The 115,343-nt window shown below is 45.0% G+C and carries 98 protein-coding genes, 6 tRNA genes, 3 rRNA genes, 1 other RNA gene and 10 pseudogenes (1 of these 118 running past the window's edge); 84 read left to right on the top strand and 34 right to left on the bottom strand.

Translation table 11 applies throughout. The annotated features are described in order from the left end of the window. The 4 genes from CCS41_RS01685 to CCS41_RS01670 all read left to right on the top strand — a co-directional run. On the top strand, window positions 1-3,302 hold the 3' portion of the coding sequence (locus CCS41_RS01685; protein ID WP_162859945.1) for a hypothetical protein. Its footprint begins 1,948 nt before the window's first position; the window shows 3,302 of its 5,250 coding nt (coding positions 1,949-5,250); the start codon falls outside the window, past its left edge; its stop codon occupies window positions 3,300-3,302. A gap of 97 nt (window positions 3,303-3,399) precedes the next feature. Continuing rightward, entirely contained in the window at window positions 3,400-8,070 is a 4,671-nt protein-coding gene (locus CCS41_RS01680) for a TcdA/TcdB catalytic glycosyltransferase domain-containing protein (RefSeq protein ID WP_119797064.1), read from the top strand. Window positions 8,071-8,132: 62 nt separating this feature from the next. Further along, window positions 8,133-9,416 carry a hypothetical protein gene (locus CCS41_RS01675; protein WP_205411447.1) on the top strand — a complete coding sequence of 428 codons (1,284 nt, stop codon included), beginning with the start codon at window positions 8,133-8,135 and terminating at the stop codon, window positions 9,414-9,416. Continuing rightward, entirely contained in the window at window positions 9,362-11,566 is a 2,205-nt protein-coding gene (locus tag CCS41_RS01670) for a hypothetical protein (RefSeq protein WP_119797062.1), read from the top strand. The genes CCS41_RS01675 and CCS41_RS01670 overlap by 55 nt, the downstream gene beginning before the upstream one ends. Before the next feature lie 148 nt (window positions 11,567-11,714). Here the strand turns inward: CCS41_RS01670 and CCS41_RS01665 are convergent, their stop codons facing one another. Together CCS41_RS01665 and CCS41_RS01660 are read right to left on the bottom strand one after the other, a co-directional pair. Beyond that, window positions 11,715-12,005 (bottom strand): RnfH family protein, encoded by a 291-nt coding sequence (locus CCS41_RS01665; protein ID WP_119797061.1) that lies wholly within the window; start codon window positions 12,003-12,005, stop codon window positions 11,715-11,717. Continuing rightward, on the bottom strand, window positions 11,998-12,435 hold the full coding sequence (locus CCS41_RS01660; protein WP_119797060.1) for a type II toxin-antitoxin system RatA family toxin: 438 nt from the start codon (window positions 12,433-12,435) through the stop codon (window positions 11,998-12,000). Before CCS41_RS01660 ends, CCS41_RS01665 begins: the two co-directional genes overlap by 8 nt. A 148-nt stretch (window positions 12,436-12,583) precedes the next feature. On the opposite strand from CCS41_RS01660, the gene smpB reads away from it, so the two are divergent. The 4 genes and pseudogenes from smpB (at window position 12,584) to CCS41_RS17880 (ending at window position 15,437) form a co-directional block, all read left to right on the top strand. Continuing rightward, the gene (gene smpB, locus CCS41_RS01655) at window positions 12,584-13,066 is read left to right on the top strand and encodes an SsrA-binding protein SmpB (protein ID WP_119797698.1); all 483 of its coding nucleotides are present in this window, start codon (window positions 12,584-12,586) and stop codon (window positions 13,064-13,066) included. A gap of 49 nt (window positions 13,067-13,115) precedes the next feature. Further along, window positions 13,116-13,495, top strand: a transfer-messenger RNA (tmRNA) gene (ssrA, locus tag CCS41_RS01650). 195 nt (window positions 13,496-13,690) lie between these two features. Next, window positions 13,691-14,934, top strand: a pseudogene (locus tag CCS41_RS01645) (integrase domain-containing protein). A 242-nt stretch (window positions 14,935-15,176) separates the two neighbouring features. Beyond that, window positions 15,177-15,437, top strand: coding sequence for a derepression protein (locus tag CCS41_RS17880; RefSeq protein WP_476727324.1), 261 nt, complete (start codon window positions 15,177-15,179; stop codon window positions 15,435-15,437). 278 nt (window positions 15,438-15,715) lie between these two features. Here the strand turns inward: CCS41_RS17880 and CCS41_RS01635 are convergent, their stop codons facing one another. Further along, entirely contained in the window at window positions 15,716-15,940 is a 225-nt protein-coding gene (locus CCS41_RS01635; protein ID WP_119797058.1) for a helix-turn-helix domain-containing protein, read from the bottom strand. Window positions 15,941-15,950: 10 nt separating this feature from the next. On the opposite strand from CCS41_RS01635, the gene CCS41_RS01630 reads away from it, so the two are divergent. The 7 genes from CCS41_RS01630 (at window position 15,951) to CCS41_RS01595 (ending at window position 21,213) form a co-directional block, all read left to right on the top strand. Next, window positions 15,951-16,352: a Cox family DNA-binding protein gene (locus tag CCS41_RS01630; RefSeq protein ID WP_240313792.1), complete on the top strand. Its 402-nt coding sequence runs from the start codon at window positions 15,951-15,953 to the stop codon at window positions 16,350-16,352. Beyond that, window positions 16,349-16,705, top strand: coding sequence for a hypothetical protein (locus CCS41_RS01625; protein WP_119797056.1), 357 nt, complete (start codon window positions 16,349-16,351; stop codon window positions 16,703-16,705). The genes CCS41_RS01630 and CCS41_RS01625 overlap by 4 nt, the downstream gene beginning before the upstream one ends. Before the next feature lie 717 nt (window positions 16,706-17,422). Further along, complete coding sequence (locus CCS41_RS01615; protein ID WP_240313878.1) at window positions 17,423-17,626, top strand: phage filamentation protein Fil family protein; 204 nt, start codon at window positions 17,423-17,425, stop codon at window positions 17,624-17,626. Continuing rightward, window positions 17,568-17,915 (top strand): DUF5347 family protein, encoded by a 348-nt coding sequence (locus tag CCS41_RS01610; protein ID WP_119797054.1) that lies wholly within the window; start codon window positions 17,568-17,570, stop codon window positions 17,913-17,915. Before CCS41_RS01615 ends, CCS41_RS01610 begins: the two co-directional genes overlap by 59 nt. Before the next feature lie 481 nt (window positions 17,916-18,396). Then, window positions 18,397-20,484, top strand: a complete 2,088-nt coding sequence (locus tag CCS41_RS01605) for a replication endonuclease (protein ID WP_119797053.1) — start codon at window positions 18,397-18,399, stop codon at window positions 20,482-20,484. Between the two features lie 206 nt (window positions 20,485-20,690). After that, complete coding sequence (locus tag CCS41_RS01600; RefSeq protein ID WP_119797052.1) at window positions 20,691-20,942, top strand: type II toxin-antitoxin system Phd/YefM family antitoxin; 252 nt, start codon at window positions 20,691-20,693, stop codon at window positions 20,940-20,942. Next, complete coding sequence (locus CCS41_RS01595) at window positions 20,932-21,213, top strand: type II toxin-antitoxin system RelE family toxin (protein ID WP_119797051.1); 282 nt, start codon at window positions 20,932-20,934, stop codon at window positions 21,211-21,213. Before CCS41_RS01600 ends, CCS41_RS01595 begins: the two co-directional genes overlap by 11 nt. Before the next feature lie 64 nt (window positions 21,214-21,277). Here CCS41_RS01595 and CCS41_RS17010 read toward each other — a convergent pair whose 3' ends face one another. The 3 genes from CCS41_RS17010 to CCS41_RS01585 all read right to left on the bottom strand — a co-directional run bounded on the left by CCS41_RS17010 (window position 21,278) and on the right by CCS41_RS01585 (window position 24,439). Next, the gene (locus CCS41_RS17010) at window positions 21,278-21,400 is read right to left on the bottom strand and encodes a hypothetical protein (RefSeq protein WP_275887668.1); all 123 of its coding nucleotides are present in this window, start codon (window positions 21,398-21,400) and stop codon (window positions 21,278-21,280) included. 241 nt (window positions 21,401-21,641) lie between these two features. Next, window positions 21,642-22,646 carry a phage portal protein gene (locus CCS41_RS01590; protein WP_119797050.1) on the bottom strand — a complete coding sequence of 335 codons (1,005 nt, stop codon included), beginning with the start codon at window positions 22,644-22,646 and terminating at the stop codon, window positions 21,642-21,644. Further along, the gene (locus tag CCS41_RS01585) at window positions 22,646-24,439 is read right to left on the bottom strand and encodes a terminase large subunit domain-containing protein (protein WP_119797049.1); all 1,794 of its coding nucleotides are present in this window, start codon (window positions 24,437-24,439) and stop codon (window positions 22,646-22,648) included. Before CCS41_RS01585 ends, CCS41_RS01590 begins: the two co-directional genes overlap by 1 nt. A gap of 165 nt (window positions 24,440-24,604) precedes the next feature. On the opposite strand from CCS41_RS01585, the gene CCS41_RS01580 reads away from it, so the two are divergent. The 10 genes from CCS41_RS01580 to CCS41_RS01535 all read left to right on the top strand — a co-directional run bounded on the left by CCS41_RS01580 (window position 24,605) and on the right by CCS41_RS01535 (window position 30,168). Then, complete coding sequence (locus CCS41_RS01580; RefSeq protein WP_119797048.1) at window positions 24,605-25,420, top strand: GPO family capsid scaffolding protein; 816 nt, start codon at window positions 24,605-24,607, stop codon at window positions 25,418-25,420. Window position 25,421: 1 nt separating this feature from the next. After that, on the top strand, window positions 25,422-26,477 hold the full coding sequence (locus CCS41_RS01575) for a phage major capsid protein, P2 family (RefSeq protein WP_119797047.1): 1,056 nt from the start codon (window positions 25,422-25,424) through the stop codon (window positions 26,475-26,477). 6 nt (window positions 26,478-26,483) lie between these two features. Beyond that, complete coding sequence (gene gpM / locus CCS41_RS01570; RefSeq protein WP_119797046.1) at window positions 26,484-27,137, top strand: phage terminase small subunit; 654 nt, start codon at window positions 26,484-26,486, stop codon at window positions 27,135-27,137. Between the two features lie 97 nt (window positions 27,138-27,234). Beyond that, window positions 27,235-27,714, top strand: a complete 480-nt coding sequence (locus CCS41_RS01565) for a head completion/stabilization protein (RefSeq protein WP_119797045.1) — start codon at window positions 27,235-27,237, stop codon at window positions 27,712-27,714. 98 nt (window positions 27,715-27,812) lie between these two features. Continuing rightward, window positions 27,813-28,016: a tail protein X gene (locus CCS41_RS01560; RefSeq protein WP_119797044.1), complete on the top strand. Its 204-nt coding sequence runs from the start codon at window positions 27,813-27,815 to the stop codon at window positions 28,014-28,016. An 18-nt stretch (window positions 28,017-28,034) separates the two neighbouring features. After that, on the top strand, window positions 28,035-28,286 hold the full coding sequence (locus CCS41_RS01555; RefSeq protein ID WP_119797043.1) for an HP1 family phage holin: 252 nt from the start codon (window positions 28,035-28,037) through the stop codon (window positions 28,284-28,286). Beyond that, the gene (locus CCS41_RS01550; protein ID WP_119797042.1) at window positions 28,270-28,788 is read left to right on the top strand and encodes a lysozyme; all 519 of its coding nucleotides are present in this window, start codon (window positions 28,270-28,272) and stop codon (window positions 28,786-28,788) included. The genes CCS41_RS01555 and CCS41_RS01550 overlap by 17 nt, the downstream gene beginning before the upstream one ends. Next, complete coding sequence (locus tag CCS41_RS01545; protein WP_119797041.1) at window positions 28,781-29,251, top strand: lysis protein; 471 nt, start codon at window positions 28,781-28,783, stop codon at window positions 29,249-29,251. Before CCS41_RS01550 ends, CCS41_RS01545 begins: the two co-directional genes overlap by 8 nt. A gap of 6 nt (window positions 29,252-29,257) precedes the next feature. Further along, the gene (locus tag CCS41_RS01540) at window positions 29,258-29,725 is read left to right on the top strand and encodes a phage tail protein (protein ID WP_119797040.1); all 468 of its coding nucleotides are present in this window, start codon (window positions 29,258-29,260) and stop codon (window positions 29,723-29,725) included. Beyond that, on the top strand, window positions 29,713-30,168 hold the full coding sequence (locus tag CCS41_RS01535) for a phage virion morphogenesis protein (RefSeq protein ID WP_420836486.1): 456 nt from the start codon (window positions 29,713-29,715) through the stop codon (window positions 30,166-30,168). Before CCS41_RS01540 ends, CCS41_RS01535 begins: the two co-directional genes overlap by 13 nt. A gap of 27 nt (window positions 30,169-30,195) precedes the next feature. Here CCS41_RS01535 and CCS41_RS16235 read toward each other — a convergent pair whose 3' ends face one another. Genes CCS41_RS16235 through CCS41_RS01525 form a run of 3 tightly spaced genes read right to left on the bottom strand, consistent with a single transcriptional unit; the run spans window position 30,196 to window position 30,856 of the window. Beyond that, window positions 30,196-30,423: a PIN domain-containing protein gene (locus CCS41_RS16235; protein WP_240313791.1), complete on the bottom strand. Its 228-nt coding sequence runs from the start codon at window positions 30,421-30,423 to the stop codon at window positions 30,196-30,198. Continuing rightward, window positions 30,423-30,623, bottom strand: coding sequence for a PIN domain-containing protein (locus CCS41_RS16230; RefSeq protein ID WP_240313790.1), 201 nt, complete (start codon window positions 30,621-30,623; stop codon window positions 30,423-30,425). The genes CCS41_RS16235 and CCS41_RS16230 overlap by 1 nt, the downstream gene beginning before the upstream one ends. After that, entirely contained in the window at window positions 30,623-30,856 is a 234-nt protein-coding gene (locus CCS41_RS01525) for a CopG family transcriptional regulator (RefSeq protein WP_119797039.1), read from the bottom strand. Before CCS41_RS01525 ends, CCS41_RS16230 begins: the two co-directional genes overlap by 1 nt. Before the next feature lie 157 nt (window positions 30,857-31,013). On the opposite strand from CCS41_RS01525, the gene CCS41_RS01520 reads away from it, so the two are divergent. From CCS41_RS01520 to CCS41_RS01470, 12 genes and pseudogenes are all read left to right on the top strand, one after another. Continuing rightward, complete coding sequence (locus tag CCS41_RS01520; protein WP_119797038.1) at window positions 31,014-31,562, top strand: phage baseplate assembly protein V; 549 nt, start codon at window positions 31,014-31,016, stop codon at window positions 31,560-31,562. 33 nt (window positions 31,563-31,595) lie between these two features. Then, window positions 31,596-31,709: a hypothetical protein gene (locus tag CCS41_RS17500; protein WP_353962772.1), complete on the top strand. Its 114-nt coding sequence runs from the start codon at window positions 31,596-31,598 to the stop codon at window positions 31,707-31,709. After that, window positions 31,706-32,053, top strand: coding sequence for a GPW/gp25 family protein (locus CCS41_RS01515; protein WP_119797037.1), 348 nt, complete (start codon window positions 31,706-31,708; stop codon window positions 32,051-32,053). The genes CCS41_RS17500 and CCS41_RS01515 overlap by 4 nt, the downstream gene beginning before the upstream one ends. Then, window positions 32,053-32,959, top strand: a pseudogene (locus tag CCS41_RS01510) (baseplate assembly protein). Before CCS41_RS01515 ends, CCS41_RS01510 begins: the two are co-directional and overlap by 1 nt. 45 nt (window positions 32,960-33,004) lie before the next feature. Then, window positions 33,005-33,613: a phage tail protein I gene (locus CCS41_RS01505; RefSeq protein WP_119797036.1), complete on the top strand. Its 609-nt coding sequence runs from the start codon at window positions 33,005-33,007 to the stop codon at window positions 33,611-33,613. After that, the gene (locus CCS41_RS01500) at window positions 33,610-35,139 is read left to right on the top strand and encodes a phage tail protein (protein ID WP_119797035.1); all 1,530 of its coding nucleotides are present in this window, start codon (window positions 33,610-33,612) and stop codon (window positions 35,137-35,139) included. Before CCS41_RS01505 ends, CCS41_RS01500 begins: the two co-directional genes overlap by 4 nt. Before the next feature lie 3 nt (window positions 35,140-35,142). Further along, window positions 35,143-35,460, top strand: coding sequence for a tail fiber assembly protein (locus CCS41_RS17005; protein ID WP_119797034.1), 318 nt, complete (start codon window positions 35,143-35,145; stop codon window positions 35,458-35,460). A 28-nt stretch (window positions 35,461-35,488) separates the two neighbouring features. Beyond that, on the top strand, window positions 35,489-35,857 hold the full coding sequence (locus CCS41_RS01490) for an IS630 transposase-related protein (protein ID WP_072549715.1): 369 nt from the start codon (window positions 35,489-35,491) through the stop codon (window positions 35,855-35,857). Between the two features lie 265 nt (window positions 35,858-36,122). Next, window positions 36,123-36,314, top strand: coding sequence for a transposase (locus CCS41_RS17495; protein WP_240313877.1), 192 nt, complete (start codon window positions 36,123-36,125; stop codon window positions 36,312-36,314). A gap of 295 nt (window positions 36,315-36,609) precedes the next feature. Then, window positions 36,610-37,632 carry an IS630 family transposase gene (locus tag CCS41_RS01480; RefSeq protein WP_119797033.1) on the top strand — a complete coding sequence of 341 codons (1,023 nt, stop codon included), beginning with the start codon at window positions 36,610-36,612 and terminating at the stop codon, window positions 37,630-37,632. Between the two features lie 36 nt (window positions 37,633-37,668). Next, a complete protein-coding gene (locus CCS41_RS01475) occupies window positions 37,669-37,941 on the top strand; it encodes an IS630 transposase-related protein (RefSeq protein ID WP_240313789.1) in 273 nt (90 codons plus the stop codon). A gap of 91 nt (window positions 37,942-38,032) precedes the next feature. Next, window positions 38,033-38,413 (top strand): transposase, encoded by a 381-nt coding sequence (locus tag CCS41_RS01470; RefSeq protein ID WP_240313788.1) that lies wholly within the window; start codon window positions 38,033-38,035, stop codon window positions 38,411-38,413. 40 nt (window positions 38,414-38,453) lie between these two features. Here the strand turns inward: CCS41_RS01470 and CCS41_RS01465 are convergent, their stop codons facing one another. Together CCS41_RS01465 and orn are read right to left on the bottom strand one after the other, a co-directional pair. Continuing rightward, window positions 38,454-39,476: an IS630 family transposase gene (locus CCS41_RS01465; RefSeq protein WP_119797033.1), complete on the bottom strand. Its 1,023-nt coding sequence runs from the start codon at window positions 39,474-39,476 to the stop codon at window positions 38,454-38,456. A 396-nt stretch (window positions 39,477-39,872) separates the two neighbouring features. Then, window positions 39,873-40,415: an oligoribonuclease gene (gene orn, locus CCS41_RS01460; RefSeq protein WP_072551111.1), complete on the bottom strand. Its 543-nt coding sequence runs from the start codon at window positions 40,413-40,415 to the stop codon at window positions 39,873-39,875. Window positions 40,416-40,582: 167 nt separating this feature from the next. Here orn and rsgA point away from each other — a divergent pair, with 167 nt between their 5' ends. The 3 genes and pseudogenes from rsgA to mscM all read left to right on the top strand — a co-directional run bounded on the left by rsgA (window position 40,583) and on the right by mscM (window position 46,009). After that, window positions 40,583-41,626 carry a small ribosomal subunit biogenesis GTPase RsgA gene (gene rsgA / locus CCS41_RS01455; protein WP_072551108.1) on the top strand — a complete coding sequence of 348 codons (1,044 nt, stop codon included), beginning with the start codon at window positions 40,583-40,585 and terminating at the stop codon, window positions 41,624-41,626. Window positions 41,627-41,746: 120 nt separating this feature from the next. After that, window positions 41,747-42,628 (top strand): archaetidylserine decarboxylase, encoded by an 882-nt coding sequence (asd, locus tag CCS41_RS01450; RefSeq protein WP_072551109.1) that lies wholly within the window; start codon window positions 41,747-41,749, stop codon window positions 42,626-42,628. Between the two features lie 64 nt (window positions 42,629-42,692). Further along, a pseudogene (gene mscM / locus CCS41_RS01445) lies at window positions 42,693-46,009 on the top strand (miniconductance mechanosensitive channel MscM). Window positions 46,010-46,096: 87 nt separating this feature from the next. Here mscM and ybjG read toward each other — a convergent pair. The 7 genes from ybjG to gmhB form a co-directional block, all read right to left on the bottom strand. Further along, window positions 46,097-46,702, bottom strand: coding sequence for an undecaprenyl-diphosphate phosphatase (ybjG, locus tag CCS41_RS01440; protein WP_072551110.1), 606 nt, complete (start codon window positions 46,700-46,702; stop codon window positions 46,097-46,099). A 474-nt stretch (window positions 46,703-47,176) separates the two neighbouring features. Then, window positions 47,177-47,292: ribosomal RNA gene (rrf, locus tag CCS41_RS01435) — 5S ribosomal RNA — on the bottom strand. Between the two features lie 70 nt (window positions 47,293-47,362). Next, window positions 47,363-50,275: ribosomal RNA gene (locus CCS41_RS01430) — 23S ribosomal RNA — on the bottom strand. A gap of 172 nt (window positions 50,276-50,447) precedes the next feature. Continuing rightward, window positions 50,448-50,523 (bottom strand) — tRNA-Ala (locus CCS41_RS01425). Between the two features lie 114 nt (window positions 50,524-50,637). Next, window positions 50,638-50,714: transfer RNA gene (locus CCS41_RS01420), tRNA-Ile, on the bottom strand. Between the two features lie 112 nt (window positions 50,715-50,826). Further along, window positions 50,827-52,372: ribosomal RNA gene (locus CCS41_RS01415) — 16S ribosomal RNA — on the bottom strand. The 16S, 23S and 5S rRNA genes sit together here with 2 tRNA genes alongside, the layout of an rRNA operon. 432 nt (window positions 52,373-52,804) lie before the next feature. After that, window positions 52,805-53,371 carry a D-glycero-beta-D-manno-heptose 1,7-bisphosphate 7-phosphatase gene (gene gmhB / locus CCS41_RS01410; protein WP_072549920.1) on the bottom strand — a complete coding sequence of 189 codons (567 nt, stop codon included), beginning with the start codon at window positions 53,369-53,371 and terminating at the stop codon, window positions 52,805-52,807. A gap of 190 nt (window positions 53,372-53,561) precedes the next feature. On the opposite strand from gmhB, the gene metN reads away from it, so the two are divergent. From metN to CCS41_RS01380, 6 genes are all read left to right on the top strand, one after another. After that, the gene (metN, locus tag CCS41_RS01405; protein WP_072549921.1) at window positions 53,562-54,593 is read left to right on the top strand and encodes a methionine ABC transporter ATP-binding protein MetN; all 1,032 of its coding nucleotides are present in this window, start codon (window positions 53,562-53,564) and stop codon (window positions 54,591-54,593) included. Further along, the gene (locus CCS41_RS01400; RefSeq protein ID WP_072549922.1) at window positions 54,586-55,239 is read left to right on the top strand and encodes a methionine ABC transporter permease MetI; all 654 of its coding nucleotides are present in this window, start codon (window positions 54,586-54,588) and stop codon (window positions 55,237-55,239) included. The genes metN and CCS41_RS01400 overlap by 8 nt, the downstream gene beginning before the upstream one ends. Window positions 55,240-55,462: 223 nt before the next feature. Next, entirely contained in the window at window positions 55,463-56,278 is an 816-nt protein-coding gene (locus CCS41_RS01395) for a MetQ/NlpA family lipoprotein (RefSeq protein ID WP_072549923.1), read from the top strand. Window positions 56,279-56,504: 226 nt separating this feature from the next. Beyond that, complete coding sequence (locus tag CCS41_RS01390) at window positions 56,505-58,244, top strand: proline--tRNA ligase (RefSeq protein WP_072549924.1); 1,740 nt, start codon at window positions 56,505-56,507, stop codon at window positions 58,242-58,244. 95 nt (window positions 58,245-58,339) lie between these two features. After that, a complete protein-coding gene (gene waaA / locus CCS41_RS01385; RefSeq protein ID WP_072549925.1) occupies window positions 58,340-59,617 on the top strand; it encodes a lipid IV(A) 3-deoxy-D-manno-octulosonic acid transferase in 1,278 nt (425 codons plus the stop codon). Window positions 59,618-59,926: 309 nt separating this feature from the next. Further along, the gene (locus tag CCS41_RS01380) at window positions 59,927-62,542 is read left to right on the top strand and encodes an autotransporter outer membrane beta-barrel domain-containing protein (protein WP_205411446.1); all 2,616 of its coding nucleotides are present in this window, start codon (window positions 59,927-59,929) and stop codon (window positions 62,540-62,542) included. Window positions 62,543-62,550: 8 nt separating this feature from the next. On the opposite strand, the pseudogene CCS41_RS01375 reads toward CCS41_RS01380, so the two are convergent. The 6 genes and pseudogenes from CCS41_RS01375 to cyoA form a co-directional block, all read right to left on the bottom strand. Next, window positions 62,551-63,938, bottom strand: a pseudogene (locus tag CCS41_RS01375) (MFS transporter). A 19-nt stretch (window positions 63,939-63,957) separates the two neighbouring features. Beyond that, window positions 63,958-64,845: a heme o synthase gene (gene cyoE / locus CCS41_RS01370; RefSeq protein ID WP_072549927.1), complete on the bottom strand. Its 888-nt coding sequence runs from the start codon at window positions 64,843-64,845 to the stop codon at window positions 63,958-63,960. Between the two features lie 13 nt (window positions 64,846-64,858). Next, window positions 64,859-65,224 (bottom strand): cytochrome o ubiquinol oxidase subunit IV, encoded by a 366-nt coding sequence (locus CCS41_RS01365; RefSeq protein WP_072549928.1) that lies wholly within the window; start codon window positions 65,222-65,224, stop codon window positions 64,859-64,861. After that, window positions 65,225-65,854 carry a cytochrome o ubiquinol oxidase subunit III gene (locus CCS41_RS01360; RefSeq protein WP_072549929.1) on the bottom strand — a complete coding sequence of 210 codons (630 nt, stop codon included), beginning with the start codon at window positions 65,852-65,854 and terminating at the stop codon, window positions 65,225-65,227. Continuing rightward, window positions 65,844-67,834: pseudogene (cyoB, locus tag CCS41_RS01355) on the bottom strand (cytochrome o ubiquinol oxidase subunit I). Before cyoB ends, CCS41_RS01360 begins: the two are co-directional and overlap by 11 nt. 3 nt (window positions 67,835-67,837) lie before the next feature. Next, on the bottom strand, window positions 67,838-68,779 hold the full coding sequence (gene cyoA / locus CCS41_RS01350) for a cytochrome o ubiquinol oxidase subunit II (protein WP_072549931.1): 942 nt from the start codon (window positions 68,777-68,779) through the stop codon (window positions 67,838-67,840). 676 nt (window positions 68,780-69,455) lie between these two features. On the opposite strand from cyoA, the gene cgtA reads away from it, so the two are divergent. After that, on the top strand, window positions 69,456-70,553 hold the full coding sequence (cgtA, locus tag CCS41_RS01345) for an Obg family GTPase CgtA (protein WP_072549932.1): 1,098 nt from the start codon (window positions 69,456-69,458) through the stop codon (window positions 70,551-70,553). Window positions 70,554-70,633: 80 nt separating this feature from the next. Here the strand turns inward: cgtA and degP are convergent, their stop codons facing one another. Beyond that, the gene (gene degP / locus CCS41_RS01340; protein WP_072549933.1) at window positions 70,634-72,076 is read right to left on the bottom strand and encodes a serine endoprotease DegP; all 1,443 of its coding nucleotides are present in this window, start codon (window positions 72,074-72,076) and stop codon (window positions 70,634-70,636) included. 356 nt (window positions 72,077-72,432) lie between these two features. On the opposite strand from degP, the pseudogene mtnN reads away from it, so the two are divergent. The 10 genes and pseudogenes from mtnN to yigL all read left to right on the top strand — a co-directional run bounded on the left by mtnN (window position 72,433) and on the right by yigL (window position 82,769). Beyond that, window positions 72,433-73,145, top strand: a pseudogene (gene mtnN, locus CCS41_RS01335) (5'-methylthioadenosine/S-adenosylhomocysteine nucleosidase). Continuing rightward, the gene (gene btuF, locus CCS41_RS01330) at window positions 73,142-73,978 is read left to right on the top strand and encodes a vitamin B12 ABC transporter substrate-binding protein BtuF (protein ID WP_072549935.1); all 837 of its coding nucleotides are present in this window, start codon (window positions 73,142-73,144) and stop codon (window positions 73,976-73,978) included. The pseudogene mtnN and the gene btuF overlap by 4 nt, the downstream one beginning before the upstream one ends. 229 nt (window positions 73,979-74,207) lie before the next feature. Further along, window positions 74,208-74,366, top strand: a complete 159-nt coding sequence (gene lptM / locus CCS41_RS01325; RefSeq protein WP_072549936.1) for an LPS translocon maturation chaperone LptM — start codon at window positions 74,208-74,210, stop codon at window positions 74,364-74,366. Between the two features lie 15 nt (window positions 74,367-74,381). Next, entirely contained in the window at window positions 74,382-75,206 is an 825-nt protein-coding gene (dapF, locus tag CCS41_RS01320; protein ID WP_072549937.1) for a diaminopimelate epimerase, read from the top strand. A gap of 13 nt (window positions 75,207-75,219) precedes the next feature. After that, on the top strand, window positions 75,220-75,936 hold the full coding sequence (locus tag CCS41_RS01315; RefSeq protein ID WP_072549938.1) for a DUF484 domain-containing protein: 717 nt from the start codon (window positions 75,220-75,222) through the stop codon (window positions 75,934-75,936). Continuing rightward, window positions 75,930-76,832 carry a tyrosine recombinase XerC gene (xerC, locus tag CCS41_RS01310; RefSeq protein WP_072549939.1) on the top strand — a complete coding sequence of 301 codons (903 nt, stop codon included), beginning with the start codon at window positions 75,930-75,932 and terminating at the stop codon, window positions 76,830-76,832. The genes CCS41_RS01315 and xerC overlap by 7 nt, the downstream gene beginning before the upstream one ends. A gap of 9 nt (window positions 76,833-76,841) precedes the next feature. Further along, a complete protein-coding gene (gene uvrD, locus CCS41_RS01305) occupies window positions 76,842-79,004 on the top strand; it encodes a DNA helicase II (RefSeq protein WP_072549940.1) in 2,163 nt (720 codons plus the stop codon). Window positions 79,005-79,033: 29 nt separating this feature from the next. Next, the gene (corA, locus tag CCS41_RS01300; protein ID WP_072549941.1) at window positions 79,034-79,984 is read left to right on the top strand and encodes a magnesium/cobalt transporter CorA; all 951 of its coding nucleotides are present in this window, start codon (window positions 79,034-79,036) and stop codon (window positions 79,982-79,984) included. 54 nt (window positions 79,985-80,038) lie between these two features. Beyond that, window positions 80,039-81,877, top strand: coding sequence for an ATP-dependent DNA helicase RecQ (gene recQ / locus CCS41_RS01295; protein ID WP_072549942.1), 1,839 nt, complete (start codon window positions 80,039-80,041; stop codon window positions 81,875-81,877). A 91-nt stretch (window positions 81,878-81,968) separates the two neighbouring features. After that, a complete protein-coding gene (yigL, locus tag CCS41_RS01290; protein ID WP_072549943.1) occupies window positions 81,969-82,769 on the top strand; it encodes a sugar/pyridoxal phosphate phosphatase YigL in 801 nt (266 codons plus the stop codon). A gap of 5 nt (window positions 82,770-82,774) precedes the next feature. On the opposite strand, the gene glpQ is transcribed toward yigL, so the two are convergent. From glpQ to CCS41_RS01275, 3 genes are all read right to left on the bottom strand, one after another. Continuing rightward, on the bottom strand, window positions 82,775-83,872 hold the full coding sequence (glpQ, locus tag CCS41_RS01285; protein WP_072549944.1) for a glycerophosphodiester phosphodiesterase: 1,098 nt from the start codon (window positions 83,870-83,872) through the stop codon (window positions 82,775-82,777). Between the two features lie 88 nt (window positions 83,873-83,960). Beyond that, window positions 83,961-85,325, bottom strand: coding sequence for a glycerol-3-phosphate transporter (glpT, locus tag CCS41_RS01280; RefSeq protein WP_072549945.1), 1,365 nt, complete (start codon window positions 85,323-85,325; stop codon window positions 83,961-83,963). A 94-nt stretch (window positions 85,326-85,419) separates the two neighbouring features. After that, complete coding sequence (locus CCS41_RS01275; protein ID WP_072549946.1) at window positions 85,420-85,797, bottom strand: hypothetical protein; 378 nt, start codon at window positions 85,795-85,797, stop codon at window positions 85,420-85,422. Window positions 85,798-85,946: 149 nt separating this feature from the next. Here CCS41_RS01275 and CCS41_RS01270 point away from each other — a divergent pair, with 149 nt between their 5' ends. The 11 genes and pseudogenes from CCS41_RS01270 to pckA all read left to right on the top strand — a co-directional run bounded on the left by CCS41_RS01270 (window position 85,947) and on the right by pckA (window position 95,171). Further along, window positions 85,947-86,189, top strand: a complete 243-nt coding sequence (locus CCS41_RS01270) for a YhdT family protein (protein WP_072549947.1) — start codon at window positions 85,947-85,949, stop codon at window positions 86,187-86,189. Next, window positions 86,179-87,632: pseudogene (panF, locus tag CCS41_RS01265) on the top strand (sodium/pantothenate symporter). Before CCS41_RS01270 ends, panF begins: the two are co-directional and overlap by 11 nt. A gap of 61 nt (window positions 87,633-87,693) precedes the next feature. Further along, on the top strand, window positions 87,694-88,617 hold the full coding sequence (prmA, locus tag CCS41_RS01260; RefSeq protein WP_072549949.1) for a 50S ribosomal protein L11 methyltransferase: 924 nt from the start codon (window positions 87,694-87,696) through the stop codon (window positions 88,615-88,617). Window positions 88,618-88,762: 145 nt separating this feature from the next. Next, entirely contained in the window at window positions 88,763-89,155 is a 393-nt protein-coding gene (gene rpsF, locus CCS41_RS01255) for a 30S ribosomal protein S6 (RefSeq protein WP_072549950.1), read from the top strand. 11 nt (window positions 89,156-89,166) lie between these two features. Beyond that, window positions 89,167-89,481, top strand: coding sequence for a primosomal replication protein N (gene priB, locus CCS41_RS01250; protein WP_072549988.1), 315 nt, complete (start codon window positions 89,167-89,169; stop codon window positions 89,479-89,481). 4 nt (window positions 89,482-89,485) lie between these two features. Next, window positions 89,486-89,716: a 30S ribosomal protein S18 gene (rpsR, locus tag CCS41_RS01245; protein WP_072549951.1), complete on the top strand. Its 231-nt coding sequence runs from the start codon at window positions 89,486-89,488 to the stop codon at window positions 89,714-89,716. Between the two features lie 39 nt (window positions 89,717-89,755). Then, a complete protein-coding gene (gene rplI, locus CCS41_RS01240) occupies window positions 89,756-90,226 on the top strand; it encodes a 50S ribosomal protein L9 (RefSeq protein WP_072549952.1) in 471 nt (156 codons plus the stop codon). 210 nt (window positions 90,227-90,436) lie between these two features. Further along, window positions 90,437-91,822 (top strand): cysteine--tRNA ligase, encoded by a 1,386-nt coding sequence (cysS, locus tag CCS41_RS01235; RefSeq protein ID WP_072549953.1) that lies wholly within the window; start codon window positions 90,437-90,439, stop codon window positions 91,820-91,822. Window positions 91,823-91,933: 111 nt separating this feature from the next. Next, window positions 91,934-92,599 (top strand): annotated as a pseudogene (gene rph / locus CCS41_RS01230) (ribonuclease PH); the annotation flags it as partial. A gap of 184 nt (window positions 92,600-92,783) precedes the next feature. Next, complete coding sequence (gene pyrE / locus CCS41_RS01225; RefSeq protein WP_072549954.1) at window positions 92,784-93,431, top strand: orotate phosphoribosyltransferase; 648 nt, start codon at window positions 92,784-92,786, stop codon at window positions 93,429-93,431. Between the two features lie 111 nt (window positions 93,432-93,542). Then, window positions 93,543-95,171: a phosphoenolpyruvate carboxykinase (ATP) gene (pckA, locus tag CCS41_RS01220; RefSeq protein WP_072549955.1), complete on the top strand. Its 1,629-nt coding sequence runs from the start codon at window positions 93,543-93,545 to the stop codon at window positions 95,169-95,171. A gap of 113 nt (window positions 95,172-95,284) precedes the next feature. Here the strand turns inward: pckA and CCS41_RS01215 are convergent, their stop codons facing one another. Next, entirely contained in the window at window positions 95,285-96,091 is an 807-nt protein-coding gene (locus CCS41_RS01215; RefSeq protein WP_072549956.1) for a helix-turn-helix transcriptional regulator, read from the bottom strand. A gap of 869 nt (window positions 96,092-96,960) precedes the next feature. Here CCS41_RS01215 and rdgC point away from each other — a divergent pair. From rdgC to emrD, 3 genes are all read left to right on the top strand, one after another. Continuing rightward, window positions 96,961-97,890, top strand: a complete 930-nt coding sequence (gene rdgC / locus CCS41_RS01210) for a recombination-associated protein RdgC (protein WP_072549957.1) — start codon at window positions 96,961-96,963, stop codon at window positions 97,888-97,890. Window positions 97,891-97,978: 88 nt separating this feature from the next. Continuing rightward, complete coding sequence (gene tusA, locus CCS41_RS01205) at window positions 97,979-98,251, top strand: sulfurtransferase TusA (RefSeq protein WP_072549958.1); 273 nt, start codon at window positions 97,979-97,981, stop codon at window positions 98,249-98,251. A gap of 86 nt (window positions 98,252-98,337) precedes the next feature. After that, window positions 98,338-99,516 carry a multidrug efflux MFS transporter EmrD gene (gene emrD / locus CCS41_RS01200; RefSeq protein WP_072549959.1) on the top strand — a complete coding sequence of 393 codons (1,179 nt, stop codon included), beginning with the start codon at window positions 98,338-98,340 and terminating at the stop codon, window positions 99,514-99,516. Between the two features lie 49 nt (window positions 99,517-99,565). On the opposite strand, the gene glpK is transcribed toward emrD, so the two are convergent. Beyond that, window positions 99,566-101,101: a glycerol kinase GlpK gene (gene glpK, locus CCS41_RS01195; RefSeq protein ID WP_072549960.1), complete on the bottom strand. Its 1,536-nt coding sequence runs from the start codon at window positions 101,099-101,101 to the stop codon at window positions 99,566-99,568. 40 nt (window positions 101,102-101,141) lie between these two features. Beyond that, window positions 101,142-101,969 (bottom strand): MIP/aquaporin family protein, encoded by an 828-nt coding sequence (locus tag CCS41_RS01190; protein WP_072549961.1) that lies wholly within the window; start codon window positions 101,967-101,969, stop codon window positions 101,142-101,144. A 506-nt stretch (window positions 101,970-102,475) separates the two neighbouring features. Between CCS41_RS01190 and CCS41_RS01185 the strand changes: the two genes are divergently transcribed. Next, window positions 102,476-102,682 (top strand): cell division protein ZapB, encoded by a 207-nt coding sequence (locus CCS41_RS01185; protein WP_072549962.1) that lies wholly within the window; start codon window positions 102,476-102,478, stop codon window positions 102,680-102,682. Window positions 102,683-102,939: 257 nt separating this feature from the next. Here CCS41_RS01185 and tcdA read toward each other — a convergent pair whose 3' ends face one another. Together tcdA and mltA are read right to left on the bottom strand one after the other, a co-directional pair. Beyond that, window positions 102,940-103,758 carry a tRNA cyclic N6-threonylcarbamoyladenosine(37) synthase TcdA gene (gene tcdA, locus CCS41_RS01180; protein ID WP_072549963.1) on the bottom strand — a complete coding sequence of 273 codons (819 nt, stop codon included), beginning with the start codon at window positions 103,756-103,758 and terminating at the stop codon, window positions 102,940-102,942. Further along, a pseudogene (mltA, locus tag CCS41_RS01175) lies at window positions 103,758-104,837 on the bottom strand (murein transglycosylase A); the annotation flags it as partial. The pseudogene mltA and the gene tcdA, both read right to left, overlap by 1 nt. A 207-nt stretch (window positions 104,838-105,044) precedes the next feature. Between mltA and CCS41_RS01170 the strand changes: the two are divergent. The 12 genes and pseudogenes from CCS41_RS01170 (at window position 105,045) to truB (ending at window position 115,059) form a co-directional block, all read left to right on the top strand. Continuing rightward, window positions 105,045-105,121 (top strand) — tRNA-Met (locus tag CCS41_RS01170). Window positions 105,122-105,185: 64 nt separating this feature from the next. After that, window positions 105,186-105,262, top strand: a tRNA-Met gene (locus CCS41_RS01165). 419 nt (window positions 105,263-105,681) lie between these two features. Further along, on the top strand, window positions 105,682-106,527 hold the full coding sequence (gene folP / locus CCS41_RS01160; RefSeq protein WP_072549964.1) for a dihydropteroate synthase: 846 nt from the start codon (window positions 105,682-105,684) through the stop codon (window positions 106,525-106,527). A gap of 8 nt (window positions 106,528-106,535) precedes the next feature. Continuing rightward, window positions 106,536-107,879 carry a phosphoglucosamine mutase gene (gene glmM / locus CCS41_RS01155; RefSeq protein WP_072549965.1) on the top strand — a complete coding sequence of 448 codons (1,344 nt, stop codon included), beginning with the start codon at window positions 106,536-106,538 and terminating at the stop codon, window positions 107,877-107,879. A gap of 194 nt (window positions 107,880-108,073) precedes the next feature. Further along, window positions 108,074-108,400 carry a preprotein translocase subunit SecG gene (secG, locus tag CCS41_RS01150; protein ID WP_072549966.1) on the top strand — a complete coding sequence of 109 codons (327 nt, stop codon included), beginning with the start codon at window positions 108,074-108,076 and terminating at the stop codon, window positions 108,398-108,400. Window positions 108,401-108,439: 39 nt separating this feature from the next. Next, window positions 108,440-108,526, top strand: a tRNA-Leu gene (locus CCS41_RS01145). 60 nt (window positions 108,527-108,586) lie between these two features. Next, window positions 108,587-108,663: transfer RNA gene (locus CCS41_RS01140), tRNA-Met, on the top strand. Between the two features lie 260 nt (window positions 108,664-108,923). Next, a complete protein-coding gene (gene rimP / locus CCS41_RS01135; protein ID WP_162859943.1) occupies window positions 108,924-109,379 on the top strand; it encodes a ribosome maturation factor RimP in 456 nt (151 codons plus the stop codon). 21 nt (window positions 109,380-109,400) lie between these two features. Further along, window positions 109,401-110,926, top strand: a pseudogene (gene nusA, locus CCS41_RS01130) (transcription termination factor NusA). A 21-nt stretch (window positions 110,927-110,947) separates the two neighbouring features. Beyond that, the gene (gene infB / locus CCS41_RS01125; protein ID WP_072549969.1) at window positions 110,948-113,548 is read left to right on the top strand and encodes a translation initiation factor IF-2; all 2,601 of its coding nucleotides are present in this window, start codon (window positions 110,948-110,950) and stop codon (window positions 113,546-113,548) included. Window positions 113,549-113,656: 108 nt separating this feature from the next. Then, a complete protein-coding gene (rbfA, locus tag CCS41_RS01120) occupies window positions 113,657-114,091 on the top strand; it encodes a 30S ribosome-binding factor RbfA (protein WP_072549970.1) in 435 nt (144 codons plus the stop codon). Then, window positions 114,091-115,059 (top strand): tRNA pseudouridine(55) synthase TruB, encoded by a 969-nt coding sequence (gene truB, locus CCS41_RS01115; protein WP_072549971.1) that lies wholly within the window; start codon window positions 114,091-114,093, stop codon window positions 115,057-115,059. Before rbfA ends, truB begins: the two co-directional genes overlap by 1 nt. A gap of 92 nt (window positions 115,060-115,151) precedes the next feature. Here truB and yacG read toward each other — a convergent pair whose 3' ends face one another. Continuing rightward, window positions 115,152-115,343: a DNA gyrase inhibitor YacG gene (gene yacG / locus CCS41_RS01110; RefSeq protein ID WP_072549972.1), complete on the bottom strand. Its 192-nt coding sequence runs from the start codon at window positions 115,341-115,343 to the stop codon at window positions 115,152-115,154.

The raw sequence follows: 115,343 nt of genomic DNA, 5'->3' as shown, positions 1-115,343 counted from the left end.
CCGGCCTTGCACAGGTGACCTATCTTCATCGTGAAATAAAAGCGATCACAGCCAGCAGAAGGCCCACCAACATCAGGGTGAGGATTAACCCACTGTTTCAACAGCAATGGGCACTGCATTTCCCCTGGATAGAAAATAAAGAGGACTACAACGAAGAACACGCGATTTTTAAAACAGAAAACCCCGATTGGCAGACAATGGAATATGAAGAGTTCAAGGAAAAAGTCAAAGTACAGGAGCAGCTATTTCGAGAGGAAATTATCAATAATGCCCGTAAGATCACTTACCATATTGACAACGCTGCAAACACTCAACAAATCCTGGTTTTGCCGCCCCCTGACTTTCCGCTAACATTGTGGCTACGAGGAAGTAACTGGTTGATTAGTGCCCTTAACTTGGGAACAATAGCACCACTCAGAAGGGAAAGCGATCAATTACAGATTGGTAGACACAAAATCTACGTAGCGCTTGTCGCCGATCAAAACATTCGGATCCAGTATTTGATCCATCGAAAAGCAACCCTGATCCAGCGTATTACCGTTAGCGAAATGAATATTGTTTCGCTAGTCTTTGATGCCGCCGACTGCCCCGAAAACAGCATAAAAAGAGAGATTGAGCTTTTATATCAGAGTCAAAAAAACGCCTACAACGATTTTTCTGGGCTACAACATCTGTTGATCAAAAATTACCACGAAGGTGATTACCATGGGAATGCGCATTATCTGATTAAAAATAAAAAACTGGTCTTCGCTCCGGTACTGGCTCCCTTTAAATTTGCCACTGAATATGCTCAATTCCTCGTCGAGGAAGCCAATCAGGCTTTTTTCTATGCCAACCTTGATCTACATGCTGAATCTATTGCAATGGCAACTTCAGGCAGGATCAATCATCCTTTTCAGCCAACTTTCTGGATCACACATTGCGGACTGTCTCGATTGGAGTTCATCAATTATTCTTTTCTTCCCTTCTTTTCTTCATCGACAAGGTTACAGATCAAGACAGAGATAGTAGAAGAGCAAGGGCAATTGATGCTGATAGAACGCTACAAAAAAAGCAACTCATCGGTAGAGATACAGTACGCGATTAATATCAATTTTGCTGCCAATCAGCCTTTATTGTTGAGAAAAATCCAGTTTAGCCAAGATATCTTCAGCATTTCCCGTGTCGGTGAATGGTTCTCAGGATCCTCACAGACTACTCTGGAACAACTGCAAGCTCTCCTTTGTACCACACTACTGGGCAACCATACGTCGATATCTGCAGGCAAGATCTATGCTGATGAAATGGTTTATATCACCAACACCGAGAACACAAAAGAGTATTGGTGGAGCCGATCATGCGGGATACTCACCTCGATCACTCTGCCGACAGGGAAACAGGAAAAGATCAAACCAATATGGAGCGGAAGAACCGATTATCAACGGGCCAGCTTTTGGACGCCCGTGGGCGATGAAAATGCACAGGGGCTGAAAAAACTTTATGTAAAACGTAACACTGAACCTCATATCGATTATACCATCGATTATACCAAACTGGGTCTCCTTAAACACAGCGGACACACGCTGGAACGGCTCTATGTTGAAGATGCGCAAGGGAATACTTACGCTCTCGATGTTTCTGGGCGAGCATATTTATCACGTATAGGCAGCGCCTGGTTGAACACGCATAGAAACGATCTCCCTGCCGCTTTTGAGGCGTTATTTGCCAGCAACAGTGATGAAGTAGAAGAACGTTTTCATCTTCCCGTGCTCAGCGTAGAAGGATTTCTATGTACCGAAAGAGGGGACGCTGCTGCATACGATACGCATCCATTAAAAACCTGGTATGACAAGCGCTTAAAAAGATTTTATTTCTACCAACCGGTTGATGGACAAAAGCCGGATTACCTCAGTGACGATGCTCAGCGTAAAGCTGCACTGTGGGATACACGTGACAAAGCTCTGCTTCAGGTAGGCAGTATGAGCATTGGTAGGGCACAAACCTTCAACCTCGTGATCCCGATAAACAGGCTGCCACCTGCAAAACGGATGATGAGTCATGTACAGAAAGCCTGGAAAAATGAAGGGTTACTCTATCTGCAAAACGGCAAGTTGCTCTTTACTTCTGATTTTACACAATCTCCCCATGATTTTTCTTTGCACGGTATTACCGAAGAATACCTTGCGCCCTATTTACTGTCTTACCAATTAACACAGGCCTTAAAAGAAGAATTTTTCACCCTTTTCAATAGTCGCACCTACAGCTACCATCACTACAGCAGTTGGCAAACCCGCCTTGCCGATACGTCTTCTGGTGTGCCAGACCTGTCTGCGATTAATTTCGCCAAACGAAAAGCACAACTACGGAAAATTTTGATAGATAAAATAGTCACAAAAACACCTCAAGAGGAATCTATTGCGCCTAGACATATGTGGGCTTTTTTAGCGGCATATCTTGTCAATTTCCTGCCACAAGAACAGCTCCGTACTCGCGACTTGCAAAAAATGATTGGAGAAGCCTTCACGACCATTCAAAGTCGTGTTGTACGTATTTCACTGCATCAAAAAAAATGCCTACAATTTGGACAATATGGATGGTATGACAGCCAGGCGGCGGTGTTATTTATCATGCCGAGAGAAAAAAACGAGCGGGTCAACTGTCAATATTTGTCGATGAGCCGAGATGGAAACAGCCTCTATGTCAGTGCCGAAGAACAAAAGGTGTATAAACTGGCAGCATTACAAGAGTGGACCACAACGCACGATTGGCCTGCCGCATCGCAACCCGTGGTCACACCTCTGTTTATCAAACGTCTCGGCGATGAGCTGATCTTTATTGAAAAAGTTTCCCCTTCATCTGAACGCCAGGAAATAATACCTTTTTCTGCTGATTTTCTCTCAGACATGCCGGAGATAAAAACCCTGTATCCGGGGCGAAAATCTGCAACCCTGCCTATCAAGATGCAGGATTGGTCAGAGATCCATGTTGTCATTCGGGCTAAGGGCAGAGGGCGGGGAGAAAGTGTGAATTTGCTTATCAACAAAAATCAATTAGCTGAATACAAGGTGCAACGAGAGGGGAGCGATCTATGGATTTTTCGCGGTAGAAGAAAATTCGCACTCTGTGTTACTGACGTATTGGATTCAGATCCTATGCCTGAAGATATCACTCTGAAGGTAGCCACAAAGGTGAGCGAAGTGACAGTGACACTGGGTCAACTGGTCGAAAAATACAACAATAAACCCAATCAGCTGGAGACATTTTATGATGAAGTCATTCATCCCACCTATCTCCTGGATGATCTCTTAACTGATTTTATCTAGGTATCCTAAAAACCTAAAAAATAGCTTGTCAATAAAAGAATTAACCGGCAAATTGGACGGAATGAATGGATACTCAATTAAAGGGATTAATTGAATCATGGACAAAGAAACATTAATACGTGAAATACAGGATGTACTCGGTATTGACGCTCCTATTTTTTACAAAATCAAGCTATTACTTAATGAATACCAAAGGCTAAGCATTACCGGCGATGTCCAAGAACTCTGCCTGTTGGCACGTATACAAACCGAGCTGGAATTACTTTTAATCGGTGGGAACAAATTCGCTGACCCGCCTTCGAGGCCAAAGATTCAAACCGCTTTAAACCACGTGTTACAAAAAAAACAGCACCTATTAACGCCGGTAGAGAAAAAAATCCATTTCGTTTGGATTGGCACGCTCGGTTCTTTTCAGATCGCTTACATGAAAACCTGGGCTTATTACAACCCTGATTACGAAATCCAGCTATGGCACGATCCTCACGCCTTACTCTCCGGCATCCTGCGCCAAAAAATTAAGCTCTACGCGGGGACACTACAGGGGATCGGTAATGACATCGACATTGAAAGCACGGCCTCGATCCATGTTAGAGCCATTATCGATTTACAAAACGAATTTTATAAAGATTATTTCCTCCCCGGAATGCGTCAACAGCAAACTTTTGATGACTGCGCTACGCAATTTTTGTTGGCTAAAGGATGGAGTACGACCGATCAACTAGACGAAATAAAGTCGACACATGCGTACTCTTTCGATCAGGCCATCAATGCGCTCAACGTCGCCCGAAGCCGTGCAACTCAAGCTCAGCCAAAAATGCCGATTCGTTTGGTCGAGATCAATGCTACCCTGTTTCAGAACACGGCCAAAAAAGATTATTACAAATATTACCTCAAAGAACTTGGCTTACGCCAAAACTCGGCTTCTGCTTCTGACAAAGTCCGTTACATGATCCTTTACAAAGAAGGCGGCATTTATCTTGATGTTGACCTTTTACCGCATCCAGATAACAGGCTCTGGCAAAAGATAAAAACAGATTTATTTGACAACATCAGCAAAAGAAAAATTATCAATGATCATTATCCACAGAATGAGTTCTCTTACATGAGAGGCGTATTCTGGTTCTATTTAGCCGATGTGCTGGAATCGATCTTCACGGGTAAAGCGCTCGCTCTTGAAGAAAACACCTATCACCGACAGGCTTATGTGGAAATGATGTTGATGAACAGCCTGCTACGTGCCTGTAATGATGACAGTCTGTTACCTCTGCCAAGTTATCAGCAACTTGCCCTGGACATTAATCAGGGCAATCAGGATCCCTTTTTTAAAACCGTCCAGCTCCTATCACCAGAGATTAATCACATTGTCGAGTCCCTGTCAAAAGACAGCTTGATGATCCCTCTGGGTGAGTTACACGTGTTGCCCGATGGAATAGGCTATATAAAGCATCCTTATGTAGAAGGTGAGATAACCAACTCCTGTCTATTTGCATCGAAAGATAGCCTCGCGATGTTGGAGATACTTAATATCGTTTTGCAAAGGGATATAAAAATAGAACTACACCAGATAGATCGGCTCGATGTTTCCCGTCCACCTGGCCCATCATCCGACAAATATTCCACGTTAGATATCAATTTAATGATGTACCGCTATGATGGCTGGATAGAGGGTGCAGTCGCGACCGTCTATAGTTCGGGGCCCAAAATTATCGTCGCCTGGTTAGCTGAGTATGAAAAGAAGTTTAGTGCCAGTCATCCCGAGTTAACAGCCTATTTTGAGGTGTTTAAGCAACAGTTTTTTGTTTTTACACACATCAGTTACAACACCGAAGAAAATTTGCAATCGACCTGGATCGGATCGGCGATGATGAGTCGAGATCACTATTACGAAAAACCTTCCCGCTATCAAAGTCAGCTCATTATACAATTTGATAATCAGCCATCCACGGAAGCAGCGGCACATTGGCTGTATAACAAACGTAAAGAGATCAGCATTTGGGTAAAAATAGTACAGTCAGGTCGTCAAGAACGCATCATGATCAATGGCACCATTCCACAAGGTTTTCAGTTTTATGATAATCAGGCGGATAAAAAAGCCCGTATTTTGCTGATTGGGCAGGGTTATAACAAGCAATTAAGCGGCCTTAGCGGCGAAGATGTCGCTCAAAAAATAATCAATGTATTGGCAAGTCAGGTGCTAAAAAATTGTATCGATCGGAATCTGGTACCGGGTGATCAAACCCCAGATGTTATCTCACGCATCCACGTGGTAGCCAGTGATATCGAACCCGTTAAAAGCCATAGTCCAAGCTCAAGTAACGGCTGGAACTCTTCACTCAGTCGTGGATTTACTTATCAACTGCTGGCACATCTGCGTAAATCACGCATTGAAATCTATGAAGGCGTGGCTGTGTGTGATGCCATCATCGGTGTCGATGTTGTTGGACGTAAATGGGTAGGAAGTTGGGACGTGCTGAGCGAAAAAATTCTCTGGCGCTCCTCTCAAGAGGCTTATAAGTGGGTTGGTGTTTTGACCCCCTCAGGCAATGCAGTAAAATTTGGAAAAACCCTGTTGGAAAAAGATATCTTGACCCAGATACGCCCTTGGATCGACATCAATAAGCACGGCAGATTTGGTCTTTTCAGTGTATATGCCTTCAGTGATGGGTTACTTCCGGCCAAAATGAGTGATCTTTTTTGTGAACCGGATTTTATCCACCTTACCGATCAATTCGGTAACATTGCTGGGCACCGTATTCTTATGGCAGATGTGTCTGCACTGTTTTCTGGCATGAAAAGAGGGGAGCTTTCTGGCGGGATAAAAATCCGGACTGCTATTGTCGACGATCGCGCTGATCAGCTGCGCATACTAAGAGATATTCTTCGACAAGTGATTTTCAACGAAAAACCAGAGCAATGGCTTGCATGGTTGGCGTCTTCCAATCTGGTTCTGGATAAAACGCAACAACGGCTGCAAACACTGTTAATAAGCCACCCAGAGTACTATGCCTCTCTTAAAACATCAGTAGATGAAGATCTGTTTGATTTTTACTATATGGATTTAGCACAAAAAAACGCCTATTACCCCATCATCAATTACCTGGGTTCTGAGGCTAAAAATATTAAAGTGATTTATTTGGGGTATATGGAGAGACGTCTCTCTATCCTGTTCAAAAAGAAAGTATTCGACACCCCCATCCCAGATTCATCATTAGAATATTTTGAAGAGAATGTGTTAAAACTGAGTGGTGATCACACCTTCTTTATCTATTACACCGCACAGAATACAAATAAAAAATCGACAGGCATCGAAGTCTTTCAATCAGATTTACGTAATATAGCTTCAGAGTTAACACCCGTTACCGGCCGAAAAAAAACAATCCCCTTGGCGGAATCTTATCTCAACAGTGCTCTGATCTTTGAAAATTTGACTAAAGAAATCGCCCTCCTGGGTCGTGCTGTTCCCGAAGGTTCTCTGGTTCTCTTACAAAAAGTCACGCCGGTTAGCGGTCGGAACACATTTAGAGTACCTTTCTTGAACCCCAAAACAGGTGTGCTGATAGAGATTGAGACCGAGCAAACGATTTTTAAACAGGTCCGCGATTCTTTGGAAAAAAGTTACCGCATACCCCTCTCCAATGAAGACAATCTGGCACTGGCAGTGAATCACTATCACAGTAGGGTGGCACTGGATCTCTCGAGCTGGCTTTTCAATAAAATTTTCGTAGCCCGCTTTCTCATTGAGCAGATAAAATCCGGCAAAGGCCTGTTTGCTATGCCTGACACGCGTGGGCTGCCTAATAAATTCGGGCAATCTCTCGCATTACAGCATTATGTCGGTGTCGTCGGAATGGCGAGTGATCTACTCGATGATGCTGCCAGACTGTCTTACTTTACATTGAGCAGGGTAGTGAGTGTACAGGCAGTAGAATTTTCTTTACACAGGATAGCCTATTTTTCTGCAGAGCTGCTCTCGGGCACGACAGAAACCAGCCGGTATGCGTTTCTGATTAAAGGTATTTTGCAGAAAGACCATATCCAGCATGTGGTGAAAAAACTGGTGAACGGTATCAGCAAAACCTTTATGGGGTTGGGGCTTATCCTCAGTGCCACAGATATCGTATTGACGACCAGCGCGTTGTTAAATGCGCCTAATAGCGATGCACAAATGATCCTCGGCATACAACTGGGTTTCAGTGTGCTGGGTTTTGGCTTGCAGTTATTCGCGATAGGTGCGGCATTACTCGGTGCCACCAGCTTGGCGCTGGCGCTAGGTACCGCTGTTTTGGTGGTGGCGATAATCGGTGTAGTGATTATTTTTCTGCTGGAGCATTTCCAACAGAAAATCAATACGATTAAAGCCAGCGCGCAATTTTTCAAAAACCTTAAGAAGAGCTGGAAGCAGGGCTATGTATTGAAACAGGGCTGCTTCATCCATGAGGGACCTGCCAGTATTACCTTGCTCGAGTTAGGAGTATTGGGGAGGGCTTTCCGCATCGCATTCGGAACACAAAGATACCAAGCATATGGCAGTACCTTCATCGGTGGTATACAAAGTGAACTCAGAAAATTAAACGTATTAAAGCCTTTTCATCGTGCTGATGTCTCTGTCACCGAGCTACCACCCAATAACGAGCAAGATGATATCTTGACACATAACCTGGTTTTGCCTTGTGTGGCGCAGACCGATTATGATTTTTCTTATGATCGTGGTGTGGCTAAAATAGAGGAGTATGGATCCAGTGAAGCCTTTGCCCCCTTAGAGAACTAGAGAAAGAGAATAAAGATTTTGTTTTTTTTCATAAACGGCATATCAACGATGTACCACGAGGGATGGCGCGATCGATCTATTATGAGATGCAAGAAATTATACCTACGAAAAAATTGACCAACATCTGGGTGACGATTTCTGAAAATCAATTTGTACAAAATCAATGGGCATTGCATTTTCCTTGGGCAAAAACCAAGGAAGATTACAGCCAGGAATACACCGTTTTTAAAAAAGAAAATCCGGATTGGGAAAAATTTGGATCGGGATATGAACAATTTAAAGAAAAAATAACAGCAACAGAGCAAGCTTTTCGGCAAGACATCATCGATAACGCCAGTGAAATTACCTACCACATGGATAACACTTCAAATTTGTGCCAAATCTTGGTACTGCCACCTGTTGCCTTTCCATTAAAATTGCACTTACAAGGAGGAAACTGGCTTATTAGCGCCCTTACCCTGGGAGTGATAACGTTACCTAGCAGAAAAAATACTCAACTACAGATCGGCGGACATGAAATCGAGCTTATGCTCACTGCGGACGAAAGCATACAGATTCAATGCCTGATCCATGAAAAAGTGACCCTAATCCAGAATATTACCGCAAGCGAGATGAATATCGCTTCAATCGTTTTCGATGCCAGCGAGTCGCCCGCAAACAGCCTAAAAGCAGAGCTTAATCTTTTATATGAACAGCAGATAAAAACGCTCTCAGACGCTGACAGGTTACCATCCTTATTGATTAAAAATTATCAGGCAGAAACTTACCAGGGGAATGCCCATTATGTGACTAAAAATGGAGCCATACTGTGGGTACCGGCCTTCGCTGCTTTTAAATTCTCTATCGCTTGCGCGCGATTATTAACCATTGAAGCAGAAAAGGTTTTTTTCTATGCCCACATTGATTTGAATACGCAAACAAACGGGAAACTGAAAACCAGAGAGTCCCCTTTTCAGCCTACTTTCTGGATTACACATAGCCGATCTTCTCTATTGGAGTTCGTCAATTATTCTTTTCTTCCTCTCTTTACCTCATCGACCGGATTAAAAATCAGGGTCAAAATTACGCAAGTAGGGGAGCAACTGACACTGATAGAACATTTCAAAAAAGGGGCTTCATCGGTAGCAGTGCATTACGCAATTAATATCACTCCTACCGCCCACAACCCGCTGTTGTTGCGAAAAATTCAATGCAGCAGCGATATTTTCAGTGTTTTAGTACAAAACGAATTATTTTTTGGCGAGCGATCTTCACAAACCCCCTTAAGCAGTTGCGAGGTCTGCTGTGTACCATGTTGCTGGACATTTATTTGCTGGATGATTATCCCGATAACCATAACCCATTGAACAAAAAATCGTCTGGTGGAAAGATCTACGCCGATGAAATTATTCAAATTACTGACAATGAGAATACTGAGGCGTATTGGTGGAGCCGATCATGCGGTATCCTCGCTCCAATAACGCTGCCGACCGGCAAACAGGAAAAAATCAAGCCAATATGGAGCGGCAGAAATGATTATCAAAGGGTTAGCTTTTGGATGTCCACGGGCAATCAGACTCCCGTAGACAACGAAAATGAAGAGGGCAAGCTCTATATAAAACACGACACAGAGCCTTATATCGATTACAGCAAATTGGGTCTACTCAAACATGTCGGACATACGCCTGAACGGCTTTATACTGAAGACACTCAGGGCAATATTTATGCCATCGATGTTTCTGGACGCGCGTATTTATCGACTATAGGTAGCAGATGGCTAACAAATCATCAAGATGATCTCTCAACCGCCTTTACCGCCTTTACCGCCTTACTGGCGCTCAATGATAATGAAGCAGACGAACGTTTTCATCTTCCCGTGCTGGGTATCGAAGGATTTTTATGCGGAGTTTCTACACACAATACGAAGTCCTTACAAACCTGGTATGAGACGCACTTAAAAAGATTTTATTTCTATTACTCATCCCACGGACAGAAATTACACTACCTCACCCATGACACACAGGAAAAAGCCGCATTTTGGGATCCGCATAACAAAAATCTCCTTTATATCAGCAGTATAGCCCTTGATGAAGTACAAACATTCAACCCTGTGATCCCTGAAAACAGACTGCCACCTGTAGAGATTGTCCTGTATGGTGTACAAAAAGCATGGAAAAATGAGGAATTACTTTATCTAGAAAATAATCAACTGATCTTTTTTTCCGATTTTAAACAATCGCCCTATCACTTTTCTCTACAGGGCATCGCTGAGGGATACATCTCACCCTATTTACTGTCTTATCAACTAGCGAGTGCCTTGAAAAAAGAGTTTTACAGGGTCTTCAGTGATGAAAATCGTGCTTATCCCTGTGATCACTACGCGATTTGGCAAACCCATATTCCCAATACACCTCCTGGCGCGCAAGATTTATTCACGATCAATTTTACTGAAAGAAAAACGCAAATATGGAAAATGCTAATAGAAAAAATAGTTAAAAGAACACCAGAATGTCTATCGGTTACGCCAAAAAATATGTGGTCTTTTTTAGCCGCACACCTTGCTCAGCTTCTGCCGAAAGCACGACTCCATGTTGACGACATAAACAACATGATAAGAGAGGCCTTCATTGCGATCCGTAAAAGTGGGGCCTGTAATATTGAATTAAAGCCCAAAAGACTTCTGAGATTTAGCCAATATGGATGGTATAACACACAGTTATCAGCACTTTTCATGATACCAAAAGAGAGAGATAAACACGTTGACTATCAGTATTTGGGGCTGAGCCGAGATGGATACCACAGCTATGTCAGCGCTGAAGAAAAGAGAGTGTATAAAATATCGGGGTTACAAGAGTGGGAAATGGCGGAAGACTGGCCTGCTGGATGGCAAAAAATAGCAGATCTTCTCTGTATTAAACGCTTTGGTGATGAGCTGATTTATATTGAGAAAAAAAGTACGCTATCTGGGCTGCAAAAAAACCTGGCTTTTTCTGCTTATTTTCTTGCCGACATCAAAGAGATAAAAACTCTGTATCCACGGCAAAAATCTGCCACACTCCTCATCCAATTACAGAATTGGTCAGCAATCACTTTCGTCATTCAGGCCCATAATAGGGCATTTGAAGAAGATGTTGAGTTAATTATCGAAAAAGAAGATTTGGGTACTTATAAGGTACAAAGAGAAGAACAAGATCTATGGATTTTCCAAACTCAAAGAAAATTCGCTCTGTGTGTTTCTAACGTATTGAACACAGAGCCTGTGCCTGAAGACATCGATTTGAAGGTAGTCAATGAGAGTATCACGATGACAATTCCTTTGAGTCAACTTATTGAAAAATATAACCATCAAGCTGATCAACCGGAGACATTTTATGATGAAGTAGTTTATCCTATCTATATTTTAAGCGACCTTCTCAACAGCCCCCCTAAAAACCTGTTCGAAATCTCTTGTGCTCGCCGTGTTTTGGTCAAGTCATTCGTCAAAAACGCGCTCAAAATGCTCATTTACTCTATGTAAACTGCGCTTTTTCTCGCGTTTTTTCCTCGTCTGAGCATCGCTCAAGAAGATTTGGAACAGGTTCTAAGGATCCTCAGCGAGGGCGAGCAAAACCCCTCGCTATTAATATACTTTTTAATCAGAAGAGAATTGACTTGTTTAGCACTGATTAGCGGTTCTTTTGTGCTTTATCCGCTCGCTGCCGCCGCCATTCTTTAGGATCCGCGATCAATGGGCGATAAATTTCAACACGGTCGCCATCATTAATGACATCGCCCAGCTTTGCTGGTCGACCATAAAGCCCCACTTTGTTGTGTTCTAAATCAATATCAGAACGCAACTGAAGTAACTTTGAAGCTACGATCGCCTGTAGAACCGTGCTCCCTTGAGCAAGTAGCAACGTACGGATATATTGGCGTTCAGGTAATGCATACACTACCTCAACACGGATTTCAGGCACAGTAAACCTCTTTCGCCCGTTGTGTAAAAGCTTGCACCATATTTCCCGCTAATTCTTTAAAAAAAAAACCGCCAAATGCTAGCTCAATCAAGGCATTAGTGAATTCAAAATCAAGATGAAACTCTACTTTACAGGCCTCGGGGCTTAAAGGTGTAAAATGCCAGCCTCCCAAAAGCTTACGGAAAGGACCATCGACCAATTCCATATTGATACTCTGGTTATCCATAAGTGTATTACGTGTAGTAAACGTTTTGCTTATCCCTGCTTTAGCGACTTCTACGGCAGCTGTCACCTCACGTTCACTGGCACCGATCACACGGCTACTAACGCAACCGGGTAAAAACTCGGGATAAGAGGGCACATCGTTCACTAATTTGTACATTTGTTCTGCACTAAATGGCACTAATTCAGCGCAATTAATTTGTGGCATAACATCTCCGGTAGGATCCAAAACTGCTAAATAATATCATTAATCCGCTAACAGACAAAAAACCGATAGATATCCTGATATAAAATACACCAACATCCAGTGGGAAATCATTTCATTCATCAACACATACAGTATAATGACCAACATTATGATAAAGAAAAAAACATACAAACCCGGTTCTGCAACCATCGCACAAAATCGGCGCGCGCGACATGATTACTTCATTGAAGAAGAATTTGAAGCAGGGCTGTCTCTGCAAGGTTGGGAGGTTAAGTCCTTACGTGCAGGTAAAGCCAATATCAGTGATAGCTACGTGATATTAAAAAACGGTGAAGCTCACCTTTTGGGTGCAACCATTACACCACTGAGTGTTGCTTCCACGCACGTCGTCTGTGATCCAACACGAACCAGGAAACTGCTGCTTAACAAACGCGAACTTGATTCCCTGTTCGGACGCATTAATCGCGAAGGTTATACCGTGGTAGCCCTTTCCATGTATTGGAAAAATGCGTGGAGCAAAATAAAGATTGGTGTTGCCAAAGGTAAAAAAGATCACGATAAACGAGATACGATCAAAGATCGTGAATGGCGTGTAGACAAGGCGCGAATTATGAAAAATGCGAACCGTTAAGTCGCTGGCTTAACAACGTGGAGTTCTGTTATACTTGACTGAGTTCTTTGGGGCTGATTCTGGATTCGACGAGATTAGCGAACCCCAAGGTGCATGCCGAGGCGCGGTGGCCTCGTAAAAAACCGCAAAAAAATAGTTGCAAACGACGCAATACACGAACCTGCTGCTATGGCAGCTTGATCAGCTTAAAAAACTGAAGGTTTCCTCTCTCCCTAGCCTCCGCTCTTAGGACGGGGATCAAGAGAGGTCAAATTTAAAAGAGATCGCGTGGATGCCTTGCTTGGGGTTGAAGCGTTAAACTTAATCAAGCTAGTTTGTTAGTGGCGTGTCCATCCGCAGCTAACCGGTGAATGTAATGACTGGACTAAGCATGTAGTGCCGACGGCGTAGTAATTTCGGACGGGGGTTCAAATCCCCCCAGCTCCACCAAATAAACTATCGGTAGTCACCAGAAAGTACCGGTAAACCAAGAAAAACCCGCACTCTACCTAGGTTTGCGGGTTTTTTATTGCCTGTTGTCTTTCGGTGTGGCATGGTTATACCCTGTTTCTTTAGGACTACATGAGGGACTCTATTCTCTAGTCCTTAAAATAGGTAGTCCCATAGTCCTTAAAGGGTGATGATATGGCACTACAGGCGAAGCCCCTAACGAATACCGAAGTGAAAGCGGCAAGGGCAACCAACAAAGATTTATCTTTACACGATGGTGGTGGATTACTGCTATTTGTTAAAACATCCGGCGTTAAAACATGGCGTTTTCGCTACTATCACCCCGTTAGCAAAAAAAGAACGACGGTCACTTTTGGCAATTATCCCGCACTCTCACTGGCTGAAGCCAGGCAGAAACGAGAGGCAGCAAAAGCACTGTTGGTAAAAAAGATTGATCCACAAGAGTACCAACGAACAGCATTAGCCAGTGAGCAAGAGGCTAGAATTAATACCTTGGAGAAAAGGTTGCGGCTGATTAGTTTAAAATCAAGCAATCCAGTATCACGGAAAACTATGCACGTGACATATGGCGATCACTTGAACGTGATATTTTTCCTGCCATTGGACATATCGGGATACAGGAGATTAAAGCACGCACGCTTATTGCTGCTTTGGAGCCAGTCAAGGCCAAAGGTGTTTTGGAAACCGTAAAAAGATTAACCCAACGGTTAAATGAAATCATGATTTTCGCCGTTAATTGCGGGGTAATTGATGCCAACCCTGCAGGCGGTATCGGTAAAGCCTTTGAAAAACCGAAAAAGAAAAATATGCCCGCATTGACACCAAAGGAATTACCTGAGTTTATGCAAGCACTGTCGGTTGCCAGTATAGAATTACAGACCCGATTACTGATCGAGTGGCAATTGCTGACGGTAACCCGACCGTCCGAAGCTGTGGGTGCCATGTGGTCAGAAATCAATTACGACTTGCAGGAATGGCGGATCCCTGCCGAACGGATGAAAATGAGGCGTGATCATATTATCCACCTGTCATCTCAAGCACTGGCTGTACTCGACGCCATGAAACCGATTAGCGCTCATAGAAACTATTTATTTCCAAGTAGAAAAAATGTACTTCAACCCATGAACAGTCAGACGGCCAACGCCGCCATTAAGCGCATGGGGTACGGCGGGCGATTAGTTGCGCACGGGATGCGATCCATTGCCAGTACCGCATTGAATGAGCAGGAATTTAATCCTGATGTTATCGAGGCAGTGTTGGCACATACCGGTAAGGATTCAGTCCGTAACGCTTATAACCGCAGCACCTATTTGGAACAACGTAGAGTATTGATGGACTGGTGGGGTGAGTTCGTTGAACAAGCTGCAACAGGGAAATTTACTGCCGCCGAAGGAGTGAGAGGATTACGAATTAAATAATAACAAGATGGAATAAGGAAAAATAGTCAAAGCATGATGTTGCCACCAGACGTTTACGTTAATTTCTGTAGACCCCTTCTCTTTCATGCATAAAATACTGGCCTCAAATATTAACTGACACTTTTCGATGTGTGTTTCATATTATTAAATAGACCTCTTCGGAAACTATAGCAGGCGCCGTATCAGTTGATTATGAAAATCAGAAATAACATATTGATATTAATTAATATTTATTAACAAAAGTGATCACGTTACATGGCGCCTGCTATAGTTTCCGAAGAGGTCTAATGAAAAAGGCACAAATGAGTATTGAAAGCTATCACAAATTAAATCGTTCAAGAAGTTTATTAAACTTCCTGCGATTAGACTTAATACATCAAGAAATCAATGGGATATATCAACTTTATCTCCCTCACTTATTTACTTATATCGCAGATGACATTTGTTTTGTACTCAATGAATTACAGAATAACGGTTTCTGTGATGATTGTCTCAAAAAATAATCGAATGGGTTTTTACCTGCTCAGACTGAGCTTAATGGCTACACGTTATTGATACCGTTTTCTATGATAGCTAGTCTGAGTAGGTATAAATTTTTGAAACACAACAATATTATCTTTCTTGTTGAATATCTGCGGGATATACATTCAGCAACTCCATTTGGCCTCATACCTACTTTCTAGCAATTCATTTCTTGACTAATCTCATCGATATATCCAAAACCAGTTGTGCAATATGCACGATAAAACTTCTATCTATTCAATAAAATAAACGCGCAAAATTAATCCATTTTTCTGTCTGGACGGCTAAATTTTTCATCTTCTTGCTTATAGTGTGCGAGAGCGGGTGCTATTTGCCCGAATTCGGGAGCAATTTTCCCAGTCATAAACCACAATGCGTATTTTTCGAACCGTGGATGATTGAGGATTTTTGTTACCACATCAATGTTAGGTGTTGTCTTTCCCGACTCATAACGCCAGAGCGCATCCCGGTTTATGCCAAGCATAAACGTATCTATGAATCATAAGCATCAACTTATACTCCAATATGGCAAACAAGAGGTTAACATGCCAGAACTGCAACTAGAACATCTATTCAAAATCCCAGATGGGATTACTGTATCTGAATTTGCCCGTCGTACTGGAAAAACCGAAACATCAGTACGCCATATGATGGATCGCCGCCTTTTACCTATGGTTACTGAGCGTGAAATTATCGGTGCCACTGGCAGCAGTCGTCGTATTTACATTCTGTGGAATGAATGGTTAGAAATGGTACATATGGCGACAATTAGCCGTCCTGTGGAGTCTTATGGCTGGAAACATACATGGATTAAGCGTGCACAAAAGCTTGGACTCGTGGGAGATCTGGGGCTACTAACAGCAGTAGCACATACAACGGTAAGTGAAAACACATGATCTACACCCCAACCCCAATCAGTCGCCACTCACAGGAATACCGTGGATTTACCCTTGTCTTCCTGCAGAAAACAGTGGCTCAACCGATTACCTGTTATCACCTGTGGTTAGGTGATCAGTCGTTTGGCAAGGTGGATACGCTGGCACAAGCAACAGATTACATCGATCAGTTACATCAGACGAAGAAAATAGAGCGGAATGATAATAATGAGTTATTCAACAGAACTACTGATATCAATCACGATTATTCTCGCTGTGATGGTCTACGGTGCCATGCGTATTATGATGGCAATCCATACATACCGAAAGAAACACGCAAAATTAACCGGTTGGCAGCAATTTCTCATGCATGAAGCAGAAATTAAATGCAAAACGCGTCATGCCCTTTAAATCAAAGCGTAAAGCCTTCCCCTAAATTAGCATTATGAAGAGGTTTTATTTATTACAGGAATAAGTGATGAATTTTAAAATACACACTGTGTTTTAACGCTATTTCGAGATAACATTTATGACAATTAAGCTATTTCCTGTCACTTTACCTTCTAAGGTGCAACGGGGATATTACAAAGTCTATGGTGCAATGGGAGTATATATGTTTGGGAAGTGCTTTATTATAATGCACAAGCTTAAATACCATCACGATAGAACTGAAAATATTCTCCTGAAATTCATATTTTTCTATCTTTATCTATTTTTTAGGCAGTGCGGTCATTTCTTTTTCATGCTAAGAATAAAATCTTTTCAAATTGAATGCAGAGATTTTAATGTCTTCGTAGAGAGTACCAAGGGCGATTAAATGAGATGCGAATGTTAATCGCACTTTGCGTTTTATTGTTAAACATCAACCTATTTTCCTTGTTGTGGTGGGAGGTTATGCCGGCGTCATCTTTGGTAGAGCAGAAGCCGGCATAAAAATAGTACCACACAAACCCGCGCCGGACGGGGTAAACATTCCGGCACTTCTTTCACTTAATGGAGATGGCACCATGTTAATAAAAACCTGCACATCCGTAGCCGTATTGCCAGATAACCCGTTGCACATTACGCATCGCCGTCATCGCCGTGGCTGGCTGGAGACCCCTGATGGTCGCCATGTTCAGCCTAATGCGCAGGATGTACAATTTATTAAAGGAATGAGTACACCCGTCATCAATAAACCACGCCGCCGTTGGTTTTGCACATTTGATGGGGATTTTTGCTTAATAAGGAGGGGTTATGGCGAATACAGGGCCAGCACGTGTCGTCCCGCTGAATTTAGAACAGCGTCAATGTAGTCTTAAGCACATCGCGTTATTATGGGGGTTATTTCCTGACGCAAAATATAAAGGGGTTATTCCCGCGCTGATCACTGAAATGCAAGAAACCGATCCGCAAATGAAAGGGGCTTTGTATTATTTGGCCGGTATTGAAAAGAAAAAGCATGCGTTGGCATTTAAACAGTTATCTCCAGAAGAACAGATGAATATTATTGACGCGATTATTCGCTTACGTGCCGTTATCAGTTTATTGCCTGACAGGGTGACGTATATTGATTGTGATCCGCTGCCGAACAAGACGGAATAACACCATCCCTTCATTTTTAAAATGAACAGACGCGTTATTGTGTCGGTATTCCTGTCATCTAAATAAGGACGTATTATGAGCCTGTATATCGATAACGATTATGTTATCAGCCCATAATAACTCACGGTTTATTTTATATAAAAAGAAAATCTATTTTAATTCGTCAAAAAAGGCCATCAAAAATTATCTTGAATTCTTGGCGTGTTATTCATCCTTCCCCGCGTTCATTGAGAGTCTGATCCGCCATCATGGGTTGAGGGTAGACAATCAGATTATGGAAGACTGGCATAATGCAATACAACACATCTTTAGAACGTGCCACGAGGTGTTTAAACCTGTCCCGCTATTAGATCCAGATGAATACGAAATAGGGCCAGGAATAAAACGCAGATTATTACTGCCTAATCGCATAACGTATATCGAGCATTATCGACTTCCTGATTAACGCCATTAATTCATACCTGAAATAAATAAACACGTGATGACGTGGGAACCGTTTTATTCAAAAACAAGGCCGTTACCGATGACCCTCTATTCAGAAGAAATCCCTATCCCCGCACCGCGTTCTCTCAATCCTGCCCCCTGTCACATTTTTTCTCCGTTAATGTGGGAGCGCGAGCAATTGCCTGCCATCCTGGAACCGAGGATAGAAGCCTATTGGCAACGTCAGGTGGCGCAAGCCAATCATCTTGCTCATCTCGATCACATAAAACGGAAGTGGCAGGCTGATCCCGAATTAGCAATACAAGCAGATTTACGCCGTCAGCCGAAATTTATCCAGCAGCCGTTGCAGCAGCGCCTGGATTATCTGCGTCGTGAGGGCGGTGAAGCAAGAGCCAAAACCTTTTTATTGGAGGTGATTAAGCCAGTCTTGCACCGTCTTGAAACCGTGCGTAAAAAGCAGAGGACGGAGGATTATCAGCGTGTTACCTACTATCCTGCGCTACGCGTGTTATTGGATTTACCGACACTGATGCAAAAGGAAGTAAAGAATGTGGCAGCGAGGGTGGCAGGACATATGGAACTGTTTTTCTGTGCCTGCGCCGAGGTGTTACCGGATGATAATACGGATCCGGATAAAATATTGCGACTTTATCAGCGTGTGGCCGCGGAAGCTAAACGGTTTTCTATTACACCCCCGCATTGGCACAGTTTGCGTGAGCATATCCAGCACCGTGGCAAAATGCCTTATCATCTGATCCCTGGCGCACTGGCACGGCTGTGTTGTGCTGACTGGTGGGCACGTAAACTGTGGCGGTTGCGTTGTGAATGGCGTGAGGAGCAATACCGTGCCATTTGTTTGGTGCATAAACAAGCTTCTGCCTATGTCAGCTATGATGCCTTGACCCGTAAGCGTGAGCAGGATCGCCGTGCACGGGAATTTATCCGCTCACATGAACTGGTGAATGAGGACGGGGTGACGCTGGACATGGAAAAGGTGGTTAACGCGAGTACCAGCAATCCTCACTTACGTCATCTGGAAATGATGACCACCGCCAGAGGTCTGGAAAATCTGGCAGAACAGCGTGGCGATTATGCGATGTTTTATACCCTTACCTGTCCGTCGCGCTATCACGCTACCTTATCCTGCGGTAAACCTAATCCCAAATGGGCGACCCATACGGTACGTGAAAGCAGTGATTATCTGGTCGCTCTGTTTGCGGGTGTGCGCAAAAAGATGAACAAAATGGGGCTGCGCTGGTACGGCGTGCGGGTAGCAGAGCCTCATCATGATGGTACCGTGCATTGGCATTTGCTGTGTTTTATGGCGAGAAAAGATCGGGTCGCCATTACCGCGGTGTTACGTGAATTTGCGATCCGTAGCGATCGTGAGGAGCTAGGAAAAAATATCAAACCACGCTTTGATGTCAAGCCGGTGCTGAAGAGTAAAGGCACACCCACCAGTTATCTGGCGAAATATATCAGCAAAAATATGGATAGCACGGTACTAAAAAACGCCATTGATAAGGCCACCGGTGAGCCGTTACTGAGTATTGAGACCGGTAAGCCCCTTAATGAATCGGTTGAACATGCCGTGGCCTGGGCAAGTTTGCATCGGGTACGACAATTTCAGTTTTTTGGCATTCCTTCACGCCAGACGTACCGTGAATTACGTTTACTGGCCGGTCAGTTGCAGCGCAAATCAACATCGAAAAAAAGTGGGCAGTTGCTGGATGATAAGCCGATGGATGAGGTGCTAGCGGCTGCCGATGCCGGTTGTATGGCGACCTATATTGTCAAGCAAGGCGGGGTGTTTATCCCGCGTAAAGAGCATACTGTACGCACGGCGTATATCGAATGTGAAGCGCCCAATGCCTACGGTGAGCAGGGAGTGAAAATTTACGGGGTGTGGTCGCCCCGGCTGGGCATGGCGTCACGGATTTGTACCCATGTGGATACGTGGAAAAAGGTGCGTAAGGCGAAAAGTGATAAGCAGCCTGTTCATCCTGTTAATCAGGCAGAAAGTGATCTGGGGTTAGGTGTTGCCCTTCAGGACGGGGTTACCGTCCCTTGGACTCGGACTCGGACTCGGACTCGGACTCGTGGCAATAACTGTCCCCTTGCGTGAAAAATAATCAAAAATAAAAAGCGAGGGAAAGAGGCGGTTCCGATGAGGATTTGAGGAGTTTTGGGAAGATGGCTTGTGCTTAACAGCTAACATTGCTCAACAGAACCAGATTAAGAAGCCAAAATTACGCGAGTATAAAAATAAGTCTTTATATCGCATCTTTAAAGGTGCTATTATAAGTTTTTACTATAAATAGAGGAAAACATATGGCTCATCAAATCCTAGCGGAAATGGCTGCCAGTATTACCGATCTCAAACGTAACCCTATGGGTACGGTTGCAGACGCTGAGGGTGAGGCCATCGCTATCCTTAATCGTAATCAACCCGCTTTTTATTGTGTACCGCCTAAACTTTATGCTTACTATCAGGAACTCGCCGAAGATGCTGAGCTTAACCGTATCGCTGATGAGCGAATGGCAAACCCCGAGTTTGTGAGCGTAAATCTAGATGATTTATAAGTTAAAATTTGAAAAACGCGCTTTAAAAGAATGGGATAAATTAGGTCATACACTGAAACAACAGTTAAAAAATAAGCTGTCTGAAAGGTTGGACAATCCGCATATTCCATCAGCAAGGTTAAGTGGGAAGACTAATCGCTATAAAATTAAATTAAGAGCGTCTGGTTACAGATTAGTCTACGAAGTTAATGATAGCGACGTCGTTTTACTTGTGATCGCTATAGGAAAAAGAGCAGGGGATGACATTTATCACTCTGCTGATCAACGTTAAGTAAAATTTATACGGCTATTATTCACTTACTATACGGATGAGAAAACCTTATCCGCTCTGCCTGTTAACAATCCGTCAATAAATCCCCCTCCTGCGCAGAAAAGTGGTTAACACCTGCGCAGGCATGACGGGCCCTGCCGGTATTTTTCACCACCCGAATGGCTTTATCATCCCATAGTGCTGTCATCGTACCGTCTTTAACAACACCTCATATTCCACCCGTGGTAAAAAAACGCATTTTCTGCCATCAAAACGCAATGCTCTTCAACCCCGAAGCCGTGCGCTCCCCTCGTCCGCGGTCTGGGTATTTAATAATCAGCTTTTTCATGCATCTGTGGATCCGTGATAAAACCTGTTGTAGCCTGGGTTTTAGCCTTAAATAAGGCTGCAAAAAAACGTGCAGATCCATGCAGTCTAGACTTGCACGTTTACACTGAGGCTTTGTCGACTAATTCATAGGGTTTAAAACGGATCACCTCCTCGCCCAGCCAGTCATTAATTTCACTCAGTCGCTCTTGCAATGGTGCCAATTCATTGATGGCAAACACCCGTGCCGCTTTTTCGATATCACCAAAACCGCCGGTATTGTGCGGTAAAATGCCCATCAGTTGCGGTGGTACCCGCTGTGCCGCTAATTGATCATCACGGGTCACATTTTTAATGTTGATAAATTCATCTTTGGCTGCCACCTCTGCCAAGGGGATCAGTTGCAACCCGTCTTTTTTACCGCCCGGGGCATACATAAATAAATTACGAAAATTCCCCGGGCCTTTTGAGTCCTTCAACGCCTGCCGTAAGCGGTCAATGTCCTCCTGTTTATGCGCCGCATCGTTCATGTACAAAATAAAACCGGCATGACTGCCATTGAGATAATACTTACGCCGAAACAGTGTCGCGGCTTCATTCAGCCAGGTTGAATTCAGTGCCGCCAGATAATCCGGTACACCGTAAATTTCCTGATTAATATCTGGATCGAGCAGGTGAAAGACGCTATTTTCAGCAAATAAATGCGGCGCGGCCCAGGATTGCACATACCAATGGGTGCCGGCTTCAACGCCGCAGCGGGTATATTTTGCCGGACTGGGCACCAGTTTTAGTACCCCGCCCAAACGATTAGTGCGCACTTCTAAAAACGCATTGGCAAACACCAAAAAATCCAACGCATAGCGGCTAAAATCTTGCTTAGATAACCAGCGATGCGGTTGAAACAGACTCACCAGCAAATTACGCTTCATATAAATCGGTGAACTGTGGTGCACGGCGGCACGAAAGGATTTTGCCAGCCCATGAAACGACACCGGTGGTTCATACCAGTGGTCAACAACGGCACACTCCAGATAATCCAGCATATCCCGCTGATCGAGCATCGGCACCGGGTCGCCAAAGGTAAACGCCTCTACCCGCTGCATCGTATTCTGTTTCCTATTAGCCATTAAAATGGCTCCATAAAACTGCTGTTATTGACAGTGATACCGGCCAGGGGTTCGTTAAACAGCGCATGCATAATCGCCCAGGCGACATCGCCATGACTGGTGCCCTCGGCGCGGTTGGTGACATAGGTGGCGCGCTGACCACTGGCGGTCAAGGTTTTGCGGATTGACATAAACGCCTTGGCGATATCCATCGCACCGGCATCAAATTCCAGTCTGCCCGAGGTGATCACATCCTTGGCCTTATAAATCAGATCGGTTTTCATCTCGACGGTATAATGGATCGCCTGCACCGCAGGGAAAAATTGCCTGACCAGCTGGGTCACAGATCGCCCCAGGCCGGTATCATCAATGCCGATATAGCTCACGTTATAGCGCTCAGTCAGTGTCTGGATATGCCGCGCCTGCTCGGAAAAATCCATACCGTGCCATTGAAAACGTTCCAGCACCCTAAATTTCCCGCCTGCCACCTTGGGCGGCGCCATCACCGCACAACCGGAGGCATCGCCGGTACTGGCCGGGTCGTAGCCAATCCACACCGGTTGATGCCCGTAAGGTCGCGCGGCCAGTAATTTCACATCCGGCCAGTGCTCCCAGCTGTCGACCATACAACGTTGCATTTCCTTCATCGGGAACACCGAGTGTGCATCGTCGATAAACTGACACATAAACAGATTATCAAAATCGTCATCACTGTTCTCACGCCACAATTGCGCGATATCAAAGCGATCACAGCCACCGGCCAGCGCATCCTCAAGGGTCACAATCTGCTTGTACTGCCCGTCTGCACACAGTGCCCCCGCGGCCAAATGCGGATAACTGGTATCGACCTCAATGCGTTGATTTTTCTCGCGTCCCTGATTAAACAAGGTGCCATTCCAGAACGGATAGGCTTCATGATTGACACTCGAGGGCGTAGAAAAATAGGTTTGCCGATACCGTTTTTGTGATGCCATGCCCGAGGCAGCACGACGTAGCTTCTTAAAGCCGGGGATCCAAAAATACTCATCGACATACAAACACCCGGAGCGCCCCTGCGCAGTATTGGTATTAGTGCCTAAAAAATGCAGTTCAGCCCCATTGGGCAGACAAATCGGATCACCGCGCAGCGCTACGCCCACTTCGGCGGCGAAATCGACGATATAATGTTTAAACTGATGGGCTTGCGCCTTAGACGCGGAAATAAACATCTGATTACGCCCTGTGGTCAACGCATCAAGCAAGGCTTCACGGGCAAAATAAAACGTCGCCCCGATTTGCCGCGATTTCAGTAGATTACGCAGGCGAAAACGATCATCCAAACCCGCCTGATACCACGCACGCTGATAAGCAAACAAGGACGCCTGAAATAAAGTCGCCAGCTGGCCAATTTGTTCCTCTGAAAAAACATTTTTCACCGACGCCTTACGTTTTCCTCGAAGGAGAGCGGCTCGGTTCGGATTGAGATCGGCTTCATTGCCCCCGTTATTGTATTTGCCGATACGGGCATGCCGTTCTGCCTGCCTCCCAAGGGCATCCAACTCTTTGAAATCACGGCCACTCTTTGCCTCGATAGCCACCAACTGACAATAGCGCACGGCGGTAGTGAGTTGCATCTTTTCCAACGCGCCATACTTATCCCACTGGTCACGGCGTTTCCAACTGTGTAGCGTCGTCGCCTTGATGCCTAAGATTTCAGCGATACGCGCAACCGGTAGCCCCTGCCAATATAAATACATGGCTTGACGGCGCGGATCTAAATGGGGGGGCGCTGTGAGCGTATCCGTGGTGAGTCTGTCCGTGGTAAAAGTATCCATGCAAAAATAGCCTGTATAGTCGCGTTGATCCCGCAAGGCTACCGTGCAAAACCCCCTCCCTCTCTCGCTACGCGCTGTGCTAGCACTGAAACAACAGCGGCGGATTGTTCACGCGCGCTCGGCTCGCCATCCTAGACCCCATCATTATTAACCGGAGCCAACAGCATGGCAAAATCCACCTTTTTCCGCGCCGCCGTTGAGGGTGCGACCAGTGACGGGCGCAGCATTTCACGGCAACACATTATTGAAATGGCGGAAAGTTATAACCCGTCCTATCGCGGCGCACGCGCCAATCTGGAACACATCAAAAGCCTGTTACCGGATAGCCCGTTTCGTGCGTATGGCGATATCGTTGCGGCAAAATATGAAGAAATTAGCGCCGGCCCGCTTAAAGGAAAAATCGCCTTACTGGTTCAGGTAGATGCGACCGAGGAACTGGTCAAACTGCGAGAAAATCGGCAAAAAGTGTACACCAGCATTGAATACCTGCCCAAATTCGCCGATACCGGCAAAGCCTACCTAACCGGTATTGCCTTTACCGACAACCCAGCCTCACTGGGGGCTGAAATGCTCACGTTCTGTGCCAACAGTCAACATAACCCCCTGGCATCACGTAAAAGCCAGGCGGAGGCGCTTTTTAGCGCAGCGGAAGAAATCACTCTGGAATTTGAAACCGAACAAAAACCGGCGCTATTTAACACCGTCAAAGCCTTATTTGGCAAAAAACACCTCAGTGATGACGCACGTTTCATGGATATCCATCAAGCCGTTTCCCTGATAGCCAATCATCAGCAACAGCTCACCGAAAAACTGGCTGACTTGATGGCGCTAAAGAACACTGTCACGGCATTACAAACTGAACAGCATACAACACAGCACAGCTTGACGGCACTGAACACCCAATTACTCCGTGCTGATCAGCGTTTCACCCCTCGCCCCGTCACCACGGGTGCCAACCCAACTCACCTGACGGATTGCTAACATGAAAAAACACACCCGCAGCCAATTTAACCAATATATTCACCAGGTCGCGACGCTCAATGCGCTGGAAAACACCACGGATATCGCCGCAAAATTCACCGTGGAACCGTCGATTGCACAAAGACTGGAAGCCAAACAACAGGAAAGCAGCAGTTTTTTATCAAAAATCAACCTGTTTCCGGTAGATGAACAAACCGGCGAAAAAGTGGGCTTAGGGATTGAACGCCCGATTGCCAGTACCACGCATACTGGCGAAAAAGAACGCAGCCCTGCCGATCCCACTGGCCTGGATAACCACCCCTACCGCTGCACGCAAACCAACTTTGATACTGCCCTCAGCTATCAAAAGCTGGACATGTGGGCAAAATTTCCTCACTTTCAACAGTTGATCCGTGACGCACTGATTAAACGGCAAGCCTTAGATCGCATCATGATTGGCTTTAACGGCATCAAACGGGCAGCCACCTCCAATGCGACCCAAAATCCGTTGTTGCAAGATGTCAATATCGGCTGGTTACAGCATATCCGCGCCCAGGCCGCCTCACAGGTGATGAATAAAATCATCAATGCACAAGGGGCGGTGACGTCAGACAACATCCGCATCGGTCAAGGCGGGGATTTTGCCAATCTGGATGCACTGGTGATGAATGCGGTCGATGAACTGATTGAAACATGGTTTCAGGATGATACCGAACTGGTGGTGATTTGCGGTCGTGCGTTATTGGCGGATAAATATTTTCCGATTATCAACCAGAACCAAGCCAACAGCGAAAGCCTGGCAGCCGATCTGATCATCAGCCAAAAACGGATCGGCGGCCTACCCGCTGTCCGCGCACCTTACTTCCCGGCTAACGCGCTGTTAATTACCCGTCTGGATAACCTGTCGATTTACTGGCAGGAAGGGACGCGCCGTCGCGCGATCATTGACAACCCGAAACGTGATCGGGTGGAAAATTTTGAATCAGTCAATGAAGCCTACGTGGTGGAAGATTACGGCTGCACCGCACTGATTGAAAATATCGTCATTGGCGACATCACGCCGCCTGCCGAGGATTAACACGCCATGAGCAATCCTGTCCGTCGCCATAAACAGTTTGTTGCTGCCCAGCAAGCGGCCTCATCGCGTGAGACGGCGGGACTGCGCCATGCCAGCACCTACGACTTATTGCTGTTTAAATTACAGCAGGATTTACTGCACCTAAAAAGCATTGTGTCGATCAGCCGCAAAGCTGAAGTCAAACGCCGCTTGTTACCGACCTACAGCCCGTGGGTAGCCGGGGTACTGGCTAACGGCACAGGCACGCAAGATGCGATCCTGATGCGCATGCTGATTTGGCAACTGGATGTCGGCGATCTCACCCGTGCCCTCGACATTGCTGACTACGCTATCAAACACGATCTGGCTACACCGGACAGTTTCCAGCGTTCCACTGCTTGTTTAATCGCCGAAGAAGTGGCGGCGTTAGCCAGCCGAACATGGCTCAAAAAACGCTCGCTTGATACTGTCCAATTGCTGCGGGCGCAACATCTTTTACAAGGGCAAGACATGCCCGATCCGGTCAAAGCCCGTCTGCATAAAATGGTCGGCTACGCCCTGCGCCAAGACGGGAAATATGAACCCGCCTGTCTCCATTTAAAGCAGGCACTCACCCTGGACAGCCGCAGTGGGGTCAAAACCGACATCAAACAGCTTGAAAAATTACTTCAGGCTGCTTAACCCCCCTGCCCAACGGCCGGGCGGCACGGGCAATTGACAGGACAAATGTATTGCTATCAATGCGCCCGTTCACCGCCTTTTTATTGAGAGAACGTTAATGGTCAGTATTGCAATCAACCCCACAGTGGATGAAGCAGGGATAAAAACTGAACAATTCATCAATAACAACGGCTTCTGGCCGGGTATCGATCTCCAGCACTACCGTGATGCCATGCGACAGGACGGCACCCTCACCCCAGCGCGTTTACTCGAAGCGGCACAGGTTGCCCTCAATGAAACCCATGACCGGCTTACAGAATGGAGAAAAAAACAACAACAGGCGGGCTATCCCTCACTGGTTGAGGTGCCTGCGAAGCAGGTAGGCAATGAAAGTAGCTGCCTGCTCCTCTACCGCCGTGCTGTCTATTGCCTGATACAGGCCACAGTAACGGAACGGTTTCGCAGCGTTGATGCCACGGCCTCGGGCACGAAACGGGCAGAAGCACGGGAAGAGACGATTGATCACCTCCGCCGTGATGCGGCTTGGGCAATCCAGGACATACAAGGCTTCACTCGCACCACCATTGAGCTGATTTAACGTTAAACACGTTTAATCTTGAACACATTTAACCCTGAACCATTTTAATCTCGAACGCATTTAAACATGGAACCCATTAATCACTTTGAGCGACGGTCATGAAAATCTTTGCACAGCAAAACGACACGGTAGACGCCTTATGCTGGCGTTATTACCAGCGTACCGAGGGTGTGACGGAACAAATCTTTGCCTGTAACCCGGGACTCGCCGACGCGGGCGTTATCTTGCCGCACGGCTACGGTGTGGACATGCCCGATCCGACGCCCTCTCCCCTCAAACAACATCTCCAACTGTGGGACTGATACTCGGAAAAACACCGCATGGACAGACACACTTCTTGGCTTTCTTATTCATCAGCGTGGCTGCTGACCTGTCTGGGTGCCTGGACATTACAGGACTGGGCAACGCTGATCGGCGTCGCGTTGGCGCTAGGCACGTACCTCAATAACCGTTACTACAAACGGCGCGAAGACCACCGCCGACAAGAGCTTCATAACCTCCAGCGCCAACAGCTGACTGAACGCCAACGTAAACAACGTACTCAAGGTGGTCAGAATGCGCCCACTGAGTAAAAAAATCCAGACCTTAATTGTAGCCGGTGCCAGTACTGCGATCCTGCTCGCACAATTCCTACAAGAGAAAGAAGGCAACCGACTCAGTGCCTATCAGGATGGCGCTAACGTGTGGACGATTTGCCGCGGTGCGACGCGGGTTGATGGGCAGCCGGTGAGACAAGGGCTGCAACTCAGTCGCGAAAAATGCGAGCAGGTTAACAAAATGGAGGTGGATAAGGCGATTGCCTGGGTAGAGCAGCATATCAAGGTGCCGCTAACCGACGTGCAGAAAGCCGGTATTGCCTCATTCTGCCCGTACAATATCGGTGCCGGTAAATGCACGGCGTCCACTTTTTATCGCAAACTCAATGCCGGTGACACCCTCGGAGCCTGTGCAGAAATTAAACGCTGGATCTTCGATGGTGGCAAAGACTGCCGTATTCGAGCCAATAACTGTGCGGGTCAGCCTCTCAGACGCGCACAGGAAAGCGTACTCAGCTGTTGGGGGTTAGATGCTTAATCGACTCGTTACCGGCGTACTGGTACTGATTTTTAGCGGATTACTCCTCACGGCTTTTTATTATCACGAAGAAACCGTAGAAAAGGATATCGCCATCAAAACAATCACCCAAGAGCGCGATACGGCCTTTTCCCTTATCCAGGCACTGGAAAAACAGCGCCAACAGCTCGCGGCCATTGACAGTCACTATACACAGGAATTAACCGATGCCAAAACTCAGCTGGCTGCCCTTGAACGTGATGTTAATGATAAGCACCGTAGGATGCAGCTCAACGCCACTTGCCCCAAACCCGTGCCCCACGCCGCCACCGCCGCCCGCCTGGATGATGGTACCCGCGCCAGACTTAACGACACCGCTATCAAACATTATTTCCATCTCCGAGAACGTATCAAAACCGCAACTCAGCAAATAGCGGGATTACAGGCTTACATTCAAACAGTGTGCTTAACTCACCCAGGATAACCCGCGATGTTAAAACCCACTTTGCTAAGAAAGGCACTGACAGATGCCGTGCCTTATCTCAAACAAAATCCCGATAGCTTGCATATTTTTATTGATCGGGGCGCTATTGTCTCCACATTGGCGTCGTCCCTGTCCTTTGAATACCAATACACCCTCAATCTGATCATCACCGATTGTGCAGACGACGCCGATACTCTATTTGTGCCTATTTTACACTGGTTACGCCGGCATCAGCCGGACATCATGGCGCAGCATGCTACCCACGCAGAAGGATTGACCTTTGAAGCGGATCATTTAAACAATAGCCTGCGTGATATCAGTATCAATCTCAGACTGACCGAACGGGTGATCGTCAAAGAAGAACAGGGTGCTTTACAGGTCACCCATCTGGATGAACCGCTTGATCCTGATACGACACATCGCCGTTATGAACTCTTTATCAAAGAGGAAAAAGTGGCACAATGGCAACAATAAACACCCGTGATCAACTCAACCAGGCGCTCGCCAGCCTGTTGAAGCAATTATCACCCGCGAGCAGAAAATCTTTCACACGCCAGATAGCCAAACAGCTACGGGAACGGCAAAAACAGCGCATCCAAGCACAACAGGAACCCGATGGCACCCCGTTTGCGCCGCGCAAGAAAAAACGGCGTGACAAAAACGGACGTATTAAACGCAAAATGTTCAGCAAATTACGTACAACCCGGTTTTTAAAGAGCCACAGTAACGCCGATGAAGCTATGGTGAGTTTTGCGAGCCAGGTCACACAAGTAGCACGGGTGCATCATTATGGCCTGCGGGATAAAGTGACACGCAACGGCGTGACCGTGCGTTACGAAAGCCGCCCGTTACTGGGGTTGACTGACAGGGATATTGAAATGATCACTGATCTTGCGTTGGCGCATCTGGTGGGGTAGGGGGTATTGTATCTGAACAACAGGCAGTCACTGAATGAGATGCAAACTCCGTGCACCATTATACACAGCATCTGTCACCAAACGTCGATCAAAAGTAGCAAGTTGTCCGTTATGGGCACAAGCTAATGCTAAAAGATAACTATCAGTCAGTTGAGCTGAAGTTAGTAAGCGTGTCACATCCAGTTTTTCCGTATCCAATAAACTGATGTTGTCTGGCCAAAAACAGTGACCGGGCAATGAGCACAAGGTTGTCATCAATTCTGCGACCACTGCAGGTGTGCCTGGTGAATTTGGATACCGTTCATGCCAATACGTAGTACACCATTTTCAGTTAACGGGCAGGTAGCCCAAGCTTGTTGCCCTTGTTTTTTAAACCAATTATGTGCAGCGTCATGTTGAATATGAGCAGGATCGATCAATGCTATTAGCACGTTGACATCAAGTAAAAACGTCATTACGGTAACTCGTCACGTAACTGGTTCACTAACTCTGGTGTCACTAACATCCCGTTACTACGTACTAACAACAGCGGAACACCATTACGTTTAGGATAACTAGGTACATGGGTAGGTCGTAATGCTTGCCTAGCCAGTGAGGAAATCACTGCTCCCAAACTCTTATTTTGTCTTGCTGCTAGCCCCTTAGCTGCCGCAAGGATATCATCATCAATAGCCAGTGTTGTTCGCATATTCTCTCCCACAAATAGCATCAATCATCACGCATCTTACATCAAATAGTCTTTTTTGTCATCGATATTCAAATCAACATGTAGTTCCTCCCCTGTCCCACTCCCCACACAACGCCAATAACATGCCCGAATATCGCACACGCGGCACACTGACGGCATGAAAACCTTCAATCATGCAGAATATCAACGCCTGCTGGCAAACCTGATCCGGATTGGCACGGTATCCGCCGTGGATACGGCCCAAGGACAATGCCGCGTAAAAACCGGTGAATTAGAAACCGACTGGCTAAACTGGCTCACTTCACATGCAGGGCGTGTCAAAAGTTGGTCTGCACCCTCGGTGGGTGAACAAGTCCTGATCCTCAGTCTGGGTGGCGAATTGACCACCGCATTTGTTTTACCGGCGGTCTTTTCCGATGTTAACCCTGCGCCTTCGGCCTCACCGGATGCGATCATGCTCACCTTCCCAGACGGTGCCCAATTTAATTATGAGCCAAAAACCGGCCACTTAGCGCTAACAGGCATCAAAACTGCAACGATAACCGCCTCTACCGCTATCACCCTGGATACCCCGGTTGTCACCTGCACACAACAGCTGATCACCGACAGCTTACAGGTTAATCAGGGTGGCAAAATCACCGGAGAATTCACCCACAGCGGGGGTATAGCAGGCGCCGTATCAGTTGATTATGAAAATCAGAAATAACATATTGATATTAATTAATATTTATTAACAAAAGTGATCACGTTACATGGCGCCTACTATAACCTGATCTCTAACGGTATTACCCTACACCGCCATCAACACAGCGGGGTAAAAAGTGGCGGCGATAATAGTGGGAACCCCCGATGACGTACCTTGGTATGCACCGCCACAGTGGCAAAGTGATCACCGACATCGCGCATATTCGCCAATCGATCAGCGACATTCTCATCACCCCACAAGGCTCACGGGTGATGCGCCGTGCTTACGGTTCGCTGCTCTCAACCCTGATCGACAGCCCGCAGAGTCCGGCACTGCGCCTCAGAATGATGGCCGCCATTTACAGTGCCTTATTACGTTGGGAAAACCGCCTCACCCTGAGCGCCATCGACATTACCTCTGACATCAACGGCATCATGCAAATCGACCTGCGCGGCCATCGCAGTGATACCGGGGTTCCTCTCAGGCTCTCCTTACCGATAGGAGGAAAATAATGCCTAACCTGGATTTAAGCTTACTGCCGGCCCCCAGGTGGTAGAACCGCTGGATTTTGAAACACTCCTTAAGCAGCGTAAAGCCCAATTTATTGCCTTATCTCCCCCGGAACAGCAAGCAGCGATTAGCCAGACGCTCAACTATGAATCCGAGCCGATCACCAAACTACTGCAAGAAAACACCTACCGCGAATTACTATTACGCCAACGGATCAACGAAGCCGCGCAAGCCACCCTGTTGGCCTATGCCAAAGACGCCGATCTCGATCAGATTGGCGCCAACTACCAGGTTAAACGCTTAATCCTTCAAGCAGCCAATCCTGACGTTATCCCGCCGCTGGCGTTGATAACAGAAAATGACACCGATTTCCGCCTTCGCATTCAACAGGCCTTTGAAGGCTTAAGTGTTGCTGGTTCGACCGGTGCTTACGAATTTCACGCTCTCAGTGCCGATGGCCGTGTAGCCGATGCTTCCGCCATCAGTCCCTCGCCAGCTTGCGTGACCATCACGGTATTATCCAGAGAAAACAACGGTATTGCTTCGGTAGACCTGTTAACACGGGTTAACAGCGCACTCAATGATGAAAACATCCGCCCCGTCGCTGATCGCCTCACCGTACAATCGGCAACCATTATTGATTACCGCATTGATGCCACGCTCACGCTCTACCCTAAACCGGAAGCCGAACCGATCCGCATGGCTGCCGAAAATCGTCTCACTGCCTATATCAGTACGCAACGTCGTTTAGGGCGTGATATCCGTTTGTCGGCGATTTATGGTGCCCTGCATGTCAAGGGGTACAGCGGGTAGAACTGGCTGCCCCCTTACGTGATGTGATACTGGATAAAACCCAGGCCGCCTGGTGCACAGGTTATAGCTTGAAAATAGGCGGCTGTGATGAATAGCTGTCTGAGATGGGTCAGTTTTTCTTCTTTAACGAGGAGACATTAATGAATAACCATTTGTTGCCAGTGGGTTCCTCGGCATTAGAAATCGCAGCCGCTCACGCCTGTGCGGGCTTGAGTGAGATACCGCTTCCCCTGCGCCAATTGTGGGATGCAGATAACTGCCCGCTCGCGTTGCTCCCTTATCTGGCGTGGGCATGGTCAGTGGATCGCTGGGATGAAAGCTGGTCAGAGGCGACCAAACGGGCGGTGATTAAAACCGCCTTTTATGTGCATAAACACAAAGGGACGATTGCAGCACTGCGCCGTATGGTTGAACCGCTCGGCACCCTGATACGGGTTATCGAGTGGTGGCAAACTAACGACCCCCCTGGGACGTTTCGACTGGATATCGGGGTCATCGAAACCGGTATCACCGAAGCCATGTATGTCGAGCTGGAACGCCTGATTGAGCAGGCTAAACCCTGTAGCCGCCATCTGATTGGCCTGTCCATCAATCTGGATACACAGGGTTCAGCCTGTGTCGGTGCTGCCTGCTATGAGGGTGATGAACTCACCGTCTATCCCTATTTCCCTGAAACGATTACCGTCACCGGCACCGCGTATCACGGCGCTGCCGTCCATGTCATTGACAATCTGAGTATCACCTCATGAACGAAAAATTTTATGCTGTCCTCACCCATCAGGGCACCGCAAAACTGGCTAATGCCATAGCACTGGGAACACAGCTGAAAATCACGCAAATGGCGGTCGGTGACGGCGGTGGCAGCTTGCCCCTGCCCGAAGCCAGCCAGACCCAGCTTATCGGTGAACGCCGCCGCGCGGCACTGAATTCACTGAGCCTCGATCCCATCAATACCCATCAACTGATTGCAGAACAAGTGATCCCGGAGACAGAAGGCGGATGGTGGATCCGTGAAATCGGCCTGTTTGACAGCGACGACACCCTTATCGCGCTGGCTAACTGCCCCGAAACCTACAAACCACAACTCCAGCAAGGCAGCGGTCGCACGCAAACCTCACGCATGATACTGATTGTCAGCAGCACCGCAGCTGTCACGCTAAAAATTGATCCGGCAGTGGTATTGGCAACCCGTCAATACGTTGATGACAAGGTAATTGAAGTCAAAGTGTATGCGGATAAATTACTCTCAGCCCATGAAAAATCCCGCAATCACCCCGATGCGAGTAAAACAGAAAAAGGCTTTGTCACGCTCAGCAGCGCCACTGATAGTGACAGTGAAACCGCCGCCGCAACGCCCAAAGCCGTAAAAACCGCGTATCAATTAGCCCGCGATGCGAATAACAATGCCAATAGCAAACTGGCAAAAGAGCAAAATGGAGCGGATATTCTCAACAAGTCCCTGTTTATCAAAAACCTGGGCTTAACCGCTGCCGCCAGCATGTCTGTTGGCACCACGGCCAACACGCTAATGAAAGGTGATGATACGGGGGTCGTGAGACTAGACAATTGGCAAAAAACCGTTAAGGCCAAAGACCTTGACGGTGAGCCGCGTTACACGACTACCATTGATTTTACTGGCCTGAGCACAGAACGCTATTACCCCGTGTGGTGGCAAAACCCAGCGAATGCCGGCGCAAACAGTTGGCTGACAATCCATCGGCCTTATCATTATGATGGGCATAAAAACCCGTTTGGGGCAGGTGTGACACATTTGGCAGGATTATTGGTGCAACTAGAAGGGGGAGATTGCGGTTGGGGCGGCGATGCCCATTATTTGACCATCAAACGTCTTCATCAAAGTTACCGCAAAACGGTCAAAGCCATTCGTTTCCGCATGCTCAGTGTGGTTCGTCCGGTTGATGGAAACTATCCCCTTCATACAGGTTATACCGCAGGCGCTGTTGCTGACTGTCCGACACGTAGTGGCTGTTACTTGCGCGGGGGATTGACCTATTTTGTGACCAGCAATTTTGGTGGGATTTTTTCTTCTCGTGAAGAGGGAAAAGTCGAGATGTCGCGCCATACTACTGCGGGTGGTGGCAAAACCAAGACCAAAGTTGAAGATGCTGTTCATATTGGTGTGGCCTTTGAAGTCAGATATATGGCGAAATCTTTCGCTGCCAGCGATCCGAATTTGGGTGATGACTATGAAGATGCCACCTTGCCATACTCATTGGACTACGACAAACGCTACGAAGCCAAAAAAGGAAGTTAACCGATGAACGAACCGCTCTATCTTGAAACACTCACCGATAAAAATGGCTATCAATACGTCAATGTTCCCGCCGATCCGTATCAACTGACCGAAATGGGTTTTAGCTGGCCGGAAGCGATGGCGCTGCATCAACAGGCGTTGACTGCCCGGCAAACGAAAGCTTGTGCTGAAAAGCGCCGTTATTTACTTAGAGAAGCGACGACGAGAATCGCGCCCCTGCAAGATGCGCTGGAGTTAGGGATTGCTACTGAGGACGAGATAGCAGCGCTTAACGCCTGGAAACACTACCGCGTGGCGTTAAATCGGCTGGATATAGCGTAGGCTGTATAAATTGATGTATAATTTCAAGATGACTTATCCATTAAAATTTCGCCAACATGTATTGGCTATTAAAGAGCAAGAAAAGCTTACATATGCCCAAACGGCCACACGTTTTTGTATTGGGACCGCAAGTCTGATGCGCTGGGCTAAACGAATAGAACCTTGTCTGACACGTGATAAACCCGCCAGTAAAATAGCTCGAGCGGCGTTGATTCTTGATGTGGAAACCTACCCTGACGCGTCTCAATACGAGCGAGCCCAACGTATGGGAGTGAGCGCTAGAGGTATCTGCCATGCGTTGAAACGGGCAGGGTTTAGCTATAAAAAAAACATTTTATCATCCAAAAGCCAACGCCCAATCCCGAGAAGATTTTCAGATCAAGATCCAGGCCTATGAAGCCAGCGAGACCCCTATTATTTACGTTGATGAAAGCGGTTTTGCTCATGACATGCCCCGCCTCTACGGCTATTGAGCTAAAGGTAAGCGGTGTTACGGTCAACATGATTGGCACGCTAAAGCATGTACCAATGTCATTGGCGCTCAGCTTAACGGAAAATTAACCACCGTTTGTGCCTTTGAATACAATATCAATAGCGATATTTTTCATGCGTGGGTAACCCAAGACTGACTGCCAAAAATCCCTCAAGGGGCTGTTATCGTGATGGATAATGTGAGCTTTCACAAACGCCAGGATATCCAGTCTACTATACAAAAATCTGGTTTTATTCTGGAATATCTCCTGACGTATTCTCCTGACCTCAACCCGATTGAGCACAAATGGGCTCAGGCTAAAGCCCTTCGTAGGAAACGACAATGCGATATCGACACTCTCTTTTCTGACCCTTTATTTTGAATCAATTTATACGGCTACAGCCATACCACGACGGCAGAGAGTGAGTGGCCTGTCGTGATAGAGTATTTTTCACTTAATTATTATTAATCATAATTATAGTAGAAGCGATATAAATTGATTGTAGTAATTCACATTAATACATTGGTATAAAATAGTTTTTATAAATAAAATCAGGTAATCTCCCGGCTTTGCCGGGGGATATTCACTAAATGCCACCATGCTATATCGCCCCTGCTATACCCGTGATCAATGAAGATGCTTGATTTTGAAGTCGATAAGGATCATGCTCATAGCCATGAAAATAGAGCTGACTGCTGACCAGAAAATTACCCTCGAAGCCCAACATCGTCAAAGCCATGACCGCCGTGTCTGTGACAGGATCCGGTGTGTTTTGTTGTCCGCAGACGGCTGGACTCCCCCTATGATTGCTCACTCACAGCTCATTAATGAAACCACGGTGCGGCGCCACCTTACAGACTATCATAAACTCAACAAGCTCAAGCCTGAAAATGGCGGCTCCGATGGCTATCTCAATGCGGAACAGACCACGTCGCTGGTTGAACATCTCACCCAGCCGCTCTACCACCACAATCACCAAATTGTGGCGTATATCGCTGGACGCTGGAACATCACCTTTACCGTATCAGGTCTGTATAAAGGGTTGAAGCAGCATGGCTTTAGCTATAAAAAGCCGAAAGGTGTTCCGCATAAATTTGCCGTTGAGAAACAGCAGCAATTTATAAAGACCTACAGCGAATTGAAAGACGCCGCGGGTAATGACCCCATACTGTTTATTGATGCCGTTCATCCGACACAAGCCACCAAAATAAGCTACGGCTGGATACGAAAAGGCCAGGATAAAACGATAGAGACCACCGGGAGCAGAACGCGGTTGAATATCATGGGAGCCTTGAACATCCAGAATGTGGCTAACCCCATAATCCGTGATGATGAGACGATTAACAGCGAAAATGTGGTTCACTTCCTGTCTGCCATTCGCGCGCATTATCCCATCACGACAACGGCACATGTGATCCTCGAGGGTGCAGGCTATCACCGTTCACAGCTTGTGCAAGACGCCGCGCTTACGTTGAATATCCAGCTTCATTACCTTCCGCCGTATAGCCCGAATCTAAACCCGATAGAGCGATTGTGGAAGGTGATGAATGAGCAAACACGAAACAATAGATATTACCCATCTAAACAGAGTTTTAAGAACGATATCTTAAACTTCTTTGAGGTGAAGCTACCACAAATGGCAAGTTCTCTGGTATCTCGCTTAAACGATAATTTCCAGGCGCTAAATCCTGCATCTTGATTTCACTTGGGTATATGCCGAAACAGCCACCCGTTTTTGTGTGGGGACAGCGAGCCTAATGCGCTGGGCTGGGCTAAACGTATCGACCCTTGCCTAACTCGTGATAAACCGGCGACCAAAATAAATCACGCCGCGTTGCTCCTTGATGTGGAAACCTATCCTGAGGCGTCTCAATACGAACGCGCTCAACGTATGGGGGTCAGTGCTCGAGGGATAGGCGATGCGTTAAAACGGGCTGGGTTTAGCTATAAAAAAAACATTTTATCATCCCAAAATCGACGTCCAAGCGCGAAAAGATTTTCAGACTAAGATACAGGCTTATGAAGCCTGTGGTACCCCGATAATTTACGTGGATGAAAGCGGTTTTTCCCATGATATGCCGCGTCTTTATGGTTATTGAGTGAAAGGTAAGCGCTGTTACGGCCAACACGATTGGCACGCCAAAGCGCGTACTAACGTCATTGGCGCCCAGCTTAACGGAAAATTAACCACGGTTTGTACCTTCGACTGCCATATCAACAGCGATATTTTTTATGCCTGGGTCACCCAAGATTTATTGCTAAAATCTCCTCCAGGGGCCGTACTTGTAATGGATAATGTCAGTTTCCATAAGCGCCAAGACATTCAGTCTGCTAGACAGAAAGCCGGCTTTATTCTGGAATATCTTCCCACTTATTTTCCTGATATGAACCCCATTGAGCACAAATGGGCTCAAGCTAAAGCCCTTCGTAGAAAGCGACAATGTGATATCGATACCTTGTTCTATGACCCTTTATTTTAAATCAATTTATAACGCCTATGCCATATATACCCAAGTGAAATCAAGATGCAGGATTTAGCGCCTGGAAATTATCGTTTAAGCGAGATACCAGAGAACTTGCCATTTGTGGTAGCTTCACCTCAAAGAAGTTTAAGATATCGTTCTTAAAACTCTGTTTAGATGGGTAATATCTATTGTTTCGTGTTTGCTCATTCATCACCTTCCACAATCGCTCTATCGGGTTTAGATTCGGGCTATACGGCGGAAGGTAATGAAGCTGGATATTCAACGTAAGCGCGGCGTCTTGCACAAGCTGTGAACGGTGATAGCCTGCACCCTCGAGGATCACATGTGCCGTTGTCGTGATGGGATAATGCGCGCGAATGGCAGACAGGAAGTGAACCACATTTTCGCTGTTAATCGTCTCATCATCACGGATTATGGGGTTAGCCACATTCTGGATGTTCAAGGCTCCCATGATATTCAACCGCGTTCTGCTCCCGGTGGTCTCTATCGTTTTATCCTGGCCTTTTCGTATCCAGCCGTAGCTTATTTTGGTGGCTTGTGTCGGATGAACGGCATCAATAAACAGTATGGGGTCATTACCCGCGGCGTCTTTCAATTCGCTGTAGGTCTTTATAAATTGCTGCTGTTTCTCAACGGCAAATTTATGCGGAACACCTTTCGGCTTTTTATAGCTAAAGCCATGCTGCTTCAACCCTTTATACAGACCTGATACGGTAAAGGTGATGTTCCAGCGTCCAGCGATATACGCCACAATTTGGTGATTGTGGTGGTAGAGCGGCTGGGTGAGATGTTCAACCAGCGACGTGGTCTGTTCCGCATTGAGATAGCCATCGGAGCCGCCATTTTCAGGCTTGAGCTTGTTGAGTTTATGATAGTCTGTAAGGTGGCGCCGCACCGTGGTTTCATTAATGAGCTGTGAGTGAGCAATCATAGGGGGAGTCCAGCCGTCTGCGGACAACAAAACACACCGGATCCTGTCACAGACACGGCGGTCATGGCTTTGACGATGTTGGGCTTCGAGGGTAATTTTCTGGTCAGCAGTCAGCTCTATTTTCATGGCTATGAGCATGATCCTTATCGACTTCAAAATCAAGCATCTTCATTGATCACGGGTATACATCTGCTCCAATACTCTTTCATCCAAATTGCTATCCCAATTTTTAAGCTGTTTTTTTATGGCAGACTCAGACGATGGTGTTGTCGTTTCTTCTCTATCCGTCGGACATATCGCTAATTTTGATGAATCAAAAAGTAAACAGTACTGCGTCCATAAGGCGGCACCGTCTTATGACAATGGGAGAGGGTGTTACATCATCTTTTTTTTGAGTTTTATCTAGGAAAATATCTCTTTTTAGATACATTTTGACTGCCTTGTCATGAGGTTGAGCTTATCTGAAAGAGCGGACGACCAAACACATAAGCCAACGTTTTTGTCCTGTAATATACGTGATAATTAGCGGATAAAATGTTCACGGTAATAAGCTAATTCAGCGACTGAATCACAGATATCCTCCAATGCTCGATGGTTATTTTTTTTTGTAAAGCCTTCAAGTATTTCAGGCTGCCAACGACGAGCTAGCTCTTTCAAGGTACTGACATCCAGATAGCGATAGTGGAAGTAAGCTTCCAAAATCGGCATATAGCGGAAAAGAAAACGGCGATCCTGTCCCACACTATTACCACAAATCGGTGATTTCCCCTTGGGTACCCATTCTTCTAAAAATGCAATCGTCCGTAATTCAGCTTGACTCTCTGTAACCGTGCTTTCTCTTACCCGTTTAAACAAGCCGCTTTCGGTGTGAGTTTTAACATTCCACTCGTCCATCAGAGCAAGTTGATCGTCAGATTGGTGTACCACCAGTTCCGGCCCCTTGGCAAGAATACTCAGGTTGGCATCGGTCACGAGGGTGGCGATCTCGATGATGCGATCTTTCTGTGGATCAAGACCCGTCATTTCCAAATCTATCCAGATTAGACGGTTTTCATTTTCTGCCATAATAATTTCTACCTGCATAAATGTAAGAACCTGTTCCAAATCTTCTTGAGCGATGCTCAGATCAAACAACCACCAGAAGGTTAAACAAAGAGTTAATTGATAGAATAATGTGTATCATAGCCTTTTAAGGCTTCCTAAGCGACAAATGTAGAATTAAGTGAGGTACAGTGAGCAAAAATAAACTGTCCAAAGGCCAACAACGTCGAGTACAGGCAAACCATCAGCGCCGATTACGTACGGATAACTTATCACCCGATGACTCATCCTTCGGTGAGGCGCAACAAGGTATCGTCATCAGTCGCTTTGGTCAGCATGCTGATGTAGAGGCCAGCGATGGGGTGCAGCACCGTTGCAATATTCGTCGCACTCTTTCTTCTCTGGTGACCGGTGATCGTGTAGTGTGGCGCCCAGGTATTGAGCGGCAGGAAGGAATCAAGGTAAAAGGTATTGTCGACGCCATTCATCCACGCACTTCTGTTTTAACGCGCCCTGACCTTTATGATGGTGTGAAACCTATCGCCGCTAATATTGACCAAATTATTGTTGTCTCTGCCATCTTGCCCGAGTTATCGCTTAATATTATCGATCGCTACCTGGTAGTCTGTGAAACCTTGAAGATAAAGCCATTAATCCTGTTAAATAAGATTGATTTACTGGATGACGCTGGTCATAAATGGGTTGATGGCATGATGGCTATCTACCAACATATGAATTACCCTGTATTTAAAGTTTCCAGTCTCAGCGGAGAAGGAATGAAGGCTTTTGCTCAAGTATTGACTGGGCGCATCAGTATTTTTGCTGGTCAATCAGGAGTCGGTAAATCCAGTCTATTAAATGCCTTATTACCTGCCACTGAAAAACAAATTCTTGTTAACACGATTTCAGATAACTCGAATCTGGGCCAACACACTACTACGGTGTCCCGTTTGTATCATTTTCAACAGGGTGGTGATTTGGTTGATTCGCCTGGCGTGCGTGAATTCGGTCTTTGGCACTTAACACCACAACAAGTGACTCAAGGGTTTATCGAATTTCGTGACTATTTGGGACACTGTAAATTCCGTGATTGCCGTCATCTCAACGATCCCGACTGTGCATTACGTGATGCTGTTGAGCGTGGTGATATTGCTGAACAACGTTTTGATAACTATCATCGTATCTTGGAAAGCTTGGAACAGATGAAGCCCCGAAAATCATTTTTTGATGACTGATATTTATAATTAGCAGTTTACAATAGTAGACTTCTTGCAAAACCGTAGTTCGTTATGCAAAGTCAAGGCGCCTGGCGTGCAGTAGCCTTGATAACTTATGACTTTTCATGAGGTTTTTTTATGCTAGAACGTATCAAAATAAAATTGCAATATTTACTTCCTAAGCAGTGGCTGACGCTGTTAGCTGGCTGGGGAGCTGACAAACAAGCGGGTTGGTTAACCCAGTTAGCGATAAAAACGTTCAGTCGCTATTATAAAGTGGATATGAAAGATGCACAGAACCCCGAATTTTCGTCCTATCACTCTTTTAATGAATTTTTTGTACGCCCACTCCATGCTGATGCTCGCCCTATCGCTGCTGGCGATCAGGTATTGGTCCAACCCGCTGACGGTACTATCAGCCAGTTAGGAACTATCCGTGATGGGCAAATTTTGCAGGCTAAAGAGCATAATTACAGTTTAGAAGCGTTATTAGCGGGCAATTATCAGTTGGCGGCAGAATTTCAAAACGGTCAATTTATAACCACTTATTTGGCTCCTCATGATTACCATCGAGTGCATATGCCTTGTTATGGTGTATTGCGTGAAATGATATATGTTCCAGGTGATCTATTTTCAGTTAATCCGTTGACAACAGCTAATATTCCTAATCTATTCGCTCGTAATGAACGGGTCATCTGTATCTTTGATACCGCTTTTGGCACTATGGCACAAATTTTGGTCGGTGCGACTGTTGTCGGCAGTATAGAGACAGTCTGGGCAGGTAGCGTTACCCCGCCAAGAGAGGGTGTAATACGCCGTTGGACTTATCCCGCTGCCGGTGATGAAGGGGCTATCGTGTTGGAGAAAGGGCAGGAAATGGGGCATTTTAAATTAGGCTCTACGGTAATCAATCTGTTTGCAGAGAATAAAGTTTATTTGGCTGTGCAACTAAGCAATGGTTCCATTACCCGTGTGGGTGAGCCGTTGGCAGAAGCGGTTGTGACACCGGCAACATCTTAACGCGAGGTGGAATAACGAAGTAACCAACAGAAAGAAAATAAGGAAGCATCACGTGCGCCTGATAATGATATGCCTATTTCCTCTGTTATTCACTATACCGGCTCAGGCGGCAACTCAGATCGATGAAACGCAGCTCAAGCAAGATCTGCAACAGGTGTCGTTAAATACCAAGATGCCCAATCATGCAGAAATTGTTCAGGCGTTACAAGGGGCGCTTAATTGGTTGGAAGAAGCAAAAGAGTCCAAAGACCGGTCTAGTCAGTATCAAGCTGTTATTAATAATTTCCCTAAGCTAATTAAAACATTACAGCAAAAGGTAGCGGAGGAAAATGACAAATCGCCACTGGTACCTGCTACTTTTACCACCAACGAACTCGAACAACAGATCCTTAAAACCAGTAGCCAGCTATCAGATTTAGAGCACCAGATGCAACAGGAGCAGGAACGTGCACGAGAAATTAGCGATTCTATTGTGCAGGTACCATTGCAACAATCAGACGCACGGCACATTCTTGCTGAAACTAAGCAACGACTCCAGTCATACAGCAATCCAATGACACCCCTGGCGCAAGCCAGGTTTTCTTTGCTACAAGCAGAAATTGTAGCTCGTAAAGCAACAGTTAATGAATTGGAGTTATCCCAACTTTCTGCTAATAACAGACAGGAGCTTTCGCGGATACGTGCTGAGTTATACAAAAAGCGCTATGAACGTATGGATGCGTTATTGCAGATTTTGCGTAACACTATCAATAATCAGCGGCAGCAAGAAGCAGAACAAGCGTTGCAACGTACCGAGTCACTGGCAGGACAAGGGATCGGTTTACCGGCATCTATCAGTAACCAGTTACAAACTAACCGTACACTTTCTTATGCGCTGAAGCAGCAAACTCAACGGATGAATGCAATTGCGGCTTCGCAACGTACAGCCGCAGCACAAGCACTACAAGTACGTCAAGCGTTGAGTACTATTCGTGAACAAGCGCAGTGGATTAGCGTGTCCGCCGCCTTGGGGGAAACTCTGAGAATGCAGGTAGCCAGATTACCCGAGATGCCAAAATCTCAGCAATTAGATCGTGATATGGCTCAATTACGCGTCCAACGACTCAATCTAGAAGATACTTTAGAAAAACAACAACATGGAGTGAAGTTCACCCAAGATAATGGTGACCTGCTCACTATCGAACAACAACGTATTCTTGATGCACAATTGCGTACACAGCGCCAGCTGCTTAATGTGCTGCTATCGGGTTACGATACCCAAATTTTGGAACTGACCAAACTTAAAGTCGCGGATAGTCAGCTGGTGGATGCACTCAATGAAGTGCGTGAAGCTGCACACCGTTATTTGTTTTGGGTCGCCGATGTCAATCCGCTTTCTCTCTCCTATCCGATTAATGTTGCTCGCGATCTTACTCGCTTACTCTCTCTTGATACCCTATCACAACTCGGGGTGCCTTGGTGATGATGATAACCAATAAGCAGACACTAATCCCGATTGTTGGCGCATTATTCTTTGTCGGATTCAGTATTAGCTCTCGTCGCCATTATTATGCGTTTCTCGAACGGACAAACAGCTACATTGGTAAGGTTAATCAAGATAAATTTTCATTAACATTACGCACAGTGTTCTGGTCAATCCTGATAGCGTTACCGTTGCCGGTATTGTGGGCAGCGCTGGGTTATGGTTTACAGAACGCCTGGTCTTACCCGATGGCGGGAGATATTGGTATCGCTGTTACCGCGACAGTACCCGTGCTATGGATATTTATGATAAGTGGTGCTTTTACACATCCTCACGGCTTATTTATCGCTCACTTTCGCTGGCATCCTGCACAGGTTGCCAGAGCAATGCGTTTCTACCGCATGTCGGTATGGCTGATTGTTCCACTGATGATAGCTCTGATTACTTTTGAAAATTATAGCGATCGTGAATTTGCAGGTACCTTAGGACGGCTATGTTTTATTCTATTATGCGTCGCACTCAGTCTAGTGACCAACAGTTTGAAACGTGCTGGCATCCCGCTGTATCTGGATAAGGAAGGTCATGGTGAGAATAGGCTCAATCGTGCATTATGGGAACTATTACTTTCTGCTCCTTTAGTTGCAGCGCTGGCTTCAGCACTGGGTTATCTCACCACTGCTCAAGAGTTGCTAGTACGTTTAGAAACTTCGGTTGCTATCTGGTTTTTTTTGCTAGTCATTTACCATATTATTCGGCGTTGGATGTTGATTCAGCGGCGACGTATTGCATTTGACCGCGCCAAGCAACGGCGTGCCGATATTTTGGCACAACGGGCACGTGGAGACGATGATGTTTCCTTCGGTATCAATCCTGAAAGCGCCAACGAAACCGAAGAGCCTATGATTAATCTCGATGTAATCAGCGCCCAGTCACTACGGCTAGTCAGATCGATTCTCACTATGATCGCTTTAGTTTCCGTTATCGCCCTATGGTCGGAGATTCATTCTGCTTTTGGCTTTTTGGAAAACATCCGTCTGTGGGATGTCACCACTACGCTCAACGGAGTGGAAAGCATACAACCTATCAGTATGGGATCGATATTAATTGTTATTTTGGTCGTCATCGTCACTACTCAATTAGTGCGTAATTTACCCGCGCTACTGGAATTGGCTTTATTACAACATTTGAATCTTGCTCCTGGTACAGGTTATGCCATTTCCACCATTACCAAATATCTGCTGATGCTACTCGGTGGTATGGTAGGTTTCTCATTATTGGGTATTGAGTGGGCAAAATTTCAATGGTTGGTCGCTGCTTTAGGTGTTGGTTTGGGTTTTGGTTTACAAGATATTTTTAACAATTTTATATCCGGCCTGATCATCTTGTTTGAAAAACCGATCCGTATCGGCGATACCGTTACTGTCCGTGATCTCACGGGTAGCGTGACAAAAATCAACACCAGAGCGACCACGATTTCTGACTGGGATCGTAAAGAAATTATCGTACCAAATAAAGCATTTACCACGGAACAATTTACCAATTGGTCGCTATCAGATCCGATCACTCGAGTCGTTTTGACCGTTCCAGCACCTATCGAAGCCAATAGTGAAGAAGTCACTGAGATATTATTAATCGCATCACGCTGTTGTTCACTTGTATTGGATACACCGGCTCCAGAGGTGTATCTAACCGATATACAGCAGGGGATTCAGATCTTCGAATTACGTATTTACGCTGCCGAAATGGGACATAGGATGCCGCTAAGGCATGATATCCATCAGCTGATACTCGCTGGGTATCGAGAACATGGCATTACCCTACCGTTCCCACCTTTCCAAATACGTACAGACAGACTCAGTCGGGTTAGTGGTTCTATTTCTAATCGGAACAATAATGGCCATACCCAGGGTAATTTATAATTAGGCTTTTGCAAAACCGTAGCGAGTACTGTGAATTTTGAGTTAAATGTGACGTTGCTGGTGATAGGATAGCCTCAACGATAGAATTTACGCTTTTATCCAGCCTTTACTAATAGGAAACGCAAAGCAGAAACGGTAGAACTTAAACAAATATTGAGTAATACAATCACCCAATAAATGCCATACCCCTTGTGACAATAAACAGCCCATAAGCCCAACGAAAAATGCACCCAGCATATCCAACGGCCAGTGAACACCGAGGTAGATCCGTGACCAAGCAATAGCCAATGCAATGATGATCAAACCCATGCCAGACCACAGCCTATGCCAAAATAAAAAAGCCAGTGCAAAAGTAAATATTGCGCTACCGTGGTTACTTGGAAAAGAGCTATCAGGAACATGAGCCAAAAAAATATAACCAAAACCTTCAACAAAAGGTCGTTCATGGGGTAGCAACCGGCCAATGACAGCAGAGAGTAACATCGAAAAAACTAAAGCAATAGCCGTTTTAATAACCAGTTGACGCTGTAATACCATGCTATTTGCTGTCCCCCATAACCACAGGCCAATCAATAACAAAGGGATAATGAAAATAGCATATCTAGCAAGTACAATGGCAAATGTAATCGTCTCAAAAGTAGACGCAGGAGTAGCATTGATCAAAGTAAAGAGAAAATGATTGAGTTGTTCCATTATTAACTCCATGGTTGTCGTCATAACAATGTTCATCAATAGACCTCTTGCATAATCTGCTGTGTGGTGTGAATTCGGTGTGACACGGTGCTCACAATCCGCACATACTCGTATGCTAACGAAGGTTACTGCACACCATGCGCCTTAACTTCACATAACGAACAACGATTTTACAAGAAGTCTAATTGAAACAAACGCTCTCATAAACTGTTCGCATTTCAGTCACTAAAGCAAAAACATTGCTTGTAGAGGAACACCGTACTACCACATACCGGTACCCCGCTCTCACCAACAAAGAGTGAGTAGACGTTGTCAAATAGTTTGACTAAAGTAAAAAACCAATATCAATGCACTAGTGAGTCGCATTGGTATTACAAAAAACTGAAGCCCTGCGTTTTCACACAGGGCTTCAGTTATCTTAGTATCTGTCCAATATAACCCTTTCGGATACCAACTACTACCTTAAAAATGGATGCCTGGCAGTGTCCTACTCTCGCATGGGGAAACCCCACACTACCATCGGCGCTACAATGTTTCACTTCTGAGTTCGGAATGGGATCAGGTGGGACCATCGCGCTAGGGCCGCCAGGCAAATTCTTTCTCTCAACATGTCTGCTTCTAGAAGCAAGCTGAATCAACATAAAACAACTTCGGTGTTGTAAGGTTAAGACTCCTGGGTCATTAGTACTGGTTAGCTCAATGCATCACTGCAATTACACACCCAGCCTATCTACGTCTTCGTCTTAAACGTCCCTTCGGAGATTACTATCTCTGGGAAGAATCATCTCGGGGCAAGTTTCCCGCTTAGATGCTTTCAGCGGTTATCTCTTCCGCATTTAGCTACCAGGCTATGCCATTGGCATGACAACCCGTACACCAGCGATGCGTCCACTCCGGTCCTCTCGTACTAGCAGCAGACCCCCTCAATCTTCCTACGCCCACGGCAGATAGGGACCGAACTGTCTCACGACGTTCTAAACCCAGCTCGCGTACCACTTTAAATGGCGAACAGCCATACCCTTGGGACCTACTTCAGCCCCAGGATGTGATGAGCCGACATCGAGGTGCCAAACACCGCCGTCGATATGAACTCTTGGGCGGTATCAGCCTGTTATCCCCGGAGTACCTTTTATCCGTTGAGCGATGGCCCTTCCATTCAGAACCACCGGATCACTAAGACCTACTTTCGTACCTGCTCGAGCCGTCACTCTCGCAGTCAAGCTAGCTTATGCCTTTGCACTATCCTCACGATGTCCGACCGTGATTAGCTAACCTTCGTGCTCCTCCGTTACGCTTTAGGAGGAGACCGCCCCAGTCAAACTACCCACCAGACACTGTCCTTGCGCCGGGTCACGGCGCTAAGTTAGAAAATCAAAAAATAAAGAGTGGTATTTCAACAACGGCTCCATGCAAACTGGCGTCCACATCTCGTCGCCTCCCACCTATCCTACACATTAGTTCTCAAGTCCCAGTGTCAAGCTATAGTAAAGGTTCACGGGGTCTTTCCGTCTTGCCGCGGGTACACTGCATCTTCACAGCGAGTTCAATTTCACTGAGTCTCGGGTGGAGACAGCCTGGCCATCATTACGCCATTCGTGCAGGTCGGAACTTACCCGACAAGGAATTTCGCTACCTTAGGACCGTTATAGTTACGGCCGCCGTTTACCGGGGCTTCGATCAAGCGCTTCTCCTCGCAGATTACACCATCAATTAACCTTCCGGCACCGGGCAGGCGTCACACCGTATACGTCCACTTGCGTGTTGGCACAGTGCTGTGTTTTTAATAAACAGTTGCAGCCAGCTGGTCTCTGCGACTCACATACGCTCAGCACGTTCTCAGTGCCTCACCTACATCAGCGTGCCTTCTCCCGAAGTTACGGCACCATTTTGCCTAGTTCCTTCACCCGAGTTCTCTCAAGCGCCTTAGTATGCTCTACCTGACCACCTGTGTCGGTTTCGGGTACGATCGTCTGTTACATCTCACTTAGTGGCTTTTCCTGGAAGCCGGGCATCTGTTACTTACGTACCTTACGTACCTCCTCATCTCGCCTCAAGATTGTGTGCCGCCGGATTTGCCTAACTGCACTCCCTACACGATTGAACCGGGTAAACCGTCTCCCGGATAACATAGCCTTCTCCGTCACCACTTCGTCATAACAAACTGTACAGGAATATTAACCTGTTGCCCATCGACTACGCTTTTCAGCCTCGCCTTAGGGGTCGACTCACCCTGCCTCGATTAACGTTGGACAGGAACCCTTGGTCTTTCGGCGAGCGGGTTTTTCACCCGCTTTATCGTTACTTATGTCAGCATTCGCACTTCTGATACCTCCAGTGAACATCTCTATTCACCTTCTGCGGCTTACAGAACGCTCCCCTACCCAACAGTCATTACATCTGTAATCACCACTGCCGCAGCTTCGGTGCATGGTTTAGCCCCGTTACATCTTCCGCGCAGGCCGACTCGACCAGTGAGCTATTACGCTTTCTTTTAATGATGGCTGCTTCTAAGCCAACATCCTGGCTGTCTTCGCCTTCCCACTTCGTTTCCCACTTAACCATGACTTCGGGACCTTAGCTGGCGGTCTGGGTTGTTGCCCTCTTCACGACGGACGTTAGCACCCGCCGTGTGTCTCCCGTGATATATTCTTCGGTATTCGCAGTTTGCATCGGGGTGGTAAGCCGGGATGGCCCCCTAGCCGAAACAGTGCTCTACCCCCGAAGATAATCTCACGAGGCGCTACCTAAATAGCTTTCGGGGAGAACCAGCTATCTCCCGGTTTGATTGGCCTTTCACCCCCAGCCACAAGTCATCCGCTCATTTTTCAACATAAGTCGGTTCGGTCCTCCAACGGGCGTTAACCTATCTTCAACCTGCTCATGGCTAGATCACCGGGTTTCGGGTCTATACCTTGCAACTCGTCGCCCTATTCAGACTCGGTTTCCCTACGGCTCCCCTAAACGGTTAACCTTGCTACAAAATATAAGTCGCTGACCCATTATACAAAAGGTACGCAGTCACCCTATTCAAGGCTCCCACTGCTTGTACGTACAGGGTTTCAGGGTCTCTTTCACTCCCCTCGCCGGGGTTCTTTTCGCCTTTCCCTCACGGTACTGGTTCACTATCGGTCAGTCAGGAGTATTTAGCCTTGGAGGATGGGCCCCCCGTCTTCAAACAGGATTTCTCGTGTCCCGCTCTACTCTTTGAGTGCAATGTCAGCGCATTTTTAGGTACGGGGCTATCACCCTTTATCGCCGACCTTTCCAGGTCATTCCCCTAACCACTCTTAACAATACACACTCTGGGCTGCTCCCCCCTCGCTCGCCGCTACTAGGGGAATCTCGGTTGATTTCTTTTCCTCGGGGTACTTAGATGTTTCAGTTCCCCCGGTTCGCCTCGTTAAACTATTTATTCATCTAACGATAGTGCAACTTATTGCACTGGGTTGCCCCATTCGGGGATCGTCGGCTCTCTCGCTTCATATCAGCTTACCGACGCTTTTCGCAGATTTGCACGCCCTTCTTCGCCTCTGACTGCCTAGGCATCCGCCCTGTACGCTTCATTACTTAACCTTACAACCCGAAATTGTCTTCGGGTACTGAGTTCTCACAACGACACACGCCTAATTTTCATCACGCATGACTTCATCGCCTCAGCTTCAGCTTGTTCCAGATTATTAAAGAGCAACTGTTCCACAATACATTTCCACCTTGCAGCATCAATATATTCTGAAACGGTTTTACATGGTGGAGCTAAGCGGGATCGAACCGCTGACCTCCTGCGTGCAAGGCAGGCGCTCTCCCAGCTGAGCTATAGCCCCATGCAACGTATAAAAAAAGCGACGACCTCATCGCAACAGCTCCCCAAGCAAAACGCAGAGACGTAACCCTTGATGGCACAATAAATACCATACTAACGCAACATCGGAGCCTGTTGGTGGGTCTGAGTGGACTTGAACCACCGACCTCACCCTTATCAGGGGTGCGCTCTAACCACCTGAGCTACAGACCCAACAAGGTACAAAACCAAACCAATTCCTTAGCTCGGCTCGCTTTTTCTATAAAAAACACTCATTACTTCATCAGACAATCTGTGTGGACACCACGCAATACCTATCTTCAGGTAAGGAGGTGATTCAACCGCAGGTTCCCCTACGGTTACCTTGTTACGACTTCACCCCAGTCATGGTTCACAAAGTGGTAAGCGCCATCCCAAAGGTTAAGCTACCTACTTCTTTTGCAAAACACTCCCATGGTGTGACGGGCGGTGTGTACAAGGCCCGGGAACGTATTCACCGTAGCATTCTGATCCACGATTACTAGCGATTCCGACTTCATGGAGTCGAGTTGCAGACTCCAATCCGGACTACGACGTACTTTATGAGGTCCGCTCACCCTCGCAGGCTCGCTTCTCTTTGTATACGCCATTGTAGCACGTGTGTAGCCCTACTCGTAAGGGCCATGATGACTTGACGTCATCCCCACCTTCCTCCGGTTTATCACCGGCAGTCTCTCTTGAGTTCCCACCTCTACGTGCTGGCAACAAAAGATAAGGGTTGCGCTCGTTGCGGGACTTAACCCAACATTTCACAACACGAGCTGACGACAGCCATGCAGCACCTGTCTCAAAGCTCCCCGAAGGGCACGTCAACATCTCTGTCGACTCCTCTGGATGTCAAGAGTAGGTAAGGTTCTTCGCGTTGCATCGAATTAAACCACATGCTCCACCGCTTGTGCGGGCCCCCGTCAATTCATTTGAGTTTTAACCTTGCGGCCGTACTCCCCAGGCGGTCGATTTAACGCGTTTGCTCCGCAAGCCACAGTTTATAACCACAACCTACAAATCGACATCGTTTACAGCGTGGACTACCAGGGTATCTAATCCTGTTTGCTACCCACGCTTTCGCACCTCAGCGTCAGTCTCTGTCCAGGGGGCCGCCTTCGCCACCGGTATTCCTCCAGATATCTACGCATTTCACCGCTACACCTGGAATTCTACCCCCTCTACAAAACTCTAGACTCTCAGTTTCAAATGCCGTTCCCAAGTGAAGCTCGGGGATTTCACATCTGACTTAAGAAACCGCCTACGTGCCCTTTACGCCCAGTAATTCCGATTAACGCTCGCACCCTCCGTATTACCGCGGCTGCTGGCACGGAGTTAGCCGGTGCTTCTTCTGCGAGTAACGTCCATTAGCAACACTCTTTGCATTGCTTCATTCCTCCTCGCTGAAAGTGCTTTACAACCCGAAGGCCTTCTTCACACACGCGGCATGGCTGCATCAGGCTTGCGCCCATTGTGCAATATTCCCCACTGCTGCCTCCCGTAGGAGTCTGGACCGTCTCTCAGTTCCAGTGTGGCTGGTTATCCTCTCAGACCAGCTAGGGATCGTCGCCTAGGGGAGCCATTACCTCTCCTACTAGCTAATCCCATCTGGGTTCATCTGATGGCGCGAGGCCCGGAGGTCCCCCGCTTTGGTCGCGTAACATCATGCGGTATTAGCTACCGTTTCCAGTAGTTATCCCCCTCCATCAGGCAGATCCCCAGACTTTACTCACCCGTCCGCCGCTCGCCGGCAAAGATAGCAAGCTACCTTCCCGATGCCGCTCGACTTGCATGTGTTAGGCCTGCCGCCAGCGTTCAATCTGAGCCATGATCAAACTCTTCAATTTTATTTACTGCTCTGCGCTTCAATATGAAATCAGCCTCAACCACTTTGCAGTAAAAAACAAAACGATCACGGATTCATACATTCTTCAGCACTTTATTCTTGCTTTTGCCCAGTCTTTTTCAAAACCAAGCGATAGCATATTGCCAGTGCCCACACAGATTGTCTGATTAATTGTTAAAGAGCAAGGCGTTGACCACTTATCGGTATCTATATCAACCGGCTATCTGTACAACGCGAGGGGGCGAATTCTACGCTTCCCTTGTCGAGAGTCAAGATTTTCTTGTCTTGAATTTCGTTCTATCGGATAAACTATTCAGCAAATCACTGCCGATCACCATTCCAATGAGGTGCGCATTATAGGGAGCTATTTAAGAATGGCAAGGGTTTATAACAAATTTTATTTTTTTTGTACTTACTTACAGGTAACGCCAAATTATTTATCTCTTTTTTTAATCACTGCAGGTAAATCGGCTAGACTGTCCAGCACCCAATCAGCGGCTGCTACAGCGGCTGTGGTCGTTTCTTTACCGCTTCTTAACAATACTTTAGTAGCAACATGCGCAGCCTGAGCCGCCTGCATGTCTTCGATTGTATCTCCAACCATGTAAGAAGCCGCCATATCGATGTGTAGCTCGTTTTTCGCCTGCAGTAACATACCGGGTAATGGTTTACGACAATCGCAAAGCTGACGGTATTTATCTTCACGGCCTTCGGGATGATGAGGGCAGAAATAGATGCCATCAAGATCTACACCACGATCAGCTAATGACCAGTCCATCCACTCGGTCAAGGTTATAAACTGTGCTTCCGTAAATTTTTTCCTAGCAATGCCAGATTGATTAGTCACCAGCACCAAAGCAAATCCCATTGCCTTTAATTCACAGCAGGCATCAATTACACCTTCTATAAACTGAAAATTATCAATTTTATATACGTACCCGTGATCGATATTTATAGTACCGTCCCGATCTAAAAATATCGCTGGAACAGATTGGATCATTTAGTGGTCCCCTGATATAAAGTTAATTTGGCCAGTATCGCATTATTTATTGATTATTGGGCATTCAAAAGAAATAGTGTTACCCGTTGACTTAGCCATCTAGACGCCTTAACATCCAATTTGGATGTCGATTACATTCAATTTTATTTTTTATCTCTCCAGCAAACTTCATAGTTAAAATAAGAATAATATGATTAGACTTTCTCACATCAGCAAAGTATTCAAACAGGAAGCGAACACGATTAATGCACTCTCTGACGTCAGCTTGCATGTTCCTACTGGACAGGTCTATGGCGTTATTGGTGCTTCTGGAGCAGGAAAGAGCACCTTGATTCGCTGTGCAAACATGTTGGAGCGCCCTACTAGCGGTCGGGTATTGATTGATGGGCAAGATCTTACCCAGTTATCCGCGGGGCAACTGACAAAGGTTCGACGTCAAATCGGGATGATTTTTCAACATTTTAATTTGCTTTCTTGCCGTACCGTTTTCAATAATATCGCCTTACCATTAGAATTGGACAGTTTGCCTTGCACTGAGATAAAAAGAAGAGTGAGCAAATTACTAGATTTGGTTGGATTGATAGATAAACAAAATGCTTATCCGACTAACCTTTCTGGTGGGCAAAAACAGCGTGTAGCCATTGCTCGTGCTTTAGCAAGTAATCCTAAGGTTCTATTATGCGATGAGGCCACTAGCGCCTTAGATCCTGCAACAACCCGTTCTATTCTAGAATTATTAAAAGATATTAACCGCCGTTTAGGATTAACCATTCTGTTAATTACTCATGAAATGGATGTAGTAAAGCGTATTTGTGATCAAGTTGCCGTGATCAGTGCAGGTAAATTAATTGAACAAGGTAGCGTCAGCAAGATATTCTCTCACCCCAAAACACCTTTGGCACAACAATTTATCCAGTCAACGTTACATCTAGATATCCCCGATGATTACAAACAACGCATGAGCGTACAGCCAGCACCAAGCCGTGTTCCCTTATTGAAACTGGAGTTTACTGGTCAATCCGTTGATGCACCATTAATTTCACAGGTGGTACGTCGCTTTAATATCGATATTAGTATTCTCAGTTCGCAAATGGATTATGCTGGCGGGGTTAAATTTGGTGTTATGCTAGTTGAAATGCACGGTGAAGAGCAAAGTAGATTGGCCGCCATCACATTTTTGCAACATCATCATGTAAAAGTCGAGGTTTTAGGTTATGTCTGAAGCAATGATTTGGTTATTGGGCCGAGGCATTTGGGAGACGCTGATGATGACCTTCGTTTCCGGTTTTTTTGGTTTTGTTATCGGATTACCCATTGGCGTATTGCTGTATGTGACTCGCCCGGGGCAAATTATCTCGAATACTACGTTGTATAAATTACTATCCGCACTGGTCAATATTTTCCGTTCTATACCTTTTATCATTTTATTGGTATGGATGATCCCTTTTACTCGTTTGCTGATTGGTACTTCTATTGGTCTACAGGCCGCTATTGTGCCTTTAACCGTAAGTGCTGCTCCCTTCATTGCACGTATGGTCGAGAATGCCATGTTGGAAATCCCATCCGGTTTAATTGAAGCAGCTCGAGCGATGGGAGCCACACCATTACAGATTATCAACAAGGTGTTACTACCTGAAGCGCTACCTAGTTTAGTCAATACAGCAACCATTACTTTAATTACTCTGGTTGGTTATTCCGCTATGGGAGGAGCTGTCGGTGCTGGAGGGCTGGGTCAGATCGGTTATCAATATGGATACATCGGTTATAACGCCACTGTAATGAATACTGTATTAATCTTGTTAGTCACTTTGGTCTATCTGATGCAATTTGTTGGCAATTACATCGTTAACGCCTTAAACCATAAATAGCATCGTTAACTTTAAACACCTGTTCAAAATCGTCGTAAGCGACGCTCAAACGAGGAAGAAATTAACGAAAAAGTGCTGTTACCTTGTATGTAGTGGAAAGCATCAATGAGCATGTTGGGCACATTTTTGACGAAATATCGGAGAGCACCACAGATTTCGAACAGGTTCTAAGATCGTATTGATCCCTAACCTACATCAACTTATGTCAAATGGAGAAAAATCCATGTCTATAAAATTAAAATCTGTCACAGCAATCAGCATATTAATCGGTTCTTTGGTTCTTGTGGCCTGTGGACAAAAAGAAAAAGATCCCAACAGCATTAAGGTCGGCGTTATCAGTGGTTCTGAGCAGCAGGTAGCGGAAGTCGCTAAAAAGGTGGCTAAGGATAAATACGGTCTGAATGTAGAACTTGTGGTTTTTAATGATTATGTTTTACCCAATGAAGCACTCAGCCAGGACGATATCGACGCTAATGCTTTCCAACATAAACCTTATCTGGATCAACAAATTAAAGATCGAGGTTATAAACTGGTTGCGGTTGGTCATACTTTTGTTTACCCCATTGCTGGTTACTCAAAAAAAATCAAATCACTGGATGAGCTACAATCTGGTTCACAAATAGCGCTGCCTAATGATCCCACGAATCTCGGTCGTGCCTTATTACTGTTGCAAAAACAAGGTTTACTAAAACTCACAAACGACGTTGGCCTGCTTCCTACTGTTTTAGATGTGATTGATAATCCTAAAAATCTAAAACTCGTCGAATTGGAAGCTCCTCAGTTACCACGTTCTCTCGATGATCAGCAAATTGCCTTAGCGGTCATTAATAGCACTTACGCTAGCCAGATTAATCTAACACCGGCTAAAGATGGTTTGTTTGTCGAAGATAAAGATTCACCCTATGTTAATTTGATTGTCGCTCGTGCAGATAACAAAGAGGCAGAAAATGTGAAAAAATTTGTCCAGGCCTATCAATCTGACGAGGTATTCACTGCGGCTAATAAAATCTTTAACGGCGGTGCAGTAAAGGGCTGGTGAACGTCACTCACGACGATTTCGACCAGAATCAACAATTTTTATGTTTAATTATCAGACTTCTTGTAAAACCGGAGCGAATGCTGTGAGGTCAAGGCACCTGGAGCGCAGCGACCGCAGTGTACAGACGAGTACATGAGAATTGCGAGCACCACGTAACACAGAATGCGCAGCACGTAACCGGTTTTGCAAGAAGTCTATTTTTAGTTTTTATGGAAACCAACACATCATGCGTACCAGCCGATATCTACTTGCTACACTGAAGGAAACTCCTGCCGATGCTGAAATCATCAGCCACCAGATGATGCTGCGCGCCGGCATGATCCGTCAACTGGCTTCAGGGCTTTATACTTGGCTGCCAACCGGTATCCGGGTGTTGAAAAAGGTCGAAAATATTGTACGTGAAGAGATGAATAAGGCGGGTGCGATCGAAGTTTCCATGCCCATGGTACAACCGGCAAGTCTCTGGCAAGAAACCGGACGTTGGCAACAATATGGTGCTGAGCTGCTGCGTTTTGTTGATCGTAATGAACGGCATTTCGTACTCGGCCCTACCCACGAAGAGGTGATCACCGATTTCATTCGTAATGGTATTCGCTCGTATAAACAATTACCCCTTAACCTTTTTCAAATTCAAACCAAGTTCCGTGATGAAGTACGGCCACGTTTTGGCGTAATGCGCGCTCGTGAATTCCTGATGAAAGATGCTTACTCTTTCCATACCACGAAAGCATCCTTGCAAGAAACTTACAACGCCATGTACGCCGCATACAGTAAAATTTTTACTCGTATCGGCTTGGATTTCCGTGCGGTACTGGCCGATACCGGTTCGATTGGTGGTAGCACTTCTCACGAGTTTCAGGTATTGGCGGACAGTGGTGAGGATGATATCGTTTTCTCAACCGAATCCAATTTCGCGGCAAATATTGAACTGGCTGAAGCAGTAGCACCAACGCAGACACGGGCAGTCGCTACTGAAGACTTGCGTATTGTTGACACACCACATGTAAAAATCATCACCGACCTGGTAACGCAGTTCAAAATGCCAATCGAGAAAACAGTAAAAACGCTCTTCGTACGCGCACATGAAACGGAAGCAAACGGGCATAAACTGATTGCGTTGTTGCTACGTGGTGATCATCAACTCAATACAATAAAAGCAGAGAAACTGCCTCAGGTTGCCGTTCCACTCACTTTTGCCAGTGAGCAAGAGATCCACGAATGGGTAAATGCAAAACCGGGTTCTTTGGGGCCAATTAATCTGGCATCCTCGTCCATTGTCGTCGACCGCACTGTTGCTGTGATGAGTGATTTTAGTGCGGGGGCTAATATTGATGGTAAACATTATTTTGGTATCAATTGGGATCGTGATTTGCCGCTACCACAGGTGGCTGATATCCGTAACGTGCAAGAAGGTGATGCCAGCCCTGATGGGCAAGGAACCTTGCAGATTAAACGCGGCATCGAAGTCGGCCATATCTTTCAACTGGGCAATAAATACTCAGAAGCGATGAAAGCGACGCTACAATGTGAAGATTGCACTAATCAAGTGATAACAATGGGTTGCTATGGTATTGGTGTGTCCCGTGTGGTTGCTGCTACTATTGAGCAACACCACGATGATCGTGGCATTATTTGGCCGGATGCGATTGCTCCATTTCAAATCGCTATCATACCAATCATCAATATACACACTTCTTCTCGGGTGAAAGAATTCGCGGAACAATTGTATGAAACCTTAGTTAATCAAGGTATCGAGGTTATTATCGATGACCGTCAAGAACGGCCAGGTGTGATGTTTGCCGATATGGAATTGATTGGCATACCACATCACGTAGTGATTAGTGATCGCACTTTAGAGAAGGAAGAAGTGGAATATAAAAATCGCAGTGCCCATAAAAAAGATAAGCCAGAAATGATATCAAGCAGTGAGATTGTCGATTTTATAATCAAAAAAATCAAACAATAGTGCCTTAAAATGATACGACTTTATCTACACAGGTTAATTAAGATATTGCTGCATGTTAACGGCATACCACAATCGACAGCTTCGCAAGGAACCTCATGTTACTGCGTTTATATCAGATACTGTTTTACCTTATTCAACCATTAATCTGGCTACGTCTGCTATTACGTAGCCGTAAAGCTCCCGCTTACCGTCAGCGCTGGGGGGAACGTTATGGTTTTTGTGCCGGTAAGGTAGCGGCTAAGGGCATTTTGCTGCATTCCGTTTCAGTGGGTGAAACACTGGCAGCTATTCCGTTGATCAAAGCCTTGCGTCATCATTACCCTGATATGCCGATTACAGTGACCACCATGACCCCCACAGGGTCTGAACGGGTAAAATCCGCTTTGAATAACGAAGTTCATCACGTCTATTTACCCTATGATCTTCCTTGTGCCGTAAACCGTTTTCTTAATCAACTTAATCCCCATTTAGTGATTATTATGGAGACTGAGTTATGGCCAACACTCATTCATGCGTTGCATCGCCGATCTATCCCGTTAGTCATTGCCAACGCACGTCTTTCGGCGCGTTCAGCGGCGCGTTATCAGAAACTAGGCCATTTTATTCGTCAGATGCTGCAACGTATTACCTTGATTGCCGCACAACATCATGAAGATGGAGAACGTCTTATCTCCCTGGGATTGAAGCGCTGCCAACTTAGCGTCACAGGTAGCCTGAAATTTGATATTGCCATCACACCCGAGCTAGCCACTCGTGCCGCTACTTTACGCAGCCAATGGGCGTCACATCGACCAGTATGGATAGCCACCAGTACCCACGATGGTGAAGAAACCCTATTATTGGCCGCGTATCGTAAATTGTTGTCAACACATCCAACCCTATTACTGATTTTGGTACCACGGCATCCTGAACGTTTTCCCACAGCAATAGAACTAGTACAAAAAGCCGGTTTAAATTATATGCTACGTAGCCGTGGTGAAATCCCCTCAGCCAGTACTCAAGTGGTTATCGGCGATACCATGGGTGAACTCATGCTATTGTATGGCATCGCCGATATCGCTTTTGTCGGGGGAAGTCTAGTAAAACACGGTGGACATAATCCATTAGAAGCCGCCGCCCATTCCATACCCATCCTTATGGGATCACATACTTTTAATTTTAAAGAGATTTGTGCCAAGCTGACAAAAGCGAAAGGGCTGATTACCGTCACTGATACCCTATCGTTAGTACAGAAAATGAACTTTTTACTCAATGATAAAAATCGCCTTTTTTATCACGGCCAGCAAGCTGTTGACGTTCTGTATAAAAATCAGGGAGCATTGCAGCGTTTATTACATTTGCTAGTCCCTTATTTACGCCCGCATAACCATTAGACTTCTTGCAAAACCTACTATGTGCTGCGAATTTTGTGTTATAGGGTGCTCGTGATCCTCATGTACTTGTAGCGTGAAATTACTGCGCTCCAGATACCTTGACTTCACAGCACTCGCTACGGTTTTGCAAGAAGTCTATTAAACTTTTGACAAACATATTCTATTTCTATCCATTCATGGCCGATTATAACAAGTTTGCCATTCAGATTTAAATTTGCATTTTCACGCATTTTTTACCATCTATTTAATAACGGTAAAAAAAACGGGCGTTTGTGTCGTTTATATGAAATATATTTTTTTATAAATGGGATGCTTATGAGAAGCCCAAATCTTGGATTATTCAATTTTTCTATTATCGCAACCTTGAGTGGTCTATCCTTCTCTGTGGTGGCAAACACCGGTAATGTAGAAAATACGATTATTACTTCACCAATGGTAACAGGATGCATGCTGAAGACTGATAACTCAAGTGTTACTGTGGATTCATCAGGATCGATATCCATCATTTCAAATACTAATAGAACCAGCCAGGGAGTGGGTATATTAGCAACAGGCGATACCACTTTTGGCAAAATAATCAATCATGGAAAAATAATGGGAGCAGGACAAAGTAGAGGTATTGAGATTGAAGAAGGTGCAACAGTCAATGCTATAATCAATACAGGAGAAATAACGACCGAGGGGCATGGTATTGAATTAGGTTTTAATAATAGCCTCGCTACTGTTAATCGAGGAACGGAAGAATTCGGTATTTATAATAGTGGATTAATAAAAACATCAAGAAGTATTTGGAGCGATGAATCAGGAATACGCATTCATAATCAATCTAAACTTGATGGCCTTTTTAATTCTGGGACCATCTCTGGATATCAGCACGCTATTTTTGTCAGCGATACCGAGGGTACCATCAATAATAATATTGTTAATAATGGTAGTCTCTCAGGCGAGTCACTCCATGGAATATATAATATCGGTAAAATTGATGGCATTATCAATCAAAACTCCATTGCAGGTAAAATGGATGGTGTCAGAAATGAAGGAAGAATAAAAAACATTAATAATAGCGGAAGTATCACCGGTGAGCAGACAGGTATAACCAACGAGGGTACTGTTGATTCCATTGTGAATACCGGTACTGTTGGCAGCACCCGTTATGCCATTAACAATACGGGTACAATTACTGACAGTATAGATAATTACGGAAGATTAAATGGGAATGTTGAATTATCTCATGCTACCCTTAATCTGCTGCGTAACGCTTCTGTTTCAGGCATCATTAACGGTAATAGTGGATCGGCCATTACCGTCGGCACAAACGTACTACCAACGAATTATACTGCCAATGATCATGCCTCCGTTGGCAAGGTTTCTGTTACCTCTGACAGTGTTCTGACATTAGGAAAAGAGATAATCTGGTCTGCTAACGGTGCAGATGGCATCACTATCGATGGTGACCTTCTCTTGAATGAACAAAGTACTTTAAGAGGGAATAGCACGAATAATAACAAAATTTTTCTGATAGGCCATTCAGCGAATATTGACGGTAACCTAATGAATAATAGATCCCTTATCCTCAATCCTCATACTGTCAGTACAGGAAATACGTTAAACATCACTAGAAATTATACCGGAGAAACTGACAGTACTCTTTTTTTAGCAACTGTTCTCGGTGATGATAATTCTTTAACAGATAAACTGATCATCGACGGAGATGCAAACGGTACTACTACCGTACATATTACCAATATCAAGGGTAAAGGTGCTCAAACTCAAAATGGAATTGAAATTATAAAAATTAATGGCGCTTCCAATGCTATTTTTTTGCCAGGAGGGCGTATTGTTGCTGGCTCCTACGATTATAACCTGGTGAAAAAAAATGCTAATTGGTATTTAACCAGCACTGATACCACAGAACCGAAGATTAATCCCGTCGAGCCGGAAATTAATGAGCCAATAAAAGAGCCAATATTAAGACCTGAAGTCGGTGGTTATCTGAATAATATTACAATAGCTAATACCATGTTTAATATGCGCTTGCATGAACGTCTCGGTGAAATGCAATACACGGATTTTTTGGGTAGTAAAGAAAAGATCACCAACCTGTGGTTTCGTAGCACTGGGGGGCGTAGCCTTTATTCCGATAAAAGTGGGCAAATTAGCACTCAAGCCGATCGTTATGTTTTTCAGATAGGCGCGGATATTGCACAGTGGAGTTCTGATGGTGATGATCGCTTGCACTTGGGCATTATGGCCGGGCATGGCAATAACAGTGCATCTGCCCTGTCAAAGGTGACAGGCTACCAAGCGAAAGGAGGAATCGAAGGTTACAGTACGGGGCTATACACCACTTGGTACGCCAATCAGCAAGATAAATCCGGCCCGTATCTGGACAGTTGGGTTCTTTGGAATTGGTTTAATAACTATATTAGTGGTCATGGATTGCCAAGAGAAAATTATAGAAGCAAAGGGATCACAGCCTCACTGGAAACCGGATATAGCTTTCACATTGCAGAGGTAGGGATACACAGTTACTGGTTACAACCTCAAGCTCAAATTATCTGGATGAACGTTAAAGGCAATACACACTATGAAGCTAACGGAACCCGTATTACACATTCAGGGCAAGGTGATATCCAGCTACGCCTTGGTACGCGTGTTTATATGCGTGCTCATCATGATGTTACACGTGGCCAATTCCAGCCTTTCATTGAAGCGAACTGGTTTAATAACAGTCAAAAGCAGAGGGTTTCCATGGATGGCCTGAATAACAATATTGTGGGAAGCAAAAATAGTGGAGAACTGAGGATCGGAGTGGAAGGATATACTCCTACAGGCACCCAAATATGGGGTTCTTTTGGACAGCAGTGGGGCAACTATAACTATAAAGATACGCAGGTCATTCTCGGGATAAAATACAGTTTTTGAAAATGAATTCATAGCACTCGCTGCGGTTTTGCAAGAAATCTATTAGCTAATTGTTCTAATTGATGGCGAGTCGTTTGTCTTGTATCCACCTTCACGTAGACACTTTGTTCTGCTCTCACCACCACTGCTTCAGTGACGCCAGGCTGATTTCTGAAGCGTTTTTCCAAGGTCGTATCTTTCATGGCTGCTGCAGAAAGTACAATACGCAGGCTACTGACATAGGGCGGTTCTTGCATGGTACAACTGACAGTAAACCATAGTAAGGCGATAATCGCACCACTCGCAAACACCGTTCCAGCCCCAGCAATCCCGAATATCCAGCCCCCCAAACTGCCACCGACAGCCACACCAATAAATTGGCTGGTAGAGTAGACTCCCATGGCCGTACCTTTGTAACCAGCAGGAGATTCTTTGCTTATCAGTGAGGGTAAAATAGCTTCCATCACGTTGAAAGCAATAAAGAACAGTTGCATACCGATAATAATTAGCCAAAGATGCTGCCTGGCACCCCAGAGTACGATCTCGGCAATCAGGAGTATAGCTACGCAGCTGATAAAAACCCGCCTCATATGTCGTTTAGTTTCAGCATAAATAATAAAAGGTACCACCGTCGCGAAAGAAATCAACATGGTTATCAAATAAACATATCCATGTTGCTTAGGCACCAATCCGGCGCTTTCCATCACATGTGGCAAGGCAATAAAACTCGACATCAATAAAATATGCAGGCACATAATACCGAAATTCAGTTTTAGTAACCGACGGTTGTTAAGCACTTTAGTGATACTACCTTTGACGATACTTGCTTCTCGATTGAGAACATGGACACTGGTCGCAGGAACGACAGTTAGGGTAATGATAATGCCAAGTAGGGCGAGTAGGGCAATACTCCCAAACAGGGTATGTAGGCCGAAAGCATGGGTAATCATGGGGCCAAGAAGCATAGCAATAGCAAAAGTAATACCAAAGCTGATACCGATAAGTGCCATCGCTTTAGTCCGATTTTGTTCGCGGGTCAGATCAGAGAGTAACGCCATCACTGCCGCTGCGATTGCGCCAGAACCTTGCAATGCACGCCCTAGTATAATGCCCCAGATAGAATCGCTTAATGCCGCAATGATACTGCCAAGTGTGAAAACCAGTAGCCCAAAGACGATCAGAGGTTTACGACCGATACGATCAGAGATCAATCCAAAAGGGATTTGAAAGATCGCCTGAGTGAAGCCGTAGATACCGATAGCAATGCCGATAAGTGCTTCGCTGGCACCGTTCAGCGCCATACCATAGGTAGTGATAACCGGCAAAACCATAAACATGCCGAGCATACGCAGTGAAAAAACAATTCCTAGCCCCAGGTGGCACGTAGCTCTAGCGACGTCATTTTATTATCGTTCATGGGGTTCACAAGAAATTTATTAGCTGACATTAACCAGTAATGCGGTAGAAGCAGTTACATTGAAATCGACAGACATCATGATGCTGAGTGAGGTAATCGCAATTATCGAAAAAATAAACAGTTTTTTTGCCCATATACCATCATTGCCTGTTTTATAACCTCGCAATGCCATGCCCAACCACCAAAGGCTCACGGCAGCAGCCACAAAAAGATAGCTATACCCCGCGTAGCCACTTAATGTCAGCATTAAAGTAGCTAGCATAAATGCCAAAATATAGAGTGTGATATGGTTTTTAGTGACAGCGATGCCTTTGATTACCGGTAAAACGGGAATATTTGCTGCCTGATAATCCTTGAAGCGAAAAATAGCAATCGCGTAGGAATGTGGCATTTGCCACAAACTAAAAATCGACAATAGGATAAAAGCACCGGTATCAAGTTTGCCAGTGACGGCACAATAACCAATAACAGGAGGAGCCGCACCCGATAGACTACCGATCAGCGTGCCGTAGACTGAATGACGTTTCATGTAAAGGCTATAGACCACAACATAGATGACAAAACCCATCACTGCCAACACCATTGCTAATACATTAGCCACAAAATAGAGTAATAGCATACCGGCAATACCCAGTGCTGAGGCATAGATCAGGCTTGTCTTCGCATCGATCAGACCCATCACCAAAACGCGGTTCTTCGTCCTTTCCATGATGCCATCAATATCACGGTCAATATAATTATTAAATACACAACCGGAGGCAACCACTAAGGAGACACCAAGAAGCGTCGAGAGAAATAGAGGATAATCAATCACGCCCTTGGCTGCGAGGAGAAATCCTCCGATGACAGAAATTAAATTGCCAAAGATAATGCCTGGTTTAGTAACCTGCAAGTATTGCTTAATCATCAGAGGCTACTCATTACTCAACCATCATGTTGATGTTGAGGTTATACATAATCCAAAGTGAGCCGATAACAACAATAGCGATAATGATAACGGTAAACACAAAAGCCACCAAATTCCAACGCTCTGCTGAAGATCCATTCATATGCAGGAAGTACACCAAATGTACGACAATCTGTACTAAAGCCAAGGCAACCACCACTGTCAGAATGATGCTATGAGAGGCGCTATCATTCATTACCATAGCAAATGGAATAACGGTCAGAATAACGGAAAGCACGAAGCCAATCAGATAAGATTTTAAGCTTCCGTGGCTGGCACCAGTGTGATCAGTTTCAGCATGATCACGATTGCCAATACGGTCGTCAGTAGAAACACTCATTTACATGGCTCCTAACAGATAAACAACGGTGAATACACATATCCATACTACATCGAGGAAATGCCAAAACAGGCTCAGACACATTAACCTGGTTTGGTTCGTTGCACTCAAACCACGTTTTGTTATTTGGATTATCATGATAATGATCCAAACCAGACCGACGCTCACATGAATACCATGAGTTGCTACCAATGCGAAGAAGCTTGACAGGAAAGCACTGCGATCAGGACCATAACCTTCAGCAATCAGCTCATGGAATTCAAAAATTTCCATTGCTACAAAACCCAACCCAAGCAGAAAAGTCAATGCCAGCCACAGATTAACCTGGCCTTTACTGCCTTTATTCATTCCAAGCATCGCAATGCCGTAGGTAATACTACTAAACAATAACAAGAAGGTTTCTATTAACACAAAACGCAGATCAAAAATATCTTTACCTGAAGGCCCCCCTGCGGTGCTGTTGACTAAAACTGCATAGGTTGCAAACAATGTCGCAAATAAAATGCAATCGCTCATCAGGTAGATCCAGAAGCCAAATATTTTTGTAGCTCCACTATCATGATGGCTATGCTCTGCATGAGCCATATTATTATGGTTGAAACTATGCTGAGTCAGAGATTCAGTTGACATGATTCACGCCTGCCTTGCTGATTTGTTCATGATGTTGATTTTCAATATGTTCGATTTCATCAACAGGTACATAGTAATCGACATCCTCATCGAAACTTTTCGCGATCCAGGTGATAACCATGCCAGCAAAACCAATAGCCGCTAGCCACCAGATGTACCAAATCATGGCAAAACCAAAGATTAAGCTGAAGCCAGCAATCACTACACCGGCACCGGTATTTTTAGGCATATGGATTTCTTCATATTTTGCTGGGCGTTGGTACGCTTTACCTGTCTCTTTCATATGCCAGAATTCATCACGCCCGTGAATACGGGGAACTGTAGCGAAGTTATAGAATGGAGGAGGAGAAGACGTTGCCCATTCTAGTGTACGCGCTCCCCAAGGATCACCAGTCAGATCGCGATTTTGTTCACGGTCACGGATACTGACAAAAACCTGGATAACCTGACACAAAATACCACAGGCGATAAGCACGGCACCGCCTGCCGCTACCATCAACATCGGATGGAATTCTGGGTTAATGTCTTGGCTTAAACGGCGGGTCATTCCCATAAAACCAAGGACATACAGAGGCATAAAAGCGACGAAGAAACCAATCAGCCAAAACCAGAATGCGCGGATACCCCATTTTTCATTCAGCGTAAAACCAAAAGATTTAGGGAACCAGTAAGTTAGACCTGCGAAACAGCCAAATACTACACCACCGATAATGACATTATGGAAGTGAGCAATCAGGAACAGACTGTTATGCAAGACAAAGTTGGCACCTGGCACCGCCAACAACACACCGGTCATACCACCGACAGAAAAGGTGACAATGAAACCAATCGTCCACAACATGGCTGAGTTGAACTGGATGCGACCTTGATACATGGTGAACAGCCAATTGAAGATTTTTACCCCCGTTGGAATAGAAATAATCATGGTAGCGATACCGAAAAAGGCATTGACATTGGCACCTGATCCCATAGTAAAAAAATGGTGCAACCAAACAACAAACGACAGTACGGTAATAACAATGGTTGCCCACACTAATGAAGTGTATCCAAATAATCGTTTTTTCGAGAAGGTGGCAGTGACTTCGGAAAATATGCCAAATACAGGCAGCACCAAGATATAGACTTCTGGATGCCCCAGGCCCAAATCAGGTTGATATACATCATCATGTTGCCACCCATATCATTGGTAAAAAAGTGGGTACCTAGATAACGATCTAGTGTTAGCAACGCGATGGTTACGGTCAAAATAGGGAAAGCAATGATAATCAAGATGTTGGCACAAAGCGCAGTCCAGGTGAAAACCGGCATTTTCATCATCGACATTCCGGGTGCACGCATCTTCAGGATGGTGGCGAAAAAATTAACACCGGTCAACAGAGTACCCAGACCTGAAATTTGCAAGCTCCATATCCAATAATCGACGCCTACGCCCGGGTTATACTCTTTGGCAGACAGTGGAGGATAGGCCAACCAGCCAGTTTGCGCGAATTCACCCACACCGAGGGAAATATTGATTAATAGCACGCCAACGACAAATAACCAGAAACTTAAAGAATTCAGGAACGGATAGGCGACGTCACGCGCACCTATCTGTAATGGTACGACCACATTCATGAGACCGATGACAAAAGGCATCGCCATAAAGAAAATCATAATCACGCCATGGGCAGTGAAAATCTGATCGTAGTGATGAGGTGGCAAAAAACCTGCTTCCCCTGCAGAGGACAACGCTTGCTGACTGCGCATCATAATCGCATCGGCAAAACCACGCATTAGCATGACCATAGCGACGATAATATACATGATACCGATTTTTTTATGATCAACCGAGGTCAACCATTCACTCCACAACCATTTCCATTTACCGAAATAAGTTAAAAAAGCCGTCAGTGCCAGTCCAGCGGCTATAATCAACGCGACGGTTATCATAACGATTGGTTCGTGAAACGGCACCGCTTCAAGTGTTAATTTTCCCAGCATCGTTTATTCCTCGGTTCCTGTGTGAACCTGTTCACCTTTGTGTATGCTTTGATGCATCTTGTCACCCATCGGCTCGCTACTATGCATGTGCATATCACCCATAAATTTATTAATTGTTTCTTTGAACAGCGCGGGTTTTACACTGGAAAAATAGTCAACGGGGTTATTTTCGCTCGGTTGCGCTAATTTATCGAAATCATCAGTATTATTCAGGGTGTGCGGCGATGCTTTTACTTGTGCGACCCATCGGTTGAAATCTGCTTCCGTCGGTGTAGCGATAGCAGTAAATTTCATTCCTGAAAAGCCTTCACCACTATAACTACCGGAAATACCTTTGTATTTACCGGCTTCATTAGCAATAAGATGCAATTTGGTCTGCATCCCGGCCATCGCATAAATTTGCCCACCCAACTGAGGAATAAAAAACGAGTTCATTACCGAATTAGAGGTGATCTTGAAATTTAGTGGAACATGAGTCGGGAACGCTAATTCGTTGACAGTAGCAATACCTTGTTCTGGGTAGATAAACAACCATTTCCAGTCAAGAGAAATCACTTCAATAGTGATAGGTTTTTTATCACTAACCAATGGTTTATAGGGATCAAGTTCGTGACTGGTTCGCCAGGTTATTACTGCTAGGATAGCAATGATAATGATTGGCACTGACCAAACAACGACCTCAATTTTGTTAGAATGAGACCAATTGGGAGTGTAAGCAGCATTTTTGTTGCTAGCGCGGAACTTCCAGGCAAAAGCAAAGGTCATAAAGATAACCGGAATGACGACAATTAACATCAAACCTGTCGCTGTCAGTATTAGCTTTTTCTGCTCAACCCCGATGGCACCTTTGGGATCCATCAAAACAGTGTCGCAGCCACTTAGCATTACCATGGCGGCAAATAAAGAAAATATCCCTATACTTTTAATGTAACTCTTACGTCTCATCTAACGACCTCAATGACAAAATAACGCTACCAGACCTCTTTTGAATCCCCTCGTTGACTTTATACCGCCGGTCAGCAGATAGAGGCCTATTGTCGCTTTCACCTGTGCCGGCATTTTACGGCAAGGTCGTTAGACTGTAAACATACCTGATCTGCTATCAACGGCTGATTGACCGGCTCAATCAAGATGATCATCAGTATCACTGATACCTGTTAACTGACTAACCGTTACAATAACTTACTAATAGCAGTAAGGAAAAAGTAACTAGTATTAATAAAGAAATGATACCAACTTGTGTTTGGTTAAGGTTAACTCCTGATTTTCAGTTATCCCAAATGTGCCATTACTTATCAAAAAAAGCAGTAATTAACCAGCTTCTTACCTCCACTCTCAGAGCCTGTTACAAATCCTTTTCGCTGTGTCCAAACGAGGAAAAAATGGGTGAAAAGGCGTAGTCTACTCTTTATAAAAAAAGGGAATAAATAAGCATTTTGAGCTTATTTTTGACGAGTCGTTTGACCAAAACACAGCGAGCACAAGAGATTTCGAACAGGTTCTAAGATATACTTCACGGAATATAGAATAGACTTCTTGCAAAACCTACTAGGTGCTGCAAATTCTGCTGCCAGTTTGATAGGCTCTCTGTACCCGATAACTGATTTACGGAGAAAGTAAAATGAAGTTTGTAGATGAAGCCATGATCCTCGTTGTGGCCGGTGATGGCGGTAACGGCTGCGTCAGTTTTCGTCGCGAGAAATACATCCCGGATGGAGGGCCTAACGGAGGGGATGGCGGTGATGGCGGTAATGTTTATCTACTCGCGGATGAGAATCTCAACACCTTGATCGACTATCACTTTGTAAAAGCGTTTCGTGCCGAGCGTGGTCAAAACGGTCAAAGTTGTGACTGTACCGGCAAACGAGGTAAGGATATCACCCTTAAAGTGCCGGTGGGTACCAGGGTATTAGATCAAGGTACCGGTGAAATCCTGGGTGATATGTTATGCCACCAGCAGAGTTTGATGGTAGCGCAAGGAGGCTTTCACGGACTGGGTAATACACGTTTTAAATCTTCTGTTAACCGTACTCCACGCCAAAAAACGATGGGAACAACCGGAGAAGCACGTGATTTGACCCTGGAACTTTTATTGTTAGCGGATGTTGGCATGCTAGGGTTGCCTAATGCGGGTAAATCTACTTTCATTCGTGCCGTTTCTGCCGCCAAACCGAAAGTGGCCGATTACCCTTTTACTACTTTGGTACCGAGCCTTGGTGCTGTTCGGATGGATCATGAGCAAAGTTTTGTCGTCGCTGATATTCCAGGGCTAATTGAAGGGGCCTCAACAGGTGTAGGTTTAGGGATCCGTTTCTTAAAACATCTGGAGCGTTGCCGTCTGTTATTACATTTGGTTGACATCGCACCGATAGACGGTTCTGATCCAGTTGAAAATATCAATATCATTATTAACGAATTACAGCAATATAAGGTTGATCTTGTCAACAAACCACGTTGGTTAGTCTTCAACAAAACTGATTTGCTAGACAAAACAGAAGTCGAAGAACGCGCAAAAAGCATTACCGCCGCGCTAGGATGGCAAGAAAAATATTACATAATATCGGCGGCAAATCGTAGTGGTGTTCATGTGCTATGCTGGGATGTAATGAATTTTCTCAATACACAGCAAAAAGACTTAACAATGGAAAAGGTTGAGTTTATGTGGGACGACTATCATCGCGAGCAGCTAGCAGGCTTTGGGACCAACAACGGCTCTTAAGCCTATTCGAAATCCATTACACTCACGAATACTTCATCAAAAATCAGAAGGTGGGCAAGGCGAACCCTGCCCACAGGCGGTCATTGTTGTGCTAAAAGATAAATATCATTCTCACCACGACGAATACGTAACGCTAAGATCTTGGGTTCTCCGTCGAGTATTTTACGTAAATCTGCCAAATTCTGCACTCTTTGCTGGCTGATCGCCATGATAATGTCATCTTTTTTCAGGCCAATACGAAAGGCTGCAGACCCCGGTTTTACCTCACCGATTTTCACTCCTGGAGAGCTAGTGGCATTACTTAATTCCGCTCCCTCAATCCCCTTATAAAGCGTACCAGAACTGACGCGAGCCTGAGAACCCTGTTCCAGGGTGATATTAATGGTAATAGGTTTGCCATCACGCAACAAACCCAACGTCATTTTTGTCCCAATGGGTAAACTGCCTATCTCAGCACGGAAAGAGGCGAAGCTGTTGACCGGTTTATTATTCAATTTGACAATCACATCTCCGGCTTTAATACCCGCCTTAGCAGCAGAAGAATTCGGTAACACCTGGCTAATAAAAGCCCCCTTTTGTGCATCTACTCGCATGGCTTTCGCCAATTCTGCATTAAGCTCGGTACCCATAATCCCGAGTTCGCCTCGTTTTACCTGACCGAATTCCACCATTTGAGCCGTCAGATTTTTTATCATGTTGCTTGGAATGGCAAAACCGATACCAATATTGCCACCATCAGGGGCGAGGATCGCCGTATTAATACCAATCAGTTCACCCTGCAAATTAACCAAAGCGCCACCCGAATTACCCCGGTTAATCGCTGCGTCGGTTTGGATAAAATTTTCGTCATTTTCCAAATTCAGACCACTACGCCCCAACGCAGAAACAATACCGAATGTCGCGGTTTCTCCCAAACCATAAGGATTACCAATGGCAACGGTATAATCTCCCACTCGTAACTTATCCGAATCGGCCATTTTCATGGCTTTCAGATTTTTAAAGTCTTTCAATTGCAGCAGAGCAATATCAGTGCGGGGATCTTTACCAATGATTTTCGCATCGTAGTGACGACCATCGCTCAATTGCACTTGAATTTTACTCGCGTGCTCCACCACATGGTTATTGGTGACGACATAGCCCTTATCTGCATCGATCACTACACCCGAGCCCAACGCCTTAAAATTTTTTTCTATTGGCTGGCTATAACCCCTTTGATTACCCCCGCAGAAAGGCGAGTTCTGGAGTGGAGAATCTTCTTGGCAAAAGGGAGAAGCGTCGCCAAAAAACTGCGATGATCTCTGGTCTCTCTTAACAATGGTACTGCCTTCAATATTAATGCTGACCACTGCAGGCATTACGTTCTCTAGCATCGGTGCTAAACTTGGCAACACTTGCCCGCTGCCTGTCTGGCTATCTCCTATCTGATTACTGGAAAGGGGTCCTGCAGCAGTGGCTACAACTGGCATGACAACTAAACTTATACTCAATGCCAATGTACTGAACACTAAAATGGTTTTCTTCATAAATCGATTTCTCTAGAGATAAAATAAAATTAGCGGATGATTTGACCTACTTGCTTAGTCATACCTTGTATGATTAATTCTTCGACCCGAAGTTCATTAGAACCTGTTCGAAATCTCTTGTGCTCACCGTGTTTCGCTCAAGTCATTCGTCAAAAACACGCTCAAAATGCTCATTGACTCCCTTTTATTATATACAAAGAGTAAACTGCGTTTTTTCGCCCGTTTTTTCCTTGTCTGAGCGTCGCTCAAGAAGATTTGGAACAGGTTCCGAAAGCAGACCTCTTGCATAATGTCTCTCTTTCAAGCCAAATACAGGCGATATATTAATCTAACCTTGGTAATTAGCGAACAATACGATGAAAATAGCCATTATTGGTGCCATGAAACCAGAAATAACCCTACTGCGTAACAAGATTGACAACTGTCAAACTCGATCGTTGCAAGGATTTGAAATTTATACCGGTCAGCTCAACGGTGTTGAAGTGGCTTTGCTGCAATCAGGTATCGGTAAAGTTTCAGCCGCGATCAGTACTTCCTTATTACTTAATCATTACCAGCCGAATTACGTCATCAATACCGGTTCCGCCGGGGATTGGCGAGTAATCTCAAAATCGGCGATATCGTCGTCTCTAAGGAAGTTTGTTACCACGATGTGGACGTGACGGCATTTGATCATAAACTCGGTCAGATACCCGGTTGTCCCGCTACTTTTACCGCAGATAACCGGCTGATTACATCGGCAGAAAAAGGTATTGAACAGTTAACGTTACCGGCGCGGTCAGGTCTAATTTGCAGTGGCGATGCCTTTATTAACGGCGCTGAGCCTTTGGAACGCCTTAAAAAACACTTCCCGGCAGCAATCGCCGTAGACATGGAAGCGACGGCTATTGGGCATGTGTGTCATCAGTTCAATATACCCTTTGTAATAGTGCGCGCGATCTCCGATGTTGCCTGTCAAAAATCACATCTGAGTTTTGACGAGTTTTTACCGGTAGCAGCGCAACAGTCTAGCCGATTAGTTGCCAGCATGTTATCAGATTTAGCTCAACAGTCTCCTGCTGCTGCATGAAACTAAAAGTGCTTTCCAAGTGTGAGAGCGTCATTCTTTTTATTAGCCTGCTAATCACGGCCTCACTGGTATTCCCCCTGAGTGCGGCTGAGCGAGTAATCAGCCTCGCTCCCAGCACTACCGAGTTGGCTTATGCGGCCGGATTGGGTGATCAGTTAGTGGCGGTCAGTGACTATTCCGACTACCCGGCATCAGCCAATAAACTGGAACGGGTTGCTTCCTGGCAAGGGATCAACGTCGAGCGAATTTTAGCGTTAAAACCTGATCTTATCCTCGCCTGGCGTGGTGGCAACCCACAACGCTCATTGGACCAACTGGCGGCTTTCGGCATTCCTATTTTTTATTCCGATCCCCATAGTCTCGAGCAAATGGTACAAGATTTGGAAAAACTGGCTGTTTACAGCCCTAATGCTAAACAGGCCTATCAGGCTGCCGCGCAAATTCGTCAGCAAATTGCCGCACTATATCAACAATATGGCCGCCATTCTCAACCACTTCGGGTCCTACTGCAATTTGGCACTCAACCTCTATTTACCAGTTCAGGTAACACCTTGCAAAGTGAAATAGTGACACTCTGTGGTGGTAAAAATATTTTTGCGGATAGTCAGATACCCTGGCCGCAAATTAGCCGTGAACAAGTTTTGCGACGTCGCCCTCAGGTGGTGATTATTAGTGGTCAACCATCGCAAGCCAAAAACATAAAAACCTTTTGGCGACCACAACTTGAGCTACCGGTGATTGTACTCAATGAAGACTGGTTTAATCGCGCCAGTCCACGCATCCTGCTGGCTGCTAAACAACTCTGCTCTCAACTGGCTGTTATTCCCTCCTAAGAACCTGTTCGAAATCTCCTCTTCTTATTACTGATACTTCATCAAAAAGGGATAAAAATGCTCATTTACGCTTTGTAAACTGCGCTGTCTCATCCCTTTTTTCTTCGTCTGAGTGTCGATCAAAAAGATTTAGAATAGGCTCTAGAATACCCCTGAGTGGTTTTACTTGCTTTTAATGATCGAGCTGCCGATTATAGAGAGCATAGATGAATAAATTACAGGCATCACTATGATGAAAAAACAACAACGTTGGCTGCTGATCACGATAATATGGGTTGGATTGGTAGGTTGTGGATTAAAAGGGCCACTTTATTCGCCTCCCGCTGTGATACAAAAAGTGGAAAAAGTAAAAATAGCAACAGCGCATCCTGATTTAGCCCGTCAGTAGCTAGCGGAGTATGATATGCAGTTCTCCAAAATGCATGGTCTTGGCAATGATTTCATGGTTGTCGATGCTGTCACTCAGAGTGTTTATTTTTCACCAGAACTTGTCCGTCGCCTGGCAGACCGACATACTGGTGTTGGTTTTGATCAAATGTTAGTGGTAGAAGCGCCTTATGATCCTGAGCTGGATTTTCACTACCGTATTTTCAACGCAGATGGTAGCGAAGTCTCTCAATGTGGTAACGGTGCGCGCTGTTTTGCCCTATTTGTACATCTTAAAGGATTGACAAAAAAACGGCATATTCATGTCAGTACACAAAGCGGACGTATGGTATTGCATATAACCGATGATGAACAAGTTTGCGTCAATATGGGTGAGCCTGTGTTTGCTCCTCAGGCTGTTCCTTTTCGCGCGGCAAAAGCTGAAAAAACCTATATTTTGCGCACCACTGAACATACTGTGCTTTGCGGCGTGGTTTCTATCGGCAATCCGCACTGTGTGCTACAGGTAGAGGATATTTCAGTTGCCGATGTGGCATTACTGGGACCAATACTAGAGAATCATGAACGTTTTCCGCAACGCGCTAATATTGGTTTTATGCAGGTAGTCAGTCGGGAACGTATCTGCTTACGTGTTTATGAACGTGGAGTCGGTGAAACCAAGGCTTGTGGTAGCGGTGCCTGTGCAGCTGTCGCCGTTGGTATTGAGCAGGGGCTATTGGGTGAGAATGTTGATGTACAGATGCAAGGTGGTAGTTTGCGCATTAATTGGCAAGGTGCAGGTCATCCGTTATATATGACGGGACAAGCTGCCCATCTCTACGACGGATTTATTCATTTATAACGAGTTTCAATGTATGAATAATTATCAAGAACAGACAATAACGGACATCGAGCTAAATGATGAGCTTGTTATGCAATATTTATTACAGAGTCCCGATTTTTTTATTCGTAATGCCTCTTTAGTTGAAAAGATACGTATCCCTCATCCGATGAAGGGCGGTATTTCTCTCGTCGAATGGCAATTGAGACGCCAGCGCAATGAAATCAAACAGCTACAGGAAGAAATTACTTTATTGATGGAATATGCGGGTTTAAATGAAATGCTGTGCAAACGTTTGTTACAGCTACAGGCAGACTTAGCCATCGCCAGTACTCTGAGAGACATGTTAAAACGTTTACAACATTGGGCACGAACATTCGGTTTGTTAGATGCCCATGTGCGCCTGTTCAGCGATCGCTGGCAGTTAAATACACCTTTTGATGTGGCGAATTTGGCGCTGTCACGGCAGATCTTTGAACCCTTACGCCGACAACGATTGTCTGAAGAGCAGCACTTTCTTGGTAGTCTAAATGAAACTGAGTTACAGCTGCTCTTGCCACAGGCACAGCAGGTAGGTTCTGTGGCTTTATCTCTGCTCGGAGACAAGGGGGATCTCGGTGTAATTATATTCAGTAGCCACGATAGTCAACATTATCAGCAAGGCATGGGAACGGTGATACTGCATCAAATTGCCAAATTTTTACCCGGATTATTGACACGTTGGATAGAACGGACGTCCACACCATGCTAACGATGCTACAGCAACCAGTTAATAACTTTTTGCATTATCTCAAGGTTGAACGTCAACTCAGTCCATTGACGGTGGCTAGCTATAGCCGTCAGTTGCAAATACTCATCAAGATGATCGATCAACTAGGGATCAACCAATGGGAAATGCTAGATGCTGCGGGGGTTCGTAAGTTGCTGGTACAGAGCAAACGTGCTGGCTTACATGCTTCTAGCCTGGCATTACGTTTTTCTGCATTGCGTAGTTTTCTTGACTACTTAGTAACACAGAGGATATTGCAGGCTAACCCGGCAAAGGGCATCACAACCGGGCGTAGTGGGCATCATTTACCAAAAAATATTGATGTCGATGAAGTCGATCGCTTACTGGATATCGAATTACAGGATCCTTTAGCGATCCGTGATCGCACTATGCTTGAAGTGATGTATGGTGCGGGTTTACGGCTTGCGGAATTGATCGGAATGGATTGCCGACATGTGGATCTGATCGAAGGCGAAGTTTGGGTACTGGGCAAAGGCAGTAAAGAGCGAAAAGTGCCTATCGGGATGACAGCAGTCACCTGGTTACAGCGTTGGCTGCCTTTGCGTGATCTCTTCGTTCCACAAGATGATGCTATTTTTTTAGCCAATACCGGTAAACGTATCTCACCACGTAATGTGCAAAAGCGTTTTGCTGAGTGGGGAGTGAAACAGGGCGTAAACAGCCATATTCATCCACATAAGTTACGTCATTCTTTTGCTACCCATATGCTGGAATCTTGCGGTGATTTACGTGCCGTACAAGAACTGCTCGGGCATGCCAATTTGTCTACTACGCAAATTTATACCCATCTTGATTTTCAACATTTAGCAACAGTGTATGATGCTGCCCATCCGAGAGCGAAACGAGGTAAAAACTAAACAGTGCTTATGGACGATTCTTATCTACTTGACAGTTTGAATGAAAAACAACGCGAAGCCGTGGCAGCTCCTCTAAGCAACAGGTTGGTACTGGCAGGTGCCGGTAGTGGTAAAACCCGCGTATTGGTGCATCGTGTCGCGTGGTTATTATCGAAAAAAAAAGTATCGCCCTTTTCTATTATCGCGGTCACTTTCACCAATAAAGCAGCCGCCGAGATGCGCTACCGTATTGAGCATTTACTCGGCGATGGCAACAATAACCATAGCATTTGGATGGGTACTTTCCACGGACTGGCACATCGGCTATTGCGGATCCATCATTTGGATGCCAATCTGCCGCCGGATTTCCAGGTGCTCGATAGTGACGATCAGTTACGTTTAGTCAAACGTATCGTCAAAGCTCTTAATCTGGATGACAAAAAATGGGCACCACGTCAAGCCATGTGGTACATCAATAGCAAAAAAGAAGCCGGATTACGTCCACAACATATTGAAGATTACGGTCACTTGGCAGAAGCCACCTGGTTGAGTATTTATCACGCCTATCATCAAGCCTGTGACAGGGGTGGATTGGTCGATTTTGCAGAACTGCTGCTGCGGGCCCATGAATTATGGCTGCATAAACCAGATATCCTGAATCATTACCAACAGCGTTTTAATCATATTTTAGTCGATGAGTTTCAGGATACTAACAGCATTCAGTACGCCTGGATCCGCTTATTGGCCGGAGATCAGGCTAATGTGATGATCGTCGGTGATGATGATCAATCGATTTACGGTTGGCGTGGGGCGCAGGTTGAAAATATTCAACGTTTCTTACAGGACTACCCTGCTGCAGAAACCATTCGATTGGAACAAAATTACCGTTCCACCGGTAATATCCTGACGGCGGCTAATACGCTGATTGCCAATAACAGTGAACGGCTAGGCAAAAATCTATGGACGCAGGCAGCCATAGGGGAACCTATTGCTCTCTATGCCGCCATCAATGAATGGGATGAAGCCCGTTTCGTCGTTAGTCGGATCAAAGTTTGGCAAGAAAGAGGAGGTTTACTAAAAAACTGTGCCATTTTGTATCGCAACAATGCGCAATCACGGGTATTGGAAGATGCACTTCTACACGCCACTATGCCGTATCGTATTTATGGCGGTCAGCGTTTCTTTGAACGTCAGGAAATAAAGGATGCCTTGGCTTATCTGCGCCTAGTTTGCAACCGTAATGATGATGTTGCTTTTGAACGGGTAGTGAATACACCGACGCGGGGTATTGGCGATCGCACCTTAGATATACTGCGCCAACATGCGCGCGACCAACAGTTGACCCTGTGGCAATCCACCACGACACTGTTACAGAATAACGTGTTGGCAGGTCGTGTCGCCGCGACACTCCAACGTTTTATTGAACTGGTGGAAGCATTGGCACATGAAACCGCTAATTTGCCGTTACATAAACAAACTGATCAAATCATTCACGATTCCGGTCTATGGTCAATGTACAAAGAAGAAAAAGGTGAGAAAGGTCAAGCCCGGATTGAAAACCTTACAGAACTGGTAACGGCAACCGAACAATACCAACACGAAGATTTAGACATGTCACCGTTGTCAGCGTTTCTTTCTCATGCTGCGTTAGAAGCGGGTGAAGGACAGGCCGATCCTCACCAGGATGCGGTACAATTGATGACACTTCATTCCGCCAAAGGTCTAGAATTTTCGCAAGTATTTATTGTCGGCGTGGAAGAAGGTATATTCCCTCGCCAAATATCGTCGGATACAAGTGGACATTTGGAGGAAGAACGCCGCCTCGCCTATGTTGGCATCACCCGTGCGATGCAGAAACTGACGTTAACTTATGCGGAAAGCCGTCGTTTCTATGGTAAAGATGTAAAACAGCCGCCTTCTCGTTTTATTGATGAACTCCCGTCAATCTGTATCGAGAGAGTTCGATCACGTGCTACGGTTTCTCGTCCGTTTAAAAATTATTCGAGGGATCCTTCCCTACATAAAGACGATAACGATTTTACCGTAGGTCAACGTGTACGCCATCCCATATTTGGTGAAGGCACGATAGTGCAACTAGAAAATAATGATGAACAAAAACGGGTACAAGTGGCCTTTCCTGGTGAGAAAGCAAAGTGGCTGGTGGTGGCCTATGCAAGATTAGAGACGTTATAACCCTGCAAGTTAGGCGGAGTCAATGGAATATGTTAAGCGCATTTAAATTAGATAATCATCGGTTATCCCGTTTGGAGCTGGATGAATCGGATAAACTGACTGCTGCACTGTGGGTCGATTTGATGGAGCCAGAGATAGCAGAACGTGAGCGGGTACAAACTGAATTGGGTCAAAATCTGGCGACTCGACCAGAGCTAGATGACATCGAGGCCTCTGCGCGTTTCTTTGAAGATGAAGATGGTTTACATATTCACTCATTTTTCTATTACGAGGATGCAGAAGATCACGCGGGCAATACTACAGTGGCTTTCACCATTCGTGATGGTCGCCTGTATACCTTACGTGAGCGCGAATTGCCAGCTTTTCGTCTTTACCGAATGCGTGCTCGTACACAGAAGCTGGTAGACGGTAACGCCTACGAATTACTGTTGGATCTGTTTGAAACCAAAATTGAGCAACTTGCTGACGAAATCGAAAATATTTACAACGATTTAGAAAAATTAAGTCGAGTGATCATGGAAGGTCAACAGGGTGATAAGTATGATGCAGCGCTGTCTATCTTGGCGGAACAAGAAGATATCGGCTGGAAAGTGCGCCTATGTTTGATGGATACCCAACGGGCGTTAAATTTTCTCGTCCGTAAAGCGCGCTTACCCGCGGGACAACTTGAACAGGCACGTGAAGTACAGCGTGATATTGAATCCCTGCTACCACATAATGAGTCCCTATTTCAAAAGGTAAATTTCTTGATGCAAGCAGCGATGGGTTTTATCAATATCGAACAAAACCGTATTATCAAGATTTTCTCGGTAGTCTCAGTGATTTTCCTGCCTCCTACACTGGTGGCCTCGAGTTACGGTATGAATTTTCAGTTCATGCCGGAACTGCATTGGTCGTTTGGTTATCCTGGAGCAGTGAGCCTAATGATTATTGCGGGTGTCGCACCCTATCTTTATTTCAAACGTAAAAAATGGCTGTAACTCAACGGATACCCGTGAGAAAAAAAACATTAGACTTCTTGCAGAGGTAAGAGGGTGACAGACAGGGAACAACAAACCGTAAAAATATTACGCGATATCTTCGGCTATCAGCAATTTAGGCCAGGACAGCAAGAAATTATCAACGCTACTTTGTCAGGGCAAGATTGCCTGGTCGTGATGCCAACTGGTGGTGGCAAATCTTTATGCTATCAGATCCCTGCATTGGTAATGAAAGGTTTGACTCTGGTCGTTTCTCCTTTGATTTCATTGATGAAAGATCAAGTTGACCAGTTATTGGCTCATGGTGTCACTGCTGCCTGTTTAAACTCTACCCAAACCTGGGAACAACAAACGAAAGTAATGACCGGCTGTCGTAACGGTCAAATTAGGCTGTTGTATATCGCTCCTGAACGGCTAGTAATGGAAAATTTTCTCGAGCAATTGCCACATTTTTCACCGGTGCTGTTAGCGGTAGATGAAGCACATTGTATCTCACAGTGGGGGCATGATTTTCGACCAGAATACCGCGCTTTAAATCAGCTAAAATTGCGCTTTCCCAGTTTGCCAGTGATTGCACTGACGGCAACAGCGGATGAAACGACACGTAGTGATATTGCCCGACTACTGAATTTGCATCAACCCTTGATTCAGATCAGTAGTTTTGACCGTCCTAACATCCGTTATACCTTAATTGAAAAGTTTAAACCCTTGGATCAATTGTGGCGCTTTATTAGCACTCAGCAAGCAAAATGCGGTATTGTTTATTGTAACAGCCGAGCAAAAGTGGATAAAACGACCGAGCTCTTACAAAATCGTGGATTAAGTGTGGCAGCCTATCATGCTGGGCTGGATAATCAGCTCCGAGCGCAAGTGCAGGAGGCTTTTCAACGCGACGATCTGCAGATAGTCGTAGCGACGGTTGCTTTTGGCATGGGGATCAACAAACCAAACGTGCGGTTTGTGGTACATTTCGATATTCCACGCACCATCGAATCTTACTATCAAGAAACGGGTCGTGCCGGACGCGATGGGCTGCCCGCCGAAGCCATGTTGTTGTATGATCCGGCGGATATGGTATGGTTGCGTCGTTGCCTCGAGGAAAAACCGGCCGGTGAGCAACAAAATATTGAACGTCATAAATTGAATGCGATGGTGGCGTTTGCCGAAACACAAACCTGCCGCCGTCTGGTGTTGCTCAATTATTTCGGTGAATATCAGCAGCAATCTTGCGGCAACTGTGATATTTGTCTCGATCCTCCTAAACGTTATGATGGCCTGGTCGATGCACAAAAGGTGTTGTCTTGTGTCTATCGGGTAGGCCAGCGCTTCGGAGCAGGCTATGTTGTTGAAATATTACGCGGTGCGAATAATCAGCGCATTAGGACCCTGGGTCATGATAAATTATCGGTTTTCGGTATTGGTCGTGAGCAAGCAGCAGAACACTGGACCAGTGTATTACGTCAACTGATTCATTTAGGCAAACTGCGTCAAAATATTGAGATGTTTTCTGCGCTACAACTGACTGAAGCTGCTCGGCCAATATTACGCTCTGAAATACCGTTATCGCTGGCGGTGCCGCGGATCCAGGATTTCAAACCCAGAAGAAATGCTAAAAACCAGAAATCCTCCGGTGGCCACAAGGTTTACAAAAACCAAACCGTCAGTGACGGTGAGCTGTTTGCCAAATTACGTAAATTGCGTAAATCGATGGCTGATGAAGCAAATATTCCACCTTATGTCGTATTTAACGATGCTACTTTGTTGGAAATGTCAGAAAAAATACCGATCACTAGCAGGGATTTGTTGAGTGTTAATGGCGTAGGGCAGCGCAAACTGGAACGTTTTGGTGCTGCTTTTATCAAAGTGATACGCAAGCATCTCAACGACTCATAAAAGTAGCGCTGTTATACACAGTGCTGAAACATCAATCTGATGACCACGACCAGATTGATGTTAATTTTACCAGAGGTTAAAACGGACTGTTATGTATCATATTGTCGCTTCTGATTTGGATGGCACCTTGCTATCCCCTGATCACACACTTTCTCCTTATGCTAGAGAAACTCTTAAATCACTGACAGAACGCGGGGTGCACTTTGTTTTTGCTACCGGCCGCCATCATGTTGATGTTTCACAAATTCGTGCCAGAGTCGCCATCGACGCTTTTATGATCACCTCGAATGGTGCGCGGGTGCATAACACCGCAGACAAGTTGATTTTCAGCGATAATCTCGATGAAGACATTGTTCATGATCTCTACGCAATGGAATACGATAACCCCGATATTTTGACCAATGTTTATCGTAATGACGACTGGTATATCAATCGTGAAAGCCCTGAGCAGGCCAAATTTTTCCACGAATCCATTTTTAACTACCAGATTGTGGAGATCAAATCATTGCCCACTGATGGCGTGTGCAAAATCTATTTCATCAGTTACAACCATGAAAAATTGCTGCCATTGGAACAAGAGATCAAAACGCGTTGGGGCAATCGTGTTAATGTGTGTTTCTCATTGCCTACGTGCCTGGAAGTCATGGGAGCAGGCGTATCTAAGGGGCATGCATTACAACAAGTCGCACAAATTTTTGGTCATTCGCTACAAAACTGCATCGCCTTTGGTGATGGTATGAACGACATGGAAATGCTTTCTATGGTAGGTAAAGGCTGCATCATGAAAAATGCGCATGCACGCCTGAAAGAGGCATTACCTGCGCTGGAAATTATTGGCTCTAATGCCGATGATGCAGTCCCTCATTATTTACGTAAAATGTTTTTGGTATAAACAGATCATTTATGCTGTCCCTGCTGTTGTAAAAAGTGTACACCTTTGTCAGGGAAATCAGTAAAGGCACCCTCTGCCTTCGCTTTTTCATAAATGATGTTATATAACTGGTTAACATCGGTTACGTATGATGGCAGAGCATCCGCACGAAGGGTATAAGGATGCAATTGCAGCTTATTAGCATGAGCTTGTTCAGCCATGTCAGTCAATACGATCTCCTTCGGTGTTGAGCTATCGGCGATCAGCATATGGTAATCTGGGCCAACACCATCGGCGTACTCGGCGATTTTTTTCATGGCATCCGAACCCGGTTGAAGCATCCAGTCATAGTTATAATTGACCCACTGACCATTAGGTTGTTGTTCGTAAGTTTCTTTCCAATCGGTATACGCGATCAGTTGGATCAAATTTAAGTTCATGCCCATTTTCGGTAGTAGTTCTTTTTTAATCCGCTTTAATTCGTTAGGATCAAAGCATTGCAGATAAACTTTATCTTTTTTGTCACGATAGCCATACTCTTTAAGCACTTGAAGTACTTTAGTGGCGATATCTCTCCCTTCCTGATAATGAAACCAGGGCGCTTTGATCTCAGGGTAGATGCCGATGTTTTTACCGGTCGAGTGGTTCAATCCTTGAACAAACTCTATTTCTTCCTGGAAGGTATGTACTCGAAAATCAGATTTTCCCATCGGGAAACGTTTTGGGTAACGCTGTACTGGTTTACCCCCTTCAATATCGAAAACTTCACTGGCTTTCAGCGATTTAATTTCCTCTAGAGTGAAATCGATCGCGTAGTAGCGACCATCTTTTTTACGTGCCCGCCCCGGGAAACGCTGTGCCACGTCGGTGACACCATCTAAATAATGATCATGCAGTACTATCAGTTGATCATCTTTGGTCATCACCAAATCCTGTTCTAAATAATCCGCGCCTTGCGCATAAGCCAGCGCTTTAGCAGGTAATGTGTGCTCGGGTAAGTAACCACTGGCGCCACGATGGGCGATAACCAATTTGTTTGTCGATGGTTTTTCTTCAGCATAAACACTATTTGCTATTACAGAGGCGAAAATGATACTGATTAACTTATTGGCATAACTTGCCATACTTTCATGCTCCCATTTTAGGATATAAAAAAACCGCAGCCTGATACCATGGCTTAAAATAACAGACTGTATAGCGGCAACATCATCATTACGTATACTGGCTAACCTGTTCTTTTTGGTGTCTCTTCTCGCTTAACATCACAATGATTAACAATATAACCGCGATAATGCTGCCACCAATCATCACCATAAAACCACCGTCCCAACCGAAGAAATCAACGGTATAACCAACAAACGCACTGGCAGCGACAGAACCACCAAGGTAGCCAAAGAGACCGGTGAACCCCGCAGCGGTACCGGCTGCTTTTTTCGGTGCCAGTTCCAGGGCATGAAGACCAATCAGCATGACCGGCCCGTAGATTAAAAAGCCGATGGTGATCATGCAAATCATATCAATAACGGGATGACCAACGGGGTTGAGCCAGTAAACGACAGTAGCAATAGTCACCAATATCATAAAGAATACGCCAGTTGCTCCCCGATTGCCTTTAAATACTTTATCTGACATCCAACCACAGAGCAAAGTCCCTGGAATGCCCGCATATTCATACAAGAAATAAGCCCATGATGATTTATCCAGCGTAAAGTGCTTGACCTCTTTGAGATAAGTGGGTGACCAATCGAGGATACCGTAGCGAAGTAAGTAAACGAAAACGTTAGCGATAGCGATAGCGATAGCGATATACCATAGCAATTTGTTGGGTAAAACATACTGCATAAAGATCTGCTTTGCTGTCAATTCTTCTTCTGTTTTTTCATTGTAGTCATCAGGATAATCATTTTTATACTCTTCAATAGGTGGTAAACCGCAGGATTGAGGGGTATCACGCATCAAAGCAAAAGCGATGAGTGCCACCAGCATGGCACCAAAAGCCGGCATATATAATGCTGCTTTCCAGTCATGAAACCAGGCCATTCCCAAAAGGAACAGTAATGGCGGCAAACCACCACCGACGTTATGAGCGCAATTCCAAATAGAAACGATACTACCGCGTTCTTTTTTTGACCACCAATGAACCATAGTACGGCCACAGGGAGGCCAACCCATACCCTGGAACCAACCGCACAAGAACAACAGCACAAACATCACGGCAATGCTTGATGTTGCCCAAGAGACAAATCCCATAAACAGCATCACTGCAGCAGATAGAATCAACCCCGCAGAAAGAAATACACGTGGATTAGAGCGGTCAGAAACTGAACCCATAATAAATTTTGAAAAACCATAAGCGATAGAAATGCCGGATAAAGCGAAGCCTAAGTCACCACGTGAAAAACCCTGTTCGATCAAATAGGGCATCGCCAGGGTAAAATTTTTACGTACCAAATAATAAGCGGCATAACCGAAAAATATGCCGCAAAAAATTTGCCAGCGTAAGCGTCGATAAGTCGAATCTATCCGTTCTTCGGGTAGCTTGCTTTGGTGCGCGGCGGGCTTGAAAATACTCAACATAAGTGTCTCCGATAGTATTGTTGGCTTTCATCGCTATTCGATTTCTTATAAAAACGACTCATAATGACTAACTTTATATTTTAATAACTTTTCGTTACCGGCCCGTTTTACCAATAATACCGAAATGACCGGCGCTTGTAGCTAAAGATAGCTGATGCCCAGTTTGACGAGTAAAATATTTCAGCAGGTTGTTGTCTGTTCTTGAGCTGTTGCTCACAGTTTCGCCATAACCTTCAATATTTCTCCAGCCAGGCAAAAAATGTTCGCCAACTGTCTTGCAGGTGCCTTCCAGTAACGGTTTAATAGACTTCTTGTTAAACTGTTCTTTACTGATATCTCTTAAGTATTTCTTCCTTTGTCCTCTTAAGTTATGTCTCTCAATTGGTAGCAAAGTGATTAATGATCTTCTAAGAGCCTGTTCCAAATCTTTTGTTGCTGTGCTCAAGAGAAGAAAAAATGAGTAGGAAAGCACAGTTTACTCTTTGTATACAACAAAAGGAGTCAGTGAGCATTTTGAGCTCGTTTTTGACGAATGACTTGACCAAAACACGGCGAGCACAAGAGATTTCGAATAGGTTCTAAGAAAAAGAGACGACGAGATAAATATTAACCGGAGCATCGATGGATGAGAGATTTGTTCAAGCCCACAAAGAAGCAAGATGGGCTTTTACTTTAACACTGGCTTATTTGGTGGGCTGGATCCTCAGTGCTTACTGGCCTGACGATTCCATAGGCATAACGGGGCTGCCTTTTTGGTTTGAAATCGCCTGTATCTATTTGCCACTGTTATTTATAGTGTTTTGCTGGTTAATGGTGCGCTTTATTTTCCGTGATATCCCACTGGGAGAGAACGATGCAAACTAATGTTGTCTTACCGTTGATTGCCTACCTGATGTTAGTATTTGCGCTATCCATTTATTCTTATACACGTCGGCGTACAGGAAATTTCCTCAACGAATATTTTATTGGCAACCGTTCTATGGGGGATTTGTCTTGGCAATGACCCTAACGACTACCTACATTGGTGCCAGTTCCTTCATTGGTGGGCCAGGAGCAGCATATAAATACGGCTTAGGCTGGGTCTTATTAGCCATGATACAACTGCCGGTGGTTTGGCTGTCTCTAGGGGTACTGGGAAAAAAATTTGCTATCTTGGCTCGTCGTTATAACGCCGTGACACTCAACGATATGCTGTATGCCCGTTATCAAAGTCGCTTACTAGTATGGCTGGCGAGTATCAGTTTATTGATCGCCTTAATCGGTGCCATGACCGTGCAATTTATTGGCGGTGCCCGTTTACTGGAAACGGCCGCCGGTATCCCTTACAACACCGGTTTACTGATATTTGGCATCAGTATTGTGCTTTATACTGCCTTTGGCGGTTTCCGCGCCAGTGTACTCAATGATACTTTGCAAGGCCTGGTGATGCTAGTCGGTACCATTCTGTTACTCGTTGCCGTCGTGTATGCCGCCGGCGGATTACATCAAGCGGTCACGACACTCGCACGTATCGATCCAGCATTGATTTCACCACAAGGCAGTGATCAAATCCTCGACCTGCCTTTTATGGCCTCATTCTGGGTACTGGTGTGTTTTGGCTTGATTGGCTTACCGCCCACGGCAGTACGTTGTATTGCTTATCGTGACAGTAAAGCGGTTCACAGTGGGATTATCCTTGGCACCATTATTGTGGCAATACTGATGCTTGGCATGCATTTGGCCGGAGCATTAGGGCGCGCGGTTTTACCAGACTTGGCGATCCCCGATCACGTTATTCCAACACTGATGATAAAAGTACTACCGCCGTTTGCAGCCGGAATATTTCTGGCAGCACCGATGGCGGCCATTATGTCAACAATTAATTCTCAGTTACTGCAATCATCAGCGACTATTATTAAAGATTTATATCTCAATTGGCGACCCGATGAGATCAGCAATGAAAGCAAACTCGCCTATATTTCTAATCTGTCGACGTTACTGCTTGGATTACTGTTACTACTGGCAGCGTGGCGACCACCGGAGATGATTATCTGGCTTAATCTGTTGGCTTTGGGTGGCCTCGAAGCCATATTTTTGTGGCCATTGGTACTCGGACTATATTGGCAGCGCGCCAATGCTCATGGTGCGCTTAGCTCAATGATTGCTGGCGCACTATGCTATACACCACTTGCCAGTTTTCATATTAAATTGATAGGTCTACATCCGATCGTTCCCTCATTGTTACTGAGTCTATTGGCTTTTTGTATCGGTAATCAATTTGCAGATCGGACACTGACCCACACCAAAAAGTTAAATCGTACTAAATAAACCTCTGTGAAACTTACTGAGTAACGTACCTCAGGTTACACTCTGACTGAAGAGAATGGTTATGCCCTGGATACAGCTTAAAATAAATACCTCAAGCGATCATGCTGAGTCGCTTAGCAATACATTGCTTGAGAATGGAGCGCTTGCTATCACTTTTCAAGATACTTACGACAACCCGATATTTGAACCATTACCTGGAGAGACCCGACTTTGGGGAAATACTGATGTGATTGGTTTGTACGACGCTGAAACCGATATGGCGAAAATTATTGCCGCGCTAGCAGGACAGGATCGATTCAATAAAAATTTTATTCATAAAATTGAACAAATTGAAGATAAAGATTGGGAACGCGAATGGATGGATAATTTTCATCCTATGTGTTTTGGTCAACGCCTGTGGATTTGCCCAAGTTGGAAAGACATACCCGATCCCAATGCAGTCAACGTGATGTTAGACCCTGGTTTGGCATTTGGTACGGGTACTCATCCCACAACTTCATTATGTTTACAATGGCTCGATGGCTTGGATCTGACAGATAAAACGGTTATCGACTTCGGTTGTGGCTCGGGCATTCTCGCGATTGCAGCGTTAAAACTCGGTGCTGTACGTGCCATTGGTATTGATATCGATCCTCAGGCAATTCAAGCGAGCCGGGATAATGCACAGCGTAACGGCGTTGCAGAAAATCTGGAACTGTATCTGGCCAAAGATCAACCGGCAGATTTATCCGCTGATGTAGTGGTCGCTAATATTTTAGCGGCACCTTTGCGTGAACTGGCACCACTGATAAACACACTAAGCTGTGGTCATCTGGGGCTTTCCGGCGTCCTGGCTTCTCAGGCTCTCACTGTTGCACAGGCGTACCAGGGAAGTTTTATCCTTGATCCTGTCGTAGAAAAAGAAGGATGGTGCCGTATTACCGGAATAAAAAATAATTATTGCGAGTTCGTGAGCACACAAGTAGCAAACGGAGATCCTGAATAAGCTTTCACCTTTCCTTGAGTTTTCTGTACTGTCCAAGTATAGTTACGCGTCGTTTTTCAGCCGCACATAAACAAGTTCCTTGCCTCTATGGGTTGGCGGTTGACCCTAATCAGGAGGCTGAATAATCCGTAAGGAGCACAATTCTATGCGTCATTATGAAATCATTTTTATGGTTCATCCTGATCAAAGCGAACAGGTTCCAGGCATGATCGAGCGTTATAGCGCTATCATCGCTAAAGCTGCTGGTCAAATTCATCGTCTGGAAGACTGGGGTCGCCGTCAACTAGCTTATCCGATCAATAAATTGCACAAAGCCCACTACGTTTTGTTGAACGTTGAAGCGCCACAAGAAACAATCAATGAGTTGGAAACTAATTTCCGCTTCAACGATGCCGTTATCCGCAACATGGTTATGCGTGTTAAGAATGCGGTAACCGAAGCATCGCCAATGACGAAAGCAAAAGATGAGCGCCGTGAGCGTCCTGACTTCGCTATAGAAAACAATGATGAGGCAGATGTTGGGGATCCTGAAGAGTAAGCACCGTGGCGATAATCAATCGGGTGGTGCTTTCTGGCATTGTATGTAAATTCCCCATTCGGAATGTCAGTCCTGCTGGTATTCCGCACTGCCAGTTCGTGCTCGAGCACCGTTCACAGCAGCAGGAAGCTGGATTGAGCCGACAAACATGGTGTCATATGCCGGTTATCGTCAGCGGACATCGATCACATGCATTAACTCACAGTATAACGGTCGGTATTCAGTTAACCATGCAGGGTTTTATTAGCTGCCATCAAGGGCGTAATGGGCTAAATAAACTGGTTCTGCATGCCGAGCAAATTGAATTGATAAATTCTGGAGATTAGCTAAATGTCACGTCATTATTACCGTCGTCGCAAGTATTGCCGTTTCACCGCGGAAGGCATTAAAAAGATCGACTATAAAGACATCAGCATGCTGAAAAATTATATCACCGAGAGTGGTAAGATAGTACCAAGCCGTATCACTGGTACTCGTGCTAAATTCCAACGTCAGCTTGCCAGTGCCATCAAACTTGCACGCTACTTGTCTTTATTGCCTTACACTGACAGCCATCAGTAATTAGGCCAGTCTACTAATGACTTTAATGAGGATAAAGTAATGGAAGTCATTCTGCTTGAAGAAGTAAAAATTAATGAAGTAAAAAAACTGGGCATTCTGGGTGATAAGGTTAATGTAAAAACGGGCTATGCCCGTAACTTTCTCATTCCACAAGGAAAAGCGGTACAGGCAACCAAGAAAAACATAGAGAATTTCGACACACTCCGTGCCAGAATGGAAGCTGAATTAGCTAAAAATCAGGCCAAAGCCAGAGATCGTGTCGATGAATTCGAGAAATTAGGCAATGTCACCCTCGAAGCGAAAGTTGGGGCAAATGATAAATTGTTTGGATCTATCGGCAGTAATGATATCGCGCAAGCGATAACCACGGCCGGTGTTCCTGTGAGTAAAAAAGAAGTGCGTCTGAAAGATAAGCTTGCTATACGTAGCTTGGGTGTGCATGAAATTCACATCCAGGTAGCCCAGGATGTGTCTGCGCGACTGACGGTGACTGTGGTTGCACAAGAGTAAGCTATGCTGTCAGAATACCTGTGCAGCTGTAGTGCCAAAACGTAGCGACAGTGATGTACTTGTATATGAAGGTAGTGAACAACATACAGGGTAAGTTGAGCAAAAAATATAGGGTTAACTCGTTAAAACGCCAGCATTAAGCTGGCGTTTTAATTTATCCTGGTAGTTTCAATCCCAGTAAGTTAAGAACCTCGACTAACGGACTTCCCAATGTTAAAAATTTTTAATACTTTAAGTCGTGAAAAAGAAGAATTTAAGCCGATCCATGCAGGAAAAATCGGTATGTATGTATGTGGTATCACTATTTATGACTTATGTCATATTGGGCACGGACGTACTTTTGTTTCCTTCGATGTTATCGCACGCTATTTGCGCTATTTGGGCTATTCCTTGATTTATGTTCGAAATGTGACCGATATTGATGATAAAATAATCAAACGTGCTGCTAAAAATAATGAAAGTTGTCAACAACTTACTACGCGGATGCTGGCGGAAATGCACCATGACTTCGAAGCATTGAATTTACTGCCTCCTGATAAAGAACCACGAGCCACGCACCATATCGCAGAAATTATCGTCCTAATCCAGAAATTGATTGAACGCCAACATGCTTATATTGCAGCCAATGGTGATGTGATCTTTGCTGTGGACAGCGCTCCTGATTACGGTTTACTCTCTCGTCAGGATTTGGAGCAATTACAAGCGGGGGCACGTGTAGAAATAGCCGACGTAAAACGCAATCCGATGGATTTTATATTGTGGAAAATGTCCAATCCGGGTGACCCAAGCTGGGAGTCTCCTTGGGGGAAGGGGCGTCCTGGTTGGCACATTGAATGTTCAGCAATGAATAGTAAACAGTTGGGCACGCATTTTGATATTCATGGCGGTGGCGCGGATCTTATGTTCCCCCACCATGAAAATGAAATCGCGCAATCTACCTGTGCTCACGGTGGTTCCTATGTCAATTATTGGATGCATACCGGTATGGTGATGATCGACAAAAACAAAATGTCGAAATCGCTGAATAATTTTTTTACCATTCGTGATCTGCTCACCAACTACGATGCAGAAACTGTACGTTACTTTCTCATGTCTGCCCACTACCGCAGCCAGCTTCACTATAACGCAGAAAATTTAAAACTAGCACACACGGCTCTTGAACGCTTGTACATTGCTTTACGAGGTACGGATGCTAATGCTGTCGCTGCCGGTGGCGAAGATTTTGTCACACGTTTCCGTGATGCGATGGATGATGATTTTAATACACCAGAGGCTTATTCCGTATTGTTTGATATCGCCCGTGAAGTAAATCGTTTGAAGAAAAAAGATCACGCAGCCGCCAGTGGGTTAGCTACAGAATTGCGTAATATGGCGTCAGTTCTTGGCTTATTGACACGAGATCCCGAACATTTCTTACAAAATGGTGAACAGATTGATAATCATACAATTGCTAAAATTGACGCATTGATTCAACAACGTGATACTGCCCGCAGCAATAAAAATTGGGCGCTGGCAGATTCTGCTCGACGTCAGTTAGATGAGATGAACGTGGTGTTAGAGGATCGGCCACAAGGAACGACCTGGCGTCGCAAATAAACATTACAATTTATTTTTGTTCAACAGAGAGCAAAGTCATTATTTTATACACTAACCGTTAATCCCCATACAGAAGAAATCGTGTCAGCCATATAATACTGACGAGGGTGTCGTCGTTACACAAAATATGCAGAAGGTTCGGTGTTGGTTGAATTTGGTGATACCAAGGTGTTATGTACCGCTACGATCGAAGAGGGCATTCCACGTTTTCTCAAAGGCCAGGGGCAAGGCTGGATTACAGCTGAGTACGGCATGTTACCGCGTGCTACCCATATTCGTAATCCCCGTGAAGCGGCTAAGGGCAAACAAGGAGGGCGTACGCTAGAAATCCAGCGCCTGATTGCTCGTTCGCTACGTGCTGCCGTTGACCTTAAAAAACTCGGGGAACGTACTATTACGATCGATTGTGATGTACTCCAAGCAGATGGAGGCACTCGTACAGCAGCAATCAGTGGTGCCTGCGTCGCGTTGTTCGACGCGCTGAACAGGTTGCTTGACAACGATAAGTTGAAAACTAACCCACAGACAGGATTGGTGGCTGCCGTTTCCGTCGGGATCGTTGAAGGTGAAGCACGTTGCGATCTGGAATATGAAGAAGATTCCATCGCTGAAACTGATATGAATGTAGTGATGATCGAAGATGGCAGGATGATCGAAGTACAGGGTACGGCAGAACGCAATCCATTCAGCCAAGAAGAGCTACTGACATTGCTAGAACTGGCTCGTAACGGTGTAGCGACTATTTTCCAGGCACAAAGAACGGCATTGGAGCAGTAGTCCTGTCAGGGCTTGCTCGAAATCGTTATGAGTGACGCTCAGACGAGGAAAAAATAGGCGAAAAAGCGCAGTTACGCTTTGTATACAACAAAAGGCAGTAAATGAGCATTTTGAGCCTATTTTTGACGAAGTATCCGCTAACATAATAGATTTCGAACAGACTCTAAGAGAGGAACGTATTGTAATGCAAGACTATCAACGCGATTTTATCGAATTTTCACTCCGTAAACAGGTTTTGAAATTTGGTGAGTTCAACCTGAAATCGGGGCGAGTCAGTCCCTATTTTTTTAATGCCGGACTGTTTAATACCGGAAAAGATTTGGCGGAATTAGGGCGTTTCTACGCGACAGCTTTGATGAACTCTAATATTCAATTTGATTTAGTGTTCGGACCCGCTTACAAGGGCATCCCAATTGCCACTGCGACCACAGTCGCGTTAGCAAATGATCATAAACGGGATGTCCCTTATTGCTTTAATCGCAAAGAAACCAAAGATCACGGTGAAGGTGGTCGTTTAGTGGGGAGTCCGTTACAAGGAAGAGTGATGCTAATCGATGATGTGATCACCGCGGGTACCGCAATTCGTGAAGCGATGGCCGTTATTGCTGCCCACAATGCTTCATTAGCTGGCGTAATGGTTTCCCTAGATCGACAGGAACGAGGTAACAGCGAAATGTCAGCCATTCAGGAGGTTGAGCAAAATTATCACTGCCAAGTCATTTCCATTGTCACCTTGGACGATTTGATCAGTTATCTCAAAGAAAAACCTGAGATGACTGATAACTGGAGTGCTGTAGAAAATTACCGAAAAAAATACGGAATAGTGAGCTAGCTCTCATAAACTAACAAACGGTAGGTTTGATATTAAAATATTTGATAACTATTGCGGTTAATTGGAGTCGAAGATTTACAATAATAAGCTGATGGTTCAGGAGTTACAATAATGAAGTTTGAAGGCATCACCTCCCAGGAACTCGCTACCTATGGTATCGAGAATGTCGATGAAATTGTATACAATCCAAGTTATACGTTATTATTCGAAGAGGAAACCTCTTCAGGACTAGAAGGCTATGAACGTGGTACTGTTACTTCATCGGGTGCAGTTGCTGTCGACACCGGTATCTTTACGGGTCGATCACCCAAAGATAAATATATCGTCCGTGACGATATAACAAACGATACCCTATGGTGGGCTGATAGAAATAAAGGTAAAAACGACAACAAGCCACTGAGCCAGGAAACCTGGCAGCATTTAAAAGGATTAGTCACCCAGCAATTATCGGGAAAGCGTCTGTTTGTCGTCGATGCTTTTTGTGGTGCTAACCGTAAAAGTCGTCTGCAAGTTCGTTTTATCACAGAAGTCGCTTGGCAAGCTCATTTCGTCAAAAATATGTTTATCCGTCCATCTGACGAAGAATTAGCACAATTCAAAGCTGATTTTATTGTGATGAACGGCGCAAAATGCACTAACCCACAATGGAGAAAACAGCAGCTTAATTCAGAAAATTTCGTCGCTTTCAATCTGACTGAACGTATGCAACTAATTGGCGGCACCTGGTACGGCGGTGAGATGAAAAAGGGTATGTTCTCAATAATGAACTATCTTTTACCGTTACAAGGCATTGCCTCGATGCATTGTTCCGCTAATGTTGGCAAGAAAGGGGACGTCGCTGTTTTCTTCGGTTTATCTGGCACAGGTAAAACGACCTTATCCACTGACCCAAAACGTGAGCTAATTGGTGATGATGAGCACGGTTGGGATGATGACGGTGTGTTTAATTTTGAAGGGGGTTGTTACGCCAAAACTATTAATTTATCAGTGGAAGCCGAGCCAGATATTTACCATGCCATCAAACGTGATGCGTTACTGGAAAACGTCGGAGTACAGGCAAATGCGCAAGTCGATTTCAATGATAGTTCAAAAACCGAAAATACCCGTGTTTCCTACCCGATTTATCATATAAAAAACATTGTGAAACCAATATCAAAAGCCGGACATGCGAAAAAAGTGATCTTTTTAACAGCCGATGCTTTTGGGGTTCTACCTCCGGTTTCCCGCTTGAACACGGACCAAACCCAATATCATTTTTTATCTGGTTTTACTGCCAAGTTAGCAGGTACTGAACGTGGTATCACTGAACCTACCCCTACTTTTTCTGCCTGCTTCGGTGCCGCTTTCTTGCTGCTTCATCCAACACAGTATGCAGAAGTGTTGGTAAAACGGATGCAGGCGGTGGGCGCACAGGCCTACTTGGTTAATACCGGATGGAATGGTAGAGGTGAACGTATTTCTATCAAAGACACCCGCGCTATTATTGACGCCATCCTAAACGGCGAAATTGATAAAATAACCAATTTTACCACTTTGCCAATCTTCAATCTCGAGATACCAGAAACATTACAGGGTGTTGATCCCTTGATTCTCGATCCACGGAACACACACATATCCTACGAAAAATGGCAACAAGAAGCTGAAGATTTAGCACGACGCTTTATCGTTAATTTTGATAAATATACCGATACAGCAGCAGGAGAAGCATTACTGTCTGCTGCGGGCCCAAAACTCGGCTGAATACAATCAGACACTGGACGGTACCTTAGATTTTCAGTGGGTACCGTCCCAAATCAAACTGTATACAAAATAAAGCATGTAGCGCGGGTAAATGGCTATTGATGGAGCCGCTTTTATCTTAGACTGCAACGATTAGTCGTAGAAATAAAAATATCACTAGGTAAGGTTGTCGATTTTGACTGGTTATATTTATCAAAGCCATTTTTCTTACAATATTCTTTAAACTCACCTGATGTACAAACTTTAGCTTTTCGATACATACTGCACAATTTATTTTCTACTGTTCTACAGGAAAGACCTAATATTTCAGCAATGGCTTTACTCGTCAGTGGTTTCGGTTTTTTCTGCTGTAGGAAAAATATTACTTCAAGTTCTTTATCGGTGAACAAATTACAATTAATATCGTCAGAAACTGGATTCACCTCCAGAGAAGGATCTTTAGTAAGATCAAGCTTCTTCTCTACATTAAATAATGTCTTATTGAGATACTGTATAGCAGAAAAAACCTGCAATTTTTTAGCATGTAAAATAACACCCATACATTTGCCATCTTCACTATAAAAAGGAGACTTCTCACAGATATAGGGTTGAATTATTTCTTCAGTTCCGAAAGGATAAATATTCAGTGAGAATACATGTTGTTTCGATTCCTGAACCTTGCGATCAAGTTCTTCGAAATAAAGTGCAGATCCCGCACTATCATGAGGTATCTGTTTATCTGTTAAATATTTGATATTAAATCCTTTTTTTAGATTTAATAACGCCATGTAGGCATCGTTTCCATACAGATAGCGTGATTGATTATCTTTAATCGCCCACGGATCACTACTACTATCACACAACGAAATAAGCTGCAGAGAAAGGTCGGTAGGGCAACTCTGTGCTCCACTCATTGAAGTTGGTTGGTTGATTTCAGCCATTTTAGATCCCTATCATAAAGTCAGGACGAAAAATTACTCTAGTCATATTGAGATTTCAAGTGTTTATTTAGTCTAAATCCACGTCAAAAAATACTATTTAGACAGTATTGGGTCAAGCAAAGGTCGATCACCAGCATATTTCACTTTTACAAAATGTATCAGCTCTCAGCTTTATTGATATATCTTCTTCCAGCACACATCCTTAGCCCATTGTAGATAGTCTACAAATAATTATTTAACAATATGCCTGAACGAATAGGATAGAGTAGTAAAATATGCAAAAGAAAAAGCAGTGATAACGAATTCATTTATCGTAATTATTATATGTTTATACTCATTTTAAGGACAAAAGTCTAACAGGCAAACTTACATAAGATATTAAACAATAAAAACTGCATCAGCCGCATGATCCACAACACAATCACTAATCGGCCAGCACACTTTTTACAAAAGAACATCATGTTTTCTTACAACAAAAACCAAACCACTTCAATTACAAACCATTACATCAAACAAACCCAACCAAGATAATAAATGCCCCTGGTGTTAGCATTTAATTATCCCTTACACTAAATAATCTTTACTACCTAATCAAAATTACTATAACGCCTCATTCTGTAACATGACTTTGTATAATTATGGTGTTTTCCTGAAGCCAATCAGATACTAGCAAGAACAAGAGATAATAGTAGAGTGTTAAATACTTGCATTGAGTAAGTGGTGGGGTCAAACAACACCGACGGTGCCGGCTAGACCCATTTTTATTTTTGTCTACGAATTAATTTTACTATTTTATCCAGGATTCGTTACCATGCTCTGTTGCATTTAATCAACCATACACCCTGAGTGTGCAAACCTGGAATTCACCTATGCCGTGGTTTAAAAATTTAATGATTTATCGTTTGAAGCAGCAAACTTCATTGCCTGCGGAGCAAATGGAAAAACAGTTAAGCAATTTCAGCTTTATCCCCTGTAGCAGTCAGGACATAACAAAAATGGGTTGGATATCGCCAATGGGCACACGCAGTAATGCACTAGTACATCATGCTCGTGGTCAGATTTTTATCTGCGCAGCCAGAGAAGAAAAAATCATTCCATCTACAGTAGTTAAAAGAGAATTAAAAACCAAAATCGATCATTTTGAAACAGAAAAACAGCGTAAAATTAAAAAAACAGAAAAAGAATCACTTAAAGATGAAGTTCTACATGGCCTATTACCACGTGCCTTTAGTCGTTTTGACCAGACGCTGCTATGGATTGATACAATTAATAATCTAATCATGGTCAATACCGCTAGTGCTAAACGAGCAGAAGATATTCTGGCGCTATTACGTAAGAGTCTCGGTTCTTTACCCGTAGTCCCTTTGACATTAAAAAACCCAGTTGAGTTAACGTTGACTGAATGGGTGCGATCTGAAAACCTCCCTGCAAATTTCACACTCATGTATGAAGCTGAGTTGAAAGCATCTGGGGAAGATGGCGGCCTAATCCGTTGTAAGCAACAAGATCTTGCCAGCAATGAAATTGCGGCACATATAGAAGCAGGCAAGCGAGTCACTAAGTTGGCATTAAATTGGAGAGAAAAGATACAGTTTGTATTGGGTAACGACGGCTCATTAAAACGCTTAAAATTCGTCGACACCCTACATAAGCAGAATGATGATATTGACAACAAAGATTTTGCTCAACGTTTCGCCGCTGATTGTATCCTAATGACCGACGAACTGGCAGTTCTAATTCAAAATATGATTGAAGCCTTAGGGGGATTGGCAATTGCGCCAGATAATGACTGGAAGTAATAACGATAATATGGAATAGTTGCGCGATTATCGCGGCTAGTGATCCGATCGGTTAATCTTCATCTATTGATGTAACGAGAAAATAAAAATGGCAGACCCTTTTGCTAATCCCGACAAAGTTATTAATACTCTGGGAATGCGTTGCCCTGAGCCGGTAATGATGGTGCGTAAAACCGTGCGTCATATGGACTGTGGACAAACTTTATTGATTATTGCCGATGATCCCGCTACAACTCGTGATATTCCCGGATTTTGTCGTTTTATGGAGCATCAGTTATTGGCACAGCATACGGAACAATTACCCTATCGATATTTAGTACGCAAAGGGATTATTGCCAACAAGTGTCCTTTAACAAGCTAATCTTCCCTAACTTACTAATGATGCCAAGTGTGCTTCAATTTCACCTACAAATTCCAAGTCGCTTTCAGCTCTCGCGAGACAGTCTAATGAGAAAAATAGAAAATTTTCACCTACTGATTATGCTAATCATGCTGATTGCTGTGGGGCAAATGGCACAGACTATCTATGTTCCTGTGATTGCTGAAATTGCTCATCATTTTTCGGTACGTACCGGAGTAGTACAACGAGTCATGTCAGCCTATTTACTGACTTATGGTTGCTCTCAATTACTTTATGGCCCTTTGTCTGATCGGATAGGGCGTCGACCAGTGATCCTAGTTGGCATGATGATTTTTATCTGCGGGGCACTGGGTGCCTTACTTGCCAATAGCCTGAGTATACTGGTGCTCGCTAGCGCACTACAGGGAATGGGGACAGGAGTGGCTGGGGTGATGGCTCGTACCATGCCCCGCGATCTGTATGCCGGTACAACATTACGTTATGCCAATAGCTTGCTGAATATGGGTATTTTGGTCAGCCCGCTATTAGCTCCACTCATTGGCGGTGTTCTAGCGAGTTGGTTTGGTTGGCGTGCCTGCTATGCCTTCTTGCTATTGCTATGCAGTGTGGTCGCTTATTGTATGTTCCGCTGGTTGCCGGAAACCCGTCCTCAACAGACAGAAAAACAACGTATGTTAGCGAGTTTTTACCGCTTATTATCCAATGGATTATTTAGTCGTTATCTGGTGATGTTGATTGGTGCCTTGGCAGGGATTGCGGTTTTTGAAGCCAGTGTCGGTGTTCTGATGAGCGGGGTACTAGGGTTAAGCAGTATCAAGGTGAGTATCCTATTTATTCTACCTATCCCAGCCGCATTTTTGGGTGCCTGGTATGCCGGGCGCGACAATAAAACTTTCTATAGTTTGATGTGGTATGCGGTGATAAGCTGTTTATTGGCCGGATTGATGATGTGGATCCCTAGCTGGTTTGGCATCATGAATGTTTGGACACTACTCGTACCCGCCGCCTTGTTTTTTTTTGCGGCCGGTATGTTGTTCCCATTGGCAACAACGGGCGCAATGGAACCATTTCCTTACCTTGCAGGTGCGACCGGTGCTTTGGTGGGCGGATTACAGAATGTGGGATCGGGGCTGGCAACCGGTTTATCAGCAATGTTGCCGCAGACTGGACAATTTAGTCTCGGATTATTGATGTTTAGCATGGCAACACTAATTTTACTCTGTTGGTTGCCTCTGGCTAAGCGTATACGGCAACAGGAAGGGTAGCCGCTCATGCTGCGGAGTAGATTTTGCAAACAATCTTTATCGCTCTTGTTTAGTCGTGTTCTTCCCAGGATTGAGCACGAGCCACCGCTTTTTTCCAACCGTTGTAAAGTGCCTCTCGTTCGGTAACCTTCATATTTGGGCGGAACTGCCGTTCAGTTGGCGCCTTACTTTTCACTTCTTCTAAATCCTGCCAAAACTCGGTGGAAAGACCCGCCAGGAATGCGGCACCTAACGCTGTGCTTTCGCATACTGCGGGGCGATCAACAGAAGTCCCCAGAATATCGGCCTGGAATTGCATCAAAAAATTATTGGCTACCGCTCCACCATCCACGCGTAGAAATTTTAATTGAGTATCTGCATCAGCCTGCATCGCTTCTAATACGTCACGGGTTTGGTAAGCGATAGATTCCAACGTAGCTCGAATAATATGGCTGCGATTTACGCCTCGGGTCATACCAAAAATTGCGCCACGGGCGTAGGGGTCCCAATAAGGTGCTCCTAAACCCGTGAAAGCCGGCACCACATAAACACCATTGCTGTCTTTAACTTTATTGGCAAAATATTCCGAATCCTCGGGATCAATGATAAATTTTAATTCGTCACGTAACCATTGAATAGCAGCACCTCCGATGAATACGGCACCTTCGAGAGCATAATTAATTTCGCCTTTTGCCCCGCAAGCGATAGTTGTTAGCAACCCGTGGTTGGATTGTTCCGCTTTGATGCCGGTGTTCATCAGCAAGAAACAGCCAGTACCGTAAGTATTTTTTGCCATCCCCGGTTGTACACAGAGCTGTCCGAACAACGCAGCCTGTTGATCTCCTGCGATCCCAGCAATAGCAATGGACGTATTACCTTCACCACCGATACTCGTTTTTCCATAAATCTCAGAAGAATGACGCACTTCAGGTAACATCTCTTCGGGAATATCCAACGCTGCCAATAATTCACTATCCCATTTTTTTTCATGGATGTTAAACATCATGGTACGTGATGCATTGGTATAATCTGTTATATGCAACTGATCCTGCCCTTGCCCCTGCGTCATTTTCCATACCAGCCAAGTATCAACGGTACCGAATAATAATTCACCTGCTTCAGCACGTTTACGCGCCCCTTCCACGTTATCGAGGATCCACTTCAGCTTAGTACCGGAGAAATAAGGATCAACTATCAGACCCGTTTTATCGCGTATCTTCTTCTCAAGCCCACTTTTTCTTTTTAGTTCTTCACAGATATCGGCAGTACGGCGACACTGCCATACAATGGCATTATAAATAGGCTTACCAGTGTCTTTTTCCCAGACAATAGTTGTTTCACGCTGATTAGTGATGCCGATACCCGCTATTTGACAAGGGCTAATATCCGTTTTCGCTAGCACTTCCACCAGCGTAGAGCTTTGTGTTGCCCAAATTTGCATGGGATCATGTTCAACCCAGCCTGCTTTTGGATAAATCTGGCTCAATTCCCGTTGGGAAATACCGATAATATTAGTATCGTGATCTAACACTATGGCTCTTGAACTGGTGGTGCCTTGATCGAGCGCAACAATGTATTTTTTCTCAGTGATATTATCTGTTGTCATGATAATCCTGTTGATATGCTGTTTGTGAAATCTGAAAAATTTATTGGGCTGGTGGTTTTTTTTCTTCCTGACAAATATAGCAGAGCGGCAGATGACGACCAATTAACGCACGGTAAACTAATGCCCCTAGTAACGCACCGACGATAGGTGCAAAAATGGGAACCAGGAAGTAAGGAATATCACGTCCTCCAGTAAAAACGATATCTCCCCATCCTGCTAAATAAGCAAAAATCTTAGCGCCAAAATCACGTGCCGGGTTTAAGGCAAAACCCGTAAGGGAACCAACAGAAGCACCAATTACCGCAATCAGGATACCAATAAGTAACGGAGCCAATGGACCACGTGGAATACCGTTACCGTCATCAGTCAAAGCCAAAATCATACACATTAAAATAGCGGTGATGATGGTTTCTACGATAAAAGCTTGGAGAACAGAGAGATGCGGATTCGGATAAGTAGAAAAAATAGCGGCTAAATCAAGGTTTTCTGTACTACCACGTAATATATGATGGGTTTGTTCAAAATCGATGAATAGATTGTAATACATACCATAAACGACAGCGGCGCCACAAAATGCACCGGCTATCTGTGCCAGAACGTAGGGAATAACCTTATGGCGTTCGAAACAGGCAAACAACCACAACGCAACAGTGACTGCTGGATTAAGATGTGCTCCAGAAATAGCTGCTGTTAAATAGATCGCCATGGCAACTCCCATACCCCAGATAACACTTACTTCCCACTGACTGAAACTGGCTCCCGCCAATTTCAACGACGCGACACAACCCACGCCGAAAAATATAAGTAAAGCCGTACCAAGAAACTCCGCAATACATTGATTTTTTAAGGCAGGGCTGGTTTCGCTCATTGCAGTGTCCTAGCTAGAAGTAGAGTGTAAACGGTAGCATTCTTCGCTCTCTTTTCTTCAATAATGTCATACTAGAGAAAGCGATGTAAATTTATCGTTAACAAACAAAAATAAGAAGTAATATTATAAAAATCTGTATACTTCATCATAAAAATGTACCGGTTTGTGTAATAGTGGAACCTAAAATGTGATCGAACAGGTATTTTTGTCTCACGTGATTAATAATGTTTTCTAATAAACTATGCTTTAGATGATGATAAGTGTCTGTGTGATGGTCATAAGCAGTAAATTACCCTAGAGTAGGCTTTGTGTCAGTATGTATCTAGACAGAAGTGCGTTGGCTACATACAATCTTTTCCATCAAACTGTGTTGTCTACAGTGAAGATGTGCATTAAAAATGACGCTTGTTATTTAGAGTAATGAATTTCGCAGCGGTTACAACGTTAAATCGTTTGTTACCGTTATAAACTGGCTATATACCTGGCGATCACTAAGGGGATGAACGATGGCATTTGAAGTATTTGAAAAATTGGAAGCGAAAGTTCAGCAAACTATTGATACTATTACTTTGTTGAAAATGGAAATTGAAGAATTAAAGGAACAAAACCGTACTCAGGCTGAGAAAAATGAGCAACTGAAGCGAGAAGAGCATGTTTTACAGGAACGCTTGGGGCAGCTGTTGTCTAAAATCGAAGGAGTCGAAGAAATCTAAGGAGGTCGCTTTTTCATCTCGGGTTTTTCTTGGTTTTGGTACTCTGCCCTAGTACATCGAGTAGAACAAGACACTAGACTTCTTGCAAAGCTACTACGTGCTGCAAATTCCGCGTTACGTGGTGCTTGCAGTCTTCATGTATTCGCATGTACACCGTGCTTACTGCTCCCGAGGCACCTGGCTTCGCAGCACTCGCTACGGTTTTGCAAGAAGTCTACTATCGCCTCATCCTTTCATAGCATCCATCTTGAACGCTGTTATTTGGCCTCGGCCTCACGCATAGATTTAGCTATCATTTTTTTCAGAACATGGGCCACGGCAATAAAACCAAAAGTCGCCGTGACCATTGTACTCGCGCCCAGTTCTGTCGTACAGTCCATCCGTTTTGTCCCTGTGGCAGAGGGGCGGGAGGGGCATACACTACCATCTATTTGCGGATACATCAGTGGTTCACTAGAGGATACGCAATCAATTCGCAATTTACCTTTACTATTTTTTACTATATTGAAATTATATTTCAGTCTTTCCCGTAACTTAGCCGCAAGAGGATCCCGGATGGTTTTAGCCAAATCAACAACCATTATACGAGTAGGATCAATCTGTCCTCCGGCTCCTCCCGTTGTAACCACCGGAATTTTATAACGCCGACAATGCGCCAATAAAGCGGCCTTAGGACGAACGCTATCTATTGCGTCAATAACATAGCTAAAATTTCGATCCAAGATGTCGACTACATTATCTGGTGTAACAAAGTTGTAGATACAATGTACTTGGCATTTAGGATTAATAGCCAAAATACGTTGCTCCATAACCGCTGTTTTAACCTGCCCGATGTTTTGACGCAGAGCATGATTTTGGCGATTGGTGTTGGTAATACAAACATCATCCATATCTACCAAGGTGATGGTACCAATGCCAGTACGTGCCAATGCTTCAGCCGCCCATGATCCAACACCACCGATACCAATCACACAAACATGTACCCGTGAAAACAACGCTTGTGCCTGCTGGCCATACAGTCGTGCAATACCACCAAATCGATCTTGATCCACTTCATTATAAAATTGATCCGTCATTTCAATACCCAGACGCGACCATAATGATTATAGAAACCCGCTTCATGCGCTGCTTCATTACCTATCCCCTGATATATATCAAGATGATGCCCTTTGATAGCCCCACCAACATCCAGAGATACCATCAAACGCATTTGATATTTTCCAGTAAATTTTCCTTGCTGATCCAATAAGGGAATTTCTGCCAGCAATGTCGTTCCTGCTGGAATGAGAGAAGGATCGGAGGCTACCGAAGCCTGCGCAATTAAGGGGACAGCGCTGGCTCCTTTTACTGGGGCATCCATAATTGGTTGAAAAAAGACAAAAGAAGGATTCTGTATCAAGAGTTCCTTCAGTTCAGCTTCACTATGGGTTGCAGCCCAATGGCGAATTGCCTGTGTCGACATATCAGCTAGTGCGATTTCACCACTATCGGTTAACACCTTACCAATACTGCGATAGGTATAACCATTTTTACCGGCGAATGCAAAGAAGGTGAGTGGCTTACCATCACCAAAATCAACATAACCACTGCCTTGAACTTCCATAATAAAGTTATCGATCAGTGAATTCGTAAAGGCTATAGCCACATCATGCTTATCTAAGACACCAGCATAGATAGCCTGACGGTGAGGAAGCTTCTCTTTTCCCTTCGGTGGCATAGCGTACAGAGGGTAACGGAATTTACCTTGTGGCGTGCGCCGAGCCTCCACTATCGGGGTGTAGTAACCGGTAAATTGCACATTTCCGAAACCATCAACACCGGCCATCTGATAAGCATGCAAACCAAATTGACTTAGCCTGTGGCTATCCCCTCCAGACTCTAACCATTTTTGTACTGCATTAAATGTCTCCCTGTTACCGTTGTACAGACGTGGCGACGATTGATTAATCGCCGCAATCTGTTCAAGATAGCTTTTTACATTAACTGGCTTACCTTTCGCATTCGATTCTCTCACCCACGTCAGTGACTGACTTAGGCGCTGGTTTCCATATTGTTGCCCACGATCAGAGGGGTATGATTGGCATCCTGCCAATAGAAAAATAAATATGGAAATAACAAGCCTACTAAGTAAATATTTATGCGAATACCTGTTCATTATATATTGCCTATGCCTATAAGTCAGAGCAAGATAGCAAATGGCTATCAACAAAGGAATTGGGGAAACTAAAAAATTATGCGAATCTCATCGTAGAAGAAGAGAACAAAAAAGGGTAGAAACATCAAAAAAAAAATTTTTTATACAAATTAAATGGTAAAAGCACTTGCAACAGATCTGATCCAAGGTATAGTGCGCACATTCGAACGCGGGATGGAGCAGTTTGGTAGCTCGTCGGGCTCATAACCCGAAGGTCGTCGGTTCAAATCCGGCTCCCGCAACCAACAAGTATCACCGAAACCGGTGCTAATTTGCGATGTAACAGTAGTCATCAGTACATAACACGAACGCGGGATGGAGCAGTTTGGTAGCTCGTCGGGCTCATAACCCGAAGGTCGTCGGTTCAAATCCGGCTCCCGCAACCACTTGTGTCGTTGTGTTAATGAATCAATCAGCCAGAAGCTCCTAATCTCTGTCATCAAGATCTCATCGAAGCCTTTATCGTCAAAATCATGGCCTACTAATGTGATTGTTTAAAGCGACCAATCCCTGGCCACAGTCAATGTGCCCTAGTCTTCCTTTCCCACAGGAACTCAATAGATTTCTTGCGAAACCATGGTGAGTGCTGAGAAGTCGAGGCGCCTGGGGCCAGTGTAATACTGAGGATTGCGAGCACCACGTAACCCAGAATTTACGGCACGTGTTTGCAAGCACATAGTAGGTTTTGCAAAACGTCTAATGTATGAAATAACTTGTGTTGAATATTTGCACACGTAGATTCCGTAAAAATTTTAATGTATAAAACACCCTATTCCCGCATTTCCCCTCTATAAAGTGAAATCATATGCAGTTAACTGCCAGGAACTTGACCTTAGATCTTTGCCAACCACAAGTGATGGGTATTTTAAATGTAACACCAGACTCCTTTTCCGATGGTGGGCAGCACAATGACCTCGATAAAGCGTTAAAACATGCCCAAGCCATGATCACAGCAGGTGCAACACTGATTGATATTGGTGGTGAATCCACTCGCCCAGGGGCAAAATCAGTGAGTGAGCAAGAAGAACTTGATCGCGTTATCCCCGTCGTGGAACACCTGGCGCCCCTGGCAACCGATTTAAAAATTTGGCTGTCGGTTGATACCTATAAAGCACAAGTTATCACTGAAGCCGCTAAAGCCGGTGCTCATTTGATCAACGATGTGCGTGCACTACAAGGACTAGGTGCATTAGAGGCTGCTGCTTCAACCGATTTGCCCATTTGTCTAATGCATATGCAAGGGAATCCAAAACATATGCAACAATCACCGCACTATGAGGATCTACTGACCGAGATTGATGATTTTTTTCAGCAGCGTATTGATAGCTGTATTGCGGCAGGTATCGCAAAAAATAAATTATTACTCGATCCTGGCTTCGGTTTTGGCAAAACATTGGCGCATAATTACCGACTATTGACGCATTTAGAAAAATTTCATCATTTTAATTTGCCACTATTGGTAGGCATGTCACGGAAATCGATGGTTGGACAAATGCTACTCGGTGTTCCCCCGAAGCAGCGGGTCACCGGCAGCGTTGCCTGTGCAGTTATTGCGGCAATGTCGGGGGCTAAAATTATTAGAGTGCATGATGTGCAAGAAACCGTCGAAGCAATGTGTATTGTTAGAGCAGCACTTTCTGAGAAGGAATAAAATAAATTATGAGTAACCGTAAATACTTTGGTACAGATGGTATTCGTGGCAAAGTGGGTAACAAGCCGATTACACCTGACTTTGTATTGAAGCTCGGATGGGCGGCAGGGAAAGTACTGGCACGACAGCATGGCTCCCGTAAAATCATTATCGGCAAAGATACCCGTATTTCTGGTTACATGTTGGAATCCGCACTCGAGGCAGGTTTATCCGCTGCGGGGTTATCGGCGGCATTTACCGGTCCTATGCCCACACCCGCCGTGGCTTATCTAACCCGTACTTTCCGTGCCGAGGCCGGTATCGTGATTTCAGCTTCTCATAATCCTTTTGATGATAACGGCATTAAATTTTTTTCTATCGATGGCAAAAAATTACCTGATAACGTGGAAGCAGCCATTGAAACTGCAATGGAAGAGCCTCTTACCTGTGTTCCTTCTGCAGAGTTAGGTAAAGCCAGCCGGATCGTTGATGCGGCAGGACGTTATATCGAATTTTGTAAAGGGACTTTTCCTAGTGAACTCAGCTTGAATAACTTAACAATAGTCGTCGATTGCGCACATGGCGCAACCTACCACATTGCACCCAGTGTATTACGTGAGCTGGGCGCAACGGTTATTCCCATCGGCTGTGAACCTGATGGCATGAATATCAATGAAAAATGCGGTGCAACCGACACCCGTATGTTACAAAAGCAAGTTCGTGCTAAAAAAGCAGATGTCGGTTTGGCGTTTGATGGTGATGGTGATCGTTTGATAATGGTTGATAATTTGGGTAATAAGGTTGATGGTGACCAAATTATCTACATCATTGCTAATGAAGAATTGAATCAAGGACAATTGAAGGGAGGAGTCGTAGGTACCTTGATGAGTAATATGGGGCTAGAGCTGGCTCTTAAGCAACGGAGTATCCCCTTTACACGTGCAAAAGTTGGCGATCGTTATGTATTAAAAAAAATGCAAGAAAAGGGTTGGCGTATCGGTGCGGAAAATTCCGGTCATGTGATCTTGCTAGATAAAACGACTACGGGTGATGGTATTGTGGCAGGTTTACAAATACTTGCTGCTATGGTACGCAATAACAAAAGTTTGTATGACCTTTGCCGCGATATGCAATTATGGCCGCAGGTTTTGGTAAATGTACATTTCAGTGGAGATCATAACCCTCTAGAATCAGCAGAAGTTACCGAAATAACCCAACAAGTTGAAACTGAGTTAGCAGGACAGGGGCGTGTATTATTACGTAAGTCAGGCACAGAGCCATTAATTCGAATCATGGTTGAAGGTAATAAAGACGAAGAAACAATAAAATCTCTCGCCGACCGTATCACGAAAGTGGTAAAAACGGTGGGTTGATTGTTTTCGGTAAACGAAAAAAATGAGGAAACTGCCGCTAGAGAATGATAATGCAATTAAATAACATGACGTTTTTTTCTGCAAATAAACGTTAGCGATGAAATTGCTCTTGCGCGGATTAAACGCTTTGGTTAGTATTCGCACCGGTTTAAGTGGGTTAAATGCGGTAAACTCGCAATGATATGGGTACAACTATGTATGAGGCTCTTCTGGTATTTTTCCTGTTGATTGCGATGGGACTGGTCGCGCTTATCATGTTGCAACAAGGTAAAGGTGCGGATGTAGGTGCTTCATTCGGAGCAGGTGCTTCTGCGACTCTCTTCGGGTCTAATGGTTCCGGTAATTTTATGACCCGAATGACGGCTATATTGGCGACGCTGTTCTTCGTTGTCAGCCTGATATTGGGAAATATGAGCACTGAACAGCATCACAAGGGGAGTGAGTGGGAAAATCTGGGTCAGCCTGCCAAGAATGAGCAAGCGGATACGCCACCAAAACCAGGCAACGATATCCCACAGTGATCAATGTGATTGTGGTGAAGTTTTTCAAATCATGTCAGTACCGAGGTGGTGAAATTGGTAGACACGCTACCTTGAGGTGGTAGTGCCCAGCTGGGCTTACGGGTTCAAATCCCGTCCTCGGTACCAAGTCGTAGAGATAGCTTGCTTTTCCTCGGTTATCGACGTAGTATTTGCCACGTTTTCAAACGCGGGATGGAGCAGTTTGGTAGCTCGTCGGGCTCATAACCCGAAGGTCGTCGGTTCAAATCCGGCTCCCGCAACCATTTCTTTGAAATGTTTTTTTCAAATGCCCTATTCGACAACTTTCGCTTACAAGTTTGAAAAAAATTTTTGTCAGAAACATGATCGTGGATTTTTTGCTAAGCCATCGCTTGTCATGTGAGTCAACATGCAGGCTCGGGTGGATTGCAGTAGCTTATGAAAATGTATTATTGATAGTATGTAACGATTTATATCCATCTATTTTTGCGTTCTGTCGAACCACTGGGCTGTCAGGCCCTTTTTTTATGTCTTGGGGGTGGGCTTGTCCACATTTGAACAAAAATTAACAGAGATAATTTCAGCACCAGTCGAAGCTTTAGGTCACGAATTGGTTGGCATCGAATTCATCCGGGGACGTCAGTCGACGCTACGCATCTATATTGACAACAAGAAGGATGGCATCACCGTTGATGTTTGTGCTGATGTTAGCCACCAGGTCAGCGCAATATTAGATATTGAAGATCCTATTACTGTCGCTTACAACCTAGAGGTTTCATCCCCTGGTCTTGATCGCCCCTTGTTTAGGGCTGAACACTATACTTGCTATCTAGGGAAAAAAATCAGTTTGGTGTTACGTATGGCAATGCAAAACCGTCGTAAATGGCAGGGTATCATCAAAACCGTTGAAGGAGAAATGATCACGGTTACTGTGGATGGAAAAGATGAAGTGTTCGCACTAAGCAATATCCAAAAAGCGAACCTGGTACCCCATTTTTAAAATTTGGACGAGGCAACGAGGATGAACAAAGAGGTTCTGGCTGTTGTAGAAGCAGTTTCCAATGAGAAAGCCCTTCCAGCCGAGAAGGTGTTTGAAGCATTAGAAACAGCTCTAGCGACAGCGACCAAAAAAAAATATGAACAAGAAATTGACGTGCGCATTGAAATCGATCGTAAAACAGGCGACTTCGATACTTTCCGTCGTTGGAAAGTTGTTCGTGAAGTGACCATGCCAACCCGAGAGATCACGCTAGAAGCCGCGCAATATGAAGATCCGACTATCCAGCAGGATGATTACATCGAAGAGCAAATTGAGTCTGTCGCTTTTGATCGTATCACCACCCAAACGGCCAAGCAGGTTATTGTACAAAAAATGCGCGAAGCTGAGCGAGCGATGATAGCGGAACAATATCGTAAAGATTTAAGTACAATTGTGACTGCTGTCGTTAAAAAGGTGGGTCATGACAACATTACCCTGGAACTCGTCAAAAATGGCAACAACGCTGAAGCTGTTATCTGTCGTGAAGATAAGTTACCACGTGAGAACATCCGTCCTGGCGACCGTATTCGTGGTGTCCTGTATGATATCCGCCCTGAAGCACGTGGCCCTCAGCTGTTCGTTAGCCGCTCACGCCCTGAAATGTTGATTGAACTGTTCCGTATTGAAGTGCCAGAAATTGGTGAAGGAATAATCGAAATTAAGGCAGCTGCCCGTGAGCCAGCTTCCCGCGCTAAAATCGCTGTGAAAACTAAAGATAAACGTATCGATCCTGTGGGTGCCTGTGTTGGTATGCGCGGGCCCGTGTTCAGGTTGTCTCCAAAGAGCTATGTGGTGAGCGTATTGATGTCGTTTTGTGGGATGATGAGTTTACCAAGTTTGTCGTTAATGCCATGGCACCAGCCGATGTCGAATCAATTGTGGTCGATGAAGACAAACATACCATAGACGTAGCGGTTAAAGCTGATAATCTGGCACAAGCGATTGGTCGTAATGGCCAGAACGTACGTTTGGCTACAGCTCTCATAAATTACGGAAAAGACGAAAACGCTCCCAAATGGGTATTAGATGTCATAACGGAGGATAAGCTTAAAGCAAAAAACTACGCCGAAACCCATGCCACTATGAGTATTTTTACCAAATATCTTGATGTAGATGAACAGTTCGCCACTATTTTAGTCGAAGAAGGTTTTTCTTCTTTGGAAGAATTGGCCTACGTGCAGATGAAAGAGTTGCTGGCAATCGATGATTTTGACAAAGATATGGTTGAGAAACTGCGCGAACGCGCTAAAGCTGCCTTAACCACGCTGGCTCTGACACAAGAAGAAAGTCTTGGCGACCATAAACCCGCTGACGACTTGTTAAATTTGACCGGTCTAAAACGTGATATGGCATTCAAACTAGCCGCAGTTGGTGTGTGTACGCTAGAAGAACTTGCCGAGCAGGGTATCAGCGATTTAGCAGGTATTAAAGGGCTTAGCGATGAGAAAGCCGGTGAGCTGATTATGGCTGCCCGTAATATCTGTTGGTTTAGCGATGATGCGAAATAAACCGTAGCAGGAAAAAACAGCATGACAGATGTAACCATAAAATCACTGGCGACAGAGATTCAGACCCCGGTTGAACGTTTGGTCGCACACTTTGCGGCGGCAGGGATCAACAAATCTGAAACAGACTCTGTTACTCAGCAAGAGAAAGAAACATTGTTGGCGTATTTAAAACGTGAACACGGTAGTGCACCGAATAAACTCACTCTGCAACGTAAGATACGTAGCACTTTAAGCATTCCGAGCACCGGTGGAAAAAATAAATCGGTGCAAATTGAAGTTCGTAAAAAACGCACTTATATCAATACGTCAGAGACAGAACCTGTTAAGGCGGAAGAACAAACAAAATCTGTAACGGAGATCGAAGCGCAGAAAGTTACTGAAGGAAAAGCTAAGCAAGCAATGGAAAAAGAGAAATTGACACGTCAAGCCTCTTCTAGCAAGAAAAATAACCCCGTGCAGAGCGAAAAAGCGCGTCGTGAGATCGAGGCTGCTGAATTAAAACGCTCTGTCGAACAAGAAACATACCGTAAGGTCGAAGAAAACGCGAAACATGTTGCTGAAGAAGCTCGTAAAATGGCGGCAGAGAATGAAGGTAAATGGTCAGAACCCGTAGATGATCAGGCTGAATCTGCTGATTATCACGTGACAACCTCACAACATGCGCGGGCAGCGGAAGATGAAAACGACGCTAAAGTTGAAGGCGATCGCCGTAGTCGTAGCCGGAGTGGTAAGGCGGCAAAACAGAAAAAAGGCAATAAGCTTTTTGAATCTAAAGCCGACCGGGAAGAGGCTCGCGCTGTGGGTCGTAAAAATAAACGCAAGCCAAGCACTTTACAACAGGGTTTCAATAGGCCGGTTGTTGCCGTTAACCGCGACGTAATCATTGGTGAAACATTATCAGTTGCCGAACTGGCGAACAAAATGGCGGTTAAAGGTTCTCAGGTCATAAAAGTAATGATGAAACTGGGAGCTATGGCGACAATCAACCAGATTATCGATCAGGAAACGGCACAGTTGGTTGCTGAGGAAATGGGTCACAAAGTTATCCTACGCCGCGAAAATGAGCTCGAAGAAGCGCTCATGAGTGATCGTGATACCGGAGTCGCTGCGGAATCACGAGCACCGGTGGTGACCATAATGGGGCATGTTGATCATGGTAAGACCTCGCTACTAGATTCCATTCGTTCGACTAAAGTTGCGGCAGGAGAAGCCGGCGGTATCACGCAGCATATTGGTGCTTATCACGTTGAAATTGAGAACGGTATGGTGACTTTCCTGGATACCCCTGGACATGCAGCCTTTACCTCGATGCGTGCCCGTGGTGCTAAGGCTACCGATATTGTTGTGTTGGTTGTAGCAGCTGATGATGGTGTCATGCCACAAACTATTGAGGCCATCCAACATGCTAAAGCTGCACAAGTACCCGTTGTGGTTGCGGTTAACAAAATAGACAAACCGGAGGCTGATCCTGAACGTGTTAAAACAGAATTATCTCAGCACGGCATCCAGCCGGAAGAGTGGGGAGGTGATTGCCAGTTTATCCACGTGTCGGCAAAAGCCGGTACCGGTATTGATGAACTGCTAAATGCAATTCTTCTGCAAGCTGAAGTACTGGAATTAAACGCAATCCACAGTGGTATGGCAAGTGGTGTGGTCATTGAATCCTTCCTAGATAAAGGTCGTGGACCCGTTGCCACTGTATTGGTACAAGAAGGCACCTTAAATAAAGGCGATATCGTACTCTGCGGTTTTGAGTATGGTCGTATACGCGCCATGCGTGACGAACTGGGGCGCGCGATCCTCTCTGCAGGACCTTCTATCCCGGTAGAGATCCTCGGATTATCGAGTGTTCCTGCCGCCGGTGATGAAGTAACAGTAGTACGTGATGAGAAAAAAGCGCGTGAAGTGGCCTTATATCGACAAGGCAAATTCCGTGAGGTTAAGCTAGCACGTCAGCAAAAATCAAAACTGGAAAACATGTTTACTAACATGACTGAAGGCGAGATTTCAGAACTGAATATCGTACTAAAATCTGATGTACAGGGTTCTTGCGAAGCTATCTGTGACGCTCTAAAGCAGCTGTCTACTGATGAAGTAAAAGTGAAAATTGTGGGATCTGGTGTTGGAGGTATCACCGAGACTGATGCAACCTTGGCAGCCGCTTCTAATGCCATCATCATTGGCTTTAATGTGCGAGCCGATGCATCAGCACGTCGAGTGATAGACAGCGAGAGTCTGGATCTACGTTATTATTCCGTTATCTATAGTTTGATTGATGAAATCAAACAGGCAATGAGCGGAATGCTAGCACCGGAATATAAACAACAAATTATTGGTCTGGCAGAAGTTCGTGATGTCTTTAAATCACCGAAATTTGGCGCTATTGCAGGTTGCATGGTAACAGAAGGTATGATCAAGCGCAGTAGCCCAATCCGTGTTTTACGTAACAATGTTGTTATCTACGAAGGCGAGCTGGAATCTTTACGCCGTTTCAAAGATGATGTCAACGAAGTCCGTAATGGTATGGAATGTGGTATCGGTGTTAAAAATTATAATGATGTGTGTGCTGGCGATATGATCGAAGTATTCGAAACTATCGAAATTAAACGCACCATCGCCTAACAGCCTCAGAGTTACTTATAATAGACCTCTTGTGAAAGCTGCACGCTTTCACAAGAGGTCTATTATTTGGGGTATTTTTTCCCCTTTCATCTTGTTTGGAGAGCCCGAATGGCAAAAGAATTTAGCCGTGCTCAACGTGTTGCTCAAGAGCTACAAAAAGAGATTGCCATCATTTTGCAACGTGAAATCAAAGATCCACGGATAGGCATGGTAACAGTTTCAAGTGTTGAAGTTTCTCGTGATCTCGTTTACGCCAAAGTATTTGTCACTTTTTTGAATATGTTAACTGAAAACGCTGATCCCAAAACGGTCACTAACGGTATCACAGTCTTACAAGATGCTTCTGGTTATATCCGTAGCTTATTGGGAAAGGCAATGCGTTTGCGTGTGGTGCCCGAGCTCACCTTTGCTTATGACAGCTCCTTGGTGGAAGGGATGCGAATATCTAATCTCGTTACCGATGTCGTCAAAAAGGATGCCGAACGGCGCGACCATCAACATCATAACGGCGAACGCCACAACGATGGTAGCGAGGAAACATAATGGGACGCCCACGTCGCCGCGGCCGTGATATTAACGGTATTTTGTTGTTAGACAAACCCGCAAAACTCTCTTCAAATGATGTTTTGCAAAAAGTTAAACGCATTTTTGCTGCCAACCGTGTAGGCCACACCGGAGCGTTAGATCCATTAGCAACAGGTATGCTGCCTCTTTGCTTCGGTGAAGCAACCAAATTTTCCCAATTTCTGCTCAATTCAGATAAACGCTACCGTGTGGTTGCACGTTTGGGGCAGCGAACGGATACGTCGGATGCGGAAGGCCTCGTGATCACTGAAAGGAAGCCGATCTTTACACAGATTCAGTTGGAGGAAGCACTGCAACGTTTCCTGGGTGACAGTTTACAGATACCCTCGATGTATTCAGCGTTAAAATATCAGGGGAAACCGTTGTACCAATACGCTCGACAAGGAATTGAAATAGAACGTGAGGCACGTACTATCACCGTCTTTGATCTGCAACTTATTCGTAGAGAGGAGTATAGTCTAGAACTGGAAATCCATTGTTCTAAAGGCACCTACATTCGCACCATTATTGATGATTTGGGCGAATTATTGGGATGTGGCGCCCATGTAAGTCAATTACGCCGTTTGCAGGTCGCTACGTATCCATACCAACGTATGGTGACTTTAGAACAATTGAGCATGCTTATTGAATCAGAAAAAATTGAATCGACACAAACTGAATTAGCCGGACAGTATTCACCGTATCAGGCATTGGATACATTATTATTACCCATGGAGAGTGCAGTATTGCATTTTCCTGAAGTCAATTTACTGCCAATTGTTGCTGCTTATGTAAAACAAGGTCAGCCCGTCCAGGCCTCTACTGCTCCCTCTGCTGGTATGGTACGCATCACTGAAGGTACAGAGCATCATTTCATTGGTATTGGCATCATTGATGACAATGGTCGTGTCGCACCAAAGCGTTTAATTGTTGAGCGTACAGACTGATTTTTTCCCTGAAGGAAGAGGCCTTATGGCACATTGACTAAAGAAAAGTTCTGTATAAGCGCGCTCGGATGATCGATGGCACTCATCCAGCTTCAGCGTTGATCTTCATCACTTTCTGAAACTTTTTCTTGGCTGGGAATATATTTTTCTCCGCTAGCCCACTCACCTAGATCAATGAGCCGGCAACGTTCACTGCAAAAAGGTCGATAGGGACTTCTTCCTTTATGCCAGCTAACGATTTTATCGCAAGTCGGGCAATGAACTTGTATCTCATTTAACACCAT

Origin of the sequence: Candidatus Fukatsuia symbiotica, from assembly GCF_003122425.1 — a bacterium.
Lineage (GTDB): Bacteria > Pseudomonadota > Gammaproteobacteria > Enterobacterales > Enterobacteriaceae > Fukatsuia > Fukatsuia symbiotica.
The sequence above is the reverse complement of the archived record's forward strand: the minus strand, read 5'-3'. Positions and strand labels throughout refer to the sequence as shown.

Bases quoted from the DNA above. Each gene is read 5' to 3' on its own strand.
- gmhB (WP_072549920.1), bottom strand. From the start codon at position 53,371: ATGATCCAATCTGTTCCAGCGATATTTTTAGATCGGGACGGTACTATA.
- CCS41_RS01660 (WP_119797060.1), bottom strand. From the start codon at position 12,435: ATGCCACAAATTAATTGCGCTGAATTAGTGCCATTTAGTGCAGAACAA.
- CCS41_RS17005 (WP_119797034.1), top strand. From the start codon at position 35,143: ATGAACGAACCGCTCTATCTTGAAACACTCACCGATAAAAATGGCTAT.
- CCS41_RS01380 (WP_205411446.1), top strand. From the start codon at position 59,927: ATGCTTATGAGAAGCCCAAATCTTGGATTATTCAATTTTTCTATTATC.
- rbfA (WP_072549970.1), top strand. From the start codon at position 113,657: ATGGCAAAAGAATTTAGCCGTGCTCAACGTGTTGCTCAAGAGCTACAA.
- CCS41_RS01490 (WP_072549715.1), top strand. From the start codon at position 35,489: ATGACTTATCCATTAAAATTTCGCCAACATGTATTGGCTATTAAAGAG.
- CCS41_RS01505 (WP_119797036.1), top strand. From the start codon at position 33,005: ATGAATAACCATTTGTTGCCAGTGGGTTCCTCGGCATTAGAAATCGCA.
- ybjG (WP_072551110.1), bottom strand. From the start codon at position 46,702: ATGGAACAACTCAATCATTTTCTCTTTACTTTGATCAATGCTACTCCT.
- truB (WP_072549971.1), top strand. From the start codon at position 114,091: ATGGGACGCCCACGTCGCCGCGGCCGTGATATTAACGGTATTTTGTTG.
- CCS41_RS01315 (WP_072549938.1), top strand. From the start codon at position 75,220: ATGAATAATTATCAAGAACAGACAATAACGGACATCGAGCTAAATGAT.
- CCS41_RS01605 (WP_119797053.1), top strand. From the start codon at position 18,397: ATGACGTGGGAACCGTTTTATTCAAAAACAAGGCCGTTACCGATGACC.
- CCS41_RS01560 (WP_119797044.1), top strand. From the start codon at position 27,813: ATGAAAATCTTTGCACAGCAAAACGACACGGTAGACGCCTTATGCTGG.
- CCS41_RS17010 (WP_275887668.1), bottom strand. From the start codon at position 21,400: ATGACAGCACTATGGGATGATAAAGCCATTCGGGTGGTGAAAAATACC.
- CCS41_RS01675 (WP_205411447.1), top strand. From the start codon at position 8,133: ATGGCGCGATCGATCTATTATGAGATGCAAGAAATTATACCTACGAAA.
- CCS41_RS01215 (WP_072549956.1), bottom strand. From the start codon at position 96,091: ATGGCTGAAATCAACCAACCAACTTCAATGAGTGGAGCACAGAGTTGC.
- CCS41_RS01190 (WP_072549961.1), bottom strand. From the start codon at position 101,969: ATGAGCGAAACCAGCCCTGCCTTAAAAAATCAATGTATTGCGGAGTTT.
- CCS41_RS01365 (WP_072549928.1), bottom strand. From the start codon at position 65,224: ATGAGTGTTTCTACTGACGACCGTATTGGCAATCGTGATCATGCTGAA.
- CCS41_RS01595 (WP_119797051.1), top strand. From the start codon at position 20,932: ATGATTTATAAGTTAAAATTTGAAAAACGCGCTTTAAAAGAATGGGAT.
- folP (WP_072549964.1), top strand. From the start codon at position 105,682: ATGCAGTTAACTGCCAGGAACTTGACCTTAGATCTTTGCCAACCACAA.
- CCS41_RS01610 (WP_119797054.1), top strand. From the start codon at position 17,568: ATGGCGAATACAGGGCCAGCACGTGTCGTCCCGCTGAATTTAGAACAG.
- tusA (WP_072549958.1), top strand. From the start codon at position 97,979: ATGGCAGACCCTTTTGCTAATCCCGACAAAGTTATTAATACTCTGGGA.
- CCS41_RS01555 (WP_119797043.1), top strand. From the start codon at position 28,035: ATGGACAGACACACTTCTTGGCTTTCTTATTCATCAGCGTGGCTGCTG.
- rpsF (WP_072549950.1), top strand. From the start codon at position 88,763: ATGCGTCATTATGAAATCATTTTTATGGTTCATCCTGATCAAAGCGAA.
- waaA (WP_072549925.1), top strand. From the start codon at position 58,340: ATGTTACTGCGTTTATATCAGATACTGTTTTACCTTATTCAACCATTA.
- CCS41_RS01575 (WP_119797047.1), top strand. From the start codon at position 25,422: ATGAAAAAACACACCCGCAGCCAATTTAACCAATATATTCACCAGGTC.
- CCS41_RS01540 (WP_119797040.1), top strand. From the start codon at position 29,258: ATGTTAAAACCCACTTTGCTAAGAAAGGCACTGACAGATGCCGTGCCT.
- yacG (WP_072549972.1), bottom strand. From the start codon at position 115,343: ATGGTGTTAAATGAGATACAAGTTCATTGCCCGACTTGCGATAAAATC.
- CCS41_RS01400 (WP_072549922.1), top strand. From the start codon at position 54,586: ATGTCTGAAGCAATGATTTGGTTATTGGGCCGAGGCATTTGGGAGACG.
- CCS41_RS16235 (WP_240313791.1), bottom strand. From the start codon at position 30,423: ATGACAACCTTGTGCTCATTGCCCGGTCACTGTTTTTGGCCAGACAAC.
- yigL (WP_072549943.1), top strand. From the start codon at position 81,969: ATGTATCATATTGTCGCTTCTGATTTGGATGGCACCTTGCTATCCCCT.
- cgtA (WP_072549932.1), top strand. From the start codon at position 69,456: ATGAAGTTTGTAGATGAAGCCATGATCCTCGTTGTGGCCGGTGATGGC.
- asd (WP_072551109.1), top strand. From the start codon at position 41,747: ATGCTAGAACGTATCAAAATAAAATTGCAATATTTACTTCCTAAGCAG.
- glmM (WP_072549965.1), top strand. From the start codon at position 106,536: ATGAGTAACCGTAAATACTTTGGTACAGATGGTATTCGTGGCAAAGTG.
- corA (WP_072549941.1), top strand. From the start codon at position 79,034: ATGTTAAGCGCATTTAAATTAGATAATCATCGGTTATCCCGTTTGGAG.
- CCS41_RS01360 (WP_072549929.1), bottom strand. From the start codon at position 65,854: ATGTCAACTGAATCTCTGACTCAGCATAGTTTCAACCATAATAATATG.
- CCS41_RS01565 (WP_119797045.1), top strand. From the start codon at position 27,235: ATGGTCAGTATTGCAATCAACCCCACAGTGGATGAAGCAGGGATAAAA.
- glpK (WP_072549960.1), bottom strand. From the start codon at position 101,101: ATGACAACAGATAATATCACTGAGAAAAAATACATTGTTGCGCTCGAT.
- CCS41_RS01580 (WP_119797048.1), top strand. From the start codon at position 24,605: ATGGCAAAATCCACCTTTTTCCGCGCCGCCGTTGAGGGTGCGACCAGT.
- dapF (WP_072549937.1), top strand. From the start codon at position 74,382: ATGCAGTTCTCCAAAATGCATGGTCTTGGCAATGATTTCATGGTTGTC.
- CCS41_RS01550 (WP_119797042.1), top strand. From the start codon at position 28,270: ATGCGCCCACTGAGTAAAAAAATCCAGACCTTAATTGTAGCCGGTGCC.
- uvrD (WP_072549940.1), top strand. From the start codon at position 76,842: ATGGACGATTCTTATCTACTTGACAGTTTGAATGAAAAACAACGCGAA.
- xerC (WP_072549939.1), top strand. From the start codon at position 75,930: ATGCTAACGATGCTACAGCAACCAGTTAATAACTTTTTGCATTATCTC.
- CCS41_RS01525 (WP_119797039.1), bottom strand. From the start codon at position 30,856: ATGCGAACAACACTGGCTATTGATGATGATATCCTTGCGGCAGCTAAG.
- CCS41_RS01680 (WP_119797064.1), top strand. From the start codon at position 3,400: ATGGACAAAGAAACATTAATACGTGAAATACAGGATGTACTCGGTATT.
- CCS41_RS01625 (WP_119797056.1), top strand. From the start codon at position 16,349: ATGATCTACACCCCAACCCCAATCAGTCGCCACTCACAGGAATACCGT.
- glpT (WP_072549945.1), bottom strand. From the start codon at position 85,325: ATGTTGAGTATTTTCAAGCCCGCCGCGCACCAAAGCAAGCTACCCGAA.
- cyoE (WP_072549927.1), bottom strand. From the start codon at position 64,845: ATGATTAAGCAATACTTGCAGGTTACTAAACCAGGCATTATCTTTGGC.
- btuF (WP_072549935.1), top strand. From the start codon at position 73,142: ATGAAACTAAAAGTGCTTTCCAAGTGTGAGAGCGTCATTCTTTTTATT.
- pckA (WP_072549955.1), top strand. From the start codon at position 93,543: ATGAAGTTTGAAGGCATCACCTCCCAGGAACTCGCTACCTATGGTATC.
- CCS41_RS16230 (WP_240313790.1), bottom strand. From the start codon at position 30,623: ATGACGTTTTTACTTGATGTCAACGTGCTAATAGCATTGATCGATCCT.
- CCS41_RS01515 (WP_119797037.1), top strand. From the start codon at position 31,706: ATGACGTACCTTGGTATGCACCGCCACAGTGGCAAAGTGATCACCGAC.
- secG (WP_072549966.1), top strand. From the start codon at position 108,074: ATGTATGAGGCTCTTCTGGTATTTTTCCTGTTGATTGCGATGGGACTG.
- cyoA (WP_072549931.1), bottom strand. From the start codon at position 68,779: ATGAGACGTAAGAGTTACATTAAAAGTATAGGGATATTTTCTTTATTT.
- rpsR (WP_072549951.1), top strand. From the start codon at position 89,486: ATGTCACGTCATTATTACCGTCGTCGCAAGTATTGCCGTTTCACCGCG.
- CCS41_RS01270 (WP_072549947.1), top strand. From the start codon at position 85,947: ATGGATGAGAGATTTGTTCAAGCCCACAAAGAAGCAAGATGGGCTTTT.
- emrD (WP_072549959.1), top strand. From the start codon at position 98,338: ATGAGAAAAATAGAAAATTTTCACCTACTGATTATGCTAATCATGCTG.
- CCS41_RS17495 (WP_240313877.1), top strand. From the start codon at position 36,123: ATGGATAATGTGAGCTTTCACAAACGCCAGGATATCCAGTCTACTATA.
- CCS41_RS01500 (WP_119797035.1), top strand. From the start codon at position 33,610: ATGAACGAAAAATTTTATGCTGTCCTCACCCATCAGGGCACCGCAAAA.
- CCS41_RS01465 (WP_119797033.1), bottom strand. From the start codon at position 39,476: ATGAAAATAGAGCTGACTGCTGACCAGAAAATTACCCTCGAAGCCCAA.
- prmA (WP_072549949.1), top strand. From the start codon at position 87,694: ATGCCCTGGATACAGCTTAAAATAAATACCTCAAGCGATCATGCTGAG.
- pyrE (WP_072549954.1), top strand. From the start codon at position 92,784: ATGCAAGACTATCAACGCGATTTTATCGAATTTTCACTCCGTAAACAG.
- cysS (WP_072549953.1), top strand. From the start codon at position 90,437: ATGTTAAAAATTTTTAATACTTTAAGTCGTGAAAAAGAAGAATTTAAG.
- gpM (WP_119797046.1), top strand. From the start codon at position 26,484: ATGAGCAATCCTGTCCGTCGCCATAAACAGTTTGTTGCTGCCCAGCAA.
- metN (WP_072549921.1), top strand. From the start codon at position 53,562: ATGATTAGACTTTCTCACATCAGCAAAGTATTCAAACAGGAAGCGAAC.
- rdgC (WP_072549957.1), top strand. From the start codon at position 96,961: ATGCCGTGGTTTAAAAATTTAATGATTTATCGTTTGAAGCAGCAAACT.
- CCS41_RS01395 (WP_072549923.1), top strand. From the start codon at position 55,463: ATGTCTATAAAATTAAAATCTGTCACAGCAATCAGCATATTAATCGGT.
- CCS41_RS01635 (WP_119797058.1), bottom strand. From the start codon at position 15,940: ATGCTTGGCATAAACCGGGATGCGCTCTGGCGTTATGAGTCGGGAAAG.
- CCS41_RS01585 (WP_119797049.1), bottom strand. From the start codon at position 24,439: ATGGATACTTTTACCACGGACAGACTCACCACGGATACGCTCACAGCG.
- tcdA (WP_072549963.1), bottom strand. From the start codon at position 103,758: ATGACGGATCAATTTTATAATGAAGTGGATCAAGATCGATTTGGTGGT.
- CCS41_RS01600 (WP_119797052.1), top strand. From the start codon at position 20,691: ATGGCTCATCAAATCCTAGCGGAAATGGCTGCCAGTATTACCGATCTC.
- degP (WP_072549933.1), bottom strand. From the start codon at position 72,076: ATGAAGAAAACCATTTTAGTGTTCAGTACATTGGCATTGAGTATAAGT.
- CCS41_RS01185 (WP_072549962.1), top strand. From the start codon at position 102,476: ATGGCATTTGAAGTATTTGAAAAATTGGAAGCGAAAGTTCAGCAAACT.
- CCS41_RS01390 (WP_072549924.1), top strand. From the start codon at position 56,505: ATGCGTACCAGCCGATATCTACTTGCTACACTGAAGGAAACTCCTGCC.
- CCS41_RS01480 (WP_119797033.1), top strand. From the start codon at position 36,610: ATGAAAATAGAGCTGACTGCTGACCAGAAAATTACCCTCGAAGCCCAA.
- CCS41_RS01670 (WP_119797062.1), top strand. From the start codon at position 9,362: ATGTTGCTGGACATTTATTTGCTGGATGATTATCCCGATAACCATAAC.
- smpB (WP_119797698.1), top strand. From the start codon at position 12,584: ATGATAAAGAAAAAAACATACAAACCCGGTTCTGCAACCATCGCACAA.
- CCS41_RS01545 (WP_119797041.1), top strand. From the start codon at position 28,781: ATGCTTAATCGACTCGTTACCGGCGTACTGGTACTGATTTTTAGCGGA.
- infB (WP_072549969.1), top strand. From the start codon at position 110,948: ATGACAGATGTAACCATAAAATCACTGGCGACAGAGATTCAGACCCCG.
- lptM (WP_072549936.1), top strand. From the start codon at position 74,208: ATGATGAAAAAACAACAACGTTGGCTGCTGATCACGATAATATGGGTT.
- glpQ (WP_072549944.1), bottom strand. From the start codon at position 83,872: ATGGCAAGTTATGCCAATAAGTTAATCAGTATCATTTTCGCCTCTGTA.
- CCS41_RS01630 (WP_240313792.1), top strand. From the start codon at position 15,951: ATGAATCATAAGCATCAACTTATACTCCAATATGGCAAACAAGAGGTT.
- rplI (WP_072549952.1), top strand. From the start codon at position 89,756: ATGGAAGTCATTCTGCTTGAAGAAGTAAAAATTAATGAAGTAAAAAAA.
- orn (WP_072551111.1), bottom strand. From the start codon at position 40,415: ATGGCAGAAAATGAAAACCGTCTAATCTGGATAGATTTGGAAATGACG.
- CCS41_RS01535 (WP_420836486.1), top strand. From the start codon at position 29,713: ATGGCAACAATAAACACCCGTGATCAACTCAACCAGGCGCTCGCCAGC.
- CCS41_RS01520 (WP_119797038.1), top strand. From the start codon at position 31,014: ATGAAAACCTTCAATCATGCAGAATATCAACGCCTGCTGGCAAACCTG.
- CCS41_RS01590 (WP_119797050.1), bottom strand. From the start codon at position 22,646: ATGGCTAATAGGAAACAGAATACGATGCAGCGGGTAGAGGCGTTTACC.